At 35.2% G+C, this 115,343-nt stretch carries 100 protein-coding genes, 4 tRNA genes and 8 pseudogenes (2 of these 112 cut by a window edge); 65 read left to right on the top strand and 47 right to left on the bottom strand.

Features of this window, described 5'->3' with window-relative positions:
- The 7 genes from ltrA to grxC form a co-directional block, all read right to left on the bottom strand.
- Positions 1 to 982 carry the 5' portion of a group II intron reverse transcriptase/maturase gene (gene ltrA, locus ACJZL3_RS01065; RefSeq protein WP_419198601.1) on the bottom strand. The gene continues 266 nt to the left of window position 1, outside the view, so the window shows 982 of its 1,248 coding nt (coding positions 1-982); the start codon lies at positions 980 to 982; its stop codon lies off the left edge, out of view.
- A gap of 43 nt (positions 983 to 1,025) precedes the next feature.
- Entirely contained in the window at positions 1,026 to 1,148 is a 123-nt protein-coding gene (locus ACJZL3_RS01060) for a hypothetical protein (protein ID WP_419198602.1), read from the bottom strand.
- A gap of 368 nt (positions 1,149 to 1,516) precedes the next feature.
- On the bottom strand, positions 1,517 to 1,681 hold the full coding sequence (locus ACJZL3_RS01055; protein ID WP_419198820.1) for a hypothetical protein: 165 nt from the start codon (positions 1,679 to 1,681) through the stop codon (positions 1,517 to 1,519).
- An 85-nt stretch (positions 1,682 to 1,766) separates the two neighbouring features.
- Positions 1,767 to 2,714 (bottom strand): thioredoxin-disulfide reductase, encoded by a 948-nt coding sequence (trxB, locus tag ACJZL3_RS01050; protein WP_010962814.1) that lies wholly within the window; start codon positions 2,712 to 2,714, stop codon positions 1,767 to 1,769.
- Positions 2,701 to 3,300, bottom strand: a complete 600-nt coding sequence (locus tag ACJZL3_RS01045) for a peroxiredoxin (protein ID WP_419198819.1) — start codon at positions 3,298 to 3,300, stop codon at positions 2,701 to 2,703. Before ACJZL3_RS01045 ends, trxB begins: the two co-directional genes overlap by 14 nt.
- 948 nt (positions 3,301 to 4,248) lie before the next feature.
- Positions 4,249 to 5,121: a hypothetical protein gene (locus tag ACJZL3_RS01040; protein ID WP_070356897.1), complete on the bottom strand. Its 873-nt coding sequence runs from the start codon at positions 5,119 to 5,121 to the stop codon at positions 4,249 to 4,251.
- A 115-nt stretch (positions 5,122 to 5,236) separates the two neighbouring features.
- The gene (grxC, locus tag ACJZL3_RS01035) at positions 5,237 to 5,575 is read right to left on the bottom strand and encodes a glutaredoxin 3 (RefSeq protein WP_007550037.1); all 339 of its coding nucleotides are present in this window, start codon (positions 5,573 to 5,575) and stop codon (positions 5,237 to 5,239) included.
- A 68-nt stretch (positions 5,576 to 5,643) separates the two neighbouring features.
- Here grxC and ribF point away from each other — a divergent pair, with 68 nt between their 5' ends.
- Genes ribF through ACJZL3_RS01015 form a run of 4 tightly spaced genes read left to right on the top strand, consistent with a single transcriptional unit; the run spans position 5,644 to position 9,725 of the window.
- Complete coding sequence (gene ribF, locus ACJZL3_RS01030) at positions 5,644 to 6,576, top strand: riboflavin biosynthesis protein RibF (protein ID WP_010082493.1); 933 nt, start codon at positions 5,644 to 5,646, stop codon at positions 6,574 to 6,576.
- Positions 6,573 to 7,049 carry a signal peptidase II gene (lspA, locus tag ACJZL3_RS01025; RefSeq protein ID WP_006279329.1) on the top strand — a complete coding sequence of 159 codons (477 nt, stop codon included), beginning with the start codon at positions 6,573 to 6,575 and terminating at the stop codon, positions 7,047 to 7,049. The genes ribF and lspA overlap by 4 nt, the downstream gene beginning before the upstream one ends.
- A gap of 29 nt (positions 7,050 to 7,078) precedes the next feature.
- Entirely contained in the window at positions 7,079 to 8,419 is a 1,341-nt protein-coding gene (locus tag ACJZL3_RS01020; RefSeq protein ID WP_010082492.1) for a M16 family metallopeptidase, read from the top strand.
- Positions 8,406 to 9,725, top strand: a complete 1,320-nt coding sequence (locus ACJZL3_RS01015; RefSeq protein WP_010962819.1) for a M16 family metallopeptidase — start codon at positions 8,406 to 8,408, stop codon at positions 9,723 to 9,725. Before ACJZL3_RS01020 ends, ACJZL3_RS01015 begins: the two co-directional genes overlap by 14 nt.
- 9 nt (positions 9,726 to 9,734) lie before the next feature.
- Here the strand turns inward: ACJZL3_RS01015 and purN are convergent, their stop codons facing one another.
- On the bottom strand, positions 9,735 to 10,295 hold the full coding sequence (gene purN, locus ACJZL3_RS01010; protein ID WP_010082490.1) for a phosphoribosylglycinamide formyltransferase: 561 nt from the start codon (positions 10,293 to 10,295) through the stop codon (positions 9,735 to 9,737).
- 304 nt (positions 10,296 to 10,599) lie between these two features.
- Between purN and ACJZL3_RS01005 the strand changes: the two genes are divergently transcribed.
- Complete coding sequence (locus ACJZL3_RS01005; RefSeq protein ID WP_010082489.1) at positions 10,600 to 11,016, top strand: hypothetical protein; 417 nt, start codon at positions 10,600 to 10,602, stop codon at positions 11,014 to 11,016.
- Here the strand turns inward: ACJZL3_RS01005 and ACJZL3_RS01000 are convergent.
- Entirely contained in the window at positions 11,009 to 11,539 is a 531-nt protein-coding gene (locus ACJZL3_RS01000; RefSeq protein ID WP_010962821.1) for a Na+/H+ antiporter subunit E, read from the bottom strand. The genes ACJZL3_RS01005 and ACJZL3_RS01000 overlap by 8 nt on opposite strands.
- Positions 11,540 to 11,607: 68 nt before the next feature.
- On the opposite strand from ACJZL3_RS01000, the gene ACJZL3_RS00995 reads away from it, so the two are divergent.
- The 10 genes from ACJZL3_RS00995 (at position 11,608) to dapA (ending at position 22,216) form a co-directional block, all read left to right on the top strand.
- A complete protein-coding gene (locus ACJZL3_RS00995; RefSeq protein ID WP_265041302.1) occupies positions 11,608 to 13,650 on the top strand; it encodes an ankyrin repeat domain-containing protein in 2,043 nt (680 codons plus the stop codon).
- 120 nt (positions 13,651 to 13,770) lie between these two features.
- Positions 13,771 to 14,220 (top strand): SsrA-binding protein SmpB, encoded by a 450-nt coding sequence (gene smpB, locus ACJZL3_RS00990; protein WP_007548863.1) that lies wholly within the window; start codon positions 13,771 to 13,773, stop codon positions 14,218 to 14,220.
- 6 nt (positions 14,221 to 14,226) lie between these two features.
- A complete protein-coding gene (lgt, locus tag ACJZL3_RS00985; RefSeq protein ID WP_010962823.1) occupies positions 14,227 to 15,018 on the top strand; it encodes a prolipoprotein diacylglyceryl transferase in 792 nt (263 codons plus the stop codon).
- A gap of 690 nt (positions 15,019 to 15,708) precedes the next feature.
- Entirely contained in the window at positions 15,709 to 17,454 is a 1,746-nt protein-coding gene (locus ACJZL3_RS00980; protein WP_010962824.1) for a type I secretion system permease/ATPase, read from the top strand.
- A 361-nt stretch (positions 17,455 to 17,815) separates the two neighbouring features.
- Positions 17,816 to 19,255 carry a hypothetical protein gene (locus tag ACJZL3_RS00975; protein WP_419198818.1) on the top strand — a complete coding sequence of 480 codons (1,440 nt, stop codon included), beginning with the start codon at positions 17,816 to 17,818 and terminating at the stop codon, positions 19,253 to 19,255.
- A gap of 4 nt (positions 19,256 to 19,259) precedes the next feature.
- A complete protein-coding gene (locus ACJZL3_RS00970; protein ID WP_419198817.1) occupies positions 19,260 to 19,868 on the top strand; it encodes a hypothetical protein in 609 nt (202 codons plus the stop codon).
- A gap of 4 nt (positions 19,869 to 19,872) precedes the next feature.
- Positions 19,873 to 20,688 (top strand): hypothetical protein, encoded by an 816-nt coding sequence (locus ACJZL3_RS00965; protein WP_010082449.1) that lies wholly within the window; start codon positions 19,873 to 19,875, stop codon positions 20,686 to 20,688.
- Between the two features lie 13 nt (positions 20,689 to 20,701).
- Positions 20,702 to 20,775, top strand: a tRNA-Arg gene (locus tag ACJZL3_RS00960).
- Positions 20,776 to 20,842: 67 nt separating this feature from the next.
- Positions 20,843 to 21,325 (top strand): single-stranded DNA-binding protein, encoded by a 483-nt coding sequence (ssb, locus tag ACJZL3_RS00955; protein WP_010082448.1) that lies wholly within the window; start codon positions 20,843 to 20,845, stop codon positions 21,323 to 21,325.
- Between the two features lie 9 nt (positions 21,326 to 21,334).
- A complete protein-coding gene (gene dapA / locus ACJZL3_RS00950; RefSeq protein WP_419198816.1) occupies positions 21,335 to 22,216 on the top strand; it encodes a 4-hydroxy-tetrahydrodipicolinate synthase in 882 nt (293 codons plus the stop codon).
- A gap of 38 nt (positions 22,217 to 22,254) precedes the next feature.
- On the opposite strand, the gene ligA is transcribed toward dapA, so the two are convergent.
- Entirely contained in the window at positions 22,255 to 24,243 is a 1,989-nt protein-coding gene (gene ligA, locus ACJZL3_RS00945) for an NAD-dependent DNA ligase LigA (protein WP_182282646.1), read from the bottom strand.
- Between the two features lie 214 nt (positions 24,244 to 24,457).
- Between ligA and gltX the strand changes: the two genes are divergently transcribed.
- The 9 genes from gltX to ACJZL3_RS00900 all read left to right on the top strand — a co-directional run bounded on the left by gltX (position 24,458) and on the right by ACJZL3_RS00900 (position 33,452).
- Complete coding sequence (gene gltX, locus ACJZL3_RS00940; protein ID WP_010962828.1) at positions 24,458 to 25,780, top strand: glutamate--tRNA ligase; 1,323 nt, start codon at positions 24,458 to 24,460, stop codon at positions 25,778 to 25,780.
- A gap of 852 nt (positions 25,781 to 26,632) precedes the next feature.
- Positions 26,633 to 29,962: a DNA polymerase III subunit alpha gene (gene dnaE / locus ACJZL3_RS00935; protein WP_182282684.1), complete on the top strand. Its 3,330-nt coding sequence runs from the start codon at positions 26,633 to 26,635 to the stop codon at positions 29,960 to 29,962.
- A 48-nt stretch (positions 29,963 to 30,010) separates the two neighbouring features.
- Positions 30,011 to 30,784 carry a 30S ribosomal protein S6 gene (locus ACJZL3_RS00930; RefSeq protein ID WP_010082465.1) on the top strand — a complete coding sequence of 258 codons (774 nt, stop codon included), beginning with the start codon at positions 30,011 to 30,013 and terminating at the stop codon, positions 30,782 to 30,784.
- Positions 30,784 to 31,059, top strand: coding sequence for a 30S ribosomal protein S18 (rpsR, locus tag ACJZL3_RS00925; protein WP_007548890.1), 276 nt, complete (start codon positions 30,784 to 30,786; stop codon positions 31,057 to 31,059). The genes ACJZL3_RS00930 and rpsR overlap by 1 nt, the downstream gene beginning before the upstream one ends.
- Before the next feature lie 7 nt (positions 31,060 to 31,066).
- Positions 31,067 to 31,621: a 50S ribosomal protein L9 gene (rplI, locus tag ACJZL3_RS00920; RefSeq protein WP_006279792.1), complete on the top strand. Its 555-nt coding sequence runs from the start codon at positions 31,067 to 31,069 to the stop codon at positions 31,619 to 31,621.
- Between the two features lie 33 nt (positions 31,622 to 31,654).
- Complete coding sequence (locus ACJZL3_RS00915) at positions 31,655 to 31,861, top strand: hypothetical protein (protein ID WP_244226838.1); 207 nt, start codon at positions 31,655 to 31,657, stop codon at positions 31,859 to 31,861.
- Positions 31,858 to 32,091 (top strand): hypothetical protein, encoded by a 234-nt coding sequence (locus tag ACJZL3_RS00910; RefSeq protein WP_138344574.1) that lies wholly within the window; start codon positions 31,858 to 31,860, stop codon positions 32,089 to 32,091. Before ACJZL3_RS00915 ends, ACJZL3_RS00910 begins: the two co-directional genes overlap by 4 nt.
- A complete protein-coding gene (gene purB, locus ACJZL3_RS00905) occupies positions 32,088 to 33,380 on the top strand; it encodes an adenylosuccinate lyase (protein ID WP_010962833.1) in 1,293 nt (430 codons plus the stop codon). Before ACJZL3_RS00910 ends, purB begins: the two co-directional genes overlap by 4 nt.
- A tRNA-Met gene (locus ACJZL3_RS00900) sits at positions 33,380 to 33,452 on the top strand. Before purB ends, ACJZL3_RS00900 begins: the two co-directional genes overlap by 1 nt.
- Positions 33,453 to 33,622: 170 nt before the next feature.
- Here the strand turns inward: ACJZL3_RS00900 and ACJZL3_RS00895 are convergent.
- Entirely contained in the window at positions 33,623 to 34,879 is a 1,257-nt protein-coding gene (locus tag ACJZL3_RS00895; RefSeq protein ID WP_010082501.1) for an iron-containing alcohol dehydrogenase, read from the bottom strand.
- A gap of 42 nt (positions 34,880 to 34,921) precedes the next feature.
- On the opposite strand from ACJZL3_RS00895, the gene dapE reads away from it, so the two are divergent.
- A complete protein-coding gene (gene dapE / locus ACJZL3_RS00890; RefSeq protein ID WP_010082500.1) occupies positions 34,922 to 36,118 on the top strand; it encodes a succinyl-diaminopimelate desuccinylase in 1,197 nt (398 codons plus the stop codon).
- 117 nt (positions 36,119 to 36,235) lie between these two features.
- On the opposite strand, the gene nth is transcribed toward dapE, so the two are convergent.
- The 3 genes from nth to icd form a co-directional block, all read right to left on the bottom strand.
- The gene (nth, locus tag ACJZL3_RS00885) at positions 36,236 to 36,874 is read right to left on the bottom strand and encodes an endonuclease III (RefSeq protein ID WP_010082499.1); all 639 of its coding nucleotides are present in this window, start codon (positions 36,872 to 36,874) and stop codon (positions 36,236 to 36,238) included.
- Positions 36,875 to 36,904: 30 nt separating this feature from the next.
- A complete protein-coding gene (locus ACJZL3_RS00880) occupies positions 36,905 to 38,200 on the bottom strand; it encodes a molecular chaperone DnaJ (RefSeq protein WP_208571620.1) in 1,296 nt (431 codons plus the stop codon).
- Between the two features lie 82 nt (positions 38,201 to 38,282).
- Positions 38,283 to 39,701, bottom strand: a complete 1,419-nt coding sequence (gene icd / locus ACJZL3_RS00875) for an isocitrate dehydrogenase (RefSeq protein ID WP_010082497.1) — start codon at positions 39,699 to 39,701, stop codon at positions 38,283 to 38,285.
- A gap of 145 nt (positions 39,702 to 39,846) precedes the next feature.
- Between icd and ACJZL3_RS00870 the strand changes: the two genes are divergently transcribed.
- Positions 39,847 to 40,383, top strand: a complete 537-nt coding sequence (locus tag ACJZL3_RS00870; RefSeq protein ID WP_006279799.1) for an RDD family protein — start codon at positions 39,847 to 39,849, stop codon at positions 40,381 to 40,383.
- Positions 40,384 to 40,405: 22 nt separating this feature from the next.
- Positions 40,406 to 40,882 carry an RDD family protein gene (locus ACJZL3_RS00865; protein ID WP_010082496.1) on the top strand — a complete coding sequence of 159 codons (477 nt, stop codon included), beginning with the start codon at positions 40,406 to 40,408 and terminating at the stop codon, positions 40,880 to 40,882.
- A gap of 166 nt (positions 40,883 to 41,048) precedes the next feature.
- Here the strand turns inward: ACJZL3_RS00865 and rho are convergent, their stop codons facing one another.
- Together rho and ACJZL3_RS00855 are read right to left on the bottom strand one after the other, a co-directional pair.
- Positions 41,049 to 42,452: a transcription termination factor Rho gene (gene rho / locus ACJZL3_RS00860; RefSeq protein ID WP_007549497.1), complete on the bottom strand. Its 1,404-nt coding sequence runs from the start codon at positions 42,450 to 42,452 to the stop codon at positions 41,049 to 41,051.
- A gap of 199 nt (positions 42,453 to 42,651) precedes the next feature.
- Positions 42,652 to 43,254 carry a cell cycle transcriptional regulator TrcR gene (locus ACJZL3_RS00855; RefSeq protein ID WP_010082495.1) on the bottom strand — a complete coding sequence of 201 codons (603 nt, stop codon included), beginning with the start codon at positions 43,252 to 43,254 and terminating at the stop codon, positions 42,652 to 42,654.
- Between the two features lie 331 nt (positions 43,255 to 43,585).
- Here ACJZL3_RS00855 and ACJZL3_RS00850 point away from each other — a divergent pair, with 331 nt between their 5' ends.
- From ACJZL3_RS00850 to trpS, 5 genes are all read left to right on the top strand, one after another.
- Positions 43,586 to 45,394: a peptidylprolyl isomerase gene (locus tag ACJZL3_RS00850; RefSeq protein ID WP_095742751.1), complete on the top strand. Its 1,809-nt coding sequence runs from the start codon at positions 43,586 to 43,588 to the stop codon at positions 45,392 to 45,394.
- A 401-nt stretch (positions 45,395 to 45,795) separates the two neighbouring features.
- Positions 45,796 to 46,116: a 30S ribosomal protein S16 gene (gene rpsP / locus ACJZL3_RS00845; protein WP_006279266.1), complete on the top strand. Its 321-nt coding sequence runs from the start codon at positions 45,796 to 45,798 to the stop codon at positions 46,114 to 46,116.
- Positions 46,117 to 46,126: 10 nt separating this feature from the next.
- The gene (locus ACJZL3_RS00840; RefSeq protein WP_010962840.1) at positions 46,127 to 47,113 is read left to right on the top strand and encodes a polyprenyl synthetase family protein; all 987 of its coding nucleotides are present in this window, start codon (positions 46,127 to 46,129) and stop codon (positions 47,111 to 47,113) included.
- Between the two features lie 61 nt (positions 47,114 to 47,174).
- Positions 47,175 to 47,744: a nucleotide exchange factor GrpE gene (locus ACJZL3_RS00835; RefSeq protein WP_182282656.1), complete on the top strand. Its 570-nt coding sequence runs from the start codon at positions 47,175 to 47,177 to the stop codon at positions 47,742 to 47,744.
- Positions 47,745 to 47,761: 17 nt separating this feature from the next.
- A complete protein-coding gene (gene trpS / locus ACJZL3_RS00830; protein ID WP_070356910.1) occupies positions 47,762 to 48,760 on the top strand; it encodes a tryptophan--tRNA ligase in 999 nt (332 codons plus the stop codon).
- A 175-nt stretch (positions 48,761 to 48,935) separates the two neighbouring features.
- On the opposite strand, the gene ACJZL3_RS00825 is transcribed toward trpS, so the two are convergent.
- From ACJZL3_RS00825 to ACJZL3_RS00810, 4 genes and pseudogenes are all read right to left on the bottom strand, one after another.
- On the bottom strand, positions 48,936 to 49,697 hold the full coding sequence (locus ACJZL3_RS00825) for an alpha/beta hydrolase (RefSeq protein WP_010082470.1): 762 nt from the start codon (positions 49,695 to 49,697) through the stop codon (positions 48,936 to 48,938).
- A 1-nt stretch (position 49,698) separates the two neighbouring features.
- Positions 49,699 to 50,226, bottom strand: a complete 528-nt coding sequence (locus ACJZL3_RS00820; protein WP_010082469.1) for a c-type cytochrome — start codon at positions 50,224 to 50,226, stop codon at positions 49,699 to 49,701.
- A 440-nt stretch (positions 50,227 to 50,666) separates the two neighbouring features.
- Positions 50,667 to 51,173, bottom strand: a pseudogene (locus tag ACJZL3_RS00815) (transposase); the annotation flags it as partial.
- Positions 51,174 to 51,224: 51 nt separating this feature from the next.
- Positions 51,225 to 51,922 (bottom strand): annotated as a pseudogene (locus ACJZL3_RS00810) (IS4 family transposase); the annotation flags it as partial.
- Positions 51,923 to 52,103: 181 nt separating this feature from the next.
- On the opposite strand from ACJZL3_RS00810, the gene ACJZL3_RS00805 reads away from it, so the two are divergent.
- The 7 genes from ACJZL3_RS00805 (at position 52,104) to ACJZL3_RS00775 (ending at position 57,285) form a co-directional block, all read left to right on the top strand.
- Positions 52,104 to 52,268 (top strand): hypothetical protein, encoded by a 165-nt coding sequence (locus tag ACJZL3_RS00805; RefSeq protein ID WP_162829040.1) that lies wholly within the window; start codon positions 52,104 to 52,106, stop codon positions 52,266 to 52,268.
- A 412-nt stretch (positions 52,269 to 52,680) separates the two neighbouring features.
- The gene (locus tag ACJZL3_RS00800) at positions 52,681 to 53,325 is read left to right on the top strand and encodes a hypothetical protein (protein WP_010962848.1); all 645 of its coding nucleotides are present in this window, start codon (positions 52,681 to 52,683) and stop codon (positions 53,323 to 53,325) included.
- On the top strand, positions 53,322 to 53,669 hold the full coding sequence (locus ACJZL3_RS00795) for a hypothetical protein (protein WP_010962849.1): 348 nt from the start codon (positions 53,322 to 53,324) through the stop codon (positions 53,667 to 53,669). The genes ACJZL3_RS00800 and ACJZL3_RS00795 overlap by 4 nt, the downstream gene beginning before the upstream one ends.
- Before the next feature lie 102 nt (positions 53,670 to 53,771).
- Positions 53,772 to 55,040 (top strand): proline--tRNA ligase, encoded by a 1,269-nt coding sequence (gene proS, locus ACJZL3_RS00790; protein ID WP_022626352.1) that lies wholly within the window; start codon positions 53,772 to 53,774, stop codon positions 55,038 to 55,040.
- Positions 55,037 to 55,408, top strand: a complete 372-nt coding sequence (locus ACJZL3_RS00785; protein ID WP_419198815.1) for a holo-[acyl-carrier-protein] synthase — start codon at positions 55,037 to 55,039, stop codon at positions 55,406 to 55,408. Before proS ends, ACJZL3_RS00785 begins: the two co-directional genes overlap by 4 nt.
- Positions 55,384 to 55,674, top strand: coding sequence for a hypothetical protein (locus ACJZL3_RS00780; RefSeq protein WP_419198814.1), 291 nt, complete (start codon positions 55,384 to 55,386; stop codon positions 55,672 to 55,674). Before ACJZL3_RS00785 ends, ACJZL3_RS00780 begins: the two co-directional genes overlap by 25 nt.
- 114 nt (positions 55,675 to 55,788) lie before the next feature.
- Positions 55,789 to 57,285 (top strand): proton-conducting transporter membrane subunit, encoded by a 1,497-nt coding sequence (locus tag ACJZL3_RS00775; protein WP_419198974.1) that lies wholly within the window; start codon positions 55,789 to 55,791, stop codon positions 57,283 to 57,285.
- Here ACJZL3_RS00775 and ACJZL3_RS00770 read toward each other — a convergent pair.
- The 7 genes and pseudogenes from ACJZL3_RS00770 to ACJZL3_RS00740 all read right to left on the bottom strand — a co-directional run bounded on the left by ACJZL3_RS00770 (position 57,282) and on the right by ACJZL3_RS00740 (position 61,815).
- Entirely contained in the window at positions 57,282 to 57,944 is a 663-nt protein-coding gene (locus ACJZL3_RS00770; protein WP_010082435.1) for a hypothetical protein, read from the bottom strand. The two genes, ACJZL3_RS00775 and ACJZL3_RS00770, sit on opposite strands and share 4 nt — an antisense overlap.
- A 68-nt stretch (positions 57,945 to 58,012) precedes the next feature.
- Positions 58,013 to 58,210, bottom strand: a complete 198-nt coding sequence (locus ACJZL3_RS00765) for a hypothetical protein (RefSeq protein ID WP_138264771.1) — start codon at positions 58,208 to 58,210, stop codon at positions 58,013 to 58,015.
- Positions 58,203 to 59,035, bottom strand: a pseudogene (locus ACJZL3_RS00760) (IS5 family transposase). The gene ACJZL3_RS00765 and the pseudogene ACJZL3_RS00760 overlap by 8 nt, the downstream one beginning before the upstream one ends.
- Positions 59,036 to 59,096: 61 nt before the next feature.
- A pseudogene (locus ACJZL3_RS00755) lies at positions 59,097 to 59,726 on the bottom strand (hypothetical protein); the annotation flags it as partial.
- Between the two features lie 73 nt (positions 59,727 to 59,799).
- Positions 59,800 to 60,621 (bottom strand): AAA family ATPase, encoded by an 822-nt coding sequence (locus ACJZL3_RS00750; protein WP_038199127.1) that lies wholly within the window; start codon positions 60,619 to 60,621, stop codon positions 59,800 to 59,802.
- 17 nt (positions 60,622 to 60,638) lie between these two features.
- Entirely contained in the window at positions 60,639 to 61,226 is a 588-nt protein-coding gene (locus ACJZL3_RS00745; RefSeq protein WP_419198813.1) for an L-threonylcarbamoyladenylate synthase, read from the bottom strand.
- Positions 61,227 to 61,344: 118 nt separating this feature from the next.
- Positions 61,345 to 61,815: a hypothetical protein gene (locus tag ACJZL3_RS00740; RefSeq protein WP_010082479.1), complete on the bottom strand. Its 471-nt coding sequence runs from the start codon at positions 61,813 to 61,815 to the stop codon at positions 61,345 to 61,347.
- A gap of 75 nt (positions 61,816 to 61,890) precedes the next feature.
- Between ACJZL3_RS00740 and miaA the strand changes: the two genes are divergently transcribed.
- Positions 61,891 to 62,784 carry a tRNA (adenosine(37)-N6)-dimethylallyltransferase MiaA gene (miaA, locus tag ACJZL3_RS00735; RefSeq protein WP_010082478.1) on the top strand — a complete coding sequence of 298 codons (894 nt, stop codon included), beginning with the start codon at positions 61,891 to 61,893 and terminating at the stop codon, positions 62,782 to 62,784.
- A 3-nt stretch (positions 62,785 to 62,787) separates the two neighbouring features.
- Here miaA and ACJZL3_RS00730 read toward each other — a convergent pair whose 3' ends face one another.
- On the bottom strand, positions 62,788 to 63,615 hold the full coding sequence (locus ACJZL3_RS00730; protein ID WP_038199131.1) for a hypothetical protein: 828 nt from the start codon (positions 63,613 to 63,615) through the stop codon (positions 62,788 to 62,790).
- Positions 63,616 to 63,911: 296 nt separating this feature from the next.
- Here ACJZL3_RS00730 and recG point away from each other — a divergent pair, with 296 nt between their 5' ends.
- From recG to ACJZL3_RS00715, 3 genes are all read left to right on the top strand, one after another.
- A complete protein-coding gene (gene recG / locus ACJZL3_RS00725; protein WP_038199133.1) occupies positions 63,912 to 65,933 on the top strand; it encodes an ATP-dependent DNA helicase RecG in 2,022 nt (673 codons plus the stop codon).
- A gap of 595 nt (positions 65,934 to 66,528) precedes the next feature.
- The gene (locus tag ACJZL3_RS00720) at positions 66,529 to 66,729 is read left to right on the top strand and encodes a hypothetical protein (RefSeq protein ID WP_010962861.1); all 201 of its coding nucleotides are present in this window, start codon (positions 66,529 to 66,531) and stop codon (positions 66,727 to 66,729) included.
- Positions 66,730 to 66,999: 270 nt separating this feature from the next.
- The gene (locus tag ACJZL3_RS00715; protein WP_010962862.1) at positions 67,000 to 67,287 is read left to right on the top strand and encodes a hypothetical protein; all 288 of its coding nucleotides are present in this window, start codon (positions 67,000 to 67,002) and stop codon (positions 67,285 to 67,287) included.
- A 15-nt stretch (positions 67,288 to 67,302) separates the two neighbouring features.
- On the opposite strand, the gene ACJZL3_RS00710 is transcribed toward ACJZL3_RS00715, so the two are convergent.
- The 4 genes from ACJZL3_RS00710 to walE1 form a co-directional block, all read right to left on the bottom strand.
- Positions 67,303 to 67,695, bottom strand: a complete 393-nt coding sequence (locus ACJZL3_RS00710) for a hypothetical protein (protein ID WP_244263371.1) — start codon at positions 67,693 to 67,695, stop codon at positions 67,303 to 67,305.
- 201 nt (positions 67,696 to 67,896) lie between these two features.
- A tRNA-Gln gene (locus ACJZL3_RS00705) sits at positions 67,897 to 67,971 on the bottom strand.
- The gene (gene cutA, locus ACJZL3_RS00700; protein ID WP_006279213.1) at positions 67,962 to 68,297 is read right to left on the bottom strand and encodes a divalent-cation tolerance protein CutA; all 336 of its coding nucleotides are present in this window, start codon (positions 68,295 to 68,297) and stop codon (positions 67,962 to 67,964) included. Before cutA ends, ACJZL3_RS00705 begins: the two co-directional genes overlap by 10 nt.
- A gap of 441 nt (positions 68,298 to 68,738) precedes the next feature.
- Positions 68,739 to 70,262, bottom strand: a complete 1,524-nt coding sequence (gene walE1 / locus ACJZL3_RS00695) for an actin bundler (RefSeq protein ID WP_419198812.1) — start codon at positions 70,260 to 70,262, stop codon at positions 68,739 to 68,741.
- A 155-nt stretch (positions 70,263 to 70,417) separates the two neighbouring features.
- On the opposite strand from walE1, the gene ACJZL3_RS00690 reads away from it, so the two are divergent.
- From ACJZL3_RS00690 to ACJZL3_RS00655, 8 genes and pseudogenes are all read left to right on the top strand, one after another.
- The gene (locus tag ACJZL3_RS00690; protein WP_006279848.1) at positions 70,418 to 70,633 is read left to right on the top strand and encodes a hypothetical protein; all 216 of its coding nucleotides are present in this window, start codon (positions 70,418 to 70,420) and stop codon (positions 70,631 to 70,633) included.
- A gap of 82 nt (positions 70,634 to 70,715) precedes the next feature.
- Positions 70,716 to 71,750 carry an FtsH protease activity modulator HflK gene (hflK, locus tag ACJZL3_RS00685; RefSeq protein WP_419198811.1) on the top strand — a complete coding sequence of 345 codons (1,035 nt, stop codon included), beginning with the start codon at positions 70,716 to 70,718 and terminating at the stop codon, positions 71,748 to 71,750.
- Between the two features lie 2 nt (positions 71,751 to 71,752).
- On the top strand, positions 71,753 to 72,625 hold the full coding sequence (gene hflC / locus ACJZL3_RS00680; RefSeq protein ID WP_010962867.1) for a protease modulator HflC: 873 nt from the start codon (positions 71,753 to 71,755) through the stop codon (positions 72,623 to 72,625).
- Between the two features lie 3 nt (positions 72,626 to 72,628).
- A complete protein-coding gene (locus ACJZL3_RS00675) occupies positions 72,629 to 74,122 on the top strand; it encodes a DegQ family serine endoprotease (protein WP_010962868.1) in 1,494 nt (497 codons plus the stop codon).
- Between the two features lie 116 nt (positions 74,123 to 74,238).
- Positions 74,239 to 74,968: pseudogene (locus ACJZL3_RS00670) on the top strand (hypothetical protein); the annotation flags it as partial.
- Positions 74,969 to 75,350: 382 nt separating this feature from the next.
- Complete coding sequence (locus tag ACJZL3_RS00665) at positions 75,351 to 76,778, top strand: hypothetical protein (RefSeq protein WP_419198809.1); 1,428 nt, start codon at positions 75,351 to 75,353, stop codon at positions 76,776 to 76,778.
- 233 nt (positions 76,779 to 77,011) lie between these two features.
- On the top strand, positions 77,012 to 77,206 hold the full coding sequence (locus ACJZL3_RS00660; RefSeq protein WP_010962871.1) for a hypothetical protein: 195 nt from the start codon (positions 77,012 to 77,014) through the stop codon (positions 77,204 to 77,206).
- 33 nt (positions 77,207 to 77,239) lie between these two features.
- Positions 77,240 to 79,699, top strand: a complete 2,460-nt coding sequence (locus tag ACJZL3_RS00655) for a hypothetical protein (RefSeq protein WP_419198808.1) — start codon at positions 77,240 to 77,242, stop codon at positions 79,697 to 79,699.
- 201 nt (positions 79,700 to 79,900) lie between these two features.
- Here the strand turns inward: ACJZL3_RS00655 and uvrB are convergent, their stop codons facing one another.
- Both uvrB and ACJZL3_RS00645 read right to left on the bottom strand, forming a co-directional pair.
- Complete coding sequence (uvrB, locus tag ACJZL3_RS00650) at positions 79,901 to 81,808, bottom strand: excinuclease ABC subunit UvrB (RefSeq protein WP_419198807.1); 1,908 nt, start codon at positions 81,806 to 81,808, stop codon at positions 79,901 to 79,903.
- A 394-nt stretch (positions 81,809 to 82,202) separates the two neighbouring features.
- A pseudogene (locus ACJZL3_RS00645) lies at positions 82,203 to 82,475 on the bottom strand (transposase); the annotation flags it as partial.
- 133 nt (positions 82,476 to 82,608) lie between these two features.
- Here ACJZL3_RS00645 and ACJZL3_RS00640 point away from each other — a divergent pair.
- Together ACJZL3_RS00640 and ACJZL3_RS00635 are read left to right on the top strand one after the other, a co-directional pair.
- A pseudogene (locus tag ACJZL3_RS00640) lies at positions 82,609 to 83,440 on the top strand (IS982 family transposase).
- Positions 83,433 to 83,681: an IS110 family transposase gene (locus ACJZL3_RS00635; RefSeq protein WP_049749685.1), complete on the top strand. Its 249-nt coding sequence runs from the start codon at positions 83,433 to 83,435 to the stop codon at positions 83,679 to 83,681. Before ACJZL3_RS00640 ends, ACJZL3_RS00635 begins: the two are co-directional and overlap by 8 nt.
- A 344-nt stretch (positions 83,682 to 84,025) precedes the next feature.
- Here the strand turns inward: ACJZL3_RS00635 and ACJZL3_RS00630 are convergent, their stop codons facing one another.
- Genes ACJZL3_RS00630 through ACJZL3_RS00620 form a run of 3 tightly spaced genes read right to left on the bottom strand, consistent with a single transcriptional unit; the run spans position 84,026 to position 85,789 of the window.
- A complete protein-coding gene (locus tag ACJZL3_RS00630) occupies positions 84,026 to 84,403 on the bottom strand; it encodes a cytochrome c-type biogenesis protein (RefSeq protein ID WP_010962876.1) in 378 nt (125 codons plus the stop codon).
- Positions 84,387 to 85,427, bottom strand: coding sequence for a hypothetical protein (locus tag ACJZL3_RS00625; protein ID WP_010962877.1), 1,041 nt, complete (start codon positions 85,425 to 85,427; stop codon positions 84,387 to 84,389). Before ACJZL3_RS00625 ends, ACJZL3_RS00630 begins: the two co-directional genes overlap by 17 nt.
- Positions 85,428 to 85,429: 2 nt before the next feature.
- Complete coding sequence (locus ACJZL3_RS00620; protein WP_010082412.1) at positions 85,430 to 85,789, bottom strand: ferredoxin family 2Fe-2S iron-sulfur cluster binding protein; 360 nt, start codon at positions 85,787 to 85,789, stop codon at positions 85,430 to 85,432.
- A 136-nt stretch (positions 85,790 to 85,925) separates the two neighbouring features.
- Between ACJZL3_RS00620 and ACJZL3_RS00615 the strand changes: the two genes are divergently transcribed.
- The 4 genes and pseudogenes from ACJZL3_RS00615 to ACJZL3_RS00600 form a co-directional block, all read left to right on the top strand.
- Entirely contained in the window at positions 85,926 to 86,063 is a 138-nt protein-coding gene (locus ACJZL3_RS00615) for a hypothetical protein (RefSeq protein WP_010962879.1), read from the top strand.
- Between the two features lie 708 nt (positions 86,064 to 86,771).
- Positions 86,772 to 88,325, top strand: coding sequence for a Mur ligase family protein (locus tag ACJZL3_RS00610; protein WP_419198806.1), 1,554 nt, complete (start codon positions 86,772 to 86,774; stop codon positions 88,323 to 88,325).
- A 6-nt stretch (positions 88,326 to 88,331) separates the two neighbouring features.
- Positions 88,332 to 88,922: a COQ9 family protein gene (locus ACJZL3_RS00605; RefSeq protein WP_010082414.1), complete on the top strand. Its 591-nt coding sequence runs from the start codon at positions 88,332 to 88,334 to the stop codon at positions 88,920 to 88,922.
- Between the two features lie 22 nt (positions 88,923 to 88,944).
- Positions 88,945 to 89,220 (top strand): annotated as a pseudogene (locus ACJZL3_RS00600) (hypothetical protein); the annotation flags it as partial.
- On the opposite strand, the gene rsmD reads toward ACJZL3_RS00600, so the two are convergent.
- The 8 genes from rsmD to ACJZL3_RS00560 all read right to left on the bottom strand — a co-directional run bounded on the left by rsmD (position 89,217) and on the right by ACJZL3_RS00560 (position 104,968).
- Entirely contained in the window at positions 89,217 to 89,765 is a 549-nt protein-coding gene (rsmD, locus tag ACJZL3_RS00595) for a 16S rRNA (guanine(966)-N(2))-methyltransferase RsmD (protein WP_010082416.1), read from the bottom strand. The pseudogene ACJZL3_RS00600 and the gene rsmD overlap by 4 nt on opposite strands.
- A 122-nt stretch (positions 89,766 to 89,887) precedes the next feature.
- Positions 89,888 to 90,520 carry a WD_0853 family protein gene (locus tag ACJZL3_RS00590; RefSeq protein WP_010082417.1) on the bottom strand — a complete coding sequence of 211 codons (633 nt, stop codon included), beginning with the start codon at positions 90,518 to 90,520 and terminating at the stop codon, positions 89,888 to 89,890.
- Positions 90,510 to 94,238, bottom strand: coding sequence for a type IV secretion system protein (locus ACJZL3_RS00585; protein ID WP_095742764.1), 3,729 nt, complete (start codon positions 94,236 to 94,238; stop codon positions 90,510 to 90,512). Before ACJZL3_RS00585 ends, ACJZL3_RS00590 begins: the two co-directional genes overlap by 11 nt.
- Positions 94,239 to 94,327: 89 nt before the next feature.
- Positions 94,328 to 97,306 (bottom strand): type IV secretion system protein, encoded by a 2,979-nt coding sequence (locus ACJZL3_RS00580; RefSeq protein WP_208571614.1) that lies wholly within the window; start codon positions 97,304 to 97,306, stop codon positions 94,328 to 94,330.
- Positions 97,303 to 99,690 carry a type IV secretion system protein gene (locus tag ACJZL3_RS00575; RefSeq protein ID WP_419198805.1) on the bottom strand — a complete coding sequence of 796 codons (2,388 nt, stop codon included), beginning with the start codon at positions 99,688 to 99,690 and terminating at the stop codon, positions 97,303 to 97,305. Before ACJZL3_RS00575 ends, ACJZL3_RS00580 begins: the two co-directional genes overlap by 4 nt.
- 9 nt (positions 99,691 to 99,699) lie before the next feature.
- A complete protein-coding gene (locus ACJZL3_RS00570; RefSeq protein ID WP_419198804.1) occupies positions 99,700 to 102,264 on the bottom strand; it encodes a type IV secretion system protein in 2,565 nt (854 codons plus the stop codon).
- On the bottom strand, positions 102,257 to 104,662 hold the full coding sequence (locus ACJZL3_RS00565) for a VirB4 family type IV secretion/conjugal transfer ATPase (protein ID WP_010962886.1): 2,406 nt from the start codon (positions 104,660 to 104,662) through the stop codon (positions 102,257 to 102,259). The genes ACJZL3_RS00570 and ACJZL3_RS00565 overlap by 8 nt, the downstream gene beginning before the upstream one ends.
- Before the next feature lie 9 nt (positions 104,663 to 104,671).
- A complete protein-coding gene (locus ACJZL3_RS00560) occupies positions 104,672 to 104,968 on the bottom strand; it encodes a type IV secretion system protein VirB3 (protein WP_007548615.1) in 297 nt (98 codons plus the stop codon).
- Positions 104,969 to 105,076: 108 nt separating this feature from the next.
- Between ACJZL3_RS00560 and ACJZL3_RS00555 the strand changes: the two genes are divergently transcribed.
- Positions 105,077 to 106,612: a lysine--tRNA ligase gene (locus ACJZL3_RS00555; protein WP_010082403.1), complete on the top strand. Its 1,536-nt coding sequence runs from the start codon at positions 105,077 to 105,079 to the stop codon at positions 106,610 to 106,612.
- A gap of 731 nt (positions 106,613 to 107,343) precedes the next feature.
- On the opposite strand, the gene ACJZL3_RS00550 is transcribed toward ACJZL3_RS00555, so the two are convergent.
- Both ACJZL3_RS00550 and alaS read right to left on the bottom strand, forming a co-directional pair.
- Positions 107,344 to 107,487 carry a hypothetical protein gene (locus tag ACJZL3_RS00550; protein ID WP_153801319.1) on the bottom strand — a complete coding sequence of 48 codons (144 nt, stop codon included), beginning with the start codon at positions 107,485 to 107,487 and terminating at the stop codon, positions 107,344 to 107,346.
- A 186-nt stretch (positions 107,488 to 107,673) separates the two neighbouring features.
- Positions 107,674 to 110,307, bottom strand: coding sequence for an alanine--tRNA ligase (alaS, locus tag ACJZL3_RS00545; protein ID WP_010082404.1), 2,634 nt, complete (start codon positions 110,305 to 110,307; stop codon positions 107,674 to 107,676).
- Positions 110,308 to 110,472: 165 nt separating this feature from the next.
- Between alaS and ACJZL3_RS00540 the strand changes: the two genes are divergently transcribed.
- From ACJZL3_RS00540 to gpmI, 7 genes are all read left to right on the top strand, one after another.
- Positions 110,473 to 110,916: a PAS domain-containing protein gene (locus ACJZL3_RS00540; RefSeq protein ID WP_010962890.1), complete on the top strand. Its 444-nt coding sequence runs from the start codon at positions 110,473 to 110,475 to the stop codon at positions 110,914 to 110,916.
- A 98-nt stretch (positions 110,917 to 111,014) separates the two neighbouring features.
- Positions 111,015 to 111,221, top strand: a complete 207-nt coding sequence (rpmI, locus tag ACJZL3_RS00535) for a 50S ribosomal protein L35 (RefSeq protein WP_007548610.1) — start codon at positions 111,015 to 111,017, stop codon at positions 111,219 to 111,221.
- A gap of 20 nt (positions 111,222 to 111,241) precedes the next feature.
- Entirely contained in the window at positions 111,242 to 111,607 is a 366-nt protein-coding gene (gene rplT, locus ACJZL3_RS00530; protein WP_006279340.1) for a 50S ribosomal protein L20, read from the top strand.
- 12 nt (positions 111,608 to 111,619) lie between these two features.
- Entirely contained in the window at positions 111,620 to 112,519 is a 900-nt protein-coding gene (gene fmt, locus ACJZL3_RS00525) for a methionyl-tRNA formyltransferase (protein WP_010962892.1), read from the top strand.
- Between the two features lie 80 nt (positions 112,520 to 112,599).
- Positions 112,600 to 114,111 (top strand): bifunctional phosphoribosylaminoimidazolecarboxamide formyltransferase/IMP cyclohydrolase, encoded by a 1,512-nt coding sequence (gene purH, locus ACJZL3_RS00520; RefSeq protein ID WP_419198803.1) that lies wholly within the window; start codon positions 112,600 to 112,602, stop codon positions 114,109 to 114,111.
- A gap of 807 nt (positions 114,112 to 114,918) precedes the next feature.
- Positions 114,919 to 114,990 (top strand) — tRNA-Asn (locus ACJZL3_RS00515).
- Positions 114,991 to 115,023: 33 nt separating this feature from the next.
- Positions 115,024 to 115,343 carry the 5' portion of a 2,3-bisphosphoglycerate-independent phosphoglycerate mutase gene (gpmI, locus tag ACJZL3_RS00510; protein WP_010082408.1) on the top strand. The gene runs 1,201 nt beyond the window's last position, so only the first 320 of its 1,521 coding nucleotides appear in the window; the start codon lies at positions 115,024 to 115,026; its stop codon lies beyond the right edge, outside the window.

Below are 115,343 nucleotides of genomic sequence, written 5' to 3'. Positions count from 1 at the left end.
TTCGTAGCATTTTCCATGACCTTATGGTTGTAGTAATCTTTTTCTTGGCCTTGTTGCTAATTGCTGGGAGAAATGAGACAAAATATTTCCCTATTTTATTTCTTGCTAACCTGGGTCTGAATGTGTAACCCAGAAAATCAAAACTTTGTTTAGGAAATCCACCACTCCTATTGTCATCCTTACAGTACACTATCTGTGTCTTTTCAGGATGTAATTTCAACTTATACTCAGCCAATCTTTCTTCGATCATTACTTTCACAAACTCTGCCTGTTTCTCTGTTCTGCAGTGCACTATCGCATCATCCACATACCTCTCAAATGGTACCGTCGGGTAGTTCTTTTTCATCCATATATCAAACACATGATGCATGAATATATTAGAGATGATTGGGCTAACTGAACCTCCTTGCGGAACTCCTTTATCCCTAACTACCTTACTGCCATCTGCTTGCTGAATGGGGGCTTTCATCCACCTCTCAACATACAGTATGACCCATTTGCAGTCTGTGTGCTTTTTGATAGCTTGCAATGCCAAGCCGTGGTCCAAATTGTCGAAAAATCCAGATATATCAAGATCTATCGTCCAATCGTACCTCCAGCATCTTTTACGAGCTGTATCTACCGCATCCAGTGCAGACTTATTTGGTCTATAACCATATGAATCCTCATGAAATTTTGGTTCTACCAGCGGCTCTAGATACATAGCAGCAGCCGTTTGCCCTATCCTGTCGAATACTGAAGGAACACATAAAATTCTTTGCCCTCCTGTATCTTTTGGTATCGCAACAGCTTTTACCGGCTCTGGAAAATAACTTCCGGATGACATCCTATTCCATAGTTTGTACAGATTATCTTTTAGATTTTCTTCAACCTTTGTTATCGAAACCTCATCCACACCAGCAGCACCTTTATTTTTCGATACTTGTTTATAAGCTCTCCAAATAAGTTGCTTTGATATATCAAAAGACTTTGTTTTACTCATTAACTCCTCCCTTTCGGTTGATAAATCATTAAAACTAAATAACTCAGCCCCTTCTCTCGATTTCCATTACAGAAACTTCTTCACTACTACGAGCTGATCCGCCCCTGTTTTTCGCATCGGTACTCTCATCCTTAGAGTTTAGCTCCTTGGATTTCTCCCTTATCATCGAAACGACAGGTTCCCGTAGTTCCACACAATAGCCTGAAATGGATTCATGCCACCTTTATGCCGGACGCCATCTATCCAGTAAACAAGCTCCCGATAGATTTATCCCAGGTTACAAACGACCCCCTGGTTTTGACGTCATTTAAAAGGTTTCGACACTTCATCAGTGGTTCACTTTCGTTCATCTCTCTATTCCTTACATGACATATAATTATGCCTTTTCCATAACGCTCACTACCTTGGCTCTTTACCAAAGCAGCTTATGGTTGTTTGAAGCCTGCTCTTGTAAACCGGCTCCGAGGGACCTACCCTCATCTACTGTGCAGCTTTTGCACTTAGTTTGCTCTTACTTGAACATTCTTTGTATCTCTACGGCACACCATCCGCACCTTCTTTCAGAGCTTGTTTAAAAGCTTCCGGGTTTTCGTTATCAATAGCCTTAAATAACTTTTGTGTTGGTTCATCGAGCTGTCTTGAAGTTGTCTGATTATATCTATAACCATTAGTATTTATCCCATCCCCTCCATAAAGCATATTAAACCTACCTAATAATTTACTAATATAATTATGAAAAAGAAAAGGAAAATTGCAAGCGATTTATTCAAAATCCTAGAATTAACTACGACTCTAAAAACTTTTCTGCATCAAGCGCAGCCATGCATCCTGTTCCTGCTGCAACTACTGCCTGACGATATACCTTATCTTGAACATCACCTGCAGCAAACACTCCTGCCCTACTAGTTAAAGTTGTTCCAGGTTTTGTAATGATGTAACCCTGCTCATCCATTTCAACAAAGCCTTTAAAAATACCCGTATTTGGTGCATGCCCGATTGCAATGAACACTCCATCCACTTTTAATTCTTGGGTTTTATCGATCTCTGCTGATTTAATCGCAATACCAGCAACCCTTTTTGGATTTTCTTCTCCAAGAATCTGCTCTACGGTATGGTTCCACATTACTTTTATTTTATCATTTTTAAAGAGCCTATCTTGCATTACTTTTTCCGCTCTTAATTTATCACGCCTGTGTATTAATATCACTTCTTTGGCAAATCGAGTTAAAAATATTGCTTCTTCAACAGCAGTGTTTCCACCACCAATCACAGCTACAACTTTATTCCTAAAAAATGCACCATCGCAAGTCGCACAAGCTGAAACCCCATAACCCTGAAATTTCTTTTCACTTTCTAAACCAAGCCACTTCGCTTGCGCACCAGATGCAATGATAATTGCATCTGAATAGTAGTCATTGATATTACCAGAAGATCTAAATCTATACTCATTAAAGTCCTCAAGTTGTTCAACGCTTTTTATCTCATCATCTATTATTTTTGCTCCAACCTTTTCTGCATGAAACCTCATTTGCTCCATTAGTTCTGGACCCTGTATTGAAACAAAACCAGGATAGTTTTCAACATCTGTAGTAATTGTAAGCTGACCACCAGGCTGCATTCCCGTTACTACAATTGGCTCTAAGTTTGCACGTGCTGCATATATAGCGGCAGCATAACCCGCTGCCCCAGATCCAATAATAAGAACTTTTGTACTAAATTTATAATTCTTCACTGTATGAGTTTAGATAATCAGCTACTCCTTCATCGCTTGCCTGCATTGCTGGCTTACCTTTCTTCCACCCTGCTGGACATACTTCACCATGCTCCTCATTATGTTTAATTGCATCAACGATTCTAACGAATTCATCGATATTACGCCCTAAAGGCAAATCATTTATCGATTGATGACGTACAATAAATTTATCATCAATAACGAAAGTTGCTCTCAGCGCAATTGAGTCATCATATAAGACCCCATAGTCTCTTGATATAGACTTTTTGATATCAGACACTAAAGTGTAGCTAATCTCTCCAATACCACCATCATTAACTGGAGTGTTTCGCCATTTATAATGTGAAAATTTTGAATCTACACTTATTCCTATCACTTCAACACCACGCTTTGCAAACTCATTTATTCTATTATTGAGCGATATCAATTCAGTTGGGCAAACAAAAGTAAAATCAAGTGGATAGAAAAAAAGGACAGCATACTTATTTTTTATGCGCTTACTCAGACAGAAATCATCAACAATTTCTCCTTCAGAGAGAACAGATGAAGCAGTAAAATCGATAGCAGATTTTGTTACAAGATTCATAATTAACCTATTCTTTTAAAATAACTTTAATTTTACATCTTGATAAACTTATATGCAAGTTTTCTTTGGTTTTAGTCCTATAAAAACTTCCTAAAATAGCTCTTCTTTTTTACCGATAAGATACAATCCAGGTTGGAATACTGAGTTGGTGAGTATAAAATTCTACGTCATGCCACCGCGAACCGTCATACCGCCACGGTATCTCAGCCGCTCACAAGTAGCGGGATGACGAGCTTATCGTCATGCCACCGCGAACCGTCATACCGCCACGAACCGTCATACCGCGATTCATTCGCGGTATCTCTAGATCCCGCTAACAAGTAGCGGGATGACGGTTGTCGTTTAGCTATAAATGTTAAAAAATTTGCCAAACGAAAAAAAAGGCAAAAGAAGCCCCGTGGTTGGCTAATTACTTACATTATACTTTCAAGTATGGCGTTTTTTTATTCTAAACGTTTAATAACCGCGATTCAGTTGCTTTTAAGCCGCAACTAATCTAAATTATAAACATTAAGAAATTTACTAAACAGAAAAAAAGGCAAAAGAAACCCTAGGGTAGCTAGTTATTCACTATCCATTTTTTAAGTTGGCGTTTTTTTATGTTTTAAATGCTTTATAAGCGCATTTTAGCTTATATTAGGTAAAAACCTAGAAGTTTTATAAAGACATAAGGTGCACATAGTGCAAAAAATTAAACATGAGACGCCAGATACGTGAGTTTTTTTGTCATTTAATCTGTACAGAGAAGATAAATAAATAGCTTCAGTTTTATGATAAGGGAGTTGGCGGAGTTTGTCAAGTAAGTTTTTCGCTTCTGCGGGCTACTTGAATAACGGCTACAATGTTCATACAGCTATGTACATAGCTGGAACCCAAAAAAAGAACCAAGTAGCCAAGCTACTTGGATGACAGAAGGTAATATAAGAAGTCTATTGGCTCTCGTATACCTTAGTGAAACTTAACAAGTTTATCTATAGTTTTAGTGATGATTCTTGGAGTATCCGGAGAAACTGCTGAGCTCAGCCTATTTAGTCGCTCTATAGCAAACTCGCTGTTCTCATTTGTTATGAAATCACATAAAATATTTTCTATATCCTTAGTAACACTTTCATGCTTCCTCAGAGGATGATTATGTGGATACCTATTGATGGTTCTGATGCTAGAATACTCAACAAAAGCTTGATCCTTAAAAGCAAGTTGTCTCAATTTCTCTTTGAATTTTCCTTCTTCCTCTTTTGCTAAAAGGCGAGACTTTATCAGTGATTTTATAATCAAATTTATAGCTTGATGCATTTCAGAATGCACTATAACTTTAATGGTATTTTCTTCTACTATACAATCATAAATACTTTTTTCGCTCTTTAGTGACTCTATAAGCGTTCTGCTATTTTGTGAATTCAATTCCAAATTCTCTTCACTCATAGGAGTTATTATGAAGGTGTTCTTACTCACTCTGATGTTAAATTGTGGAGAGCCTTCAGAAAAGGAAAATGCTACATCCTTAAATTCAAGTGCATGATTGTATGCAGCAAAAAGGGTGTGTGCTATAACACTGCTGGGCACCTTCATTCCATGTTTACTCAGGTGGTTCAATACATTTTCAACCTCATGATATGTAAAGTCTGTATCTTTTAGCAATTCAACAACTTCTATGCCGTTGTGTTGTTTATACTCTATTCTCACTTCTTCTGTAAAAAGTGTTTTAGCTGCTATATGTTTATCAAGCACTGTGAAAATCTTGATGAAATTCTCTAAATCTTGTTTGTTAACTAATTCGATACTAATTAAGTTTCTGCTAATAATTGAAATATTTTTTGTCATTTTTTCCCACTAAAAAAACTCACTGAATGAATTGTATTTTTAATTCATTAAGAATTGTTTAAAGTGAGCATACTAGTTTTCATTTACGTATTACACGACAAAACAAGATAAAAAGTTACATAAAATCATCATGTGGTATAACACACTCTCCACATTCATCATTGCTGTTTGTGTAGGTTGTGACATCAGTGTGATTGTCATTATTATTTAGCATATCATCCAACTTTCCTTCTTTTTCAAGATCCATCAATTTGTCACACCCCCCAATGTGCTTATCGTTGATAAAAATCTGTGGAACTGTTCTAACGTTATACTTTGATTTTATGTCGTTAAATAGATCTGAGTTTTTGAGCACATCAATTTCTTCATACTTCACACCTTTTTTATCTAGTAAATCCTTTGCCCTTATGCAGTATGGACAGCCCTTCTTTACATATATCACAACATTTTTCACAATTTATCTCCGTAGCTTACTAAAATATAGTTATTATATATAAGAAACATGTAAAAACATCAAATTGTATGAAAATTATTTATAATTGTGAGCAAGGAATAGAAAATAATATAGCACTAACCTTCGGAAATTTCGATGGCATTCATTTAGGACACGAGTTTGCAATTTCTACTCTAAAGAAGGTAGCACAAGAAAGAGGATTACCCTCTGCAGTTTTAACTTTTGAGCCTCACCCATCAACTGTTTTATTTGGTAGAAACAATTTTAGGTTAATAGACCAAGAACAAAAAAAGGAACTAATCAGCAGCTATGGTATAGATTACTTATATATTATTAATTTTAATAGAGGTTTTTCTGAGGTTAGCTGCGATGACTTTATCAGTGAGATTTTAATAGATAAATATGGCGCTAAACACATAATTGTCGGAGAAAATTGCACTTTTGGTCATAAACGATTGGGTAATATATTAACTCTAGAGAAATATTCTGAAATATATGGATACTCTTTGACTAAATTAGAGCCATTAACAATTGACGGCAAAATTTGCTCTTCTTCTTCAATAAGGGAGTATGTACAAAGGGGCGAAATAGAAATTGCTAATAAATTGCTCGGCAGGCCTTATCAAGTTTCTGGTGTTGTGACAAAAGGTGCATGTAGAGGTAGAGAAATAGGATTTCCAACCATAAATATTCCTATAGAAGATTGCATGATAAAACCTAAGTTTGGCACATATTACGCTAGAGTGACTTTTCCTGATAGTAATCCAAATTGGTTATATGGAGTAGTCAATATTGGTATGAGACCTACTTTTAAGGATCTGAAAAAGCCTATAATAGAAATGCACATATTCGATTTTGATGAAGACGTATATAGTCATAAAGTCAATATACAACTTTTAAAATTCATAAGGTCAGAAAAAAAATTCCATAGTATTGAGGAGTTAACAAAACAGATAAATTATGATATACTTAAAGTTTATAGGTTAAAGGCAAATTTATGAAAAAGTTATGCTTAGTTGTTATATTAATTATAGTATTGATTGACCAAACGAGCAAATTGTACATAAACTCATTGATTGATGAAGGAGAATCAATTGAGATCGCTAGTTTTATAAAACTAGTTGAAGTTTGGAATTCAGGTATTAGTTTTGGAATGTGTAGCGCTTTACCACATGGCGGTTTCTTTTTTTCAGCATTTTCAATACTAATAATTGGTATACTTGCATATTTGATATACAAGTCTGACGATCAGTCAACTTACCTTGGTTTTTCTCTGATGATTGGTGGAGCAATCGGAAACGTAGTTGATAGGATCTATTGGGGAGCTGTATATGATTTCATATATTTTCATATTGATGATTGGTATTGGCCAGCCTTTAATTTAGCAGATTTATCTATAGTTTGTGGAATGTTTACATTGTTATATAAGTGGTATATATACGATATGCTTATTTCTAAACAAAATGAGGAATAAAATAATTGTTTTTATATTAGGTCGAAATAATGCTTCATAAGTTTTTTAGTTTTCTTATACTACCTGTACTTTTTTTTACTTACCCAATTTCTTCGAATGCTTTAAACATAGAGCACAACATAAAATATACTAAACTCAGTAACGGACTAGATGTTTATGTTGTTTCTAATCATCGGATTCCAGCCGTTTTACATGCAGTAATATACAAAGTTGGGGGAATGGATGATCCAATCGGCAAAGCAGGATTGGCTCACTACTTTGAACATTTAATGTTTGAAACTACAGGGAAGTTCACAGATATAGAAGCCACTATGAGTAGCATTGGGGCTCAATTTAACGCATTTACCACTAAAGAATATACCTGTTATTTTGAGTTGATCCCCAAAAAAGATTTACCACTTGCAATGGAAGTTGAAGCAGATAGAATGGGCAGCTTTAATGTTACTCAAGACAAAATAGATAGAGAAAAAAACATCGTATTAGAAGAAAGAAAGATGAGATTTGATAACCAACCTCATAACTTGTTATGGGAAGAAATGGATAGTGCATTTTACCGTACTGGCTATGGTAGGTCTGTTATCGGCTGGGAGAGCGATATCAAAACTTACAATTTGGATGACATAACGAGGTTTCATGATAACTATTATCACTCCGGCAATGCAATATTACTGATTGTGGGTGATGTGGAACTTGATGAAGTAGTGAAATTAGCAGAAGAAAAATATGGCGAAATTAAAGCTAAGCCTGTAATGAGAAATTACCCAAATCAGGATCCAGTGCATAATGCAGGTCTATCGGTGACCTTAGAGAGCACTGAAGTAAAAGAATCAGTTTTATATTTTCGTTATCGTGTTCCCTTATTTGATCACATAAATGAAGCCTCTGCTGCTCATTTAGCGGTTGACATTTTAGGTGGCGGCAAATCCAGCAAACTGTATAAAGATTTGGTTTTAGATAAAGATGTGGCAGTATCAGTGTTTGCTTATTATAATAGCCTAGCTTTTAGTGATGGCTACATTGATATTATGATAATTCCAAAAAGTGGCGCTAATTTAGATATTGTTGAAAGAGAGTTAGATAATGCTATTAATGGCTTCGTATCTAAAGGGGTGACGAGCGAGGAATTACAAAGCTCAAAATATAGGTATAAGGCAGCACAGTTTGATAATCTATCTGACTTAACTCATATAGCGATGTTCTATGTGCCACACCTTGCACTTGGTATTCCACTTGATGAAATAGATATTTCATATAGCAAGATTAATGATGTCAATCTAGAGGATGTAAATAATAAAATCCGTGCTATTTTTTCTGCTAATAAGTTAATTGGTCGTTTATTACCAAAAGGAGATAATAATGAGAATAAGTAAAATTATATTTCTATTTTTTTTCTGTCTAGGCTTTAATTTACAAGCAAGTGGTAACCTAAATATAGAGGAGGTCACTACCCGTAAAGGATTTAAGTTTTTATTTGTAGAAAATCATGATTTGCCAAAAGTTTCACTAAATATATCGTTCAAGGATGCAGGTTATGTGTATGAGAATAAGGAAAAACAGGGGCTTGCTTGGTTTACTTCTCTTGTAATCCAAGAAGGGGCAGGAAAAAATGATGCCAAAGATTTTGCGAAAAAGCTTGAAGATAAAGGGATTAGTTTAAATTTTATTGCTGATTTAGAAGCATTTAGGGTTTCATTAAATACTTTGTCTGACAATCTAGAGGAAGCAATTTCATTACTGAGCGATACTATAATGCGTCCTAAAGTTGACCCTGAAGGGTTGAATAGAGTTTTCGAGAAAGCCAAAGTTGATTTTAATAATCTTGAAAAAAATCCTTATTTTGTTGCTGGAAAAGAATTAGATACGTTATTGTTTAAAAAACATCCTTACTCAAAAAGTGTGTACGGTACTCTTGATACTATAATGAGCATTACTAGAGACGATGTTTTAACATACATAAAGCGTAATTTTGCTAAAGATAACATAGTTATCAGTGTTGCTGGTTGTACAAAAAAAGAAGAAATTATTACGCTATTAGATAAATATTTATCTAAATTGCCGTCAAAAAGATCAAAAGTTAGAAAAATACCTGTAAAAAATAATTTTGGTTCTGCAGAAAGTAAGAATATTTTTATGGATATACCACAGAGTGTGATACTTTTTGCTCAAAAAGGTATAGCTTATGAAGATCCTAATTATTATAACGCTGGTGTCTTAATTGATGCACTTGGTGGCATGAGGCTGAATTCAATATTAATGACAGAACTGAGGCAAAACTTGGGTATTACTTATGGTGTTTATGCAAGTATTATTTCCAATAAACATGGAAATATTATATCTGGATTTATAAGTACTGATAGTTCTACTGCTGGCAAAGCTATATCAGCAGTAAAAGATACATTTAGCAGAATAAAAAAGCAAGGAATTGACGAACAATTGTTCAAGGATGCAAAAATTGGCTTGGTAAATAATCTTGTCCTTTTCCTGTCCAATAACACAAATACAGCAACGCTGCTAGATAATATGCAGATAAATGATCGTGATGTTAACCGTATAAATAATTATGCGAATATCATTAATGATGTTAAATTAGAGGAAGTAAACGAACTGGCAAGTTCTTTACTGGAACCTGAAAATTTATTTTTTGTTGAAGTTGGAAAAAACGCTCAAGGTCAATAATTATTACAGTCATATATCTTCTGCTATTGACCTTACTGCTTCTACATAACACTTATGCTCCTCAGCTAGAATGCGTTCTGAGAGGCTTTGAATATCATCAGCTGGTAACACTGGTACAACAACTTGAGCAATTATGGCTCCAGCATCAACTTCAGGAGTGACATAATGTACAGTACAACCTGTAATTTTTACACCTGCTTTTAGAGCTTGCTCTTGAGCGTTTAGGCCTTTAAAAGACGGAAGTAAAGAGGGATGAATATTTATCACCTTGTTATGCCATTTACTCAGAAAATCAGCTTTGAGAATTCTCATAAACCCTGCAAGGCAAATTAAATCAACCTTATGTTGAACAAGTATTTCGTGAATTTTACCAGCATCAAGCGGTTTATCTTTAACAATAAACGCTGAGATTCCTGCTTGCTCTGCTATTTTCAGACCAGCAGCTTCGCTATTATTTGTGATAACACATGCAACTTCTGCGGAAAAATTCTGATCTTGACATGCTTCTATTAAGGCCTGCATATTCGACCCCCTACCTGAAATTAGTATTCCGAGTTTTATCTTTTTCATTATAGCACAGTTAGTTTAGAATTTAGTTAATACTAACAAAACAGCTCAAAAGGAAAACTTATTTTATAGCAAAGAAGGCAGACTAAACTCTTTATATAAGTGGACCTCTAATTTTGGACCTCACTGGACAACACAAAATAACGAATAGCCCCATGTACCCAGCTAAAACTAGCTTTAATGCTTAGATATTGTGCTATTTTTGTATAATATACTACTATAAGTATATATTTTTGTAATCGCGTTATTATTTATTTAACAAAGTATTAGTATAATTTATTACACTGGATTAAATGGAGAAAGTTCAATGAGTAAATTACCGAACAATGCAAAAATAGGTAAATCTCAGGTTACTCAGTGGGAGGTAATAAAAAATTGTGAATATGCTGATAATTGCTTGTCAAAAATAGTAACTTTGTACGTTATTAGAATAACTCAGCTATCAGATTTTTATACGAGTGACGAACCTGAAATTAACACTGTTTTAGCAAGAATAAGCGTGACAAGTGAAAATGTATTTTTAAACAAGGCTACTACTATTGAAGTTATGGAAGGTATTTTTCCGTATAAATTCAACAGCAAGAAGAGAAATAACGTATTAAGGTTAGAAGATTTGTATAATTATTTATGTTCTATTGTTAACAATAGCCTTCCAAAAGAAATGCTTGAAAGTCTTGTAAGGGAATATAAGGATGCTGTTAACTTATTTAAAGCAATTACTTAACTGAACGTAGTATTTTTAAGATTTTATTTTCTATTTCAGAAATGCCGCTTTCAAGATCTTTATCTATCAAATACATGGTAGAGAAATATGTTTTCTGCTTACTTTCAACATTGATAGTTAAAGTTCCGGGAGTGATTGTGACTGAATTGGCAAATAACGCAATGCTTTCATCATTATGCCCTTTGCATTTTCTTAGAATAATGATTGGCTCAAGCTTAGATTTGAGTTGTAGCACCTTTTTTGTTACATAAACACTTGATAAAATGATTTGGTACATTAACCATGGTATATAACTTACTAACTTATAAAACGACAGTCTACTCGTACTATTTAAAATCTGGCTAAGAGCTCTTTCAGCGTTTATCAACCTTCTAAAGATAAACGATGTGAATATAGAGGAAAACACTCCACAAAAAATAAAAAACGGCTCAAAATAACCAGACAATACAGTCCATAGAACAAATAAAATTATAAATGACAGAGAAAAAAACTTGATTTCCTTCCTAAAGTTGAGGTTTTTCATAGTCTGTAATATAACTTAAATGACTCTTTAAGGAAAGATAATAACGAATATTTAGGTTCTTGACTTCTATGTTAAAAGATATAACAACTAAGTTATGTATTTTAAGTGAGGAAGTTATGAAATATGACAAATTTATGGAAATATTAAAAAAAATAAATGACCTTTCAGATTTGAGCAAGGACAATATAGTTGAAAAAATAAAAGCTAAGTTACAAGAAGAAGATCCAGATTTATGTCAAGAGTGGGAAAAGAGTAAACCTGACAACGATAGTGGATCTGGCATAAATTACATATTTACTATATCTCGTGGTCAAAATTCTAAGGAAGTCAAATTGTTACATCTTGCTTCTTATTGGAACTGTGCAAATGTAGCAAAAGCTCTGATTGAAAACGGGGCAGATATTAATGCAGAACATGATAATAAAATTACTCCTTTACATATTGCTGCTCACTATGGCCACGAAGATGTAGTAACCATTCTAACTGGAAAAGGAGCAATTGTTGATGCAAAAAATGGTGATGGATGGACTTCTTTACATTTTGCTGTTGAAAAGAACCACGAAAATGTAGTAAACACTCTAATTGGAAAAGGAGCAAATGTTAATGCAGAAAATGATAAAGGATGGGCTCCTTTACATCTTGCTATTACAAATGGCCACAAAGAGATAGTACAAGTTCTATCAAAAGCAGAAGGAATCAACGTTGATGCAAAAAATAGTGATGGGTGGACTCCTTTACATCTTGCTGCTGCAAATGGCCGCGAAGATATAGTAGAAACTCTAATTGAAAAAGGAGCAGATGTTAATGCGAAAGATCATTATAAATGGACTCCTTTAACATTTGCTTCTCAAAAAGGCCATGAAGTGGTAAAAGGAGCTCTATTAAAGGCACAAGAGAACATCAAAGCTTTGCATTCAGCTGTTAAACATAATAATGAGGAGGAGGTGAAAAACCTATTAAATAAAGGAGTAAACGTTAATGCAAAAGATGATGATGGATGTACTCCTTTACATCTTGCTGCCAGAGAGGGCTGCGAAGATGTAGTAAAAACTCTCATTGCAAAAGGAGCAAATGTTAATGCAGAAGGTATTGTGGACGAGACTCCTTTACATCTTGCAGCCAGAGGGGGCCATAAAGATGTAGTAGACATTCTAATCGCAAAAGGAGCAACGGTTAATGCACAAAATAATAAAAGATATACTCCTTTACATATTGCTGCTGAAAAGAACCACATAGAAGTAGTAAAAATTCTAGTTGAGAAAGCAGATGTTAATGCAGAAGGTATTGAGGACAAGACTCCTTTACATCTTGCTGCTGCAAAGGGCCATAAGGATGTAGTAGAAACTCTAATTGCAAACAAAGTAAATGTTAATGCAGAAGATGATGATAGATGTACACCTTTACATCTTGCTGCTGAAGGGAACCACATAGAGGTAGTAAAAATTCTAGTTGAGAAAGCAGATGTTAATATAAAGGATGCTGATAGATGGACTCCTTTGCATGTTGCTGCTGCAAATGGCCACGAAGATGTAGTAAAAACTCTAATCGCAAAAGGAGCAAAGGTTAAGGCAAAAAATGGTGATAGACGTACTCCTTTACATCTTGCTGCTAAAAATGGCCACGAAGGTATAGTAAAAGTTCTGCTAGAAGCTGGAGCAGACCCTTCATTAAAAGATGTTGATGGAAAAACGCCAAGAGACCTCACTAAAGATCAAGGTATAATTCAGCTTTTAGAGGAAGCGGAAAAAAAGCAAACGTTAAAAAATGAGAATAAAAAAACGCCAAAGGATCTTACTGAAAATAAAGATGTAATGCAGCTTCCAGAGAAAAAGGAAGAAAAACAAATTGGAAAAAATGCAATTGTGAAAGAAAAAGAACAATCTGCAAAAAATGCAATTGTAAAAGGTGTTATTGTGTGTTTTGTAACTGCAGTGATAGTTGGTGTTGCACTTGCATTTGCTACTGCCCTATCTGTACCAGCAATAATTGGACTAGCTGCAGGATCTGCGCTCATAGTTGGTGCTGGTCAATATATAATGTCAAAGCCTAAACCTGAAATGAAAGAAGTAAAGGAACCTGTGCCTAGAGAGACAGAAAAAGCACTTACTTGATTTTTGTTATCCTGTTGCTATCAGACTAGCCTGGCACCTTATATTTATTGGGATAACTGTTTTATTATGAATTAAGTCAAAAACTCTGTAATATATTGAAGCTTAAAGATATCTTTAGATATGGAAGTTATTGCAGAAAATAGGAAAGCAAGGTTTGAATATTTCATCTTAGAAGAATTTGAAGCGGGTATGGTCTTATTAAGCAGTGAAGTTAAATCGCTAAGAGAAAGAAAAGTAAATATTTCCGACGCCTACGTTGTTGAAAAGAATAGCGAAGTATGGCTGCACAATATGCATATTGCAGAATATAAAGCTGCGAACCGAAAAAATCATAAACCAAAAAGGGAACGTAAATTACTCTTGCATAAAAAGGAGATAAATAAACTAATTGGTCAAATCAAGACTGCTGGGATAACTGTTGTGCCGCTTTCGGTCTATTTTAACGATAAAGGATTTGCAAAAACTAAAATTGCCATTGTAAAAGGAAAAAAACTCTACGATAAGAGAGCAACCATAAAACAGAGAGAGTGGGATCGTGAAAAAAGTAGATTGTCTAAGAATAATTTATAGCAAAATATGTCTTTAAATCCAGTAATTTTCAGCATCGGTCCTGTTTCTATATATTGGTATTCCTTAGCCTACGTTTTGGGTATAGTGTTTGCATATTGGTATTTACATAAGCTAGATGACCAAAAAATATTTACTAAGAATTTTTACGATTCGTTATTAACAGCCACTATTGTAGGTATTATCCTTGGAGGTAGACTTGGCTACGTATTGATATATGATCCAGTTCTTTATATAAGCAACCCTATTGAGATATTGAAGACCTGGGAAGGAGGGATGTCATTTCATGGTGGTGCTATAGGAGTTTTGCTTGCAGTAATAATTTCGTGTAAAAGACATAATATCCCTACATTTTATGCACTGGACCTAGTTTCTTGCGGAGTTCCCATAGGTTTATTTTTAGGTCGCATAGGCAATTTTATAAACGGAGAGTTATTTGGCAGAGTTACAACTATGCCATGGGGTATGGTATTTCCAGAGAGTGGTGATAATTTGCTGCATCATCCAAGCCAGCTTTATGAGGCACTTTTTGAAGGACTGCTACTTTTTGCAGTTGCAAATTCACTGTTTTTCTTAACTAGAATAAGACTGTATCACGGTGCGTTAACTGGTATTGCAGTTATGTGGTATGGAATAGCACGTTTTTTCGTTGAGTTTTTTCGCGAACCAGACTATCAAATTGGCTATTTGTGGCTTGATTTAACTATGGGGCAGTTGCTTTCTATACCTATGGTTTTGCTAGGAATGCTTGTATATCTAGGCGCATTAAATTTAAAATTTAATACGAAATCTGTCACATAGAGAAAAGGTAAGTTCAATAGAAAAATGTAGCCAGAAGCCCCACATTATGCACAATTGTACGAATTTTCTGCGTTGCAGTAGAATGAATCGGTGGGCTTTGTTGCATCGCTAGCTATGATGGATTAAAGATAAAAAAGGTGGAGAATATCAGTAGCTTATTATTCTGGTATTTATAACAAGAACGGTCAGTGAATACCTAAATTTGAGTAAAAGAAATTTCACTACCACTCACTAATCTGGCTAAAATTCAAGAATTTCAATGCTTTAGCTATTTTCAATAGAATTAAATTTATTAATATAAATAACAAATTACTATTCTTAAATTTGATCAGATTGATTGCAAAAAAACAAGATTTTCAATAAGTTGCTTATAATCCTAATTATAGTTAGCCTTTCATAAGTAGCGATGCAACAAAGCCATCCCAGTGTCAGCTACTTTCATGACACCATTTGCTGTGCAGTTTACCTTCAAAAATGAATGTTCGTACAGCTATGGAATGAATCGCGGTATGACGTAGCTTCGCTATAGGCAATGAAGGAAATATTAACTATACTTCTTTTTACCATTGTTTATATTTCCTATTCACATATATTAATATTTTACTCACTTAAAGTAAGCTAACTACCGTTATTAATATTTTTGTAATAAAAATTGTATATGGTGCATGTAATCAAATTAAGAGGAAGATTGTGGAAATTACGCCATCAATAAAAAAAGAATTGAAGCAAAGTACTCTATATGTTTGCCTAGAAAAATGCAAAAGTGCATTTTGGTTTATCTTTTGGTTTAGTGCGGGAATCAATTTATTAATGTTATTCCTACCACTTTATACCTCTCAAGTGCTTGATCGGGTGATATCGAGCGAAAGTGTATCAACACTAACTATGCTGACAATTATCACTTTATCTGCATTTGCATGTTCTGCAATGCTTGAAACTTGTCGATATTTAGCCATGGCAAAAATAGGTGATTGGATCGATAAAACTGCAACACCAGATCTGATAGTAAGGTCAATCAGGCTAACGTCAGTGCAGAGCTCAACTTCAAGTGGTGAAGCAATACGAGATCTCGGAGTGATAAAAAATTTCATTACAGGAAATGGTATATTCTCACTGTTTGATACTCCATGGTCGTTAATTTACCTTGTTGTGATTTTCATGATACATACCTCCACGGGGTTTATAGCTATTACTGGAATTATTATATTAGTCTCTATGGCAATATGGAATGAACTTGCCACTAAACGAATATTACAAGAAACCAACGAAGAAACTATACGGAATATCAATGCTATAGATGTTGCAACAAGAAATGCAGAAGTGGTTGAAGCTATGGGCATGTCAGAATTCATAGTCTCTGATTGGTGTAAACGAAATGATCAGAACCGAGCAATGCAAATTAAAGCACAAAATCGCTCTAATGTAATTACTGGAATCACTAAATTTTTGCGCTCAACTCTGCAAATATCAGTAATTGGAACAGGTGCATTACTTGCAATCACAGCTCATAAGACTGCCGGTAGCATCATCGCTGCTTCAATTTTAATGGGTAGAGTATTAGCACCATTTGACGCTGCGGTTCATACTTGGAAGTTTTTAAATCAGGCTAGAATGTCATATGGAAGGCTACAAAGACTTATATTAACATCGCCAAAAAGAGAGCAAACGATGGCTCTACCAGAACCTGAAGGAAAATTGGAATTTGATAGAGTATTTTTTACTCCTTATGGAAGCAATAAGCCGACAGTAAAAGGAATATCATTCATTATAGATCCTGGAGATGTAGTTGGTGTTATTGGTGCAAGTGCTTCTGGTAAATCCACTATCGCAAAATTAACTGTTGGTGTATGGAAGCCAATATCTGGTGTAGTCAGACTAGATGGCGCTGATGTATATACTTGGAATCGAGAAAATTTTGGTAATTATGTTGGCTACTTACCTCAGGATATTGAGTTATTTAACACTAGTGTCAAAGCTAATATTGCTCGCATGAGGCCAGATCCAAATCCTGAAGAAATAATCAAAGCAGCAAAAATTGCAGGAATACATGAACTAATACTAAGCTTACCAAATGGATATGATACAACAATAGGAGGTCCTGGAGGAGTAACGCTCTCTGGCGGCCAAAAACAGCTTCTTGGACTTGCCAGAGCTTTTTATGGTCACACAAAACTTTTAGTACTTGATGAACCAAACGCTAACTTAGATAGCAATGGAGAGGCATGCTTAATTAATGCAATTGGCATTGCAAGAAAACAAAATACTACTACTGTTATCATCACTCACAAGCTACCGTTATTGTCCGTAGTTGATAAGGTGATCCTCATGTCAGATGGTATCATTTACGCTATGGGACCAAAAGATGAGATTTTGAGCAAATTAGTTGCTCCATCATCAAGTACCACAGAAGATGAGCGCTCTTCAGCAAATGGTTAGTTTACTTACAATAAATTCTGTATCTGAAATAACAACTGTTCCAGAAAAATATATATTTCTTTACCATTAGAAATAATATTACAAGAATAGTAAATAGATTAATAACTCTTATTAATTAAAGTCAATCGGCAGATATAGCTAAAGTGGCTTAGGTTTACCTACAATTTGAAAAACAACAAATTCGTCTTAATGAATTTTCTTAATTTGTTATCTAAATAACTTAATATTAGTGGTAATTTTATAAAAAAATTATAATATAAATAATGTTGCTGCGAAAATTTATAACAATATTTCCCTCTAACGTTTAATGAATTTCAATAAATTGCCTTTTTAATTCTAGATAAGTATATGCTTTGTTAATATGTTTAGTTCAAAATCCAAAAGTAAGTTTATGCTTTCTATTGGAGAAGAAGGCATACTGTTACTATATTTTAAAAATAATACTTTAAATAAAAGGTATTTTGTTAAGGGCAAAAACGATAAAGCAGTTTCCGATTTAATTTCATGTCTTTCGTCAGATAAAAAAGCACCTTTATACCTGGTGCTTAATCATGCAGATCAAAATTACTCGCTACAGTTTATTACAAGGGCAAACAAGATTAGTGCCTATCTATCAGCAAAAACAAAGATGGAGCATTTTTCTCGTAATAATGACATAAGTTCAGTTTTTTTGGTTGAGAAGCCAAACAAATTCAATCAAAACTGGTGCTATCTTCTTGTTTCATCAAAAGCAAAGCATTTAGTAGAATATTGGTTGAATGTGTTTATTGAGATAGGCTCCAACTTTAAGGGAATATTAATGTTTCCTATAGAAATAAGTAATATAACAAAAAAGATTCTACATAAAGATCCTAATAATTGGAAAATTATAGTTGCTGCAACTAAAACGGGAGGCTATAGACAAGTGGTTCTTAAAGAGAATAAAATGGTATTTACGCGCTTAACATCATTTACTAATGATAATTTACCAGGAATTATCGCTGGTGGAATATATCAGGAAGTGCAAGATACTATTCGATCCTTAACTAAGTTTGGGTTTGAAAAAAATAACCCTATCGACCTTTGTATCATAGTGTCAGAAGATATCAAAGCTAGTTTATCAGTCATAAATTTTTCAGAGAACAGTGTGAACATATTAACTCCATATGAGTTAGGCAAACTATTAGGAGCAGAACTAGCTATAAGTGAAAAAGATAACTTTTGCGATACCATAATTTTGTTTCATAGCTTTAAGAATAAATTAGCAGCTATTTTTAATACAAAGGAAACTAAAGAATTTTATCTATTCAATTACCTTTATTTAAACTCTCCTCGAATTTTTCTATACTTCGCCCTGGTTTTAGTTATAACAAACACCCTTTGTTTGCTAAATTTGTATTCAAATTTCAATGTCGCTGATAATTTATCAGCAAAGCAGAACACCTTAAATAACCAATTAACAAAACTTAGCCAAAGCTATAATGTAAAAAAAATAGATGAAATTTATGATTTTATTAATATCAATAATATTTTATCAAAAATAGAATACTCTCCTCTTACACAAGTTAAGTATGTAGAAAAGTTAAAAATACCAGGTATAGAGCTTCGATCATTTGAATGGAATTATAATGAGGCAAAAAGTTATATTACCACAACTTTAAAGTTTAATTTTCAATCCGGTAAAAATATTTCTCATCAATACGAGAAACTACGAAAAAATTTAAACGATAATTTTCGTACCTATGACATTAATATTTCTAGCTTACCTGCTGCTAAAGAGCAAAATCTATCTATTGATGTTGAAATAGGAGAGGCAATGTAGATTAATGACTATCTCTCAATTAAAAAGAAAAGCTACAATTCAGTTTATATCGTATTTGTTATTATCTGTTGGATTAATAGGGTTATTAACATATGTTGTTATCTATAACGAAAAGATTTATAATAAAAACCAAATTGCGATTGATAAAATACGTTCTATTAATTTACAGATTACTGGAATTCAAAAAAAGGAAGTTGTTCTAAATAAAAACCTAGATTTATGGAAAAAAATTTCCTCTTCAAATTTACATAGTAGCAGATACATTGCAAATTTAAATTTCGAGCTTAGCAAGTTATATAAAAAGTACTATATATTAGAACCTGAAATATCAATTTCTATACCCGAAGAAGTTGAGCTCCACAACAAAAGTGAACGCACAAAAGTAATAAAAAGTGAAGTGATCCTAAATTTAAGCTCAATCAGCGATAAGCATATTTTTTTATTTCTACAGTCTATTCCAAGTCTGCCAGGTTATGTTATGATCAAATCTCTTATTTTAAATAAGCAGAGAAATATTGATGCTGCAACTATGAATCAGATTTTGAATGGTAATATGATAGAGATAGTGAGAGCTAATATAGTCTTTGATTGGTATACTATATTAAGTAGATAAGGTGATGAACATAAAGCTGTTTTTTATTTTTACGCTACTCATTTCCAATGTTAATGCATATTGCAGTTGTGAAGATATCATAGAAAGCATAGAAATTTGTAAGGAGTATTCTTGCCGACAATATATTGGCAATGAAGATTTTATTGAGCATAAAATATTAGGATTAAATAGTGGAAATTTATGCGTATATATAGAAAAACAAGGTAATGATGAAATGGTTTGTCATCATTCTCAGTATGGAATGATGATAGAAAAAAGATATTTTGAAAGTATTCTTAAAGTTGGCAATCAAGAAATCGACGATTTTATTGATATAGCAAATTTGCGTGCAAAAGAGTGTTTCTTTATCAACAATCAAAAACTAAGCTATACAGATCGGGACGATATAATAAGAGAAGCAGTGGAAAGTGACTTTGACGTTTTGTCACAATATAGTAACGTAAAAAGCATTTTTTTTGATGAAGAGCCAGTTAATAGAATGGTCAATGAAATGGAAAAGTTCAATTTACGATCTTCAAGAGCTGCAAAAGAGGAGGTATCAGATAATTTCAACGGTAAGGTAGTGAGTTTAGACTCAATTTTATATCTTTCTCCCGATACATGGAAAATATGGGTAAATGGAAAACTGTTTATAAATACTAAGGATTTAAAAGTGCACTCAGTCACTGAAAATTATGTAACTTTTGTATGGACCGTAGATCAAAAAGCAATAAAAAAGCATGCGAATGATTCTCAAAATGTATATTTTGGATATGGGAGTATTATGTTTACGCTTTATCCAAAACAAAAATTTGACTTGGATGGCTTATCTATTAAATAACTTAAATATATATGCGCTTGTAGCTCAGTTGGATAGAGCGTTGCCCTCCGGAGGCAAAGGCCGTGGGTTCGAATCCCTCCAAGCGCACTTTTAATTAAATTTGACAATAGTATTTTCACATAAGATAATAAAAGGATTTATTTAGAGCATAATTATGTCTGGTGGTACCATAAACAAAGTCATACTAGTTGGTAATTTAGGAAAAGATCCTGAAATTAGGACTACACAAAATGGAAAAGAAATGGCAAGTTTTTCAATAGCCACGTCTGAAAGTTGGACTGACAAACTTTCCGGTATGCGCTCTGAAAAGACAGAGTGGCATAATATCGTAATTTTTAGTGAAGGATTAGTAAAAATCGTCAAAGATTTTGCACGTAAAGGCAGTAAAGTTTATGTTGAAGGTTCTTTGAGAACTAGAAAATGGACTGACCAAAACGGTGGTGAAAGATACACAACAGAGGTGGTTCTATATAATTTTAATAGCGCTCTTACTCTCTTGGATTCACGAAATAGTGCGCCAAATTCTGATTACAAGCCAAGTGAATACAAACAAGGTGAAACAGAACAAAAAGATAAACACGAAAGTTTTGACAACGATATAAAAGATGAACTACTCGACGATGAAATACCATTTTAACAATTTAAATTGAAATCTACATTTTTATGGACTGCTTGTGTTACTCCTTTTAATTGCAATGGAGATAGTATAGATTATAGCAGTTTGCAGCGTTTACTGACAATGCAAGTTAAAGCTGAAAATGGCGTAGTGTTGCTGGGTAGCACAGGTGAGAGCCTATCGCTTACTGATTCTGAAAAGCGTACATTAGTTGAATTCGTATGTAAGCTAAAATTAAATACGAAAATTATAATTGGCGTACCAGGAGTGAATCTATATCAGACTCTTGAATGGCTTGATTTTTGCAAGGGTATGCCTATTCATGGCTATCTAATGACAACTCCCATTTATGCAAAGCCCGGAATTATGGGGCAGACTTTATGGTTTGAAAAGCTGCTTGAGAAAGCACATGTGCCGGTTATGTTTTACAATATTCCATCAAGAGCAGGAATAAATCTTCACGCTGAAACTGTACGCAACTTATCCAGCCACAAAAAATTTTGGGCTATCAAAGATTCAAGTGGCACTGTTGATACTTTAGCTCAGTATAAGAAAGTTGCACCAAATATTGAGGTCTTTTGTGGAGATGATAATATGATATCCGATATGGCCGCTTATGGTGCGGCTGGCCTGGTTTCCGTTGCTTCCAATGTTTGGCCATATGTAGCACATGAATATGTTAAGAAGTGCCTCAATGGCAGGAACCCTCAGGCAGATATCTGGCAACAGGCTTGCGAAGCCCTATTTATTGCCAGCAACCCAATACCCACTAAAGCACTTTTGCATGATATTGGGCTCATAGAACATCAAACTGTCCGCCTACCGCTCAGCACAGAAGACTTGCCTTCTGTTGAAAAATTGAGGCAAGTCAATAAAATGATTCTTGGATGGAAAGAATTGGCTACTCTCTAAATAGTCTTGCAACTTTGATTTAATATACAATCCAAGTTTCATTTGAACACTCCCAAACTTATCACTTTATGCCACTGGTCTTCATCTAAAATTTCTACACCTAATTCCACTGCCTTTTTATATTTGGATCCTGGTTTTTCTCCTGCAATTAGGTAGTCAGTTTTAGCAGAAAGATGTGAGCTGACCTTTGCTCCCAGAGTTTTGGCTCTTACTTTTGCCTCTCCTCTACTCATAGCAAGTAGCTTACCAGTAAACACTATAATTTTATTATTTAAAACAGAGTTACTAGAGTTGGAGCTCACAGGAAGAATTTGAAGACAAGCAGTAAGATCATTTAACATTTTGATGTTATGTTCCTTAGAAAAAAATGATTCCAAAGATTCAGCCCCTTTTTTTCCTATGCCATCTATACCTACTAGCTCAGTATTATCTAATGACAGTTCAATCATCGAATTATACCAGTTATTATAAGAAACATAATAATCTGCAAGCAATTCTGCTGCAACTTGGCCAATAAATCTAATACCTAAAGAAAATATAAACCTATCTAGAGTTATTACCCTTCTGCTTTGTATAGAATTTAACAAATTAGCTATAGATTTCTCGCCCCAACCAGACTGTTCTTCCAGATTAAATTCATCCAATCTTTCTTCTAAAGTAAAAATATCATGGATTTGTTTTATCAGACCAAGGTCGTAAAAAAACTCTATCTGCTTATCACCAAGGCCAACAATGTCAAATGCATCTTTCGATACAAAATGCTTTAGTTTTTCTATCATTTGAGCTTTACAGGCAAATTCCTCAGGACATCTTACTGCTGCCTCTCCCTCAACCTGACGTACTTTACTACCACATTCAGGGCATACTTCAGGAAACACAAATTCAGGTGTATTTGGAAGACGAGAATCTCTGCTTACTTCAACGATCTGGGGAATTACATCACCTGCCCTTTTGATTGTTACAATATCTCCCTCTCTTATGTCTTTACGTTTTATCTCATCTTGGTTATGCAGACTTGCTCTACTAACTAGCACCCCACCAACATTGACTGGCACTAAATCTGCAACTGGAGTTAAAACCCCTGTTCTGCCCACCTGTATAAATATCTTGTTTAACTTTGTTTTTGCATAAACCGCAGAAAACTTGTATGCAAGTGCTGAGCGCGGTGCTTTGTGAGTATTCCCTAGACGATTTTGTAGTACCAAATCATTTACTTTATAGACTATTCCATCAATATCATAATCCAAGTTATAGCGACAGTTATAGACTTCATTATAGAACTTCAGCATTCCATCTAAACTACTCGTTAAGGACTGATGCTCATTTACGCAAAAACCAAGTGCCTCAAGCTTATTTAGTACCTCACTTTGACTTTTCTCTGCTCCACCAATCAAAGAATAAGCAAAATATCTAAGAGGTCTGCTTGCTGTAATGTTTGCATCCAATTGCTTTAGAGAACCAGCGGCTGCATTTCGAGGATTGGCAAATTCATCGTTTTCATTTAACTTTAAAAAGTCGCTGTTACTGATGTATATTTCACCTCTTACTTCTAGTCTTCCTTGCACACCTTGCAAAAACTTAGGAAAGCCTTTTATTGTTGCGACATTGTGAGTGACATCTTCCCCTACAAAACCATCACCTCGAGTTGCAGCTTTAACAAATCTTCCATCCTCATAAATTGCAGAAAACGACAACCCATCAATTTTTGGTTCACATAATATCTCTATTTTGTCCTCAATTAAAAACCTCTTTATTTTAGACAAAAATTTCTCTACACCTTGTTCATCATAAGCATTCTCAAGGGAAAGCATAGGTTCTTGATGTTCCACCTTAGAAAACCTCTCATCAGGTGAAGCACCAACACTATCTTGTGTTGCATAAATTTCTGGCTCTATTTCAGCTAACTTTTTCTTCAGTTCATCATATTCAGCATCACTTATTTCTGGCTTATTTTTTTGGTGATACAAAACATTATGATAATTTATTTGATCTTGCAGTTTTTCTCTCATCTTTTCTAAGTTAGTCATGATACCAATATAATGCTACATTAGCCTTTGTCGTCAAGCTGTGAATTTTCTTGAATTTATCATATGGTCTTAATCCATCAAATATCAAAGGTGCCACAATGCTATAGCCATACTTATTCTTCTCTTGCTCAATTGTATTAGCAGATCTCGCTTGCTCTAGCCATATATTTATATAAAATTAAAATAAATTAGAGTAAACAATATTGCTATTTAAATGCTAACAAGATTCGCTCCAAGCCCAACTGGCTACCTCCACGTAGGAAACGTACGAACTGCCTTGGTTTGTTGGATGTACACACGCAATCAAAACGGAAAATTTTTACTCCGTTTTGATGATACTGACCTTCAGCGTTCAGATGTCAAATATATAAATGATATCATAGAAGACCTAAAATGGATTGGCATAGATTGGGATGCAAGTTTTAAGCAATCAGAGCGCTTTGAGCGTTACAATGAGGTGTTTTTGCAGTTAATAAAAGAAGGGCATATTTATGCATGCTATGAAACAAGAGAAGAGTTAGACATTAAACGAAAATTGCAGTTAAAACAAGGATTTCCCCCGGTATATGACAGAAGCGCGTTACTTCTAACTGAGCAAGAGAAAATTCGTTATGAGCAAGAAGGACGAAGACCACATTTTAGATTTAAATTGGATAGAAATGAAGTTGTAAAATGGAATGATGAAGTTAAAGGTGAAATAAATATTGCAACCAGTAGCGTCAGCGACCCTGTGGTAAAAAGAGAAGATGGAATTTACACATACATGTTACCTTCTGTTACTGATGATGTTGACTTTAATGTAACTCATATTGTACGCGGGGAAGATCATGTAACTAATACCGCAGTGCAAATCCAAATGATTAAAGCATTAAAAGCGAAAATCCCTACATTTGCTCACCTGCCTTTGCTACATTTTGATGATAGCAAGATATCGAAACGGAAAGGCGGGCTGGATATCAAATCTATAAAAGAAGATGAAATTGAACCGATGGCACTAGTTAGTTATTTAGTGAAGCTTGGAACATCCAATCCAATTGAAGCTTGCGCCTGTATGCAATCTTTGATTGATTCATTTGACATTAAAAAATTTAGCTCAGCATCTGCACAATTCAGCTTGAGTGAAATGTATAAGCTAAATAGCAAAGTGCTGCAACAAATGCTATTTGAAATGGTGCAAGACCGTTTAAATCAAATTGGAGTGGGCTCCTCAGAGTTTTGGTATTTTATAAGGAACAATATAGAAAGGTTTTCTGAGGTGGCCAAGTGGTGGAAAATATGCAAATCTGATATAGAGCCTGTGATTCTTGATAAGGAGCTTATAAAAATTGCGTTCAATGCATTGCCCCAAGGTGATTGTAATGAAAACACGTTGTCAGAATGGGTCAAAACTATTCGACAAACAGTGGATATAAAGGCAAAAAACCTATTTACGCAGTTGCGTTCAGCTTTAACAGGAACAGAAACAGGACCAGAGCTCGCTAAACTATTAATTTTTATCGGCAAAGAAAATATCATTGCAAGGTTAAAAGAAAAGTGAAAACTAAAGAATTATAGCTAATGCAATCCCTACGTCATACCGCGATTCATTCGCGGTATCTCTTAGCCGCTAACAAGAGATCCCGCTAACAAGTAGCGGGATGACGGTTGTCAGGGTGTCATCCAAGTAGCCTCTTTCTTGTTATCCCAGTGCCCAGACACTGGGATGACAAAAAAAGGAGCACTGGAATGACAGCAATCTACGTCATACCGCGATTCATTCGCGGTATCTCAGCCGCTAACAAGAGATCCCGCTAACAAGCAGCGGGATGACGGTTGTCGTTTAGCCATAAACATTAAGAAATTTACCAAATGAAAAAAAAGGCAAAAGAAGCCCCGTGGTTATTATCCGCTTTAAAATATTGGCGTTTTTTATGTTTTAAACGCTTGACAAGCGAGATTCAGCCGCTTTTAATTGCAACTAACTTACGCTGCAAATGTTTAAGAAATTTACTAAGCAGAAAAAAAGACAAAGAATCCCCGAGTTAGCTAGTCTTTTACTATCTCTGTCGAGTATTGGCATTTTTTGATGTCTTGTAACGCTTTATAAGCGCGTTCAGCTTATTTAGATAAAAATCTAGATGTAGATGAAGTTTTGTAAAGACATACAGTATCTATATACTGCAAAAAATTGAACATAAGACGCCGATACATTAAGTAATCCTTACCTTTTAATCTGCAGATTGGCGAAAGCAAATACAATAGCTTCACTATCATGATAAGGGAGCTGGCGGAGTTTGTCAAGTAAGTTTTTGTATTTTAATTTTAGAATTTTATAGGCTTTTGTTCTCATGAAAATTATGTTCTCATGAGTAAATTAATGTTATCCTTTTTTGTTGATCTAAAGTTTTTTATGTTCATACACTTGCGTGTTCATAGTGTTTATTCGCTGCTTGAAAGCTCGGTTAAAATTGAGGAGCTGATCGGCCTTTGTTTGCGAAATAAAATGCCAGCGGTTGCAATTACTGATTCAGGTAACTTGTTTGGCTCACTTGAATTTGCAGAATATGCGGCAAGTAGGGGAATACAGCTAATAATAGGATGCAATATTATAGTTAAACATTCAGAACAAAATTTACCTATATTATTGCTTGCAAAAAATGAGCAAGGGTACACTAATTTAGTCACTTTGGTGAGTGAGTCTTTTAGAAAGCGCAAGAATAACAGCGATATTCCTTACGTTGATTTTGATGAGCTATTGAATTTAAGTACGGGTCTGATCGCTTTAACCGGTGGATGTTTGGCTCAACTATTGTTGGGGCAAGATAAAGAAACGGTTGAAAAACTGCTTTCAGCATTTAATGGTCATTTATATGTTGAATTGCAGCGTCATGGGCTGAATAAAGAGCTAGAGCTTGAAGAAGCTTTGATAGACTTTGCTTATCAGCGCAATATACCACTAGTTGCAACGAACGATGTGTTTTTTCCAAATAGGTCTGACTATGAGGCTTATGATATATTAACGTGTATATCGGAGGGGAGTTATGCCCTGGAGAATAACAGAAAGAAGTTAACTACCGAGCATTACTTCAAGTCTGTGGCAGAAATGGAGGAGCTGTTCAGCGACATTCCCGAAGCAATTCATAACACTTTAGTGATAGCTAAGCGGTGCTCTTACATGCCAAGAAGCAGGCAGCCTATTTTGCCTAAATTTCCTTGTCGAGAAAATAAAACTGAGAATGAAGAACTGAGGGAGCAGGCAGTTGCAGGATTAGAATTCCGTATTGCGAATGAGACAGACATAGACCTTAAACAATACTACGATCGGCTGAATTACGAACTGAGTGTGATAACTTCGATGAACTACGCTGGCTACTTTTTGATAGTTTCTGATTTCATTCGTTGGAGCAAAGCAAATGGCATTCCAGTTGGTCCAGGAAGAGGCTCTGGTGCTGGATCAATTGTTGCTTGGGGCTTGCAGATTACAGACCTTGATCCAATAAAGTTTGGCCTAATATTTGAAAGATTTTTGAATCCTGATCGTGTATCGATGCCTGACTTTGATATCGATTTCTGCCAAGAGAAAAGGGACCTGGTTATTGATTATGTTCAGAAAAAGTACGGTTATGTTGCTCAAATAATCACTTTTGGTAAATTGCAGGCAAGGGCAGTATTGCGTGATGTTGGTAGAGTATTGCAAATGCCTTACTCTCAAGTGGATAAAATATCTAAAATGGTTCCATTTAATCCAGTAAATCCTGTAACTTTATCACAAGCGATAGAGTTTGATCAAAACCTGCAGAAAGAGCGGGATAGTGATGAGGTAATTGCAAAGCTTCTTGATATATCGCTAAGGCTCGAAGGAATATATCGTCACGTTTCAACTCATGCTGCTGGAATTGTAATATGTGATCAAAAGTTGGAAAATTTTGTTCCTGTGTACTATGATCCAAATTCGGCTTTGCCAATCACTCAATACAGCATGAAATATGTGGAGAAAGCTGGGCTAATAAAATTTGATTTTCTTGGGCTTGGTACGCTAACGCTAATAGATCATGTATGTCGTTTAATTAATCGTGATGGAAAAAAGATTGATATTTCTTCAGTTCCTTTAAATGACCAAAAAACCTATGAGATACTCTCAAGCGGTGATTCAATTGGAGTGTTTCAGCTTGAAAGTTCGGGAATGAGAGAAGCTTTAATTAAACTAAAACCGGACTGCATTGAAGATATTATCGCTTTAATTTCCCTTTATCGTCCAGGACCTATGGATAACATTCCAACTTATGTTGCAAGAAAACACGGACTTGAAAAGCCAGATTATATTCATCCGTTACTTGAGGAAGTATTAAAAGAGACATTTGGGGTAATAATTTACCAAGAACAAGTGATGGAAATAGCCCGTATTCTTTCCGGGTATAGCTTAGCGGAAGCAGATTTGCTGAGACGTGCTATGGGTAAGAAAATCAAGGAAGAGATGGATAAACAACGTGAACTTTTCATCCAAGGGGCAACGAAGAATGGCGTTGATTACGACAGGGCAAGTTATATCTTTGACCTTGTTGCAAAATTTGCTGGTTATGGGTTCAATAAATCTCATGCTGCAGCATATGCGGTGATATCTTATCAAACGGCTTACCTTAAAGCTAATTATCCATTAGAATTTTTTACAGCACTAATGAATCTGAATATTGATGATAGAGATAAACTGAATTTATTTTATCATGCAGCAAAGTTTAGTGGCGTTACCGTTCTTTCACCTGATATAAACAAGTCTCAAGCTGAATTCTCAATAGAGGATGAACGCATACGTTATGGTATTGCTGCCTTGAGGAATGTTGGTTTTTCTATAGCGGAAGGAATAGTGAACGTACGTTCAAGCGCTTGTAAGGACATATGGGAATTCATTCAAAATTCAGGTCATATAATAAATAAGAGAGCGCTAGAAAGCCTGATTAAATCCGGAGCATTCGATAGCGTGCATAAGAACAGAAAGCAGCTATATGAGTCAATGGACACGCTGATTTACTTTGCAAATAAAAACAAACAGGATAGAGAATCAAGTCAAGCTGCTTTGTTTGGTAGTCTTGATGTCCTCAAACCGAAACTTGAGAATGTGGAAGATTTTGATGAAGAGGAAAAATTAGAACATGAGTTATTTTCACTAGGATTTTATTTAACTAATCATCCGCTTGAAAAATTTAGAACTCTTCTGGAAAAGTTAAATATTGGGTTTATCGGAGAAAATAGAACAGCAAAAACTGCTGGGGTAATATTAAATGCACGTATGAGAACTTCAGAGCGTGGAAGGTTTGTTATCCTCACACTTTCTGATCCCCATAACGTTTCTGAAATAGCATTCTATAATAATGAAATAATAGAAGAAAAAAGAGATTTATTTTCACCAGGAACATTTGTGATAATTGATCTTGAAGCTTCGGAAAATACAACAAGATTAGCAGGCAAGGATATATCTGAGTTTACAAAAAGAGTCACTTCTACAATAAAAGAATTAGTTCTCACCACTGAGTGCACGGATTCGCAAAAAGCCGCTATGGAATTAAACACAATATTGAAAGATGAAGGCAGAACCAAAATAATGCTAAAACTTCTTCTCGAAAAACATAAAGTGAGCATCTTATTACCAGGTGCATACTCAATTGCTCCTCAAGTAATTTATGAAATATCTAATTTAAGCTGGATTAAAGGCGTAGAAATTAATACAAATAACTTGCTTATATAAAAAAGCTTTATATAATGAAGTATTTAATCGGTATTAAAGGAAGATATAGTGAATCTTTATGAATTTACTTTTATAGCACAACAAGGATTGTTACAGCAAGAAGTAGAGGAGATGGTCCAAGAGCTAGCTGTTTCATTGAAAAATATTAAAGCAGATATTATGTTCCAGCAAATCAGGGATATTCTGAAAAAAGGAAATGACAAGCTTACAAAACAAGAGTTAGAAGTGCGTGCTGAGGACATTAAAGAAAGTCTAGTTGCTTACTCTGATTTCTTGGAAGATCTTACAAAAATTTTATGGGTTGAATTAGAAGAAGATCTTTCAAATTTGAAAGAAGTGAAGTCAAAAATCGATAAAGAGTTGAAAGATGACCTAAAAGATTTAGGAATAACGCAAGATTTTACAAAATTTCTAGGAGGCAGTACTAAAAGTGCGTTTATCCATAACGCAGTAAATGCTTTGAAGAGAAATATTTCAGAACATCTAATAAAGATTTTTCAAGATATTTTGAAAGATTTTAGAATAAACGGTCCAACTCAATCGAGCAAAGCGTTGGAAATGCTTTTGAAAAACATTGAAGCATCAGGATTAATCAAGTATGAACATTGGGGTCTTTTGGATTTTGCATATCACAAAAATAAAATGAAGAGCGGTCATTATTGTATAATGTGCATAAGTTCTACTGCAAGCATTCTGGATGAATTTATGCGTAGAATGAAACTTAATGAGAACGTTATTCGCCACTTTCCTGTGCAGGTTGATAAAATTTTTGAAGGTAAATCTCATATGATGAATAAACAAATTGAGGAGCAAAGCGCATAATGATGAAAAGACGAAATAGTTTTAATAATTCTTACGTATCTGTAAATAATAGGACTGGCTTTAGGCGTTCTAAAGTTTGCCCTCTTGCTGCGTCTAAAGATGAAGACATAGATTATAAGAATATAGATTTATTATCCAAGTTTACCTCTGACTATGGTAGGATATTACCTAGAAGATTAACAGGCGTATGTGCAAAAAAACAAAGGAAGTTACGCTTAGCGATCATAAGGGCACGTTTTTTAGCTCTTATTCCTTACTGTACTAAAAAAGTTTAGGTAATTTATGTTGATAATTTTAAAGGAAAATATAAGGACTTTAGGTAAGCTTGGTGAAGTTGTCAAAGTTAAACCAGGTTATGCACGTAATTTTCTTTTTCCACAAAGAAAAGCGGTGAAAGCTACCAAGGAAAATTTAACAAAGCTAGAGGAGCAACGTTTATTACTGGAAGAAGAGAATATAAAAAGATTAAATGTAGCAAAAGAGCTTGCGTTGTCACTACATGATAAGTTTGTGGTATTAATAAAGCAAGCTTCAGAGGATGGTAAAATTTTTGGTTCTGTAACAACACGTGAAATTGCGAAAATTTTACTACAAGAAGGACATGTGATAGATCACCGTAGTTTATCTTTTGGTGGAGTAAGCATCAAAAACTTGGGTGAATACCAAGTAAACGTAGAATTACATAGTGAAGTAGTAGTACCAATTACTATATACGTCGTGAAATCCGAAACAGATGCAAATGAGCTAAGGCAAGTAAAATTGCAAAATCAGAAGTCTGAGCAACAAGAGGCAGAGCAAGATGCGAATAAAGAAGCTACTGATGGTGATGATAGCTGATCAAAGATGATCCCTTGTTATAGTCGTAAAGAAATGTCTGCCATGGCTAAGCTGGTGTCATCCCAGTGCTTCCCTCATGTCATCCCAGTGCGTGACACTGGGATCCAGTTTATTTCATCATGGACATTATTTTATGCTTCTAGAATCCGTTGTCCATTGAATAATTTGCAAATACTTTTATACCTGGATTCCAGTGTCACGCACTGGAATGACACCATTATTGGAGTAAATCAAAAATGATCCCACGCTATAGCCGTAAAGAAATTTCTGCCATGGCTAAGCTGGTGTCATCCCAGTGCTTCCCTCATGTCATCCCAGTGCGTGACACTGGGATCCAGTTTATTTCATCATGGACATTATTTTATGCTTCTAGAATCCGTTGTCCATTGAATAATTTGCAAATACTTTTATATCTGGATTCCAGTGTCACGCACTGGAATGACACCATTATTGGAATAAATCAAAAATGATTCCCCGCTATAGCAGAAAAGAAATGTCTTCCATTTGGGAGGAAAATAATAAATTTAATATATGGCTTAAAATAGAAAAATTAGCGTGTGAAGCTCAAGCAAAGTTAGGAGTGATTCCGAATAATATTGCTGAGAACCTCTCTGGTGCTATTGAATTTGATGTTGAATGTATCAACGAAATTGAATCCATTGTAAAACATGATGTTATAGCTTTTCTGACATATATTGCTAAAAAAGCGGGAGTTGATGTTCGTTATCTTCATTATGGAATGACAAGTTCTGATGTTTTGGATACATGCCTTGCGGTGCAACTGAAAGAGTCCTGTGATATTTTGCTCGAGAATCTAAAAAATTTACTTGCAGCATTGAAAAAAAAAGCTGAGGACTATAAAGATATTGTTTGTGTTGGACGCAGTCACGGAATGCATGCAGAACCAACAACTCTTGGAATAAAATTTGCCAGATTTTATGCTGAATTTAAACGCAATTATCAGAGATTAATTAGCGCGCAAAAAGAGATCTCAATTTGTAAAATATCAGGTGCAGTAGGCAATTTTGCAAATGTTGATCCGTTTGTTGAAGAATATGTAGCGAAAGAAATGGGACTCATACCTGAAACCATATCATCTCAAATCATTCCTCGTGATAGACATGCCATGTTCTTTTCAGTTTTGGGAGTAATTGCAAGTTCAATAGAAAATGTTGCTGTTGAAATTCGTCATTTGCAAAGAACTGAAATCGGCGAAATTTCTGAGCATTTTTCCACTGGGCAGAAGGGAAGCTCTGCTATGCCACACAAATGTAATCCTATTTTAAGTGAAAATCTGACTGGACTCTCACGTTTAATACGCAGTTATGTTTTTCCTGCGTTAGAAAATGTTGCATTGTGGCACGAACGTGATATATCACACTCGTCTGTGGAAAGATGCATTGCTCCTGATGCTTGTATAACAATGGATTTTGCTTTAGTGCGATTAACAGATTTGATAGATAAATTGGTGATCAATAAGGAAAACATTGAAAAGAACTTAAATTCTTCAAAAGGTTTAGTTTTCTCACAGCGTGTATTGCTTGAGTTAGTAAATAGTGGTTTGGCGAGGGAAGAGGCGTATAAAATTGTTCAGAGCAATGCAATGAAAGTGAAACAAAACAACAGTGATTTTCTGGCCGAATTGAAACAAGATAAACCCTTACTTAAGGTTATTAACTCGGAAAAACTTGAATCTTTGTTTGATTTGAAGTATTATACGAAACATATAGATCGTGTGTATAATAAGGTTTTTAATTAGGCTGAGTAGCTCAGTTGGTAGAGCAGGAGGATCATAATCTCTTGGTCGGGGGTTCAAGTCCCTCCTCAGCCACTCGAACTAAACTATGTTTAGCAAAGCAGTGCTATTGGTGAAACCCAGTGTCAGTTACTTGGAATGAGTTGTATATCCACTCAGGTGAGGAGACAATGGATAAGAGATTGTGAAAAGGGTTTAGCTTTTGGCCTATGATCTCTTTAAATGACAGAATTTCACTACAAAACTTAACTTTCTTCTATGCAGTTAGCTAAGTCAAGAAAGGTGAATCTATCTCTTGTTGTAAACGCAAGATCGACCACTTTACAATATTGTTCTTTATTCCAACTGAGGTGCTCTGGTAAGTGTGGAATTGATAGATCTTCAAATATTTTTTGCAGGTGTTTTGCAGGTAGTAAATTTTGCTTAATTAAACTGGAAATATTATGCCATTCTTTACAAATAATCTCTTGGATTTTTTGCTGCATAATTTGCTTCTGTTCAAAAGTTCTTACAAATTCGATATTATCAAAGTACTGAGTTATATGTTTTACATCTAAAGTGGTCGGTTTGATAATCGGGTTTTGTATTGATAATATCTTTTCCTGTAAATTAGCCATAGTAATCGTTGTGACAGCAATTTTTTCACCATGTAGTGAGGAATAATCTTTTGTTACCATTTCCATTGCGTGAGCTATCATATGCTCTCCTTGGCTTGCAGAATAGCTGCCTTTTGACATCACCATTCCAAGTCCTGAAATTAGTAGAACTTCCATAAGTAATAGGACCTCTTTTCCACTTCTTTTAGTAAGCGCCGTATATTCTCTTAGCAAAATTTGCTCCAAATCGTGAACAAGTGTAAAAGGTAATTCATTGTATTCTGTGCTAAGCAACAAATGAGATAGTAGCCAGTCAGCCTGAACTGTTGAACGACAAATGAAATCTGCAAATCCGCTTAATGTGAGGCGCAGTGGCGCATTGGCAAGTATGTCTATATCTATATATATTGCTCTTGGAAGATGTGCTTTGAACGATTTTTTATATCCATTTACTAATATTGAAGCATTTGCGGATGTATATCCATTCATAGAAGCGGCTGTTGGAAAGGATATATAATCTTTTTTCTCGAGGTAGCTTGCATATTTGCAGATATCGTTAACGGTGCCGCTACCAAATGCAACTATTAAGTCACTGTCTTTTACTTTGTTTCTCACTAGATTTACGGTTTCAAGAGAGGCAGCTCTGCTTGGTGTCATTTCTCTACTTGATGTCATCCCAGCGCGTGACACTGGAATGGCAGGTGGGGTTGGAATAATTAAATGAGAAATTTTATTAAATACGTTTTTGTTTAAAAGTTTTGCTGTATTTTCATCTGCAACTAGAAAGATGTCATTTCCGTGTTGTGTGCATATTTCATAGATATCATCAGCAAGGTGGTAATCTGTTATTACTTCCCTTAGAAAAGTTTGTTCGGTTTGATGTAATATTTGTTTTAAATAGTGCATAGAGTGTTTACAATATAGCAGTATAAGTATTTTAAGATTGACATGAAAATTGACCCTGTAGAGCTAACTAGGAAATTGATCTCTTTTGAGAGTATAACACCAGAAGACAGCGGGGCAATAGAGTATATAGCAACAATCTTCAAGAAGAGCGGCTTTGATTGTGAGATTTTAGAATTTGGTGATAAAGTTAAAAATCTTTATGCGAAATATATAAATGGAGTACCAAATTTGTGCTTTGCTGGGCACGTTGATGTTGTACCACCGGGTCAGTTAAAAGATTGGGCATTTGGTCCATTTAAACCAGAAGTGAGGGATGGAATGCTATATGGAAGAGGGGCCGCTGATATGAAAAGCGGAGTAGCTGCATTTATTGCTGCTATGGTAAATTTGATTGCAGAGAAGTTTCAATTTAATGGTTCAATAAGTGCATTGATTACCAGTGCTGAAGAAAGCATGGAAGAATATGGAACAAAGGCAGTTTTGGAATGGATGAAAAATAAGCAGAAAAAGATAGATTTTTGTGTGGTTGGCGAACCAACCAGTAGTGAGAAATTAGGTGATACCATAAAAATAGGCAGAAGAGGTTCTGTAACATTTGAATTAATTTGCCATGGAAAACAAGGGCACGTTGCCTACCCAGACCTAGCAGACAATCCAATATATAAGGTAATATCGATATTGAGTAAGGTAAAAAATACTACTTTTGATCATGGTAATAAATATTTTCAGCCTTCACATTGCGAAGTTACTACTATCGATGTTGGAAATAATACTAGCAATCTAATACCTGGCTCAGCAACTACACGTTTTAACATTCGATATAACAATGAACAAACACCGGGTGGCTTATATAAGCTGATTGATGAAATATGCTCCAGTGTAACTAACGATTATAAACTTTCTATGCATAGCAGCAGGGACGTTTTCCTCTCTACTCCCGATAGAAATACTGATATTATGCTTGATGCAATAAGTAAGGTTACCAACATTGATGCTATACTTAGCACAAGTGGTGGCACATCTGACGCTGCGTTTATCAAAGATGTTTGTCCAGTGATTGAATTTGGTATAATCAACAAAACTGCACATCAGATAAACGAATGCGTATCAGTAAACGATATACACAAGTTAACAGCTATATATAAGGAATTTATAGAAAATTATTTCAATCCCACTAATAAAATATTGAATCAGGTCAACGTAGTTAGTAATATATCTAGTGGTCCATTGTTAGCTTAGATGTAATCAGATCTCTTGCATAACTGTTGTCTGAATAACAACTGGTGTCATTCCAGCAAAATGTGTCAAGTAAGTTTTTTCGTTTCTATAGCTACTTGGATGACAAAAGAAGAAATACTAGACTTTATACCTTTTGCACTCAAATTCACATAAATCATGAATTATGCACGTTTCACACGAAGGTTTCTGTGCTTTGCAAACATATCTACCATGCAAAACTAGCCAATGATGAGCATAAAGCAGGTATTTTTTGGGAACCACATTTAAAAGAGATTGCTCTGTTTTAAACACATCTTTTTCTTTCACAAGCCCAATTCTATTGCTCACTCTAAAAACGTGAGTATCAACTGCCAATGTTGGAATGCCAAGCCCCGAATTTAAGAACACATTAGCGCTCTTTCTTCCCACTCCCGGCAAAGACACCAAATCATCGAAATCAGTAGGCACTTTGCTATTGTACCTCTCAATCAATATTTTGCTGAGCCCGATTATATTTTTTGCTTTGGAATTATATAAACCGATACTATTTACACGTTTTTTTAGCTCGTTTTGCCCAAGATTCAGCATTTTTTCTGGCGTATCAGCGATATTAAAAAGTTCTCTTGTAATTTTGTTAACGCTTACATCGGTCGTCCGTGCTGATAAAACTATTGCGACCAGAAGCGTATAATGATTGATATAATTTAGCTCTATTTTTGGTGCAGAATTTGATTCTTGAAACTTTTCAAATATCAATTCTACTTTTTTTGAGTCCATGCATAGAGCTAAAAGCCTATACTACACTGGTTACTGTGCAAATTCAATTCCTTGAGGCTTAGATAGTCCTTCAGTATTAACATCAGACACATTAGTGTTCACTTCATCAAAATTTCTCTCAGCAAATTCGCTTACCACTTCCGCAAAACACTTTTTAATAAGAGGCATAACAATTGGCATTAACAGTTTTCGTGGATCATACCATCCTAACAGGTCAGTTTCCTTTTGTACCCTATCTCTTGGATCCTCTTCTAGTAAATCTTTTGTGTGCTTTTCAGCATATATTTCACAGCCTTTTGAGAAAACAGGAGCTAACATTTCAATTAATACTGCCAATAACAATAGTGAACCAAGTATGGTTCCACCAACAGTTAATCTATTAGCAATGAAATTTGTTGTAAGTAGATAAACAGAAAAAGCAGCTAAAGGATAGTTGATAAGAAGCTTATTGCCTAGCGTGATATAGTTTATTTTACTCATGAATTCATCAGTGGAAATTTCTGAATTTTTATACTTTTTCATATAATAATTTACTAATAAATGAGAGGCATTACCAGCAATGATATTAAATCCTATGATCCACCATGAAAAATAGCAACCTATAGTAACTGTAGTTAATAGAGCTAAAGGCAGAAGACTTATTTTTGGGACAAGCAGTAGAGCATTTTTACGCTCTATAAATTTCAACGCTAATGCTTTCTTATCTTCTTTAACTAGGCTTCTCTTTTCTTCTAGAGGAGTAATATAATTGAATAATTGTATGCTTGGCTTTGTTATATATTGATATAGCTCTTTCATTAATTTTGTACTTTCTACACTCTTCTTAAAATTATCTAAATTTGGATTTTGCAAAATCCTATTTATTTGAGCTTGGAGTTTCATGCATTTTTCTAGATCTTTTTTAAACGAATAGTCATTTCTTTTTAGTATAGAAATCAATCCATCAAAATCTTTACCTACAGCATCTTCCTCTAAACTTATTTTTAGCTTATTAAACAAACTTCTCCTATAGTGAAACTCTCTTGCCGTTAAACGCCCATCACTTTCAGCACCAACACTGACTTTAACACAAGGATTTCCTGACTCTAAAGGTTCAATGTACTTTTTTAGCTCTTGATAAGCTTTATAAATCTGATCAAATCTATTTTTGTCTCCACCTTTGTCAGGATGGTTTACAAGTATCAATTTATTATATTGTTTTTTCAGAAACTTGCTAAGAGCTTGATAATCCTTACCTACAATTTGTTCAGCTTTTATCTCTAGTACGTTAAACAGATCATTATTATCATAAAACTCCTGACCAGTTAACTTAAAATGTTGACTCATTACTACACCTCACATAAATACACGATACTATTAGTATAATATATTTAATGTTTCACACAAGCATAAAAATATCAAGCAACCACTAAGAGAAGAAACCCTCTTTCCCATCATACAAATACAACTTATCCATTCTCACCACATCAAAATTATGTTCCTCAAATTTGATTAGCAAGTTATTCACATCACTATTTGTAATTTCATTATTTGCAATGAACCTGCAGGTTATTTGGTCACTTGAAGACTTTGAACTTCCTGGCCAAATCGCAAGGCCTTTTGAATATATTGCTATAATCTGCGGATTACTTGTTTCAAACAACTTCACTATTTGGTCAAAGTCAGCCGGCTTACTCCAGGCAAGCGTTATATCGCTACCCACTAGTTTTTTAATCTTATAATCCTGTTCATAATTATCCTGTATTTTATCCACTTTACTATTTGGATCACTGCCAATTATAAGCTCAGATAATGTTTTCGGTTTTTTTCCTAGATTGTCTATAACAGCTTCTGCAAATTCTTTTGTACCAACTTTCTGTTTACTTCTTTTCTCCTTATATAAATCGGCAGTGTGTATTCCATCCTCCAAAGTCTTGAGCCATGCATCGTAGATTAGTTTTGCAGTACCCACTTGACCTATGTAAATTAGCATATGCACTGCAGCATTTAAAAGACCAGAAGGATTGGCTATGTTTTTTCCTGCAATATCAGGGGCAGAACCGTGCACTGCTTCAAACATTGCGTATTCATTCCCGATGTTGCTACTTCCGGCAAGCCCCACAGATCCAGAGGTTTGTGCGACTATATCTGATAATATGTCGCCATATAAGTTCTCGGTTACTATAACATCAAAATTCTCCGGTTCTGTTGCAACACGCGCCATTCCAATATCAACTATATAATGTTCTGCCTTTATATCTGGGTATTCCTTTGCAATGCGATCAAACGCGGCATGGAAAGTTCCGTCAGTCATTTTCATGATGTTATCTTTAGTCAGGCAAGTTACTTTTTTTCTGTTGTGTTTTTTTGCATATTCAAAAGCGTACCTGCATATCTTCTCTGAGCCAGATCTAGTAATAATTTTAGTGCATTGGTAAGAGTCACCAGTGAGCCTATGCTCTATTCCGGTGTAAACGTCCTCTTCATTTTCACGTATCACTACGATATCAAACTTATCGAATTTATTTTCTATAACAGGATGATATGAAATGCATGGTCTGATATTTGCATACAACCCTAGATTTTTTCTGAGTGCAACGTTTAAGCTTTTGTGCCCTTTACCTTGAGGAGTTGTTGTCGGAGATTTTAATAATATTTTTGTCCTTTCAATTGATTCCCAACCACTTGGAGAAATTCCGTGAGACCATTCTTTACTGTAAACACGCTCCCCTATTTCAATAATATCTATTGAGATTTCCGCTTCTGCTTCGCGCAATATCGACAGCACCGCTTCCATGATTTCTGGTCCGATACCGTCGCCATATGCAACTGTGATTAGTGTTGACATAACTTCCCTAGTTATAAATGATTTAATATTAATTTAAATAATAGAGTGGCACAAGTAGCTAATATTACCCAAGTTAGTATATTTACGGTTATTTAATAACGTATTTTTATATCATATGATGATATTATGAAATATAGGTGGGGTTATGAATACTGAAATAAATGTTAAAGTAAATTATGTAGGATTTACAAGGCGTATTGTAGCAGAAATACTTGACCTCATCATATTTTCCCCTCATTTTATCTTCGGTTTTATCTATGGTGTATTCATCGTATCATTACAAGATCAAGATAAAGACTCTTTTCAGGAACTTGCACAACTAGCAACAGAAATACCATTTATAGTTTCTACAGTGGTCGCAACATTAGTACTAACAATATCCAAAATATTAATGGTAACAAAACTTGGTGGTACCCCAGGAAAACTATTGTGTGGTATGCATATTAAAGATGCTAATACATTTACAAATGTTACCCTTATGCAAGCAACAATAAGATGTATTTCTAAGGGAAGCATCTGGATTATTTTTCGCTTTTTGCTTCATCTGCATTATCATGGTTATACTTTTCTATATCTTTTAATTGTGCTAATTTTATTTTTGTTTGCAGTATTTGATCAACGCAAACAGACTTTTTACGATAAAATTGCAAAAACAGTAGTGATAGACTATAAATCTAGTTGATATTTTTCTTTATAGGTAGTACATGGATAAAAAAGTAAACTACTCAACGATGACAAGACGTACTCTAGCATTTATAGTTGATTGTATTTTATTTATCGCAATACCATTTGGTTTAATGGCGGTGGATTTCTCACTTACACACGCAATACAAGGGATCATGGGTGCAATAATTGTAATCACCACGATTGTATTTTCTTTATTTTTAATGATACCATGTATATTTCATATATTCATGCTAGTAAAATTTGGCGGCACTCCAGGACACTTGTTATTTAGCATGCGTGTAAAAGACAAAGATACATTTGAGTCAATCACTACAATGCAAGCAATGAAAAGGACTATAGCTCTTTTTATAATTTATTGCATATCACTTTGTAATCCCATTTTATTCTTAGCTATACTAATCTTAGTTTTAGTATGTGCAGTAGGTGATGAACATAAACAAGCTTTTCACGACAAAATTGCAAACACGGTAGTGATAGATTATAAACCTAGTTGATATTTTCCTTTAGCTGTCTGCCACCAAGGGTGTCATTCCAGTGTCACGCGCTAACTTAAGGTAAATTGCCAACTTAACTATAAATATATTTTGGTAAATCCAAATTATTTTAGCTATAAGAGCGTTTTACTTTTTGCTCAGCATATCCATCATAACTGGCTTACTTTTAGTGATTCATGGAGTTAAAAAAGTCAGCATTGCTCTTTGTTAAAAGTAGTTTGTCACGTAAAAATTCCATTGCTTCAACGGGTCCCATAGGATTGAGTATCCTACGCACCACCCATATTTTATTTAGTATAGCCTTATCAACTAATAGCTCTTCCTTCCTTGTTCCGGATTTTGTAATATCAATAGCTGGAAATATACGTTTATCAGAAAGTTTTCTATCAAGTATGATCTCAGCATTTCCTGTACCTTTAAACTCTTCAAAAATAACTTCATCCATTTTTGAACCAGTCTCTATAAGAGCTGTGGCGATTATAGTTAAAGAACCCCCATTCTCAATATTACGAGCTGCTCCAAAAAAGCGTTTTGGTCTCTGCAGTGCGTTTGAATCTACACCACCAGTTAGAACTTTCCCAGACGAAGGAATAACCGCATTATAAGCACGTGCAAGTCTAGTAATATTGTCAAGTAGAATTACCACATCTTTTTTATGCTCAACCATTCTTTTAGCTTTTTCTATTACTATTTCAGCAAGCTGTACGTGACGGTAAGCAGGCTCATCGAATGTAGAACTTACTACCTCACCTTTTACAGAACGTATCATATCTGTTACTTCTTCAGGTCTTTCATCTATAAGTAACACTATTAATTCTACTTCAGGGTGATTTATAGCTATAGAGTTAGCCATTTGCTGAAGCAATACAGTTTTTCCTGTGCGAGGTGGAGCAACTACTAACGCTCTTTGCCCTTTTCCAAGAGGAGCTACTATATCTATAGCACGCATGCTTAAGCCTTTTTTATCATCACCATTATTACACTCAAGTACTATGCTTTCCTCAGGATAAAGAGGAAGCAAATTATCAAAATGGACGTACTTTCTTAATTCACTTACTTCAGTAGAGTTTATACTTTGAACCTTAGTTAAAGTAAAATATCTCTCTTTATCACCAGGTGGCCTTATTTCTCCATATGCCATATCTCCTGTACGTAAATTAAACTTCTTTATTTGCCCGTTAGAAATATAAACATCATCGGTACTTGGGGCATAATTTGCACTTGCTGAACGTAAGAAACCAAAACCATCAGGCAATATTTCCACTATTCCACTCCCTGTGGTTATGCCTCCTTCTTCACTCATTTTTTTCATTAAGCTGAATATTATTTCCTGCTTTAGCATTCTACCATTGCTTTTACCGTTAGTTGAAATTTTTCTTTCTTCAGCTAACTCTAACAATTCTTCTGCTGTTTTCTCTTTTAATTCGCTCAGATCTAATGTTTTTCTGTTTTTCTCAGTACCTTCATTGACCATCTGTTTTACTGTATCGTTATTGTAAATTTGCTCACTTTTTTCAGGTTGAGCTGTAACCTTTCCTTTTGCCAAAACATCTTCATTGATTGTTGTCATAATCCTCCAAAAATTTTAATTGATGCTTACTAACCTAAAATGTGACTATAAGATAATAAATTAGGCTGAGTTAGTTTCAGTGCGTATTAAGCTTAATTATCATTAAACCCCGTACTTTACTTACATTATACTAATAAACACTAGCAAGTCAAGTTAATTTAATGTTAACAAAACACAAAAATTTGAGGATTTTCAATAGCTATTCTTTATATTTTTTTAACCTTTCTTGCTTCTCCTCTTCTACTTTTGCTTTTTCCACTTCTGCTTCTAAATTTTCTTGACTACATAAGCCGAGTAGTACAGGATCTTGGGGTTTTATATTTTGCATGTTATGATGAGATCCATCTCTTACCTGCTCAACTGTGTAATTTGTTGTACTAATTAATTTAGCTATAACGTTATTGTCCAAGATAGGAAATTTTTTTACTAAATAATAAATCGCATCAGGTTTATCTCTACGTCTTGCCGTAGAGGCAAAGCCAAGAATGCTACCAATCGCTTTACTCCTTTTTTTTATATTTTTTATAATCAAATTTGGTACACGATTTGGATTTTTTTTGCAATCATCGATTTCTTTTTCAGTAATTATTCCAGAAATAATAGGGTTATATTTTTCTACTTCTATTTCCTCATCAGCTATGTCTTGTACTTCTTCAAGGGCCAATCTGCAACATTGTGCTATTTGATTAAAAGTTAAACCAGTGTTGTCTACTAACCAAGCAGCTATTTGCACTAGAAACTGTTTATTTCTATCGTTATTGCCCTTAGAAGATTCCATTGACATCAAAAAAGCATCTCCCATTTAAAGTATCCCTTACTGTTATACAGAGCTAAAATATAAACTATTAAAACTAAAAAAGCATTAATTTTGTCATTCAATAACTTTTTGTTTGTCACTTCCCACCTCTTAAGTTAATTAAATGCGCTTACCTTTAAGCATATTTCAAACAAAATATTTCCCCTTCCTAAGGTATAGTATAACTCAGTTAAACATATGTTCCTATTTAAGATTAGAGAGTTAAATTTTAAGTTAATATATTGTAATATTATATATATTAGCTAATAAAGCAACAGGTTTACAAGCATTAAATTATCACTATTCTATAATTAATCATTAATTAACTGGGTTTAAAATGAATGTTAAAAATTTTTTCACTAAAGTAACCGTTGTCCTTTTAGCTTGCTTGTTAATCTTCATGGGAATTGGCAACCTTTTATCAGGTGATGATGAAAAAGAAGAGGTAGCTAGGGTTGGAAAAGAAGTTATAACGTCAGATGAGTATAAGTCGCTATATCAAAATTATGGAAAACAAATTTCTGGATCTGATGCGAGTAGAGAACAAGTAAAAAAGCTGAAATATGATTTGCTTAACGCACTTATAGAGCAAAAACTATTGTTTAACCTAACTAGTGAGCTGGGGTTGACAGTTGGAGAAGAATCTATAAAAAACCATATTAAAAACACCAAATACTTTCAAAATGATAAAGGTGAATTTGACAAAAATAAATTCTATGAAACGCTAAATGACCTGCATATGACAGAGAAAGAGTATATAGCAAAGCTAGAGAAAGTCCTGCCTGCAATGATGTTCATGACTTCATTATTTAAAGATAATTATCCAGTAACTTTTGGCGAGAAAATTGATGAGCAGATATACAAAAGTCGCTACCAAACTAGAGTAGTTGATATTGTTAAAATAACTGAAGATGCAGTTACAAACATTCCTGAACCAGATGATCAAGCCTTACTTGATTTGTACGAAAGAAATAAATCCCATTTTTATTATCCTGAGTATCGAACTGCGCAATATATTTCCCTAGGCCAAAAGTATTTTGAAGATCAAATCAAGATCTCAGATGAAGAAGTTGATGGTATAATAGAACAACAAGAACTTAAAAATCAAAGAGATATATTCAATGCAATATTTTCTACCAAAGAAGAAGCTGAGACAGCAAGAAGAGCATTTGAGGAGGGTAAAACAAGCTTTGAACAGATAGTAGAAGAGTTTGGCAAAGCAAAACTTGAGGAAACTAGAGTAAATAATATAACTAAGGATTTTTTACCAGAAGACGTGAGAGAGAAGGTATTTGCTCTTAAAGTAGGTGAAGTAAGTGAAGTTTTAGCAAGCAGTTTTGGTTGGCACATAGTAAAAGTGGAAAGTGCGCATCAAATCTCTGATGAAGACTTAGTTGATTTAAAAAAAGACATAAAGTCAGTTCTAACTAACCAAAAGTCTTTTGAAAGAGTCAATGATTTCATAAACCAAGTGAACTATAAGATATACAATGGTTCAGAAATTGAAGAAATATTGAGTGAATATAATTTACCTATACAAACTATTGGTCCAGTAGATGCGAGTGGAAAAGATCAAAGCGGTAATAACGTAGGAGATTCTGGTGATTTGATTTCTTTCATTTTTTCGCGAGAAAAGGATCAGAAAGGTTATTTTAAGGGCGTTGGGGACGCCGTTGTTAGTGTAAAAATCGTCGATATCTTTCCACCCAAATTGCAAAGTTTTGAAGAAGGCAAGGCATTAGCGGTAGAGCTTTGGCGTAGTGAGTTTATAAAAGAAAGAATGTTTAAATTCGGGCAAGAGGTTGCAGTTCAACTAAGAGAAAAAACAGATTTGGAAGAAATTCAAGGTGTGGAATTAGTTAAAGGTCAGCAGATGCACCGCAATAAAGTGGATCAACAAAACTACCCCTTTTCTTTTGTAGAAGAGATTTTCAATATGAAAACAACTGGTTCAGTGACAGATCCTATTCAATACAATAATGAAATTATAATAGGTGTTCTAAAAGAAATGCATTCATCAAATGGCAAATTAAACACGCTTGACACCGGAAAACGTGTGATGATATCGCTAAAAGAGCAATTAATTAGCTATCTGGAATCAAAGTATAAAGTCGAAGTTAATCACGCTATACTTGATGATATATAATCAAAAATCTTATAAGCTGCTTCAAACGCATCCAGTGCCCAGACACACAACTGTACGAACATTGCGATTTGAGAGCAATCTTCACTAGAAAGGATGTCATCCCAGTGCCCAGACACTGGGATCCAGGAATTTTATTAAGTTGGTAAACATAAAAGTAGCCGTTTTATGTTAAAATACAACGTTTTAATGATTAAAAAAAGGCTGGATTCCAGTGTCAAGCACTGGAATGACACCATTTGCTGTGCAATTTACCTTCAAAAATGAATGTTCGTATAGCTGTGCGCCCGGCACTGCCCTACATTATTGGTAATTATATTATAAGGTGCAAAAGCTGTATAATTCATTTGACTTAAAACGGCTCATTGTATAAAATTGTGGCTAATATATGAATAAAGGTTAACATGGCAGTTAAAATAAGGTTGGCGAGGTTTGGCGCAAAGAAACGCCCTTTTTATAGGATAGTTGTAGCTGATTCACGAGCACCAAGAGATGGGCGTTTTATTGAGAAAATAGGACAATATGATCCAATGTTACCAAAAGACAATAAAAATCGTGTTGTGGTGAAAGCTGATAGATTAAAACATTGGCTAAGTGTAGGCGCGCAGGCAACTGAAAGAGTACTGTGGTTTATCAAAAAAGGCATAGTAACTTTAGAAACAGAACCAAAGAAAACAGAAAAGAAGAAAGTAGAGAACGAGAAAGCACAAGGGCAAGAGGCATAAGTCTCTTAAAATGCTAAATACTGATTTAACAAACAGCGATAAATTAGACGATATTGTATCTTCTGATTTGTCAGCTATGAATGACTTTGTCTTCAAAAATGTCAATGATGAAGATGCTAAGCTTGCTACTGATATTATATCTCATCTTGTTAGGTCAGGTGGAAAAAAAATAAGGCCTAAACTAGTTTTTATTATATGTAAAATGCTAAACTATTCTGGGGAGAATAGGATCAACGTTGCTGCATCGGTAGAGTTTATACACAATGCTACTTTACTTCATGATGATGTGCTCGATGAAAGTGAGGCACGCCATGGAGTTAAAACAGCGAATAAGATTTGGGGAAATAAATCAAGCATTTTAGTTGGTGATCTATTGTTGACTCTAGCATTTAGATGGCTTATAGAGTGTGGAAATTTAAATATTCTCTCTATTTTATCTAAAGCATCGCATTTACTTGTGAAGGGTGAAATAAAGCAGATGACAGCACGCTTTGACCCCCACACAGTCAGGGAAAATTATTTTGATATCATTGGAGAAAAGACAGCATCTTTATTTTCTGCATGCTGTGAAGCTGCATCAACAGTATCTGGTGCAACAAATGACGAAACAGAGAGGCTAAAGAATTTTGGTTTTAATTTTGGTATGGCATTTCAAATAGTTGATGATATGCTCGATTATACTGCTAATCAAGGCACTTCTGGAAAGCAAGTCGGAAAAGACTTTTTCGAAGGTAAAGTCACCTTACCTGCTATTATAGCATACGAAAAGGGCAGTCCAGCAGAGCAAAAATTCTGGGAAAAATGCTTTTCTTCAGCTAGACACAATTTTGACCAAGCATTACACTATATTAATCACCATAATGCCATTCAGCTTTCTATGGAAAAAGCTAGACACTACATTAATATGGCACAAAATGATATTAGTACTTTTTCTGATTCTTTTTATAAAACTACTTTAATTAACTTTTTAAATGCGAGCATAGAAAGACGAATGTAGCTGGCGCTTGATATTTTCAGATTAATTGTTATATATTTATTAGATTCTTAAGGGTAATGATATGTCAGATAGCAGTAAGGAGAAAAAGAAGAAGTTTGCTGATATGGTAAGTAGGCAGAAAGGTGACGACCAACAAAGTGATAACCATAAGCAAACTGATGATTTAAATGAAGATCTCAATACATTAAAAGAACGTGCAGTTCAGCTTGAAGATCATTTACGCCGTGCTGTTGCAGATAATGAAAACGTCAAACGTATAATGCAAAAGCAAATTAGCGATGCAAGTGACTACGCAGTCACAAAACTTGCACGTGATATGATCGACTCGTGCGACAATTTAAAAAGAGTAATGGAAATTTTGAAAGACGGTGATCCTGTTCATGAGGGGATTAAAGTAGCTTATCAAAAAATTATAAATGATCTAAAAAAACATGGAATAGAGGAAGTAGACCCACTTGGTGAGCTTTTTGATAGTAATTTACACCAAGCTGTTGTGGAAAGAGAAGACAATGAAAAAGAGCCTGGCACCATTGTAGAGGTACTACAAACTGGTTATACTATCAAAAATAGGTTGCTCCGCCCTGCAATGGTTATTCTTTCTAAGAAATCTGCTGATTGTGGAAACGATTAGCATGAGGTAAATGTATAATGACAAGTATTGTCTTTTCAGGTATCCAGCCAAGTGGCGTACTACATTTAGGTAATTATCTTGGTGCAATCAAACAGTGGATAGACTTACAGGATAAATACAAATCTCTTTTTTGTATTGTCGACCTACATGCAATCACAGCAAATAAGCTTCCCGCAAGTGAATTAAAAAGTAATATTTTCAAAACAGCAGCAGCTTATATTGCATGTGGAATAGATCCAGAAAAGTCCATTATTTTTAATCAGTCCACAGTTAGTGGTCATGCAGAACTGGGCTGGCTGCTTGGGTGCTATACACCAATTGGTTGGCTTAATCGCATGACTCAATTTAAAGATAAAGCTGGCAGCGATAAACAAAAAGCCTCTCTTGGATTATATAGTTATCCAGTACTTATGGCTGCAGATATATTGTTGTATCAAACTAAATACGTTCCTGTTGGTGATGATCAAAAACAGCATTTGGAGCTTGCACGTGATATTGCATCAGCTTTTAACAATCATTATAAGCTGGATCATTTCATCGTACCTGAAATCTTAACTTTGGATTGCACATCAAGGATAATGAGCTTAAGAGATGGTACAAGCAAGATGAGTAAATCTGATCCTTCAGAACATTCGTGCATTAACCTTGATGATACGGATGACTTAATTGTCAAAAAAATAGAAAAAGCAAAAACAGATTCAATTCTAGGCTTTGCTACTTTAGAGTGCCGACCAGAAATAAGCAATTTGATAAACATTTATTCAGTGCTTAGTAATGTAAATGTGAAAAAAGTATGTGAAGAAGTGAACAAACATGACATGAAGCACTTCAAAAAAGAGTTAGCTGATTTAATTATCAGTGTTATATCACCCATACGTGAGAAAATGAATGATCTTTTAAAAGACCAATTCCATTTACATGAAATATTAAAAAAAGGCACAAAGAAAGCAGCAGAAATTGCAACCCATAATATAAAAGAAATCAAGGATATTATTGGATTTGCTCAATATCTGTAAGGTTCCAAAGTGTGATGGTGCGAACCGTCATACCGCCGCGGTATCTCAGCCGCTAACACGTAGCGGGATGACGGTTTTTCAAATTGTCGGTAAATCTAAGTCAGTTTAGCTATAGGCAGCAATTTTCTGTATTTATTTTAAGTTGAAGAAAGCTCAAATGAAAAATCGTGTTTTGCTAAAAATCACAGAATGCAGTCTGGTTACAAAATTCTCTAATGGTCTTAAATAAAACTTCCAGTGAATGATTGTCAGACATATTGTGCTCTGCTGATTTTATTAAGTGTACTTCAACATCGGTTGACTTAATTTTTTCAGCTAAATTCAATGAAGTTTGATAAGGAACATCTTTATCATTAATGCTATGCAGCAAGCGCACAGGACAGTTTATATCTATTGTCTTTTTGTTTAAAAGAAGGTTCTTCCTGCCATCTGCGATCAAATTTTTAGTTATTTTGTATGTACAATGCTCTGAAGTAAAATCTATTACACCTTTAGAATCTAGTTCTTCTTTTTGCTTGCCTGACAATTGCTTGAATATCAAATCTTCAGTAAAATCGGGAGCAGACGATATACCAATTAGTGCTGCAATTTTTTCTGGAAATTGAAGGGCAGTGAGCAACATCAGCCATCCTCCCATACTTGAACCTATAATTATTTGTTTATCGCTAGTTAATTCACTCATTACTTTAGCACAATTTTTTTGCCAATCACTTATCGTGTAATCAATAAAATTACCACTTGAATGACCGTGACCAAAATAATCAAATAGCACAAGTGCTACGTCATTTTCTTGGCAAAATTTGTAAATAGCAGTTGCTTTAGTTCCATCCATATTGGATGCAAATCCACCGAAAAAAACTACAGAAGCTTTCTTTCCTTGTAGCTTTCGATATGCTATGTGACCATTATTTCCATCAAACAATTTACAATAATCCATACTACTTTGGCAAAGCAACCGGGCTATCACTCAATTGATGCAAATAACTAACTAGATCTGCAATTTCTTGTGGATTGGAAATACCTGCAAATGCCATACGTGTACCTTTTATATAGGCTTTTGGGTTCTTTAAAAAGGCAAATAGCTCCTCATACCCCCATTTTCCACCTCTTTCAAGCACTGCTTTTGAGTAATTGAATGAGTTACCAAGATGGGCCTTTTTATTTCCAACTATGTTCCATAAGTTTGGTCCTACTTTATTCATTCCACCTTTCTCAAAACTATGGCAGGCTATACATTTTTTTGCTGCTGATTTACCTTTCTCAAAGCTAGCATTCTGCATGAGCGCTCCAATATCAAGCGCCACTTGCTCGATTTTTTGCTGGAACTCATTGCTGCCAGCAGCTACTATCGTTTGGTGTTCAATCTTATATTCTTCTGGACTGTAAAGCATATCAACTACATTACTAACTATCATAATGATTAGCCCAGAAAGTAAAATCGATGCTGCAATCTTATTAAGCTCCATAGTTAATTTTTATTAAGTAATGTTACTTAAATTATGCGAATATTTTCGCAAATAGCAACCAATTACCTTGAAGCTCGCTAAAGATGAGAGTCTCTATAGCTAACCCAAGAAAGGTTTTCCTACGTCCATACCGCCGCGAACCGTCATACCGCGATTCATTCGCGGTATCTCAGCCGCTAACAAGAGATCCCGCTAACAAGTAGCGGGATGACGAGGTTCACTGCCATTAAGTTAAGGAAAGAATGGTTAAAAACTGAACTAAAAAGTCAGAAATAATTAAGGATTTATGACAAATACTGAAACAGAATAGAGTAAACTTTAAAGCAGATAAACTCTGAAGTGTAAATTACTTAAGAAATAGTTTGTTTAGAAGTCATTTTACAGGAGCTATGGCAATAAGCTACCCAGTTATTATCAGAAGATATGAATACTACCTCTAGTCAAAATATGTGTTTTCTAACCCTTTTTTGGTAATTGAACGAACGAAGATAAGGTACCTTATGACGATCAACTTTCCTTCCCTTTCTTACCGCCAAAGTGTTCATCAAAAATAGCTTTGATAATTGATCCATAATGCAGTCAGTATCTGATTCCGTAGCAAAAATGTCGAAAGCCAAGTTTTTGATCGCGTTAAATGAGACAGATTTGTTAATGCTCCTCTTAAGCTTATCATCGGTTAAGTCCATATTCAACGCTTCTTCTACATCTTCTGTCATAACACTTTCTAGGTTGCTAATAAAGATAGCTGACCAAAAATCCTGTTTAACAGACTCAACACTTTTTCCTGTAAAATTTTCTAGACTTAGTCTTCCTTTGAGTTTTGCAAAAAATGTCTCAACTCCCCAGCGTAAAAAATATAACTCCTTAAATCCTCCAGTTTGAAACTTTTGTTCATCCATTAATGATGTAGCTAACACTTCAATTTCACCAGATGGCAGTACCACTTTGAAGCGTTATTCCACTATTTTCTTGTTTTATCTTACGCTGAGCACATATGGTAACCTCAACACTAGATGGGCTTTTTTCTTCAAACATAGCATTCACTTCATTAAAAGATGATCTGGGACATCGAATGACATAAGCAATTTTTCTTTTTGTAAGGCTAGAAAGAAATTTATAAGATAAATATACAAATCAGTAAGTCATTAGTATTTACAACTTTAAGCATTCCATCTGCTAAGTTAATTTCATGAGTGTTACCTCTATCTAACACTGACCTTATGGCAACATTATTTAGCACATCTTAACAAACCGCAAAGGTTGCACTTGCATAATCACCTAAATCTTTTGGTTTTTGGTTACGTATTTTTCTTGAGCCAAATTCATTTTTTATTTCAACGCTTGTTGGTAAAATGATTTTGGAGGCATCAAGAGCTAACACTCTAAAGCCAAAACAAGTTTTAAATTTTTGGTCTTGGTAGTACAAGGAAACCACACCTTCGTTAATTTCTGAAAATGCACTGTGTTTCATTTTTTTTCTTGCTTGACTAAAAGCACTAGCAGTAACGGTATAGTCTTTTTTCCTATATAAAATAAATTCGTTTAGTATTACTTGCAGCGACTTTACACTTTTTCTTAAAATTAAGATAAATCTGTCAATAAAAGATAACTTCCTCTTTCTCATAAAATCTTTTGAAGATGATTTATGGGATTCTATAAATTCTAGACTTGCCAATTCATTTTGAATAAATTTTATTACTGCCTTTTTTACTCATACTACCTTTAAACTTGTTAGTATACATCATTATCCCATAAAATCTATCTTTTTTCCTTAACTTAATGGCAGTGAGACGAGGTTATCGTCATGCCGCCACGAACCGTCATACCGCGATTCATTCGCGGTATCTCTTAGCCGCTAACAAGTAGCTGGATGACGATTGTCAGGGTGTAATCCCAGTGTCCCTATGATGTCATCCCAGTGCCCAGACACTGGGATCCAGGAAAGTTTGCTTGTAAGCAAGCAAACTAGCACAGAAAGTGGTTACAACATTTTCGATGAGATTATATGGAAAACTGGATCCCAGTGTCAAGCACTGGGATGACAAAAAAAGGAGCACTGGAATGGCACCATTTGTTATGTTTAACAAAGTTCGTACTTAGCTTCATGTTAGCCATAAATATTTAAGAAATTTACCAAATGGAAAAAAAGGCAAAAGAAGCCCCATGGTTAACTAGTTCTGACACTGGTTTCCATCCAAGACGGCAGTAGCCCCTTCGGTGTCATTCCAGTGTCAAGCACTGGAATGACAAAGGAGAGCAGTGTCAGCTACTTGGATGACACCTTTTTTCTACTTAGTGTGGGTTATACAAGAAGTCTATTGTATGGCTATTGCTGGTCGTATATTACTTATAGCTTATCTATTCAAATTGCAACTTTGTTTTTCATAATTAATTATTGACAGAAATTATTAATTGGGTTATTATTAAATTATCGTTAACAAGTGAGGCAAAGAAATGATGATATCCAATAATTCTTCATTGCTAAAAGATAGTCAGGAGCTTACTAAAACTAAGCAGACTATATGGAAACCTTTAATTGCTGTTTCATTATTATCTATATTTAGTTTCATATCTGGTCAATATCTTCCTTATGTTATTATAGCAGTTTCTGGTTCTGGTCCTATTGCAGCAGTTCCTTTAGCAATTTTTGCTGTTTCTACGGTTGTTGCACTTATTTCAGTGACATATCTTGTTAAACTGGCTATTTCTAGAGATGATAATAAGAAAGAAGTAGGTCTTAATGGACAGAAATTCGGCCATACTCCATCTCAAGAACCACAAAAATTTGTGTGTAAAAATTGTACTAATCTGGAGAATAAATCAAATGTACCTACTCCTCAATCACCTCCAGTAACGTTTGGAACACAACCAAATCCAAGTCCACCGCCGCCACCTCCTCCATTGCCACAAGATGCTGCACTACCACCTCCGCCTCCGCATTTTTTTACAGCTTCCAAGCGTACGGAGCAACCTAAGAATGATGCACCGAAGAAGGCTGGTGAACCTGAGAATAATAATCATTCTACTCTGTTTGAACAGATAAGAGGAGGTACTACGTTAAAAAGAGTGGGCAGCAACAAAATTTTACAAATGAATTGAAAGCAAAATTAGAAAGTAGTGGGGGCACTGACAAAAAAGAAACACCAGAAGAGTTTGCTGCAAGAATAGATAGGGAGCAAGCAGAGAGAAAGAAGTCGGATGATAATGATTCAGATTGGACAAAGAGACTTAAGGAGAGAGCAGCAGTCATGCAATTCTCAGATAGTGAAGAGGAGTCACCGGTACCGCCAAGTTCGTGTGTTGATTCACCACAAGTAAATAATGTTGACTCAGTGGATAATGAGGTGCAAGATTCACCTCCTCTTTCTGTTGAGGATCGCATAGCACAGTTTGGTGGAAAAGCGTTGCGATGCCAAAAGGAAAATGTTGTACAAGGACTATGATAACTATGAAATGGTCAGCCATGCACTTACCTTCCTTTTCAAAATAAGTTTACCTACAGGTCTGATTGTATTAAGATTACTTAATACAATCAGATCTATTATATGCGCTTATCCAAATATTACCTGCCAACTCTAAAGGAAAAGCCTGCCCATGCTAAAATTATCTCCCATCAATATTCTTTGCGTGCAGGTTTAATAAAGCAGATAGCATCTGGCATCTATACGTGGTTACCACTTGGTCTCTTAGTGCTTAAGAATATTGAAGATATTATCAGAGATGAAATGAACAAATCCGGTGCTATTGAAGCATTAATGCCTTGTGTGCAACCAGCAAGTCTTTGGCGAGAATCAGGGCGTTACGATGATTACGGTAAGGAAATGCTACGCATAAAGGATAGGCATGAGGAAGATATGCTTTTTGGTCCAACGCATGAGGAGATAGCAACTGATTTAATTAGAGATGTGGTAAAAAGTTACAAAGATTTGCCACTTTGTTTATACCAAATTCAATGGAAATTCCGTGATGAGGTAAGACCACGTTATGGTGTTATGAGGGGCAGGGAATTTTTGATGAAGGATGCATACAGTTTTGATGTAGATTACGAAGGTGCACTGAATTCATATAATTTGATGTACAAAACTTACATAAAAATCTTCAAACGCATGGGATTTACTCCAATTGGAGTTCGAGCTGATACGGGGCCAATTGGAGGAAATTTGAGCCACGAGTTTCATATATTGGCAAACACTGGTGAGAGCACTTTATATTATGACAATAAATTTTCTGAACTACTAGAGAGTGAAGATATTGAAAGTTTAAAGAGTATATACGCAGTTGCAGATGATATGCATGATCCTGAGACTTGCCCTATATCACAAGAGCAGTTAAATGTTAGTAAAGGTATTGAAATAGGGCATATTTTTTATTTTGGCGACAAATATTCAAAGCCTATGAAGGCAAGTGTTACTTCTCAAGATGGAAAAAATGTCAATATACATATGGGTTCGTATGGCATTGGGGTTTCAAGACTTGTTGGTGCGATAATAGAAGCTTTTCATGATGATAAGGGAATTATCTGGCCGGAGGAGGTAGCTCCTTTCAGAATTGGTTTAATCAATTTACAAACGAAAGTAACGGAGGCTGCAGATAAAATATACAAAGCTTTGAAGAGCGATGAAGTGCTTTACGATGATACGGAAGGGAGTGTAGGAGTAAAATTTTCTAGAATGGATCTGATAGGCTTGCCGTGGCAAATAATTGTCGGAAAGAAAGCAGTAAGTGAAAATATAGTTGAAGTAAAAAATAGAGCAACTGGAGAGGTAAAGGAAATGCAGATTGAGGAAGCAATAAATCACTTTAGCGCAAAATGATACACGGTATCGGCACTGACATAGTATATATCCCAAGAATATTGAGAATATTACAAAAATACGGGGAAAAATTTCTCAATAGAATCTACACTGAAAAGGAAATAGAGCTAAGTAGAAAGTATAATAGTCAAGAAATGCGAGCAAGGTATTTTGCTAAACGCTTTGCAGCAAAAGAAGCTTTTGTTAAAGCACGAGGTAGTGGTCAGGGTATTACAATGAAAGATATAGAAATATACAATGATGTAAGAGGCAAGCCATATCTTACCGTTAGCAAGGATTTTATCTCCAAAATTCATCTTTCTTTAAGTGACGATGGAGATTACGCTACTGCATTTGTTGTAATTTGCGTCTATATCTCACACAGATAAAGTTTACTCTTTTGTCATCTTATGGCTTACTGTATGAACATTCATTTTTAAAGGTAAACTGCACAGCAAATGGTCAGTGCTTGACACTGTCCTCCTTTGTCATCCCAGTGCCCAGACACTGGTTTTCTGCAATCTCATCGAAAACGTTTTTCTATGCTAGTTTGCTTGCTCACAAGCAAACTTTCCTGGATCCAAGTAGTCAGGGCACTGGGATGACATCTTTGTTGTGTTTAACAAAAACAAATGTTCGTACAGTTGTGGAATGAATCGCAGTATAGCTATAGCATACACAAACGACTAGTTTGCCAAAAAAACATAGCGGTTTTTCTATGATTTTAGTATAATTCTAGCTTTACCTAAACAAAAAGATGAATTATTTAATGGACTGTGTTTTTACGTCTCTTTCCTTACCATTTTCAATTACTGAGAATTATTTATTAATTACTGCGTTGATTCCACTTTTAAGTGCGTTAGTTATTTTTTTTACTGGTAAATGGCCCGGAGTGAACAATAGTATTACTGTCACTTCTTCTGTACTTCTGTTTACGTATACGTGTCTGTGCACTTTATATTGGGTATATGGTGATCATTCTCAATTTATTCTCATGGATTTTGGTAATAATTTGCACATTAGTTTAAAGCTAGAGTCTACCGGAGTAATATTCAGTTTATTAATATCGTTTTTATGGGTGCTGACCAGTATATATGCAATATGTTATATGCAGAATAACTATGCTGATAGCAATCACTCAAGTTTTCTATGCTTTTTTTCAATATCGATTGGCTGTGCAATGTTTATTGCTTTTTCTGGAGACTTGCTCACTACATTTGTCTTTTATGAGCTTCTAACTATTAGTACATACCCTCTGGTTACTTACAACTCAACAAATGAATCAATGATTGCAGGACGCTATTACTTTGGCGTGCTATTTTTCTCTTCTTTGGTATTATTTTTTCCTGCAATAGGCCTTTTATATCATGAATTTCATACTTTAGACTTTGTAAGCGGTGGAATATTCAAATTTGATACTTCACTCATCACTTTCATTGCAGTGTGTTTTGCTATGCTGATTTACGGAATAGGAAAAGCTGCATTAATGCCAATGCATTTTTGGTTACCAAAAGCAATGGTTGCACCAACTCCTGTGAGTGCACTACTGCACGCTGTTGCTGTTGTGAAATCCGGAGTTTTCATCATCATAAAAGTTATATTATACACTTTCGGCGTCGATAATATGCAACGTTTTGTGCAGCAAAATTGGTTTGCTGGAGGGTGGCTTCCGTACGCTGCTGGATTTACTATTATTACTGCATCATTGATTGCACTAAAGCAAAAAGAATTAAAGAAATTGCTTGCTTACTCTACCATCTCTCAATTGTCGTATATTATATTATTCGCTTCAATTTTTAGTGATCTCAGCATGAGGGTTGCAATTTTTCAATTAGTTTGCCACGCATTTGCAAAAATCACTTTGTTTTTCGTTGCCGGAGCAATAATAACGAGAGCAGGTGAGAAATATATAGATAAGATTTACGGTATAGGACGCAGTATGCCAATTAGCATGACAGCATTTGCTATAGGTGCATTGTCTATGATAGGGGTGCCGCCTGCTCCGACTTTTTGGGGTAAATTTCTCATTTTTCAAGCTGTTTTCAACTCTGGCAATGTAATACTTTCTGTGTTTGTAACTCTAGTGTTAATTGTTAGTACTATACTCAACGCTCTGTACTTTTTACCGATAATTTACAACGCCTTTTTCTTAAAACCTTCTCAGAATTACTTTATTAAAAAAACACCAATTCTTCTAGTTTTACCTCCAGTTATTACTGCTATGTGCACTTTGGTTATTTTTTTTAGCTACCAAGTAATATTTTAAAATCTGTATTTATAACCATTAACAATAAATTTAAATGGTATTATACCAGCCAGAGTTGCTTTTATATTCGACAAAGTGAAGCTAATCTCCACAGTATCCTCCTTATTTTGCTCGGTTGTAAAAACTACAGTAGCATTTCCAGCAAATGTAACTAAGTCCTTGGTCGATCGATCAATAGATAATGTTATTACATTTATGTTGGCGATTTTTCTTTTAGATAAAGACAAATTACCAGCTTCATTATTCGTTTTTTCCTGAAAGCCTTGATAGATTTTATGTATAGAATTGTTTCTTATAAAATTTTCTTGGTACTTCGGTTCAACGATCTTAATGGACTCGTATATTTCAATGTATTTACTTATTAAGTACCTCGCTGTGGAAGTGTATTCATCTTCCTTTTTACTGAAACTAAGCTTATGCATTGCAGAGAACTCATCTTCTGTGTGGTTCATATACTTCACAAAATTTAAATCTTTTTTAATAGGAAATAACAGGTATATGTTTAATGTTAATAAACATAAGCATACTAGGAGAAGCGATACTATTAATGCCATCCAAGATCTTTCTGCTACACAAAACAGATACCTATGGCAGTACCATTCGACTGCTTTACTGAAATAACTTTTGTTTTTTACTGATTCAAGCAATTTATCTTCCATAACACAATACTACCAGACCTAATCGGATCATTATAATAACAATAAGCTTAGATACTCTAAAAAAAACTTTAAAATATGTCTAAATTTTCCCAAATAGGATGAATGATTATATCACCTTGTTCTGCAATGAGGTAGAATTTATCGATTTTGCTCACATCTATATTTATCATTTTTACACTGAAATTTTCAGGATCATAAGTATTACTTTCTACACTTTTGTGATAATTATAATAAGAGGTTGTCCGGAAACTAGTAAATTCAAGCATATTCCCTCTTTAACATAACCCTACTCATAGCTAGGTATATGAAATTCTCAGTGGATGTTGTGAGTAAATCATACTCCTTCGATAGCCTTCTATTCCTATTAACCCAAGCAAAAGTCCTTTCTACAACCCATCTTCTTGGCTGTACTTTAAACCCTTGTTCTCTTGTTGGTAGTAGCTCAGGTGGCGTATCTTTGTGCACCCAAAATCTACATGGAGGCCTTTTAACAATTTCAATATCTATGTCATATTCTTCCTTTATGTGATTCTTTAAATTTCTTCCTTGGTATCCCATGTCAGCCCACATTTTTTTAACTTTAGTATATTTTGTTCTCATATTGTTTAATGCTATTTTAATACCATCTCTATCATTTTCGTTAGCAGCGCCTACGTAACAACCTAGTATAAAACCCTGAGTGTCTGTAATTATATGCCTTTTTCTACCCTTTACTTTTTTACTTCCATCATAGCCTTTGATCCCCCCTTTTCTGTAGTCTTTACAGATTGACTATCTACTATACAGGCACTCGGCTGCTCATTCCTTCCTATTTTTCTTCTACTATATTTTGTAATTTCATAATTCATTTTCTCAAAAATTCCCTGCTTCTTCCATTGCCTGAACTGCTCATACACAGTCTTCCATAGCGGAAAATCATTTGGTAAATACCGCCATTGACACCCTGTACGCAATACATAGAAAATTGCTTCTAATATTTCTCTTTTGCTATACTTTGGCGGCCTTCCTCCTTTCTTGTATGATACTCTGAAGTGTTTTTCTATTCTTGCCCATTCCCTTTCGCTTAGATCTGTTGGATACTTTTTTCTCATCTTTACCCCGTACTAAAATTTCAGATATTATAGCCTTTTACTTGTTTCCGGACAACCTCTAATGTAATTTATTTTGATCATCAAAATAACCAAATTCATCAGCAAAGGTTCCCACTTTTCTACCTTTACCACTTTTGACTAGCTCAAATAGATCAATTACATGGTTTTGGGATCCAGGCTCAATAGGCCCTTCTGCAGCAAAAAATTTAGGTGCATGACCAATGTATTCCTTAAATTTTAGATTATGAGTCTTTTTTACACTACCAAAATCCACAAATTTATATTCATCTGAAATACCAGAATATTGTGGATCATACTTTTTATATTCAAAAAACTCATTACCTAAAAAATTACAAAACGTTAATTTATAATTATCATGATCGGATTTTACGACTTTAAGGTAATGAAAATCTCCAGGAATCTTTACTTCCTCTTCCGTAATATGATTACGTACAACAAGCTCACCATTTAGCATATGATAGCCAATTTTTGGCAAAGTAGCTATATTGATTGTCTTGTTTAGCTTAAAATTTGCTTCATAAATGCCACTTAACAACTCCTTTCCTTTTTCTAGGGTTATGTCTTGATCTGAAGCTATATTCTTAATTAAGCTTAATTTTTTCTGCATGTTCAATATGGCTTTCGTCAAAACTTCTATTGATTGCCATACAGTTAATTTATTATCAGTCAAATTATATACTTCGAGTATTAAATTAACAGAATTTTATCATGAATTTATGTTAAAAGTATTATACTTTGTAAACTTATGTCATGATATTAACTACATTAGCTAAAACATGCTTTTTATCTAAGTGGAGTTGCTTTGCGGCAACGAAAAGTTCATCTATTTTTTTCCACTGACTTAGCAGAATTTCAACACCATTTACCTCTCTCTTTATGCTTTCTAAAATGAAGGCCTGAATTATATATGATGCTAGTTCTAGTTCGATTTCGCTATTAATTACTTTATTAATCATATTGGGATTCTTTAAATCATGAAGAAATTTATAAAAGCATTTGTATGCTTCATAAGCATCACTACTTATTGTATTTATTATCATTCCTGGCATTCCAGGAAATAAAGTAATCATTTCGTCAAACGTTTGATTATCAAATTTACATTGAGATGAAGCAACTTGCTTTGTTTCATCATAAGTTAATGGGAGTAAATTTAGCTGAAAGCACCTACACCGGATAGTGGTTTGTATATCATATGGCTTATGGCTAATTATAAATATCTTAGAATTTTTTGGCGGCTCTTCTAATATTTTCAATATTGCGTTTTTAGCGTTATTAGTCATTGCCTCTAAGCTATCTATTATAGCTATTTTGTGTTCTGATTGAATGGGACTTAAGTGTAGAAAGTTTTTCATTTCTCTGACTTTTTCTATTCCGATAGTATCACCTTCAACAATGTGTAAGTCCAATGCTACTTCATTATAGTTTTTTATGAGTAACCAATTGGAGAAGGATTTTGCAAGTGTTGCTTTTCCTATACCTTTTTTACCACAGATCAGCCAAGACTGAACAGATAAGTTGTTCATTATTTTTTTTTTGGCTTGGTTGTGGCCTATTACTTTTTTCATTCTTTCTCCTATAGATTTTAGTTTAAAAATGCGTTGTTTACTGTTTGTAATGAAATTGCACCTTCCCTTAAAACCTTAATCTTATCTTCGGTTAAGTCAATAATAGTAGATTCTATACCAGAAACTAGTTCGTCATCTTCAATCACTACAGATAAATGTTGCTTAATGGATTGTGGTATATCGTTTGCCTTACATACACTTTCTTTTCCTGAAATATTTGTACTAGTTGCAACTATTGGAACTTTCAGTTTGTTTAGTATTGAAATTGCAATAGGATGCTCAGGAATTCTGATACCTATACTATCTTTAAAGAATTCGTTTGGCAATATGTTGTTGTTTTTAAGTGGTAAAATATAGGTAATTGGTCCAGGAGAAAAGTGGTTTATTAAATCAATATATCTTTCCTTTACCTTTGCTATTTTTGTCAAATTGTAAATATCACTAACAAATATAGACAGTGGTTTATTTTGAGAGCGTTTCTTTATCTGATATATTTTTCCTATAGATTCATTATCTAGTGCATTACAAGCAAGAGCATACACTGTTTCTGTTGGAAAACACACTAATAAATTGTTCTGTATTGCATTTATTATTTTAGATACCATATAGCTAAAAACTTATTCATAACAACTAGATCAGTTTTGTTGCACTGTATCTTATATAGTAACTGCTAGTTTTTGTAAACGTAATGCAACGCAGCTTACCATTTGTTATGCAGATTTGCTACAACCCAAACTCTTCATTGACTTTATCAATTATTGCCTGTGGTGGATCCTCTCCCCATCCTGAATACAAAATCTCTCCATAGTCTGCAACATCTATAGAGCCAGTTCTGCTTTTTGCTAGAAACATTTCTCTTTTCTCTTTATCAACTAATACATAATGCCACGCTGATTTTCCACGATCTTTACCACGGACTAAGTATATAAGATCTGACCTACTTCTTTTTGTTGCATCAGCAAAAGATCTTTCATTGACAGTTCTGCTTTTACTTTTTATGCCGCCACTTTCAGAAAAAGCTTCCTTGGATTCGGTTTTTTTGCCTGCTAATTCAGAAATTTTTCCTTTTTCCCCTAATGCCCGTTCTTTGGTGTTTTGAGACGAATACTTACTGGAAAAACCTTCCCCTGTACCGCCAGGAGTCCTGTTTGTGAAACGCTTAGTAAATGAATTATTGTCGTTGTTTTCTGCCATAAAAATCTCCAAACTTTAGATTGTAGAATCCAAACTTTTACTACACTTTATCATATGTTAATTAAATTAATATAAATGAAAAATAATATAGTAATTATTACAGGAATTACGGCCTCAGGTAAATCAGAATTATGCGATAACCTGAGAGAAAAATATGGAAATATTAGTATAATAAATTGTGATTCAAAGCAGGTATACAAAGAAATTCCCATAATTACTGCTCAACCACTAAAGCAAGAAGAATTTTATAAATTATATGGTTATGTTTCAGCAAAAGAAAATTATTCCGTGGGTCTATGGTTAGAGGATTTAGAAAAAGAAGTTAATCACGCATTAGAAAATGCTCAAATACCTATCATCACTGGAGGAAGCGGGCTTTACATCAGCAGTTTCATCAAAGGCTTATCATCAATGCCACAAATAAGTCAGGAAGTGAGAAAAAACGTAAGTGAGCTCAGGAAAAATTTAAGTAAAGAGGAGTTCTATAAATTAGTATTAAGCAAAGACTCAAAAGTTCAAGATAAAATCTGTATTAATGACTCGCACCGTCTTTCAAGAGCACTTGAAGTTATCACTGAAACTGGTAAGACAATCTTTGTATGGCAAGAAAATAGACAGCCTCCTTTATTCGATAATTTTAAGATATATACAATTTTGCCTAAACGTGAGGATGTATACCAAAAAATAAATTCTCGTTTTATCAAAATGATCGAAAATGGAGCAATTGATGAAGTAAAAAAGCTACTTAGTATGAACTTAGCTCCAAATTTGCCAGCTATGAAAGCACATGGAGTGCCAGAAATTGTAAAGTATTTGAAAGGTGAGATTACTTTAGACGAAGCGATACAGATTGCTCAAACAAACACAAGACACTACGCAAAACGCCAGTACACTTGGTTTAAAAACCAGTTCCCAAGTTCTGAAGTCATTGATTGTGCAAATGAGCTAACAGCGCTTGAAATATTTTAATTGTTAGTTTCCAGGTGTATTTCCATACTCATTGCTATGAATGGGCGGTTCCATATTTTCCAGATGGCTGTTCACTTTTGGTGGCTTATCCAAGCCATGCTCTATTTTTATTTTAAAAAATCCAAGCCTCTCGCAAAATTTCTGAAAACACTCTTTTATAACGTCAAACAAGTTTTTATCACCTATATTATAGTCCTTCAGTCTCTTAGGAACAGTAAGTGACAATTTACCATCTTCATATGTTACATTTTTATCACCTTGAGACTTAAGTGTGAATTCTAGCGAGCTATCCAATTTACATAATTCTTCTTCCAGTTCTGCAAAAGTGCGAACTGCAATTTTTTCTTCAATTCTGATTGCCGCATGACTTGGATCACTACAATTAATATGTGTTACATGATTAGACTGAAACAATAACCCATATGTTTCAGCTAAATGAAGGATAGGTCCTCCTTTACCATACAATGCACCCACATAAGCAGCCTGGTTACAATTAGTGATTAGTTCTTCTAGAATAGAATCATTTGGAACTTCTGCTTCAGCATATTCAAATAGCTCTGTAAAAACTTGTTTTACAAATTGGCGGTACTTATTTTTGTCATTTGAAATGAGGTTGGTATGTTTATTATATAATTCATCAACAAGCTCTTTTGTTATAACTTTGTTCTGAATAACAAGTTTCATTCTTGGAAGATCTACGTACATAGTTGCACCAGAATTCGCTTCAGCATTATCTTTACCAGCCCTCAACCTGCTAAAACCAAACTTTTCTGCTTGAGCTCTTAGTGTAACTATTGGATTTTCCTTTTCTTTTGGTGTAGAGCCGTTCATCATTAATACCTTGATATAGACTGCTAATGGTATAATAATACATAAAAATGATTAATAAGTTAATAAAATACCTACTATAAGCCCTATGATAGCAAATATAGTTAGGGGTAACTTAGGCTTACCGACGATTTTAAAAACAACAAATTCGTCATTCCGTTACGTGTTAGCGGCTGAGATACCGCGAATGAATCGCGGTATAACGTTAGAGAGCTGTGCTAGCTATAGTGCATACCTGACCATAAGGTGACAAGATTTTAAAAAGGCTCTATAACAGTTTTACACATGTATGAATCTCAATGAGCAATCAGATTTTTCTAAATAGCAGGCTGGAGAATATACCTAAGTTCCATTCCGCAATATTGCCTAAACTTTGTGGTGGGGACAAGGTGGTGGATCTGCTGTTTTATAAGCCACTTAGTTATGTGGATAGAAGCAAGTTACTATCTGATGCTCGAGTTGGAGAATTTACAACTTTCATTGCAAAAGTTTATGAGCATCAGTCGCCCACTTTTAGAGGTAGACCATATAAAATAGTCGTTGAAAGTGAGAGTCAGTATATATTCATAGTCTTTTTTAATTACTCAGTTAAGTATTTATATAAACTATTTCCAATTGGAGCGAATGTGATCATCAGTGGCAAACTCGAAAAATTTGCTGAACATTGGCAAATTACTCATCCAGATTACGTGTCGCTTGACATCAACCAATTTAAAGAAATAGCTTGCATAGAGCCAGTTTACCAATTATGCCGTGGCATTACCAATAAGCGCATTGGGAACATAATAAGCTCTAATCTAAAGGAATTGCCTGATTTACCAGAGTGGATAGATGATACATTAATCAAGCAAAAAAAATGGTTAAGTTGGAGGGAAAGCATCATAAAGTTGCACAGACCAAGCTCATTGGTGGAAGCTGAGGTTTGTAGAAAAAGGCTTGCTTATGATGAATTGTTTGCGTATCAGCTAGCGCTGAAACTTGCAAGAAAAAATCATGTGAAAGAAAGGGGAAGAGAATTTATAATATTGAGTAAATACAAAGAGCAAGTTTTAAATGAATTGTCGTTTCAATTAACAAATGATCAAACTCGTGCAATAGATGAGATCTCAGAGAGACAAAAATCCAAGTATCGCATGATAAGCTTGCTGCAAGGTGATGTTGGTAGTGGCAAAACCGTAGTTGCACTTTTTGCAATGATAAATGTGGTAGAAAACAACATGCAGGCAGCTCTAATGGCACCGACTACTATCTTGGCGGAGCAACATTATAATTGGATTGAGGAAGTTTTATCCTGTACCGATATAAAAGTTGCGCTGCTTACTGGTAAAACTTCGCGCAAGGAAAGAAAGATTATCATGAACGAACTTGCAAGTGGTGTTTTAAATATAGTGATTGGCACTCATGCACTATTTCAAGCTAACGTTACATTTAAAAATTTAGGGCTTGCAGTCATAGACGAACAACAGCGATTTGGAGTGATGCAGAGAAATCGCTTGGTAGGAAAAGGAGAAAATGCCGATATACTTTTCGTTACTGCAACTCCCATTCCAAGAACCTTGCAGCAAGCTATGTATGGTGATGTTGAATGTTCAATTTTGAAAGAAAAACCAAAATCCAGATTGCCAATAAAAACTGTAACTATGAACATTAGTAGGGTGCCAGATGTTATTGAAAAGCTAAAAGGTGCTATAAACAGGGGCGAAAAAGCATATTGGATTTGTCCATATATAGAAGAAAACGAAGAGACCAATATTGCTGCAGCAGAGATGCGTTTTCAGGAATTACAAAAAACATTTCTTGATAAAGTCGGGATAATACACGGAAAATTGACTCAGGAGCAGAAAGATCAAGTTATGTTTTCCTTCAAAAGGAATGAATTTTCTCTGCTTGTTGCAACCACTGTGATAGAAGTTGGTATAGATGTGCCAGATGCAACCATCATGATTATAGAAAATGCAGAGCAATTTGGGTTATCACAATTGCATCAGTTAAGAGGCAGAGTAGGGCGAGGAAACAAGCCATCTTTTTGTGTATTATTATACGATAATTTAAGTAAAAGCTCATCTTCAAAGTTAAAGATCATGTGTGAGTCACAAGATGGATTTTACATTGCTGAAAGGGATATGATGCTAAGAGGCAGTGGAGATATTTTAGGCACAAAACAATCAGGATGTATGGAATTTAAATTTGCTGATTTATATCAGGACAAAGAGCTGCTCAATCTCGCGTATAATAACGCAAAAGGCGCAATGGCTGATTTTGAATTACTGCTTGATATATTTGAATATAGGAGTAGATTACATTTTTCAAAATTTCAGTAGGAAAACCAGGTAGCCCACAGAAACGAAAAAACTTACTTGACACCCTTCGCCAGCCCACTTATCATGATAGTGAAGCTATTGTATTTGCTTTCGCCAATCTGCAGATTAAAAGGTAAGGATTACTTAATGTATCGGCGTCTTATGTTCAATTTTTTGCAGTATATAGATACTGTATGTCTTTACAAAACTTCATCTACATCTAGATTTTTATCTAAATAAGCTGAACGCGCTTATAAAGCGTTACAAGACATCAAAAAATGCCAATACTCGACAGAGATAGTAAAAGACTAGCTAACTCGGGGGTTCTTTGTCTTTTTTTCTGCTTAGTAAATTTCTTAAACGTTTGCAGCGTAAGTTAGTTGCAATTAAAAGCAGCTGAATTTCGCTTGTCAAGCGTTTAAAACATAAAAAACGCCAATATTTTAAAGCGGATAATAACCACGGGGCTTCTTTTGCCTTTTTTTTCATTTGGTAAATTTCTTAATGTTTGTGGCTGAACGACAACCGTCATCCCGCTGCTTGTTAGCGGGATCTCTTGTTAGCGGCTGAGATACCGCGAATGAATCGCGGTATGACGTAGATTGCTGTCATTCCAGTGCTCCTTTTTTTGTCATCCAAGCAGCCTCCTATGGTGTCATCCCAGTGCCCAGACACTGGGATCCAGCATTTCACACAATCCCATCAAGAACGTTGTATTTTACATAACACTTTTATGCTTACCAACCCAGTGTCCAATCAAAATTCCTGGATCCCAGTGTCTGGGCACTGGGATGACATCATAGGAACACTGGGATGACACCATAGGGGCACTGCCGTCATAAAGGAACCAGTGTCAGCTACTTGAATGACATCATGGGGGCGCTGGCCTGACAACCGTCATCCCGCTGCTTGTTAGCGCCGCGGCGGTATGACGGTCCGCTGCTTGTTAGCGAGATACCGCGAATGAATCGCGGTATGACGGTGTAATGACGGTTAAGTAATTCGTTATCCCGCTGCTTGTTAGCGGAATCTGCTGTGGCGACATAAACTCAAATCATTTCAAATTTCAATCCAAAGAGGTATCATTATGTCAAACAACTTCAATTTTAAAGAATTTTTTAACCACTATGAAACAAATAGTACGTCAGATGATATACAAAGGTATTATTTGCTGTGGAAATCAGTAATAGCGCAGGCAATGATTGATGCAGCAAGTAACTGTAAAAAAACAGAAAGCTTGGTAGAAAAACGTAAGGCAATTTCTTGGTTGTCAGACTTTAGTCAAGATTTTGTGCACACATGTATATTGGCTGATTGTGATCCGGTATACGTAAAAAATAAAATACAGCCAACCTTAAAAAGCCTTACTAGATAAAGCCTTTTTATATACTTAATGAGGTTTACTCCTTTTACCGAAAAAAATATAATTCAATCTCCTATCTATAGTTGCCTCTATATCTTTGATTAATAGCTGCTTTATCATGTTTACTTTTCGCTTTGCATCTTGAGCTTGACGCTCATTGTTACCACTGTTATTGCTGTAATTATTCTTATCACTATAACTACTGCCACTTGGTTTGCTACTGTTACTGAACTCACTACCCTTTTTTCTTCTTGTGTTGAGTATCTGTATTATCTTTTCCTTTAAAAAGGACTTCCAGCCTGTGCCAAGTAATAATTTATAGAGAAAATGCGGAGTAAGAAACGCCACTAATATTCGAATAGAAATTCCGTAACCGAGATCTTCCCTATTTTCATAATACCACTTGCAATATTGAAACAAACGGTAAAACGCATTTTTGAAAGAGCAAAATTCTACAGCATACCAAAAACCATTGCTGAGAAACATGAGCACAATGCTGAATGTGTAAAGATACATTGTGAAGAGAAACAGTTTCACAATTATATCTTTTAGACTACCTAATATATAATTCAATAATCTTAATTTATAGAAAAGTGATATCATTTCACACCCACTTCAATATGGCTGGGGTGGAAGGATTCGAACCTTCGCGTGGCGGTATCAAAAACCGCTGCCTTACCACTTGGCTACACCCCAATACTACTTACATCAATAACACTATTAGCCCAATTAGTAAAAGATTTATTTGCTTTTTCTATGGGCATCACAGCAATAGCTGGCTGATCATAAGAATGCATTGCTTCGATTTTTTCTACAATTTTATCAACTTGATCATTCCTGCTCTTCATAATTGCCACTACTTCACAACTATTACTAATTTTACCTTCCCATAAATACAGAGAATTCACTTCGGGAAATATATTTACACATACAATTAATTTCTCGTTTAACAATTCTTCAGAAACAGTTTTAGCCTCCTCAAAATTTGAAAAAGTTGTATAAACCAAAACTAAATTATTCATTAGTAGCTACATAAATGCATTGCTACTATACTCTACCGAGATTTATTCATCAAGAGAAAATAACGCCAGCGCGTACTGTATGAACATTTGTTTGCAAAGGTAGTATGTTAAGTGTTATAGCTAGTTTGCCTCAAACGTAAAGGTGTCATCCCAGTGCCCCTGTGATGTCATTCCAGTGCTTGACACTGGAATCCAGTTTTCCATATAATCTCATCGAAAACGTTGTAACCACTTCCTATGCTAGTTTGCTTGTAAACAAGCAAACTTTCCTGGATCCCAGTGTCAGCTACTCGGATGACACCTTTCCTAGCAGAGAAATCACAATGTTCATACGGTTGTACGCATACCGCTGGGATCTAGGATTTTTCTATAGTTTAAAAACAAAAAAAGGACGTTACTCATTGAGTAACATCCTTTTGGAGAAGGTAGAAGTTTTACTTATTACACTGTTCCTGGAGTTGCTGTAGCTCTTGAGTTGACAGGTTCTGCACTAGGTTGATCTAGAGATGCGCGTCGTTTTGCCAACTTTTCTTCGAGTTCTCTGTCAAATTCTTCTTTTAAAGGAAGAACTTGTTTTCTTGTTAGCATAGAAGAACCAGAACCCATTCCACTATCAGTAGAATTACTGTGAGTGAGAGTTCTGTTACTCAAACTATCCAGGTTTTGCTCCACAATAGGATCACTGAGAACATCTTCACTGCAAGAACTTTGTCCATTTAAGTTAGTCAATGAGGCGCTTCTAGGTAGTTCTGGTGGAGCAACTGGAGTAAGCTTAGGAGTTAAGCTACTAGATGAATTGCTTCTACGGACTGTTGCAAAGTTCTGAGAATCTGAATCAGAGACAGTAGCAGTACTTTCAGTTCCTATAGAATTTAGTGAATTACTTTTTGACAAGCTGTTAGATTGTTCAGAGCCTTTTCTTCCCAGTGAAGAGAATGATGATGACACAGACCTAGTTAAACTTTTGACAGAAGGCCTGTTAGCTTTTTTCTCTGCTCTGTCAAACATATTGCTTACGCTTGAGTACAAATGATTTTCTCTACATTCTTTAATAACCTTCTTAATTTCATCGTGATGTTCAGAGAAAACACTGTCGATGAAATAACTACCTTTAGGTAATGACCTTTGTGTTAACAAGTTATGCAAGCTTTTTTCATTTAAATTATTAATGAATTCTTTCTGTATTTGCCATCCAGAAGTATGTTCAATCTCCCCTGATTTTGCCTTCTCTGCCATTTTTAAATCAATTTCTGACGATATTCCAGAAAGTATATTTTTCACTAACCCAGAATTATTTCCTTTATCAGCAAAAATTGCTTTCATATCATTTCTTATTTCGTCAGATTTCTTAATTGCATCTGGAGTAAACCTTTTTACCTTATCTAAATAGTCCGTCTCACCAGATGCCTTATGGAACTTATTTGCCACTCCTTCGCCTACAAAACTAGCGCCTTTTTTCAGTGAATCTACTGAATGTTCATAACCTTCTTTCACCTTATCTTTAACATGCATAGCACCATCTCTAACTTTTCCGGCAGCGTATGTTGATGCGTCCTTAACTTTCCCAGCAGTATATTTCGCCCCATCAACTGTTTTTTCTGCTGACCACTTGAGCCCTTTATATCCAGATTGAACTGCTTTTACAGCGACTTTTACAGCGAAATATAAAGCAAGACCAACTATAGCACCCGGTATAGCAAGTGTTGCACCAACTGCCAAAAGTGGTAGTACTGCCGTAAATAATCCACTTGCTGTACTTACTACAAGAATCTTATCTCCTTGTTTCATCTTAGAGAATTCTGTATCTCCTTTTAACAGGTCAGTCATTCTTTCTTTTAGCTTCTTGTGATCATTAGCAATATCTGAATTTGGTAGATTTTGCATCGTTTTATTCAAATCAAAACTATCTTCTGGTTGGTTTTGTTGAGTTCCAACAGAATTTGAATTTTTTTCATTATGTAACATTTTAAACCTCACTATTAATTAAATATATTATAATTGTATTCCTTGATTCTTAAGTTAGTGTTAAATTGATTGCCAGTATTTATTTGTCTTCAAATAATTTCGCTTGACGTGTTTTGTGGTAACATAGAAAATTAGGTCAAGAAGCTGCAGCATTTATGAAGTATAGAAAAAGAACACTCATCTTTTTGGCTGTTATAACTTTAATAATAATAGCTTTACTATTTAGGTATAATTCCCATTTTCACAAAGACGTAGTGCACTTAAAGAGTGACAACAAAGAATTCAAAAAAAAGCCAGAAAATTCCATAGAGTCGACCATATTACATAGAGAAAAGGAAGTGTACGATCATGTTTTCCATCCTGATGATTAATTTGTAAATAAAATAGCAATTTATGTTTGCATTTTCTTATTAAAGAAGTAATATTAGCGTATTAATTATAGAATCAATCATTATGTTTGATGATAATAATCCTTGGAATCTGGGAAAGAAACCGGTAGGGAACAAAACTCCTAATAATGAAGATATTTTAAGTAAAGCTGTATCTGATATAAGGTTCTTTCTTAATGGATTAACCAGAAACAGGGGCAAAAAACCTTATTTCATCATTTTCATTATTTTGCTGTTCTATGCTTGCACTGGCTTTTATATTGTCCATCCTAGTGAAGAAAGTATAGAACTTACCTTTGGTAAATATTCTAATACAGAAACACCTGGTTTGCGTTATCACTTCCCCTACCCTATTGGCAAGGTTTTTAAAGTGAACGTTAAGGAAGTAAATCGTGAAGAAATTGGGGTAAGTAGTTCTTATGGGCGAGATACAGATCGCGGTGAAGGCGTGATGCTAACTGGAGATGAAAATATAGTCAACGTTAACTTCGAGGTTCAGTGGCGCGTTAGAGATGCTAAGGACTATTTATTCAAAGTGCGGGATTACAAACCCGGTTTCAGTGTTAAAAATGCTGCTGAAAGTGCCATGAGAGAAATAATAGGTAAAAATACGATCTCTTTTGCACTTGGTCAAGGCAGACCAGAAATTTCTAGAGATACTAGAATTCTATTGCAGCAGATTCTTGATGGATACCAAATGGGTACAGAGATTTTATCTGTTCAAATGAAAAAAATTGATCCACCAGAAAAAGTAATCAGTTCGTTTAGAGATGTACAAAGTGCTCGTGCAGACAAAGAGCGTACTATAAACGAAGCATATGCTTATAATAATGATATTATACCTCGAGCAAAGGGTGAAGCGATAAAGATAAAATTAGATGCACAAGCATATGAAAATGAAATAATAAATGAAGCAAAAGGTAATGCAAATCGCTTTTTATCTCTTTATGAGGAATATAGACAGAATCCTTCTCTCGTTAAGAATCGTATTTATCTTGAAACTATGGAAAATATTTTCAGTAAGGTAGACAAAGTTGTTGTAACTGATGATCTGAAAGGTATGTTTTCTTATTTACCTCTTACAAATTTAGGAAAATAACCATGAGTAGTAATATTAAAATTGTTTTTGTTTCTGTATTTGTTGTTTTATTGATTGTTTTATTTAATTCAATATTTGTTGTGCAAGAAACAAAGCAAGCGATAGTTATACAACTCGGTAAAGTTGTAAGGGATGTTAGGGAAAGTGGCTTATATTTTAAGTTGCCATTCATAAATAGTGTAGAGTTTCTTGATAAAAGAGTTTTAGATTTAAGTCCTGATAAGATCCCAAGGGAAGTGATAACAGCGGATCAAAAACGTATTATAGTAGATGCGTATGCAAAATATAAAATAACAAATCCTGTTACTTTTTACCAGGCTGTGAGGAATGAATCAGGTCTGGTTAGAAGATTATATCCGGTTATAGAAGCACACATAAGAGAAAATATAGGCAGATTTTCGTTGATTAGCTTGTTGAATGAAAAAAGATCAGAGGTTATGCAATTGATTCAGCGTGGAGTTTATTCTGAAGCTGAAAAATTTGGCATAGAAATAATAGATGTAAGAATTAAGAGAGCAGACTTACCAGAAGAAAATAGTTCTGCAATATTTCGCCGTATGCAAACTGAAAGGGAAAAAGAAGCAAAAGAAATTAGAGCAGAAGGAGAGCAAGCTGGGCAGGAAGTTAGATCAAAAGCTGATAAATTAAAAAGGGAGATTATCTCCAGTGCAGTAAAAGAATCGTACGAAATAAGGGGCCGTGGTTATGCTGAAGCAACTAGAATTTATAATGAGGCATTTAAGGTCGATGAAGAGTTCTTTAACTTTTATCGCTCTATGAGCGCTTACAGTAAATCATTTGCCGAAAATAATACTAAATTTGTACTTTCACCAAACAATAACTTTTTAGATATTTTAAATAAGGGGTGGAAATAGTCTATGAAAAGTAAGGCATTTATTTTATCTATATTTGCATATTTTCTAATTGCGTTTTCTTCGTATGCTAATATGTTTGATTGGAATGCAAAAAAGGTCGTTGATGCTAGCACTACTGCATGCAACTGTAATCAAGGACTTGCCGATTTAGTGGAAGAACTCATTCCTGCGGTTGTAAATATTTCAAGCGAACAAATCATCAAACAAGAAAATAACAGCAGAACTAGAGTTCCATCTATGCCAGGAAATAATTTTTTTGATGATTTTAGAGAGTTTTTTGAGCATTTTGATCAGTTTTTTATGGATAGGGGCCCTAGTGTTAACAAAGAGGTGGTGTTGCTTGGTTCTGGGTTTATTATAGATAAAGGTGGAACTATAGTAACCAATTATCACGTTATTAAAAACGCCAAAGATATCACAGTTACTATGAACGATAATACTTATTTCAAAGCAGAAGTTTTAGGCTATGATGCAAGAACTGATCTTGCTGTGCTTAAGATTAATTCTGATAAAGATCTTTCTTCTGTTGCATTTGGTGATTCTGATAAAGCAAGGGTTGGTGATACGGTTATGGCAATAGGTAACCCATTTGGTTTGGGTGGCTCTGTAAGCACAGGAATTATATCTGCAAGGTCCAGGGACATTAGTATTGGCACTATGAATGAATTTATTCAAACTGATGCTGCAATTAATAGGGGTAATTCTGGAGGACCGTTATTTGATTTAAATGGAAAAGTTATAGGTATTAATACTGCTATCTATTCTCCATCTGAGTCTGGCGGCAACGTGGGTATAGGTTTTGCCATACCATCTAATTTAGCTATGTCAATTATTGACACATTAAAAAGTGGCAAAAAAATAAAACATGGTTGGCTTGGTGTGCAAGTTCAGCCTATAACGAAAGAATTTGCTGAGTCCTTGGGTTTAAAAGATATAAAAGGCGCATTGGTTGCAAGTATAGTAAAGGATAGTCCTGCAGAAAAAGGTGGGATTAAAGTAGGTGATATATTATTAGAATTTGACGGTAAAAAAATCGATAGAATGACACAATTACCTCAAATGGTTTCAAGAGCTGGACCTGAGAAAAAAGTGCAAGTTAAGTTACTTAGAAAGAGCAAAGAGGTTAATATTAAAGTTGTGATCGGAGAATCTACAAATGATGGCCAAGATAACAATCAAGAAGAAAATAAATCAACATCTGATTATGTAACCGGTTTAACTGTTTCAAATCTGCCAAAAGAATCAAAAGAAAGTAAAAATAATGTACCTACAAAAGGTGTGATAGTTACCAATGTAGATAGTAACAGTAATGCCACGTTGCGTGGTATTAAAAAAGGAGACATTATTATCCAATTAGATGGAACCGATATAGAAAATACTAATGATTTTCAAAAACAAGTTGATTCAGCAGTAAAGAAAAACGGTAAAGATTCAATAATGTTGCTCATTTACCGCAATGGAAATCAATTCTTTACTTCGATAAAGTTGAAGAAATAGCACTCGTAGGTTATTTACTAAATTAGCAGCATTGTAAGCCTGTCACTGTAACACCTCAATCTTACAAGACAAATCAAAACTATTAAAGTCTACATTCCATTCACTAAAATACACATATGGATAATATAAATTTTCTAAAATTCATTGAACTGTGCTTTCAAACAGTGGTGCCGGGATGTGAGTATAATGATTATCAGTACATAAAAGTCATAGCAGAAAGGCTGGAAGCAGCGAATGCTGGCGAAGTAAGGCGCATAATATTCAATATGCCTCCGCGTTCAATGAAGTCCATATGTATGAGTGTTGCGTGGCCCGCATGGATACTGGGCAACTGCAAGAATAATAGTTGCAAGTTATTCTAAGTTGCTTAGTGAAAAACATTCGCTTGATACCAGGTGCATAATGCAATCTGATTGGTATAAAGAACTATTTCCAGAGGTAGAACTATCCAAAGACCAGAACACTAAATATAAATTCCAAACAGTGCAGAGAGGATACAGAATCGCAACATCAGTTGGAGGAACATTAACCGGTGAAGGTGGTGACTCTATTATTGTGGATGATCCGCTTAACCCTGCTCAAGCTTTGAGTGAAACATTTAGAAAACGTGCCACAAACTGGTTCGATCAGACTTTAGTAACGAGACTCAACGATAGAAAAAAAGGAGTAATTGTGCTTGTGATGCATAGGCTCCACCTGGAAGACTTAACTGGGCACCTCTTATCTAAGCCAAAAAACATATGGCATCACATTTGTTTGCCAATGATTTCTGAAAATAAGGAGGTTATTTATTCAATTAATAACCATACTGGTGTCATTCCAACCCCCCCTCCTGTCATCCCAGTGCCCAGACACTTGTATCTGGGATCTCGTTCCTTAACTTTATAGTGTAAATTATTTCAAATTGTGTCTAGCTGCAAGTATAATAATTTCCATTTATAGATAAAGTATGTTGCAAATGTTATGCCAAAGAGTATAATAAAATCTATATCAAATACTTTACAAGAAAAAGTGGGATAGAGGCAAAAGCAAATATTAATAAGGATAATTTAAGAAAAGCGCATACTAGAGTTTGAAGAAGCAGTAAAAATAAAAAATATTATTGAAAGGTTAAATAGCACATGATATAATATATATATATAGTGTAAAAATGTAAATAATTTTATTGACATCTTTACATTAATAGTTCTTAAATATTTAGTACTGTAGAATTAAATTATTAAGTTTTATGAAGGAAGTAAAAATGGTGGAAAGCTTTTCAGGTAACAACAAAGGCAGTAATTTTATTGAGGAGGCAAAAATAATGGAAAATTTTTCAGATAATAACGGAAACGGTAGCTCAATCTTCCAAGGAAAAATCAGGGAGCAAGATTTCTCTGCAGAGCAGAAGCTAAATGAACTAAAAGCAGCCATAGAGGAGCTTACCAGACAAGATTTGCTCAGGAGGCTCGAGTGTGAGCGTCAGGCTTCTAGTTGTATCGATGAAATATCATCTCAAACAGAGCTACATATCGGAGAAGGTGATGATGAGGATTACTTCACTGGTGAAAAAGGAAGAGTACTCGGAGATTTCTGGAATTTCTTTGAATCTCTCTTCAACCTTTTTGAAGTAGATGTAGATGATCCGAAAATCTACCAAATGCTCAAGGAGAAGAAAGAAAAAAACCTGATTGCTGCGATAATGAAGTTTTTGCGTGATAAGTTTAAGGAGTTAATCAAGAAGATTTTTGCACGCGATTTAAGTTTCAATCAGAAGTTGGACAAAGAGATAAAAGAATTGCAGGAAAAATTAGGCAGTGGTGAGTTATCAGAAGAAGAGTTTGCAAGGGCGTTAGAAAGATTAACTGCATTGCAAGATCTGAAACTCAGGTTACAAATGGCCGTTGTCGGATGGATTGTTACAATGTTCGCAGAGATGTTTGGAGTTGAGTTGGCGGCTGCGGTAGAGGCATCTACAGAAAAAGAAGATAAAAAAGCAGAAAAAACATCATTAGAAGCAACTAAAGAAGTTTGCGAAAACGTAGAAATGAAAGTGGATGAAAGAGAAAAACCTAAAGTGCCAGTTTTCCTTTTTGAAATTTCACCAGGATTTGTAAGACCGGTTGTTCTGAGCAAACCAGAACTTGAAATTGCGTCAGATCCTTTGAAACATCTATTGCGTCTTGATGAGCTTGAAAGAAAATATCATGAAAATTCACAAAAACCAGAAAAAGTGAATGAAGAGAAAAAAGCGAAGCCTGAACCGAAGAAAGAGGTGTGTCCACCGAAACTTCCAGACAAGAAGCCTGTGGCAAGTGGGATAAAAATTAATTTTAATAAAATAAAGAATATTGGTTTCCGAGAAAGGGATGCGAATACTAGTGTTAATGGAAGAGGAACCACGCCACCCACTAATGGACAAGGAAACAAGCTTGATAATGGGAAGAAAAACGAGTCTGCTAGTTATGCAGCAAGCCGTCTGAATGGTAATGTTAATAAGAAAGAAGCGGATAACCTTTACACCGAACTTGCAAAAGAACTTGCCAATTTTAAAATAGGTGTTTGGAATGGTGCTGAGAATGAAGGTTCTGTGAATGATGCTCAATCACCAAGAGGATTGACTAATGATGTAAAAGTTGAGAAATATGTAGAAGGTCAATCAGTAGGAAAGACATAATCGTGAAGGTAGTTAGATCCCAGTGTCTGGGCACTGGGATGACACCCTCTTGGATGGAAACCAGCGTCAGCTACTTGGATGACGCCTCACCATGTCATTCCAGTGCGTGACGCTGGAATCCAGGAGTATAAAAATGACGAATAAAATTTATACTAAAAAATATAAAAAAAGTGCTTGCACTACAATTTATTTTTAGTATACTATTTACATAATATTTTTACTTAGGGGTCAATATGTATAGTAATAATGATAAAAAAGATAGCGATAAAGGGTTTACTCCAAGCAGCAGGTATGAAAAGTATAGCGGTTCTAATCCGGTAATGCTTGAGGCACGTGAAAGACAGAGACGTGAAAGTAGCAAGCCTGGCTCGCAAATGGAGAGTAGTAGCTCTACTAGTGCTGGCAGTAGTAAAGGTAAAAGTAAGTAATGTTGTTTCATCACAATTTTAGTAGGGGGAGTTATGGGTAATTCTACAAAAGAGCTAGTTAACGCATTTAACTTAAATAATTATGGTATTGATAAGGTCAATACTAATTTTACTGTAGAAGGTAAAAAGATTGTTGGTTTATTTGCTAGTGGTACTAATACAAAAGAATATCTGCGAAGAATAGGAGAGGAGATAATAAAGCAGCACTACAGTAATGGAACTGAGGTAGCAAGTGAATATTATAACTTAAACTATTTTCCATTTGTTCTAGATGCTAATCCTGATAAAGAGGATTTAGGTAATGGCATAGTGAAAGTAAAGCTTGCAGATTCTACAGATAATGGAGTAATTCGTAACTTGAAGGTTCATTTTGCTAATGAGTTTGAGGGGGCTGTGAGATCTAAAGTGGCTGCACTTCTACAAGAATTAGTAGGAATAACGAAGGAACAAGCATATGAATGGGTCAATGGAACTGTTGGAACAGGAGCGATAGGTAGTCCTTATCTATACTGTATAGCTTTTAGCAACGAGTACCTCGAAAAAAGGTATAATTCGAGGATTTTTGAGCTATTGAAGAGTCTTTATATCAGTGAATTTAACTCAAGATTAGAGGCGTGTGGTCTTAAGAGTTCAGGCTTTTATGAATATAAAGATGGTATGTTATACATTAAAAATGTGAGTGATAAGGTAGTCAGGAGTGTAACAGAATATGTTAAAGGGCGAGTAGCGCTTGATTTTAAAACTCCAGGCAGCGTAGAGTCTAAAGTTGAAAATTGTAAAAATGTTTTGAGTGAACTAATTCTTAAAGCGACAGGAAAGTTTGTTGACGGGTATGATTATGATGACTTTACAAACAAAAACAAAATAAAGAATGGGCATAGTTTTGCTCTTATACCTTTTATAGAAGAGAATGGTCAGTTGAAATCTTTAAGTTCTAGGGATGCATCAAAGATTAATGGAGGAATATTTAATGGTTTTCATTGTATAAGTGATATTGGAGGCAAAACTGCAAATCCACAATTTGCTAATTGTAAAGAGCCAGTTTATGCTTTCTCTAATAAGCAGATTGCTCAGTTACTTCCTAAAATTATGGGGTCTCCAATTGCATATAATCAAATAAACGGACGTTTTGAATTTGCAGTTGATCTTGAGAATTTTAAGAGACGTAGCTCGAGTCGATCCTCCTCAACGGTAACTTCTCCACTCAATTCTCCTACACATGCAGAGCCACCAAGAACACCGCTTGAACAAACTGGAGCTAGGTTTTTTGAATCTAGAGGAGACAGAGATAGTGGTCTTGGTGATTCACCTCCACAACTTAAGGATTCTGGTTCTTCAAGTGGTGGTCCAAGTTCTGGCTTAACTGAATTGTCATCACCGACACAGGAGTTTCCCAAGCGAAGTCGTGGTGAAGGGTTAGAGAGGCCTCCCAGGCAAGGATCAGAAAGAGAGGAAGGAAAAGGGGGGCTGTTTCAGTTGGTGCCGGGGGAAATAGATTCAAGTCAATCCACTGGTGATCAATCACAGCTATCTTTGAGTAGATCATCATCGATTTCTTCTCCTATAGCATGGGATGATTCAACATTCTTAAATCCTGAGGTTTCTAATGAGGAACCTAAAAAACAGCAAGTTACTAAGGAAAAGGAAGAAGAAAAGTTGTTTAAAGCATTGCTTTATTGGTTTAACTTAAATAATTATGCTTTGGATCCTCCTCATACTAACTTTATTGTAAAAAATGGGAAGATTGCTAGTTTAATTGATGATAGTGTTGATGTAAAAGAGTATTTAGAGGAGATAATAGATAAAACGAAAGAAGAGTATCGTGTCAATAAGGAAGAAGCCTATGATCTCAATGAGTTTCCATTTCAATTTCTTTCTAATTGTGAGAAAAACCAAGAAACAACAGTTGTTGCTAATATAAGTCGTGGTGCCTTACTTAACTTAAAAGAACTTTTTAGTCGGGAGCATGAGGGAAAAGTAGAAATAAAAGATATCGACATTAACATCGTCGAAAAGGCAGTGAAATCTGAAAAGGACAAATGGGTAAATTTTCAGGTGCAAGAACATGGGTTATCCCCTAAAAAAGCAATTAAAACCTGTTATCCCGATGAAAGCGTATTAGAATATATTTCAATTACAAAAGACAAAGGTGGATACTGGATTAACCGTGATTATGATGGTTCGGAAGTAGAGTCGTTTAGGAAAGAGCAATGGCCTGCTAAAGGTACGTCAAAAGCTGAAAAGATGAAGTCCGAAGATAATAAAGACAGCGGTATCTCTTCAGCGGAGGCGACTGATGCTGAAAACGTAAGCTCTAAAGCTGAGGCAACAACAAGTGGTTATGAGTCTATGGATTGTGAGAATACTAGAGGAGGATCGCCAAAACGTACTCTAGAGTTGAGTGTGGGAATGGAAGAATTGACAACATCCACAGACCTGTATGCCACTAAGGCCGAGCAGCACTCTCCCATAAAAAAATTTAGAAGCAATTGATCTAATCCACCGCTCTCAGCCACCTAAGCGTTTTGTTAGGGTTAGGGCAAAGTCCCTGACCCTAAAGGCACTGGTGTTAGTTTTTCTCATCCATTGCAGATATTGCGCGGTACTAAATGTTTAAAAAGTATTAATATAAAGATATCAATAAAATTATTTACATTTTTATACTATGCACATTACATCATGTGTTATTTAACCTTACAATAATTTTTTTATTCTTGCTGCTTCTTCAAATTCTAAATTTTCAGCATGCTCTATCATTTGCTTTCTCAAATCATCCTTATTAGTATTTACTTTCGGTTCTGCTATTGCCCTCTCCTGTAAGGTGTTTGATATAGGTTTTATTATAGTCTTTGGGACAATATTGTGCAATATATTATGTTCTTCTTGTTTTTTTCTTCTTCTTTCGGTCTCTCTTAATGCACGGTCCAGAGAACCAGTGATTTTATCTGCATACAAAATTACTCTACCTTCAGCATTACGCGCAGCACGACCAATCGTTTGAATTAATGAAGTTTCCGATCGCAAAAATCCTTCTTTATCAGCATCCAAAATTGCAACCAACCCACACTCTGGAATATCAAGACCTTCCCTCAGCAAGTTAACACCTACTAAAACATCGATTTCTTTAGATCTCAATTTGTATATAATTTCTATTCTCTCCAGCGCAGCAATATCAGAATGCAAATAACTCACTCTCATATTCATTTCACTCATATATTCAGCTAAATTTTCAGCCATTTTTTTCGTCAATGTAGTGATTAAAACACAAAATCCCTTCCCTATTGTCACTTGTGCCTCATGAATTACATCATCAATTTGACTCTCTATTGGTTTTACAATGCAGATTGGGTCCGTAAGCCCTGTTGGACGGATAACTTGCTCTATAAATACATTACTGGTCTTTGCCAACTCATACTTTCCGGGAGTGGCTGAAATGTAAACAGTCTGCGGCCTAACTCCCTCCCACTCTTCAAATTTTAATGGACGATTATCAAAAGCGGAAGGGAGCCTGAAGCCATAGTCAATCAATTTCTTTTTACGCGCCTCATTACCACTGTACATCGCACCAACCTGAGGAACGGTGACATGACTCTCATCAACAAATAAAATTACGTCTTTAGGTAAATATTCAAACAAAGTAGGTGGTGGATCCCCAGCTTCCATTCCATAGAGATAACGCGAATAATTTTCAATACCTTTACATATTCCTGTTGTTCTCATCATTTCGATATCAAAATTAGTGCGTTGCTCGAGGCGCTTTGCTTCAACAATCTTGTTTTGCGAGTAGTAATAATCCAAGCGTTCATGCAGCTCTTTTTTGACTAGTTCAATTGCCTGCAACAAAGCCTCACGCGGGGTTATGTAATAGCTATTTGGAAAAATGGTGATTTTATTTACGCCTTTGGTAACATTGCCCGTTATAGCATCAACTTCAGAAATTTCTTCTATTTCATCGCCAAATAACGATAAACGCCAAGCTTTATTTTCATAATGGGAAGGAAATATATCAACAATATCGCCGCGCACTCTGAAATATCCTCTCTCAAACCTGGCATCAGAGCGCTTGTATTGAAGATCAGTTAAGTTGCTCAGGAAATCATTAATACGAATTTTATTTCCAACACTAAGCGGTATGATCATGCTGCGGTAGCTCTCAGGCGAACCAAGACCGTATATGCAGGAAACACTGGCAACTACGATCGTATCCCTGCGCTCCAAAAGGGAGCAGACGGTGGAATAACGCAGCATCTCAATTCTTTCGTTAATTGCAGAATCTTTTTCGATATAAGTATCAGTTTGTGGTAAATAGGCTTCAGGTTGATAATAATCATAATAAGAAATGAAGTATTCAACAGCATTATGGGGAAACAATCCTTTCATTTCCTCATAAAGCTGTGCTGCTAAAGTTTTATTGTGTGCCATAATTAATGCAGGCCTGTTTGTCCTTGCAATAACATTTGCCATAGTAAAAGTTTTCCCAGAACCAGTAACTCCAAGCAAAACTTGGTCTCTTTTATTGCTATTTAGCCCCGCAATTAAACTATCGATTGCCTGCGGTTGATCTCCAGCAGGTTGAAAATGTCTAGTGATTTGAAATTTCATAGACTTTACTTACTATCTTTGATTCATTGCATAGTGAACACTATATTGCTTTTAAGATAAGTTGTATAGCTATCGTAAAGCCATAAAACATTAACCAACAATGTCATGCAAGTAGCTGACACTGGAATCTTGTTTCAATGTTAAACAAAATACCATAGAATTCAAGAAGACAATTCCTAAAAAATCCCTACATCCAAAAAAAGGCAAAATGCTGCTTGAATAAGCTAAATTTTTTTAGATGCAAAAACAATAAAACATAGTTGATACTAAATTATAGTACTCCTATGACAACGTTACAAAAATTAAGGAAATGGATAGCTCTGATCAATTGGAATAGTATTTTCAGGTACCGGTGGTCAATATGACATTTTTAAAATAAAGATTTAGAACCTGTTTAAAATCTTCTCAATAGAAGAGAAATGAAGGAAAGAACGACCATTTGTAGGCTAGTGTTAAGTTTTCGCTCGCAATTTTTCCACAATCGTCTGCATTTTTCTAACCAAGCGAAAGATCGCTCTACAACCCATCTTTGTGGCAATACAGCAAAGGAATGTAATTCACTTCGTTTTATTACTTCTACAGTTGCTCCAATAATCGTTTTTATTTGAGTTGCAAAATTTTCTCCTGTATAACCTGCATCGACCAGTATATTTTTAACTTCCGAGAGGTTTTCTTTTGCGCTTTCAACCATTCTCACAGCACTGCTAACCCCAGTTGTAAATTAGAAAAAATAGAAAAGGTAAGGAAATAGGGTAAACTCCGAGGTATTTGATATTCATTCCTAAAATAGGAGGTTACCAATGAAAGAGAAAGTAACAGAAATCTTTTGTATAGTCGATGATTTTTGCAATACAGTCGATGAAAATTTTGCAGAAAAACTTCTACCAAGTGGCAAAAAACCAACCAGGACGCCAGAGATTACGCATTCAGAGATTTTTACCATAATATTGCTATATCAAGTGCGACAATTTTAAAATTTTCTATGTGCATTATTTGAAATTATTATACGAATCAGCGTTTCCAAAATTGCCATCCTATAGTAGGTTTATCAGGCTAAAATCGCAGGTTTTATGGTATTTAGCGCTCTTAATGCAATGGTTTTGCGAACAGTCAAAAGTGACAGGGATTTCGTACATAATCTATCGCTGTTTGCCATCCAAAAAGGACCTCGAGAAACAAAGTTTTCAAAGGGTTGGCAAAGATTGGAAAGACTACTTATGGGTGGTTTTTCGGTACATCTAGTAATCAACGAAACTGGCGAAATTCAAGGGGTTACGGTGACAAAAGGCAACGTTGATACCTGTGCCAAATTTAACTCAGAAATTGACTGGATTATTGTTTAGAGATAAAGGATATATCAAAAAAGATCTTTTTCACGAATTATTCGATAGAGGGTTAAAGCTTGTAACCAGTATAAAAAGGGTATGAAAAACTCATTAATGGTGCTAAATGAGAAGATTTTGTTAAGAAAAAGATCGATTATTGAGACAGTTTTTGGCTCTCTGAAAAACAAATTTGAGATTGAGCATACTCGCCACAGATCACCGATAAATTTTTTGGTACACATTTTTTCTACGCTTGTTTCATATTCCATGCAGCCGCTGCATTTCTAAGCTTTACTTCGTTGGCTAATCCGCAACTGGGGTATATAGGGTTGACACCAAGGCAATATTCTTCTGGAAAAGTTGATCGGCATGGCAGCATATCAAAGATGGGACCAGCGGAATGTAGAAGTATGTTATATGAAGCTGCACAAACAATGCTTACAGTTACCAAGAGGACATTTAAATTAAAAAACTGGGGTTGCGAAGAAAAAAGGAATGAAAAAAGCAATTGTAGCAGTAGCAAGAAAATTAGCTGTAATTATGCATAGGATGTTGGTTGATAAAACAGAATTTTATTATCAATAAACATCAAAAGAGCATAGGACAATAATTTTATTGAAAATAAAGATAGCAATGCCGATGGAAGGGACAAGCAAGAACTTAGTTAGACTTCGTGGTAAACATGTTGCCGTCCACTTCCGCCTAACAAGTATAATGCGGCTTGACAAATTTATTGTCATCTCAGACCGCGGAGAGAACCATATGCTACTTTTAACTTATGTAAAATTACCAAGGATTATGGAGAAGATATGCTGTTTTGATTTGTGTGAAAATTATTGTTGACTTATGTGCAATTAGAGAACCTAAGTCACTTTAGCTATATATAAAAGGTTTAAGTGGTTGTATTGATGTATCTTTGTATTAAAAAACACCCAATAAGCAGAGTTGTAAGTGGAATAAACCACAAAATGTAAGTGCTAGGTGGTACGATTATAATTGAATTGCCGTAAGAATTTTTTAACTCTGAGATTATCTCTTCATCAGTGTATCCATCATTGATTTTTTTACGAATTGCTTCTCGCATATCATACGCGATCTGAGATCCAGATTCAGACAATGATTCGCCAGAACATATTGGACACCTTATTATTTCAAATAAACTGGTTGCTCGTTTTTCCATGCTTTTATCTCTGAGTTTATTATCCAGAGTAAAAGCGTTTACGCCTGAGTGGAATATCAATATGAAAAGTAAGCTAATTACTATTCTCATTCTTGGTTAATTGGATTATTTTACTGAGTTGGTTCATAAAATCAGTGATGGATAACTTTCCAATAAAGCTTGACCCTACATCATCATCGTACTTTATTGAAAATTGAATGCCATTATCAGTTGTTTTTTCTGATAAGGAAGGTACTAATTTTTCGAACGCATCTGAAGTTTTTGAGTCACCAATCATAAACGAGATTAATTCTTTATAATTTGATATAGCCACGTTGATTTTGTCTTTAAATGAATATGTAACTAAGTTGTAATTGTTTACCCCACCATCTGCAGCAAAAGAAAAATTATTACTTTGAATCAAAAATTTCTCTATATTGAAATTAATTCTGGAAGCCGAGATGTCGTTTACAAATTCATAATCAAATTTAATGTCGATACTAAGGTAACTTTCAGGACTTGCAGTATTTTTATACCGATAAGTATACAAATCAAATCCTAGCTTAGCATTTCCACTCAGTTCTTTATCGAGGTGAAATTGAATGTAATTGCTTTTATCATTCACTTCAGTTATAACACTTTGCTGATTTTCTAAAACATCACATTTTAATCCATAATCTTCGTAACGAAGTGTATCTATATAGTCTATCACGGTACTATTTTTGTTGAATCGCAATGAAGATGGTAAATCGTTTAGTCTAACAACAAAGTGGCTGCTATCGTTTGTGTGGCATTTTATATTCTTTTTCTCATCACCATGAACAGCAATATTGACTTCATTGCTTGGTATGTAGATATATACTGATTTATCAAACAATCTATTTTTTATCAATAAAGCATCAGATGAGATGGTTAATTGCTCATTGGAAAATTTTGGGTTTGTCACACGAAAAATTAGGTTAGAAGGAAATCCACTAAAATCATGTGAAATATCAAATTTTTCGTCGTTAATGTATAGTATTGTTTCAGCTAAAAGATTTTTTACCTTACATGCAGAAAAATACCAAAAACCACTATACGCTACAGGAATAAACAAAAGTAAAGAGATGATAATATAGATAAAAATCTTACGCATAGCTAATCACTCCCCTGTTTATCCAATGATATATTTCTTGTACCCCTTGGTATGGTTACACACAAGCCGTCGATATCTTTTGTGATTTTTATTTGGCACCCAAGTCTTGATGTCTCTGTTAAGCCGAAAGCTAGGTCTAACATATCATTTTCCTCATCAGATATAGGGTTATGTATTTCTACAGCATTATAAAACTTTGGATCAACAATTACATGGCATGTAGAGCAAGCAAGAGAACCTTCACATGCACCTTCAAGCAGATCTGGATCACTTCTGTGGGCTAAATTGAGCAGAGTTTCTCCCTCTGCAGCTTCATAGCTTTTCTTACTCCCATCAGGTAAAATAAAAGTAACAGATGGCATATTATTCCTATTAAAATCCTTACTAATTTCTCTATATCCTACAGGTAATAACTAATATTTGCAAACTCTTTACAATTCCAGTGCCTATTTTTTGTTATCCAAGTAGCCGACACTGGTTTCCAGAAAAAAGGGTGTTATGCAAGTAGCTGACACTGGTTTCCATCCAAGACGGCAGTGCCCTCTTCTTGTCATCCTAGTGCCTTCTTCTTGTCATCCCAGTGCCCAGACACTGGGATCCAGGAATTTTATTAAGTTAGTAAGCATAAAAGTATAGCTAACGCAAGCTCTACGTCATACCGCCGCGGTATCTCTAGATCCCGCTAACACGTAGCGGGATGACGAACTGCTATACCGCCACGAACCGTCATACCGCGATTCATTCGCGGTATCTCAGCCGCTAACAAGAGATCCCGCTAACAAGTAGCGGGATGACGGTTGTTGTTTAGCTACAAACGTTAAGAAATTTACTAAGCGAAAAAAAAGGCAAAAGAAGCCCCGTGGTTATTATCTGCTTTAAAATATTGGCGTTTTTTATGTTTTAAACGCTTGACAAGCGAAATTCAGTTGCTTTTAATTGCAACTAACCTACGCTGCAAATGTTTAAGAAATTTACCAAGCAGAAAAAAAGACAAAGAATCCCCGAGTTAGCTAGTCTTTTACTATCTCTGTCGAGTATTGGCATTTTTTGATGTCTTGTAACGCTTTATAAGCGCGTTCAGCTTATTTAGATAAAAATCTAGATGTAGATGAAGTTTTGTAAAGACATACAGTATCTATATACTGCAAAAAATTGAACATAAGACGCCGATACATTAAGTAATCCTTACCTTTTAATCTGCAGATTGGCGAAAGCAAATACAATAGCTTCAGTTTCATGATAAGGGCGCTGGCGGAGTTTGTCAAGTAAGTTTTTTGTTTCTATTGAATGACAGTTGTAACCTACGAAAGAAGTCTGTTGTAATTTGTACGATATCTTTATAAAATGGTTCGCATAAGTTATCTAGCAGTGCAACTAAACAAATACAAAAATCAAAACGTCGCGGTTTTTGGTCTTGGTAAAACTGGTTTATCCGCCATTAACGCTCTAACAAAGAGTGGTGCAAGAATATATGCATGGGATGATCATGAAGAGCAAATAGCAAATGCAAAAATGATGTATAAAAAATGTAATTTTATTCATCCCAAGGAATACAATTGGCATGAGATCAGTGCATTGGTTTTAAGCCCTGGAGTGCCAACAGAGCCACATTGGATAGTAAAACTTGCAAGGAGATTTGATTGCAAAATAAAATCAGACATTGAGCTATTTCTTGAAGCTAAAACTACGAACCAGAAGGTAATAGGCGTCACAGGAACAAATGGTAAATCAACCACTACATCACTAATAGGGCACATATTAAAATCTGCAGGGAAAAAAGTAGCTATTGGTGGAAATTTAGGCGTTCCTGTTTTGGATCTAGAAAGAGATGCAGAAATTTATGTAATCGAACTCTCCTCTTTTCAATTGGAGTTGATGAATGAAATTAACGTGGACATTTCAGCACTGCTCAATATTACACCAGATCACATAGATAGGCATGGAAGTATGGAGAACTACATAGCAACTAAATTAAAACTGATAAACGGTAGTGAGGTTGCCGTAATAGGATGTGACAATGAGATTACTGCTGATATATTCAACAAATTCACTGGAGACAAAATTCCAATCTCAGTAACATATTCCCCGATGTCATTCCAGCGCGTGACGCTGGAATCCAGAAAAGAAAAACCATTGCCAACTACTCAGATGACAGAGGGTAGTGCAAGAGATCTAATATCATTGGCAGGTAACAATTTGCTTGATTATAGTGAACAGATTACTGGTATAGATCGAAATTATCTGGATCCCAGTGTCAGCTACTTGGATGACAAAAGGGGCACTGGGATCCAGAAGATCTCGTTAAAACTAGAGAATCATAGCTTATCAGTAAGCGACGTGAAAATAAACCTAATATCCAACGCAGAAAACATAGCAGCCACATATGCCGTATGTAAGGTACTTGGAGTAGATAGCAACACTATTATCAATGGAATCAAGTCCTTTTCAGGACTGAGGCATAGGAATGAACTGCTTGGCAAAATAAGAAATGTGTTTTTCGTGAACGATAGCAAAGCAACTAATGCAAAATCGAGCGAAAAGGCGATCTTATCTTATGAAAACATAAATTGGATCGCTGGTGGAAGAAGCAAAAAAGGTGGAATAGAATCATTAAGCAAGCATTTTACAAGGGTTAGAAAAGCTTTTCTTATTGGAGAATCAACCGAAGCTTTTGCAAATGTTATGGAGAATAAAGTAGATTATGTTAAATGTTGCAATCTAGAAGATGCATTCAGATTGGCTTTTGAAGAGGCCTTAAATAGCGCAGAAGAAGTAACAATATTACTTTCTCCCGCGTGTGCTTCTTTTGATCAATGGAAAAATTTCGAGGAACGTGGTGAAGCATTTTGTAGAATGTTTGAAAATCTCAGGTACAATCACACATGCTGTTTAGTATGATGTTGCGTGGAACAAAAGTTAATAATAGATAAGCTAATTAGGGTTATTCCATTTGAAGGGATAAGCGATGAAACCCTATTAAAGGTGTGCACTGACCTTAATCTAGCTAATAGCTTTTGCAAATTTCAGAATGGAATATATAGCGCTTTGGAGCACATAGCAGAGGACTTAAATAGCTCAATGGAAGCTGAATTAAGAAATTCTAATTTAGAAGATATGAAAGTGCGAGAGCGAGTAAAGTTAGCTATTCAAATACACCTTTCAAACTATGCTAAGCTACCGAATTATAGAGAACTTTTAAAAAATGTTTTATCATTCTCCGTATCACCAAAAAATACATATTTTTCTAGTAAACTTTTATACAGAACTATTAGTGCGATTTGGTATGGCATTCATGACCAATCAACAGATTTTAACTACTATACAAAAAGAGCAATATTAGCTGGAGTGTACTTAAGTACGATACTTTTTTTTATCAATGATTATTCAGAAGATTTTGTGGATACTTTATCGTTTCTTGATAACCGTATCAACAATGTCATGACATTTCAAAAATTCAAAACTCGCTTAAAAGGAATCATAGGAAATTTCTTATAAGCTATTGATTGTTGGTAGAAAAGTACTTGAGCACGATCCTGAAAAGGTTTGTGAAAATAAAAATATTCATGCTGATCATAAAGAACATTTAGTTTATTGTGAGGATAATAATGGTACAACAAAATACACCAGTTACGAAGAAAAAGAAAATAAATTTATTGAAGAAGCACATGAATATTTAATAGACTCTGAATTTAATAAAAATTTTGATCTAGGGCAGTACAGAATAAGTAATTTCTCCGGAAACTTGACGAAAATAGAACTGGAACTCATCAATGAAAAGTATATGCAAGTTTAAGTTGATAGAGAAAGAAAAATTATTCTTGCTATACCGTAAATACGTTCCAAGATTATACTAAAGTCTTTATTGCACTCAAAACCTTCGTTTTTCCTAATCTCTAGAATTATCAATGCATCATCACTTAACCAGCCTGAGTTAGCTAGTCCATTCAACGTTGATTCAACTAGATTGCTATTGTAAGGTGGGTCTATAAAAACTATGTCGCATTTTGAAATAGGTTTTGGTAAGCAGTTAGCACTGCAGCAAATTAGCGTAACATTGTCCGTAATTCCAAAATCTTCTGCTGTTTTTTTAGGCAGTTGCAAATTGTAATAATCTGAATCCACCATGAATGCATGTTTAGCGCCGCGAGAAAGCGCTTCAAATGAAAAAGAGCCACTTCCGCAGAACAAATCAAGTACATTCAAGTTATAAATAGGTTTTCTTGAGGAAAGTATACTAAATATTGCTTCTCGAACAATACTCATAGTTGGTCGTGCAGCTAAATGCTTACCTGTAGTTATTTTTCTTCCGCGATATTTGCCTGCAATGATGCGTAGCATATTAAATAAGCTCCAAAATAATTAATTATTTATACTATATGATTAATGTCAATATGGCTTTAGCAGTTTAATAGAGAGAAGCTATCGAGTCGCTTGTAAGAAAAACACAAACACAAGACTCATCAGTTATCTTTTTCTGATTTGCCTGCTGCATTAATTGCTTGACCAATCTCATCTTGTAAATCATCATGATCATTTTTTTCATCATGATTTAGCCCTTCAATTCTGCTTTCTAACTCTAACTTAATTATAGTATTGATTTTATCTATATTATCAAGAAAGCCTCTACATTCTTCTTCACTATACTCTTCACCAGATGCTTTTTTTTCAATAAATAGGTTTTTAAATCCTGCTAGATCAGAATTCTGATCGGTATTTAGTACAACATTTCTCTCTATGAAGCTAAGATCTGACAGCAGTAAGCTAACCTCTAACAGATCTTCACTTTTCACGCTTTTAAGGTCTTCAAGACTTTCTAAAATACTAAACACCTTAATCCTTTCTTGTACAATCTCTTTGTCTTCCTTATCAAATTCAGACAATAAACTATGATTATCTACAAATTTCTCACTCAAAGCTTTATTCAATTTAGCAAAATTGACATCCTTGTCAAGTGATGTGTTATCCCGCAACAAGTCTACCCTTGCCCTACGCGCATTTAAAATGTCGTCGTAGTCATTTAACTTTATGTTGCCATCTTTGTCTTGCTGCAATTTATAATAATCAAGGCCTTTGAAATTTTTATTAGTCTTCATCTTCAATCCTCTTCTCATCTCCTTTTGCATCTGGTTTCCTCATTGGTTCCGGTAATTTCCTTTTACTGTCTTCTCGATTTCTTTTTTCCTCTCTTTCAGCACGTTTTTTTATAGCTTCCTGGGTATTCATTTCAAAAAGTGCCTTAACGTACTCTTCTGGATTTTTTGGTTCTTTAAATAAAGGCTTAAGATTATAAACTTCGTCTTTTCGATCTCTTTCTTCTTTTCTTCTAGCTCTTTCAGCACGTTTTTCTACAGCTTCTGGAGTGTTCATTTCAAAAAGTGGTGAGAGGTTGTAAACTTTATCTTGATTTCTTCTGCCTTCTCTTTCAGCACGTTTTTCCATACCTTCAAAAGCAGATCCAAAATCATCAATTTCATCTGAACCTTTTGGTTCCGTGCCTAAATTTCGTGTCACTTCATTTGATTGATCAGGCTTATCTTCTTCTGTTGGCTGATCATGCTGTAGTTGATTAGGCTTGTCTTCTTGTTCTGTGCTTAGTTCTCGTACTACCTTATCTGGCTGACCTCCCCCTCGTAGTCGAAGAGGGTCGCCTTCTTCTAGTGGCTGATCATGGTTATCTCTTACTAGTTCCGTGCCTAACTCTCGTTCTACCTTATTTGATTGATCAGGATTGTCTTTTTCTGGTTCTCTCTTACGGCCGATAGTGTAATCATGAAGCTTCTCTAAGAAATCTCGCCTATATTCTTTTGCTCTATAGAGTAGGTTATGATCATAGCCATGCTTTCCTATAGAGTCAAGACCATGCTCCCAAGTAAACTTCATAGCATCTTCTATTGTATAGCCCAAATGTGATCCTACGTATCCTTTATAATAATCTAAATATTTACCGATCCTTCTGTGTGTAATATCTTCCTTATCAACTCCAAATGCCCTGTAAATTTTTTCCTCGAGCTTATCAACATCATTTTCAGGCGATGTTGCAAACTTCGTTGCTTCAATAGTAGCACCTACAAATTTACGTGGCACATCAATAGCGTATTTCAGCACTCCTCCAACTCTTGGTACTCTCCCCAGCAGATTAGCTGCACCTCCGGCTAATCTATCCGGTAAATGAGTAGCCCAACTGCCTAAAGACTCAAGTCCTCTACCAGCAAAATTTTGCCACTGCTGTTTGAATCCTTCCATTATGCCAGTCAAAGGCGATGCCTGATACATACTAGATATATTGTAAACGCTGAATCCACCACCAGCGATACTTGAGCCCATTTGTTGTACGAACGTGCGTAAGGAGAACATTAAAAATGAAAGCAAGAATAGTATAAAGATTTCCCCTGCATTGATTAAATAACCTCTCTGTATGTCTTGCACCCTTTGGTAATCGCTATTTTCTTGATAATTTTTGCAATCCTCACAATCTTTACATTTCTGACAGTATTCACTGTTGGGATCCTTATATAAATCATGAAGTTTCAGTATTCTACAACCTTGTTTTTCTACCGCACTCCGCACTAAAGATCTTATTTCATTAATTATTTCCCTATAACTATTGCATTTATTTATATCTTGACAGTAGCGTTTTATTATTTCACTAACATCACCTATCCTTTTCTCTATATTGTTGATCAGTAATATAATGTCAGCCCTCTCTGATGCATGAGATAAACTATTTGTTAAGCGCACTAGATCTTTTTCACTACAGCCATTACTAACTACCATATCACTTTCTGCAATATAGTGGTCTGCTGGATTATCTTTAGTTCCAGGAATTGGATTAAAGAAAGGATAATCTATATAACGAAACCCTTTTATATGTTCACCATTTTTATCTTTAGGGTAATCTGGTGGAAGCGGGATATATCCAGCACCACCAGTAAATTTTATTGTACCACCTTCTCTGCTTATCTTTTCTATACCTTCTATACTTTTATCTATGTTAAGAGAAGAAGCTTCTCCAAGAGTGTAAGGTACAAAAATTTGCCCTGGGGTCCAACCAAAGTACTGCTTATCAACGATACAAAAACCGCCAAACACCCATTTTGGAGCACATAACTTTACCTCGAACCATTTATTGTAGCATACAGTAAAACCTAGTTGTCTATAAAAGGTGTTCATTATCATTGAAGCCAACAATGACAAGAGAGTAAATATCATAATCGATTGTAAACAAAAACTGATGCAGAATTTTATCCAACCTTCAAATAGACTTTTCAGCGGTGAAAATAAAATAGAAATTAGAAACAGTGGCATGATAGCTATAAGAAAAGCTATACCCATAAAGCCAGAGAGAAATATTATGTAAGCATACAAGCACAACAAGAAGTATAGTACAATCCCTATGAAAATTGCCGGTATCATAAGAAGGCTTGCCCACATTTGGTAATGTAAAAACGCTGCAAACTTTTTCCAAACAGAATAAGCAAAAAATTTATTGAACATGTCCTCCATGAAGCTAAACAACTTAGCTTCATCTCCTTGAGCAATACTTCCGGTGTTCATGTTGGGAGCAAAGTTAGTAATTACACTTATCAATTGTTCAAGACCTTTAACGAATAAAACAAGAAAATGATCATAGAAAAATCTAAAACTTCCAGGAGATATAAGCACTATTACTAGAGTGATTTTCATCATTCTGATGAGCATATCATGCTTAGTTTCTCGTATCATGCCAAAAAGATAAAGAAGCGATGAAATCATTACAAATAGAACAAGCAAGGAAAGAACAAAATTGTGAAAGCTCGTACTTTTTTCAGCTATATTTTCGAACATAGCTTGTGCAACTGCAGGATCATTGCTATTAAAATGTTCTTTGCAATTTTCGTTAATCAATAATACACATTTTAGATAGTTATAAATGTAATCAAAAAACCCAAAACTACTTGGCTGCTGCACTCCACTTAAGAACTCAAAAGAGTAGCCACCTACATTATCTAAGTAATATCTATCTAATATTTTTACATATATTTTCCATCCCTTTTTTAACTTCAACTCATTACAATTTCTGTCCTTTAATTTAGTGTTATCTCTGTCTAAAGTAAAAAATCCATTGTCGCCCTCTGCTGTGGAGTTATAACCTAGATGTACAGTAGGATATTGAGGATCGCGCATTAACTTTAGATTTTCGTTAGGATCATCTTTCCCCGTTTGAAACAAAAGATAAGCACCATGACCGTTGGTAAACCAACATGGAGCACCACGTGATACTGTATTTGCACTATCATCTTCATTAATGCACTTGCAATTTACAGTGCAACTTGCATTAGGCTTACTTGAAAATTTTTGTATGCTAGGTTTATAATCATTACAAACTAAGTGAAAATTAGGTAAACTATTATCACTTTGTTTACCTTCAAATTTAGTTGCATATTTTAACTGCTCCAAGCTTTGTAAGGTATAACTGCCTTTTTTAGATTCCTTCTTGTTATTATTACTCCAAGATGTCCATGCACCATTAACTCGCACTTTTAAACTATCTCCATTGGTTTCGAGTCCGGTATCCTCCCACTTCACCACTTGGTTATGGTGAAAACCATAATTAATTTCGCCAGTTTCAGGATCAATAACTTCTCCATCTCCTGGAATAAACGCATCGTGGTCGCTTGAAAAATGAGCGCTTACTGCAATAGGTTTAGGACCAAAATAGTCAGCAGATATACACCTTGGAAAAGGCATATCGTTTTTACTACAACCTGTGATCAGCACATAAGCTGCAAGAAGTAATACCCTAAACCAACATTTGCCTAAACGTGATTGCATATCTAAACTTTTTCCAAATACAGAATAAATTTCTAAAACTTTACTTAAAATATCTTTTTAATTAGTTACTCCATAATATCATTTATATCTTACTCCTCTCCATTTTCTTCCTTGTTTTTAGCTTTAGCACTAGGATCACTTCTTATTGTTTCATCAGAATTTTTTTGCTGATCTGATTGTTTTAATGTTTTAGGTCTATCACTCGTTGTTTTATCAGAACTTCCTTTAGAATCTTCTTTTTTGTCTGGTTGCTTTGGCGTGTTAGGTAATTTAGCCTCAATTTTTCCCCGATCTTTACTCATTTTCTGCTTGATACTCTGTATCATACTTTGGGTCTTATCATCAAGGCCAACGGTTGACAGCATAGCTTGCGATGCGCTCTTAGCAACTGTACCAACACCGCCAGTAACTCCATAACCAGAGCTAAATAGTGTTTGTACCATAGTTTCCGATATAGAAACAAAAGCTTCCATTGCACCGGCAATAATGAGGTATATAAACGCCTGGATTAGGTCTATAGGTAATGCTGCAAAGTGTCCACCAGCCCTTTCTCCGGTACTGAGTGCAACATCAACGCTAGTGCCAGGACTGTATCCAAGAGGCAGTATTGATTTCATCAAGCACAGATCATACGATAAGAAATTTACGCTAATTAAACATTGATAGCATGCAGAAAAATTTGTGAGGTTATATAAAACTGAATACATCAACTGATTTAAAAGAGATAAAAATGAAAATAAAATGACTGGTTCTAATGAAACATGAGCCAACGTTTTTATCCAATTATCAAACAAGGGTTTAGTCTTTTGAAATAGAATAAATACGATAAATAAAGGTGTTAATGACAGTAAAAACGCCACTAGAACAGTAGATATTACATATTTAAACGTAGCGCTAATAATGCATTTTAAGAACATAAAAGTAGCGTAGAGTATTGCCAAAAATGCAATAAAGCCAAAAGGACCAGAGAGCATCAATGATAAAAACTTTAACCAAGTTTCTGCTGTGAATAATACTCCTGCTGTCAAGTCTAAGAATGCAAATTTTCTCCCCCCTTCCCCTATATAGCCAGAAAAGCTATCAACCAAATAAGTGCTACCATCTATAAAAAGTCTGGATAAAGTTGTACCAAAAAGTTCCCAGCTTCTATCGCTAAAGGCAAAAGCTATAAATGCTATCTTGAACATTCTTACAATGAAATCAAATTTACTTAGCTGTATTGTTCCAAGCATATAGCCAATGACAGTAAATATAACGTATAGAGTAAGTAAAGCTCTTACCCCCTGAAGAAGACCTCTTGCATATCCTTTGTATGAATCTTTAACGCTGTCCCCAATTACTTCTTCTTTTATAAATTTAAATACCCCGTTTACATTCGATGAAATAAAATCATTAATTTTTCTTTTGACAAATAAAGTTACACTATACTTATTGTTTTCGTAATATTTGCCATTTTTGTCCGTAATGTCATCTTTCTCTACGTTGCTTACATTGATGCCGAAATATATCTTCTTAGGTTTGCATTCATCTGTTATAGGTTTTTTGTCTTTGCATTCATCTGTTAAAAGACCTCCATCTATTATATAATATACCTTATCCTTTGTTTTATCTAAGTGCTCTACTTTTTTGAAATCATTAGTCTTTGGAGCAGATGGATCCCCTGGCGGGTTATCACCCAAATACACATACAGTTTTTCACCATTGATATATTCACACGATCTAGTCACTTTAACATGGTACCCGCCCCTATTAGCTCCATAGTAACCATAATCTGCTATAGCAAGCATCACACTACTACCATATTTTACATTGTCATTTACTGCATAGTCACTATTTAATTTCAGAGAAAAATCCTCGAAATTGTCACTAATTTGCGAACACACATTATCCTTTCTTGCACCTACTTCATTATCTGGAAGACATTGCATACCTTTATCAGTATCTTGATCACCAAGATCACCAATTTTTGCAACAAGAGCCTCAGCCCAAGATTTATCATCTTCAGTAAAACTACCTGCTTTAACATTCCCTTCCATTTTTTCTAGATAAGAATACATATCACATTTATTTCCTTTATCGTACTTCTTATACCTTATAGAGGAGACACAGTTCCGTTCTCCTGCTCGACCTGAATCATAGCTCCATATACCTTTTCTAGTATAGCATATATTCTGATAGTAACAATTAAGCTCATAAGAACTGTACTTTTTTTTCTCATCCAAACTACAGTTTTTTCCATCACATAACTCATTCAATCCTATTTTAGCTCGGCGTAAATCGAACAGCGAGCCATGTATCCATGGTTCGTTGTTTTTAACATAACCTTTATTAAAATGTACCTTATTATCATATGGAGTGTACCCATTGCCAACTAGCACTTTGCTTTCCTTTGCTTTTGTTTTATCAAGAGGTAAAAATTTTATTTTATTTCTCTTTCCATCCTTGCCCTCACAAAAAAATTCCTCTCCCTCTTGCTTGCTAACATTCAATATTTCACTTTCTGACACTTTTTCACCTCCTTCTTCAGCTCTATAACAATTGTCATCAAAGCTGATACCTTTCCCTCCTGGATTGTCATAATCAATTGTTATTTTTCTGGGAACTAAGCTAAAGCTTAACTTATCACCAGGATTTACTTTAATTCCAGTGTCTACATAACGTCTATTGCTGCCAAATCCTTTACCACCGCACAATTCGTTTTTATTTACGCCTTTTTCATCAACGCCATAATTATTAGGCACATCGTTAATATTTGCAGCTTTACTATAATTTGGTTCTGAGCCATCAGCACAAAAGCTAGCTGGCACAAGTACTTTCCTTGGATTTTTGTCTTCTTTAAAAGGGCAAAAATTTACTGATCCATCGAGGGTGAATTTGATTTCCTCACCCTTACTAATTACTTGACCAGAATCAACCCAATGAATTTTAACTTCTTCACCAGCTTTATGAACTGGAACATCCACGTTAACACTAGTGTTTCTGCTCTGCAACCCAGGTTCGACACAATCCATGTTACAACCAGTGATTGCAAGACACAGTATCAACAATAGTGATCTTTTACTTATCATTGCTGTCTTCCTGGTGATGGTATCTGAGGCGTTGACCTTTGAGTCCCTTGTGGTATTTGAGGTCTTGACGTACCTGACTGTTGAGAAGCACCTCCTCTTTCTCTTCTTTGAACGCTTTGTTCATCTAACCCTACTGTTCCCATTAAGCTTTGTTGATACTGTCTTCCAGGTTCGCTTGCTACATAAGCACCAAACAACGAGTCAGATATTGTCGAAGAAGCTTCAACTAAAGCTTTCATAGCGTGTCCCAAAATAACAAAAGCCATCATAGCGGTAATATTAGGTGTATATTTGGAAGCATAACCATAAAAAATACAAGGGTTAAAAATCTTTAAGTTAATATTAAGTATACATGTAGAGCAGACCTCAAAATCAAATACTGAATACACAATATAATCCATAACCTGGCTTATCAGTGATATAAAAATTAAAAGCACTACTGGATGAATCGCAAATCTTGCTAAATTTTTAACCCAGTTGTGAAACATCTGCCTAGTATACGCAAATAAAAGACAAATAATAAAAATAGGTGCTAAAGAAAGCAATAACGCAACTATTGCTATAGATGTAATAAAAGAAAATAAGGCATTAAAAATAGATAAGCTCACTGTGATTAAACCCCAAATCACCAAGCAAAAAGATACAATGCCCAAAGGGCCAGAAAATATAAGAGATACTATTAACAATACTGAATGCGATGACAAGAACCTATTGAGCGGCAAATCAAGAAACTCAAAAACATTTGAAGTAGTGCCTCTAAAATTTGCTATTTCTATTAGTTGTTTTGGAGTGTTAATAAATATAGAGAATGCGTTGTTATAAAAAAAGTCCCAGCTATTATCCTGCAATAGCTGGGCGATGATTCCTATCTTTACGCATATAATTAAAAACTCATATATAGAAATATGAGTTAATCCTAAAAAGTAATAAAGAGTATATAAGATTATATATAGTACTAATAGTGATATTATAGTAGATCTAATGGTATTTGTTCTGCTTGATTTTATAAAACTTTCGTAAAGAGACTTTACAGGACTAGTATCAGAGTGAATTGCGTTAGGGTCTTTATAATTAGAGCCGAAAAATGCAGTTTTCACTTTTTCATCAAAGAAATTATATATTGCACTAAAAGTTTTTGTAGGTGGCTCTTTAGTTGTTAGGTTAATACTAAATTGACCTTCATTTTTGTAATCGCAGCCATGGTCTCTTATTCCGTAATATATGGTGCCTGTTTTGTCTTTTAATTTTCCTTTCAAGTTTTCCATGTCATGAACTTTGCTGATATCTACAGATATATCCGCTTGATTTTCACCAGGCTTATGCTCAGGGAATTTATCGGAAACACTTATATACAAGCTATTTTCCAGACTATGGTTCTTCGTTACTCTTATGTTGAACCCGCCTTTGTCATTTGTATTGTAGCAGCTCTTGTCATTTCTGCTACATAGACTAAAAGTTAAACTTGGTATTTGATGGTCATTCTCCATCTTATGATCACAACTAGTACATAAACCACCACCTGGAATGTGTTCAAGAGTTTCATTATCCATACCAACTTTTAGAAATGTAATGTCAGTTTTTACCTGTTTTCCCTTTAATACGTTACTAATAATTTCAGCAACAACAGATTCACCACTAGAATTTAAAGCATTGAATAGCTCAATTTCTATATTATTATATTCAATATACACGCAATCCTCGCCTCTACGACCAGAAGAAAATTTACATATACGTCTACAGAGTGAATTTAAAATGTGCGTATCTATCTTACTTGCACTGCTCTCTGAAAGCTTACTGCAATCTATATTCTCTCCTTGTTTTATAGAGTTAATAATATTTTCAATTTCCTTTTTTCTTTCATCTTGATCTAACTTCGAAAACCAGTACTCTCTTCCACTCAACCATTGCGCATCGCCTATTATATATTTATTAGGACATATCCCATCCTTGCCACCTTGGCATTTCTCTTGATTTAAAACATGTGCAAAATGTTCCGTTTCTTGCTCGCTACACTTTTCGTCGATTTTCAAATACCTGATTTTTGTCTCACTCTCTTTATCTTTACACACTTTACTTCCAATCACACTAAAGCTTATCGTATCGCCTTTTTTAAGTGCAAATGGTAATGCAACGTCATTTCTCCCAGGCCCAATTGCAAAATCTGCATACTGCTTAGGACAAAAATTAACCTTACTAGGCACTATATCAATCTCTGTTACTCTTATTCTATCTGAGATATTAACACCAGAATCAACCCATTTCTGCTCTGTTGACACTATATCTAGTTTTTCACGCAAACCTGATAAATTTTCTGGCTTAATACAGTGATGTTCCCCGCAGCCTGACAGAAAAAAAAACGGTATTATCAGCAAAAATTTTAGCATAAATCCAACTCATTCAGTGCTTTTGTTAACACTCTCGGAGCTACTAGAACCAGAACCTCGAGATTTACTCTTGTCTCCACCACTCAACTTCTTAGCAGCAGCACCAGCAACTCCAGCAACACCCCCAGCAGCAGCTTTGGCAGCAGATAAAGCTTTGCCCACTATTTGTCCAGGTGTCTGACCTGAGCCAAGTGCTGCTCTATGGTTACCAGCAAGTTCAGCAGCCATGCCAGGAAGAATGTTTAAAAAGTGGTAAAAGAGGAATAATACTAAACACAATTTTAATAATTCTCCGATGAGAGAGCTGCCAAACTCCATGTATGTAAAGTCGAATAGACCAAGTATGCTGCTCTTTTTAAAGCTATAATTTTGCATCATACATGCAAGAGTAGTTTCATTTTTATCACATTCCCCATCTTTCAATTTAAACCACTGTTTTTTCTTACTATATGAGATTTCTGCTTGTTTCTTTTCATATGACTTGTCCGGTTGTTCATTTTTATATGACTCGTCCAGTTCAAAATTTAAATTTTTAAAATAGATTTTATCACATGCTATGAACATAAAGGACAAAAACGCAAAAAGGATAACCGGGTATAAGCTATAGGTAATCAACTCTTTCACCCAGCCTTCAAAATATCCTTTGGTGTGTTGGAATAAAACCATAGGAATGAACAAAGGTGATAAAATGATGATTACACTTAAAGCAACTAGAGATAAAATAAATACATAGCACAGCCACAAAATAACCATCATCATCAGAACGGCCATAAATATACAGACAAGAGCTACTAAAATTTGTCCACCAGCAAAAATAATACCGATTACCGAACCTGCAACTAATAAGACAGGAGCAGCACCAAGCAAGACTGCTAACGTTGCAACACCTCCAGTACCAATTTTGCCACCAATTCCATCTAAAGGGGCACCTAAATAAAATAAAATTCTACAATCAAGCCTATCCCAAGGTGCAAGATAACTGTAAGATACCCTCTTTCCTGCACGAGTATATTCATAATCTGTACCTGCTTTATAATTACATATGCCTTTACTTTCAGATGATGCTTTTAGCACTATCTCTGACAAACCATTTGAGAGACGAGTTAATTCTCCATAATAATGAGACATGGTACTGCCTGTTGTGAAGTAAATCACTAAAGCGAATTTTATGATCAACATATACATTTCTTGAGGCCTCTGAACTCCACCAGGCATGGCTTTTATAGAGAACAGTATTAAAGCTAAAACTAAAACAGCAGTTACAGTGTTTTTCAGCCTTTTCTGTGCTACAGATATAAAACTCTCACCATTTGGTGCACCTTTACCTGCAACTAAATTATCTAACGATTCCTTAATGCATTGCACTATCATAGAAGTTACGGGAATAGGAGCTAATGATTTACTCCCTGCCTGGTTATAACAAGCTTCAGAAACATACGAGCTAAAACAGCCAGCATTATCATAACCTACAAAAATTTTCCCCCCTTGTCCGTTGAGTCTTTTTTCTTTAGATCTGATAATAGTTTTATAGTCATCATTATTACCAATAGGAACTTTTTCCTCTCCTGTACCATCTTTATTTTTGAATATCATCACAGATTTTTCACACATAGGAGCAAGTGGGTCAGGTGGCAATTCCGTGCACCCCATATCAACCCCTTGCGGCCAAGGAGTCATTTCGATACCAAGCATGCTAACACTGGCTAACTCCACACATAATCTGCCCGTTTTTCTCACTGCTTTGAATGTAGCTCCATGTATGGGTTCGCTCTGTCCTGCTTTGAGAACTCTACATTCCAGACCACCATCAACCTTCGAGGACCATGACCCATCTACGTATCCAGTGTCTTTCTCCCTGACATCAAAGTCTATGTATCCAGGTTTTCCTCTGGAATTAAAGTCTACCTTATTAAAAAGATTACCAAAAGTTAAAGGGTTTCGATGACATACTTCTATATATTCACTGTATTGCACACCATTTTTTGGCCAGTAATAACTCTCTGTACTCTCCTGAACGTTAGAATTTAAGGCTTCTTTTTCTGCTCTTTTCCCGTCATAATCTTTTTTGTTCACGTCTTCCCGAGCTTTATTTTGCAAACAAGAAAAATATTCCTCTTCTGTTTGGTAATTTTCATTGGTGCAGCCACTATAACCTGTGTCTTCTAATTTAAAATTTTTGTATTTTCCATCATGATCACGTGCAACTGGGTGTTTAACAAAACTATGTTCACAAACAACAAGCCCTCCTATCGCTTTCCAGACTCCAACAATTGCAGCTATCATTCCAACAATAACAAGAGCGGTAAACAAACCAGCAGAAGAAACGATCAAAACAATGCCAGTAAATATTGCGCCAACAGCAATCGCTATTCCAGCAAGTGCTGCAGCTGTTTTAAACGCTCCACAATCAGGATTAGAGGCACGACTAAAACTGCCAGTGGAATTAAATCTGCTAACAAATTCTGTCTTGTCAGTACCACTTACTCCATCTGCAAGCACTGGATATGAGAGTAAAAAGTCTATATTTAGTAAAAATATCGCAATTAATAGCAATGACAGCTTAGTCTTAAACATTTTTTACCTTCTGATAAAATATAGGCAACCATACTTTTGGGTTGTCCCCAACTTCATTTAATATATCGTGTAACAATAGAACACTTTCTGCACGTCCGGATAATACGTTGATTATATCATCCAGGCCTTTTAAGTCTATTCTAGCTACTACAGCATTGACTCCTTGTTTCACCAAAAAGAATCTAGTACTCGGATCTGTGTGCTTAATTAATATATATTCACGTTCAGTTAACATAAAAACATCCCGATAGACACTAGTAGCTTTCAGATTTGGTAAAAAAATCTGTGTCGCTGTTTGTTGTACAAGCGTATCGCTAATAGTACTTTTACTTGCATCCTCAACACTCTGAGTAGCAAAAATCACAAAAGCATTTAGTTTTCTCAGTACCTTCAACCAGTCTTTTATCTTGGGTGCAAAAACTGGATTATCTATTAACGCCCATGCCTCATCAAGAACAATAATAGATGGAGTGCCATCAAGAGATATACTAATCCTATGAAATAAATAAATCAAGACCGGTCCAAGAGCAACAGGATCTTTGAGCAAGCTAGCCATCTCAAAACCAAATACTCTTGCTCGTGAAAAATCTAGCAAATCTTCTTTATTGTCAAATATTGCAGCATGAGAACCATTATCATGCCACATAGATATTGCCCCAGCTAGAGTATCAGGACCTGCAAGCCCTAAAAACGGTACGAGGTTTCTCAAGAATCTGTCTTCTTTTCTTAATTTAAAATTTCCTTCAATTGCATCATTAATTCGTGCAATATCTTCTGAAGTAAATTTATCATTATATACCGAAATTAAAGACTTTATCCACTCCATTAAAAATGTTCTATTATCAGAGGTATCATCAAGTTGTAAAGGATTAAAATTTGTTTTAGTTCTTGGTTCTATTACAGTATAGATACCACTAAGTGCTCTTAAGAAAATCTCTGCACCGCGATCTTTATCAAAAAAGAATATCCTTGGAGAAAACTTCATCGCTTGGGCACACAGGAAATTCATTAAAACAGTTTTACCAGCACCAGTTGGGCCAATTATCATAGTGTGTCCAACATCCCTTATATGAAAGTTGAAAAAAAATGGAGTACCAGATGTCGTGTCAAAAACTGTAACGGCATCTCCCCAGTGGTTATTGAATTTATTACCAGTAGGATAATTATGTTGAGATGCAAATCCAGCCAAATTAAGACTACTTATTGTAGCTTTTCTCACTATATAATCGAAATTACCAGGAATTTGCGCCCAAAATGCTGGTTCAAGGTTAACTCTCTCACGTATAGGGTAAACACCGCAATTAGAAAGCTCTGATTCTACCAACGACAGAGCGTTATCCAATGATTTAGGACTTTTTTCTATACATAAAATAGTCAGGTGATGTTGACCAAACGCAATCTTACCACTCATTGCGTCATCAAGCGCTTGAGAAATTTCTGCTATTTGAGAAATAGCTTTATCTGCAGACTGTATCATTCGATTTTGCTGTATCTGCATTTTTCCAATCGCCATTTGCCTGTTTATAAATTGAAAAGATTGCGTAATTATAAACTCGTAAGGAAGTTGTAAAAACGAATCAAGCATTCCTGCAGAAGTATGATTTCCATATTCTTTGATACTAATTATTCCAGCATATTTACTCTCATTATGAGTCACAACCTGTATCATCTTACGGCCAAAGAATAACCTATGTACTGGTAAGTACCTTGATATTTCAGTTCTTAGCGGAAAAAGCGTATTTGTAACGAATCCACAATTTACGATTCTAGATAGAAACTCCATTATTTCGCAGAACAAACCATCTGGAGTTTCTTTTACTCCAAGAATTTTAGGCGAATAATTTCTAAGGCTTGTCACTACACGATTTGTCGTTTCCTCTAAATCTTCATACGTGGCACGTATATCACTTTCCCAAGCATGTTTTGAAGTTACATGTCCGAATTTTTTTAGTAGATGTGACAAAAATTCTACTCCTTTTGTGTCCGCTCTACGGATAATCGTAATGTATAGGTCATTAATAAATGATTGCCTTGTTGCGTGTTTTTCTCTCCATTTTAGATTTACGTGATTAGCGAAAAAATTCGGCAAACCTTGACTTGCAAATTCATCAGAAAAAATATTTTTCTTACGTCTGATAGTATGAAAATACAAACTAAATGCCGGAGATGAAATGCTTCTTAGCATCTGATTCCTGATGTTGTTCTGTATGACTAAATCCTCGTCATCGGCAGTTTCAAATGCAAAACCACTTAATTTTATAACCTTAACCAACCAATTTTCTTTTGTCATCAAGGTTGTGCTATTCCAATAGCAAGAATAAGGAATAAATTCAGCAGCGTGAACTTCCCTGTTCAGAGTAGATTTATTCTTTGATTGAATAGCCCTAAACCTCAGCATCACACAACGTTAAGCAATATCATAAGAATTGGCTCCATGGTAAAAACGATTTAAACATTTCGAGCACTTTCCCAATTTTACCATAAATAATTCAATAAACAACGGTTCTTTTGCAGAAGCTATATAACCAAGTCCATGTATACCTGGTAACATTAAGAGAATCACTCTTAAATCATTTGAATTAATGAAAATTAGCATGCAAATCAGGACGTTTAATATTGCAAACATATAACTCACACCAAAGAGCATTGCAGGTCTTGTAAGACCTTTAAATAATTGATCTGTTTGTATACTACCTGTGGACATATCTTTAACCTTCTAATAATAGCTCTAACACTAATACTATATCATTATATTAAAAATCCATTGAAACTAGTAGCACTTTAAGTTAAGATACATTATTTAATCCCGATAATGACAAATTGGCCATTTCAAGAAGCAGAAAAAATATTGCAAGAGTTTCCTAATAAAAAAGAAATAATATTTGAAACTGGTTATGGACCCTCTGGTTTACCCCACATAGGAACCTTTGGAGAGGTTTTCCGCACTACAGTTATTGTAAATGCATTAAAAAAAATAGCTCCTGGTATAAAAACCAAAATCATTGCAGTTTCAGATGATATGGATGGTTTGCGAAAAATACCAGATAATGTGCCAAATCAAGAGATGCTAAGAGAGCACTTAAATAAACCATTGACTATGATACCTGATCCATTTGGCACTCATCAGAGTTATGGTCATCATATGAATTCATTGTTGTGTAAATTTCTTGATATGTTTGAATTTGAATACGAGTTCAGGAGTGCAACAGAGTGTTATAAATCTGGCGTTTACGATGAAAAACTTTTACTCTTACTGAAAAATTATGATAAAGTGATGGACGTAATGCTTCCATCATTTCGGGAAGAAAGACAGCAGACTTATAGTCCATTCTTGCCAATATGCCCAAAAACTTCTCAAGTTTTACAAGTTCCAGTAATTGAAACAAATACAGAGAAAGGAACAATCACATATGAAGACCCAAACGGGGAAAAAATAGAAGTTCCAGTGACAAAAGGAAAATGTAAACTGCAATGGAAACCTGATTGGGGAATGAGGTGGGCCGCATTTGGAGTAAATTACGAAGCTCACGGAAAAGATTTAACTCCATCTGCTGTGCTTTCAAGTCAAATATGTGAAATACTTGGAGAAAAGCCACCACTTCTGTTTTGCTACGAGCTTTTCCTTGATAAAGAAGGAAAGAAAATATCAAAATCAAAAGGAAATGGCATTTCAATTGAAGAGTGGCTAACTTACGCACCAACAGAGAGCTTAGCATTGTACATTTTTCAGAGTCCTAAAAAAGCTAAACGTTTATATTTTGATGTGATACCAAAATCAACTGATGAATATTTAGAATTTGTAAAGCGTTATCATGAGAACAAAGAAAAGGATATAAATAATCCTGCTTGGCACATTCACCAGGGCAATGTTCCCAGTATAGAAACTTCAGGCATAAATTTCTCACTACTTTTAAACCTAGCAGCAGCTTGTAATGCTGAAAACAAAGAGATCCTATGGGGTTTTATATCCTCTTATGCACCAAACGTTACACCAGAAAATAATAAAATGCTTGATAGACTTTCAGACTTTGCAGTAAAGTATTATCACGATTTTATCAAGCCAACAAAATCATATAAAACTCCAAATGAAAAAGAAAAAGCAGCGTTACTAGATTTGAAGGACACTTTACATTCTCTATCTACAACTGCTACTGCTGAAGAAATTCAATCTCAGGTATTTTCTATTGGAAAAAAATATGATTACACCAACTTACGTGACTGGTTTCAGCTATTATATGAAACGTTACTTGGCCAAAAAACCGGTCCAAGAATGGGATCTTTCATAAAGCTTTACGGAATAGGTAATACGATTTCTCTCATAGAAAGCGCTACTAAATGTATACTTTAGAGTTTACCTCCTTTCATTTGAGCTCTTTAGTTTTAATAAGAATTCCTTGACAAACTCCGCTAGCCCCCTTATCATGAAACTGAAGCTATTGTATTTGCTTTCGCCAATCTGCAGATTAAAAGGTAAGGATTACTTAATGTATCGGCGTCTTATGTTCAATTTTTTGCAGTATATAGATACTGTATGTCTTTACAAAACTTCATCTACATCTAGATTTTTATCTAAATAAGCTGAACGCGCTTATAAAGCGTTACAAGACATCAAAAAATGCCAATACTCGACAGAGATAGTAAAAGACTAGCTAACTCGGGGATTCTTTGTCTTTTTTTCTGCTTAGTAAATTTCTTAAACGTTTGCAGCGTAAGTTAGTTGCAATTAAAAGCAGCTGAATTTCGCTTGTCAAGCGTTTAAAACATAAAAAACGCCAATATTTTAAAGCGGATAATAACCACGGGGCTTCTTTTGCCTTTTTTTTCATTTGGTAAATTTCTTAATGTTTGTGGCTGAACGACAACCGTCATCCCGCTACTTGTTAGCGGGATCTCTTGTTAGCGGCTGAGATACCGCGAATGAATCGCGGTATGACGGTTCGCGGCGGCATGAAGATAAGGTTTATACCTTGTCATCCCAGTGCTTGACACTGGGATCCAGCTTTCTTTATAAATTCACCAAAAGTGCTTCATTCTATAACGCAAAACCCATACTCACCAAATCCAATGCATTACTTGCAATTAAGTTTCCTGGATCCCAGTGTCTGGGCACTGGGATGACACCATCATAAAGGAATCAGTGTCAGCTACTTTCATGACACCATTCTTTTTCCTGGATCCAAGTAGTCGAGCTACTTGGATGACAGCTAGCCTGACAACCGTCATCCCGCTACCTGTTAGCGGGATCTATGCTAAGAGATACCGCGAATGAATCGCGGTATGACGGTTTGCAACGGTATGACGGTTCGCGGCGGCATAGTAATTCGTCATCCCGCTGCTTGTTAGCGGGATCTCTTGTTAGCGGCTAAGAGATACCGCGAATGAATCGCGGTATGACGGTGAAGACGATGGTTAAGTATCCCGCTGCTTGTTAGCGCCGCGGCGGTATGACGGTTCGTGGTGGTATGACGTAGAGTGCTTAGAAGCTGTTATTTTGCTATAAATGGCTGTAATGGCATCATCTATTTTATTGCTATCACAGCCTGTTTGTGCAAGTTCAGCATTCCCACCACAGTTCTTTTTAACTGCTATGGATATTAGTTCTTTTGCGCTAATCTTATTGATTAAGTCTTTACTTACTTTAATAATCAAGACTGTTTTATCTTTTTCTGTTGCCGTAAAAGCTATTACCGTTTTTGGTTTTTGTTGCTGCAAAACAAACTCTCTTATTACATTTGCTGGAATATCAGTGAAAGTGTGGCTTATAAAATTTATTCCATTTATTTCGGTGCTTTTTATATTCTCTGCACTCACAAGCTTTTTATATAGGTTTTTTATTTTGGTTTCGGATTTTTTGTGTTCTTGACTTAAAATACTTAATCTGCTTGTTATTTCACTCACTGGCGCTTTTACGAATTCTGCAACTTTTTTTAAGTTAATTTCATTATCACGTACATAATTGATTGCTTCCTGACCAGTTAAAGCTTCAATTCTCCTCACTCCAAAAGCAACAGAACTCTCTGTTACTATCTTAAACAAACCAATTTCTCCAGTATGTTCAACGTGTGTGCCACCACACAGTTCCCTTGAATCTCCAATCTTCACTACTCTTACTTGGTTGCCATATTTTTCACCGAATAACGCCATAGCTCCTTCGTCTATTGCCTGATTCATGCTTTGAATTTTTGTAGATGCGGAAAGATTTTCTCTGATTAGAGAGTTTACCATATCCTCTACCCAAAACAACTGATCTTGAGTCATTTGAGTGTTATGGCTGAAGTCGAATCTCAGTCTATCTGGTGCAACTAGGGAACCTTTTTGAGTGACATGATCACCTAGAATTTTTCTGAGTGTAAAGTGCAGAAGATGTGTAGCTGAATGATTTCTTCTTAAGGTTTGCCTTCTTTCCTTGTCAATGCTTGCTGCAACTGTGTTACCTTTACAAATTGAACCGAACTTAACTATGCATCTGTGCAAATATAGGTCATTAACCTTATTGGTATTCTCGACTATAATAATACTTCTATCAGATTTGATCAGACTGCCAGTATCTCCCACTTGTCCACCTGACTCGCCATAAAAAGGTGTTTTATCAAGTATAATGGTTATCTTTTCTCCCTCCTTTGCAGAATCAATTACTTCATTTTTAGAGGAAACTATAGCTAGTATTTTCGCATCACTTACTTCATTGAACTCATAACCAACAAATTTTGTTTTGCCAAATTTATTGATCAAATCAAACCATACTTGCTCAACAGATTTTTCACCAGATCCAGCCCATTTAGCACGTGCTCTCTCTTTTTGTTCTCCCATTGCATCATCAAAACCCTTCTGGTCAAAATTTATTTTTTTCTCTTTTAAAATATCAAGTGTAATATCCAAAGGAAATCCGTAGGTGTCATATAGCTTAAACGCTGATTCTCCAGGCAAAGTATCGCCCGATTTTAAATCTGTAGTGAATTTCTCCAGGAGATTGATACCTTTCATCAAAGTGTCTTTAAAGTTTTCTTCCTCTGATTTTAACGTCGTTTCTATTAAGCTTTTAGCTCTGACTAATTCAGCTCCCATATAAGCCGAACTCGTGCTATCTATCAACACTGGAAAAATACGATGGAGTAGGGAATCATTATATCCAAGCAGGTGAATATAACGTGTGGCTCTCCTAATTAATCTGCGTAATACGTAATTCCTGCCCTCATTTCCAGGAAGCACTCCTTCTGCGATGAGAAATGCAGCCGCGCGAAGATGATCTGCTATGATCTTATGCGCTATTTTATTTTCCGTTCTTCCACAGTACTCTTGTGATTTACTTATCAGAGCAGAAAATAGATCAATATCATAGTTATCATGGACGTTTTGCATAACAGCCGCTATTCTTTCAAGGCCCATTCCAGTATCGATGCATTTTTTTGGCAATTTGTGTAAATTACCTTCTTCATCTTTGTTAAACTCCATGAATACCAGATTCCAGATTTCAACAATTCTATCGCCCTCTTGTAAATTAGGACTCCCATGGTCATAAAAAATTTCAGAACATGGACCGCACGGACCAGTGCTTCCCATACTCCAAAAGTTATCATCCGTTGTAATTCTTATGATTTTATCACTTGAAAAGCCACTTATCTTACGCCAAATCTCGTACGCCTCATCATCAGTATGGTAGACGGTTATGGATAGTCTGTTTTTATCAAGAGATAACTCTTTAGTGATAAATTCCCACGCAAATTCTATCGCAGTTTCCTTAAAGTAATCACCGAAGCTAAAATTTCCGAGCATTTCAAAAAATGTGTGATGCCGAGTTGTATAGCCAACATTTTCCAGATCATTGTGTTTACCACCTGCTCTTAGGCACTTTTGACTTGAGACAGCACGTTTCATTTCAGTTTTTTGAGCACCAGTAAAAATATTTTTAAACTGCACCATACCAGCATTTGTGAACATGAGCGTTGGGTCATGTTCTGGAATCAAAGGAGAAGAAGAAACCTGCTCGTGGTCATTATTTACAAAAAATTTTATAAATCTTTCTCTGATTTCGTTTAGCTTCATCGTTTTTATTGAGGTTATCTATAAATAATAAGTTGTAATGGAAATAAAATCAATACCACTCTCTAGATCTCAGAACTTCTAGTGACATGCACCTTGTGGTAAGAAAAAATCAATATATTCACGATAAATTTACCTCATATCTGTGTTTTATATGTGGAAATTGGAATGGAAATTTATGTAGGCAAAGAAAAAAGAATAGCAAATGTGGTGACTCAACACTGGAATGACATAAAAGGATCAGACAGAGATTGGCCAGAAAGGCATGAAATAGACACTGCAGAAATAATGGAATCATGGCAGCATTGTTTTGTCATTGAAGTCAAGGATCAAGGTTATATTTGTGAAAATGCAGGAGAAAAGGCTGTTGAATTCTATGGTTTTGAGAAAAAGACGCGCATTGATAATAAGTATGCAATTGATGCACCATTTTTGCGACTATATAAAATAGATGCAGTTATTGATAAACTTGATACTGTAATAGAGAGTAAATGCCCGATCAATGAAGAGGAAGAAAGTGAAAGTGTTAAAATGAGGCAAGTATTGTTGCCACTTGGGAATAAAGAAGGTATAACACACATATTGGGCGTAATTACTTTTAAACTCCTTTAATATACAATTTTAATTTGATTCTTTAATAAAATTATTTATACTAATGCTTAATTACTATTAAAGAACTCAATAGTAGTGCTTGTAAATTTATTTGGAATATGAAGAAAATAAAATTAAAAACCAAATCTTCTGTGAAAAAGCGCTTTCACCTTACAGCTAAGGGTAAAGTTATTTCTACTCAGTCAGGCAAAAGGCATGGCATGGTAAAGAGAAGTAAATCTAATATTCGTAATCAGCGCGGTACAACGATTCTTGGTAAATCTGACTCGCGTATAGTTAAGCTTCATATGCCTTACGGTATTTAACAAAATGGAGGTAAAATAAAATGGCTCGGGTAAAACGTGGAGTCACTACTCACGCTCGTCATAAAAAAATATTGAAACTGGCAAAGGGTTATAGAGGGCGTGCAAAAAGCTGTTATAGAATTGCATTACAAAGAGTTGAAAAAGCACTGCAATATGCTTACAGAGACAGAAGAACCCGTAAACGTGATTTCCGTAGCTTATGGATAATACGTATTAATGCAGCAGCAAGAGAGCATGGGCTTACTTATGGTAGGTTTATGCATGGTCTTACACTTGCCGGCATTGATTTAAATAGAAAAATTCTTGCTGAGATGGCAGTTAATTATAAGGATGATTTTGCCAAATTAGTAGAAACTGTAAGTGGTAAATTAGCGGAGAATTCTTAAAGCAAAAACACCATGAGAATTATTTTCATGGGATCACCAGGATTTGCTGTTAATTCTCTGAGCTTGTTACTGAAATCAAAGAGCGAAGTGGTGGCAGTATACACCAAGGCTCCAAAACCTTCGGGGCGTGGACAGAAGCCAACGAAATCTCCAGTACATGTTATCGCTGAAGAAAGTAACATAGAGGTATGTACTCCTATCTCTCTAAAGTTCTCGGCAGAGCAAGAAAAATTTAGAAATTTCAAGCCAGACGTTGCGGTTGTTGCCGCGTATGGATTGATACTTCCAAGAGAAATTTTGAATATTCCTAAATATGGTTGTATTAATATTCATCCTTCATTACTACCAAGGTGGCGTGGTGCAGCCCCGATACAGCACACAATTTTAGCAGGAGATCAAGAAACCGGGGTTAGCATTATGCAATTGGATGAAGGATTAGATTCCGGCACTATTTTAAAACAGGAAAAATTTCTTATCGAAAAGAACGATAATTACAAGACATTGCATGATAAATTATCTAAGCTAGGCAGTGATTTACTGCTGAAAGTGCTAAACGAAATTGAAAAACAGCTTCCCTTAAAACAGAACGATAACGATGCATGTTACGCTGACAAAGTGGAAGACTATAAAATTTATGCAAGTGATGCTTGTGAAGTTGCTTATAGAAAAGTTAAAGCGTTTTACCCAAAAGCATTCATTAAGATAGAAAATAAACGTATCAGGATACTTGATGCTGACTTTGAAGCTCTCGCTTCAGAACAAGGTAAGATTGTTAACGATAATATGCACATAAGTTTAAAAGGTGGCACTTTAATTCCTAAAGTTGTACAAATGGAAGGGAGAAATCCTTGCAGTATTGAAGATTTTATTCGTGGCTTGAAATCAAGCATGGTAAAAAAATTTATAGAATAGGCTGCTTTAAATTAGTGTAGAAATGTAATAGCTAAATTTCCTTTTCTTAGATATAATCTTAAAAAACTTTCCATATAAAAATGAAAATAAAAAGAGCTTTAATATCAGTATACGATAAAACGAATATAATTGATCTTGCATCGTTTTTAACGCAGCAACAAATAGAAATTCTTTCAACGGGCAATACTTATAAAGTGCTATCTAGTGCAGGAATAAAAACACAAGAGGTCTCAGATTACACACAATTTCCAGAGATACTGGGTGGTAGAGTAAAAACTTTACACCCTAAAATTCATGGAGGCATACTTTGCAATAGAGAAAAACACAAAACGGAAATACAAAATCTAGGTATTGAGCCAATAGAACTGCTTATAACTAACCTATACCCATTTTGGGAGACAGTAAGTAGCGGCTCAAATGAAGAGCAAATTATAGAACAAATTGATATCGGCGGAGTGGCGTTAATTAGAGCTGCAGCAAAAAACTTTCGTTTTACTTCAGTTATTTCTAGCATTCAAGACTATGAAGCACTGAAAGCTGAGATGATAGAAAATAACAATAAAACAACATTGGAATATAGAAAACACCTAGCAACCAAAGCATTTGCTCTCACTGCACACTACGATTCTAATATTCACAGTTGGTTTTTATCCCAGAGTAAAAATAATGAGTTACCAGAGTTTTTTGCTCTATACGGGCATAAAGTACAAGAACTCAGGTATGGTGAAAATCCCCATCAAAAAGCTGCATTTTATAGTAATCAATTTACAGAATATCCGTTGGAAAAACTACATGGAAAAGAGTTGAGTTATAATAATATAGTAGATATAGAATTCGCACTTAACATAACTTCTGAATTCGAAGAACCTGCAGCAGTGATAATCAAGCATAATAACCCATGTGGCGCTGCTATTGGTAATAATGCTTTGGAGGCATATGAAAAAGCTCTATCGTGCGATGAAGTAAGCAGTTTTGGTGGTATAGTTGCCTTAAACCGGGAGATAGATTTAAAGCTAGCAGAAAAATTAAACGAGATATTTTTGGAAGTAGTGATAGCACCATCGGTAAACAATGAGGCACTAAAAATTTTACAAAGAAAGAAAAATTTAAGAGTGATTATTCATAAATCTTTTCAACAAAATGTGAAATACCAAACTAAAAATGTTGTTGGTGGGTTTTTGGTGCAAGAAAATAATGACCACACAATAAAAGCAGAACAAGTAACAGAATGCACTGCAACAGACAAAGAAAAAAAAGATCTTATTTTTGCCTGGAAAATATGTAAGCATGTGAAATCCAACGCAATAGTTATAGCAAAAGATGGTTGTGCTATTGGCATCGGTGCAGGGCAAACAAGCAGAATAGATAGTGTGAACATTGCAGTGAAAAAAGCAGGTGAAAAATGTAAAGGTGCAGTGCTTGCTTCAGATGCATTTTTTCCATTCCCAGATAGCATAGTAGAAAGTGCAAAACATGAGATTACAGCTATAATTCAGCCCGGCGGCTCGCTGAAAGATCAAGATGTGATAAAAGCTGCAAATGAAAATAAAATTGCTATGTTTTTCACTGGCGTTCGCAGTTTTTTCCATTAGGCTTTGTGTCTTATCGTCATACCGCCACAAACCGTCATACCGCGATTCATTCGCGGTATCTCTCAACATAGATCCCGCTAGCGGGATGACAAATATACCGCCGCGGCGCTAACAAGAGATCCCGCTAACACGTAGCGGGATGACGAGCTTATCGTGCTGCCACGAACCGTCATGCCTCTGCGAACCGTCATACCGCGATTCATTCGCGGTATCTCAGCCGCTAACAAGCAGCGGGATGACGGTTGTCGTTTAGCTATAAATGTTTAAGAAATTTACTAAATGAAAAAAAAGGCAAAAGAAGCCCTGAGGTTATTATCCGCTTTAAAATATTGGCGTTTTTTATGTTTTAAACGCTTGACAAGCGAGATTCAGCCGCTTTTAATTGCAACTAACCTACGCTGCAAATGTTTAAGAAATTTACTAAGCAGAAAAAAAGACAAAGAATCCCCGAGTTAGCTAGTCTTTTACTATCTCTGTCGAGTATTGGCATTTTTTGATGTCTTGTAACGCTTTATAAGCGCGTTCAGCTTATTTAGATAAAAATCTAGATGTAGATGAAGTTTTGTAAAGACATACAGTATCTATATACTGCAAAAAATTGAACATAAGACGCCGATACATTAAGTAATCCTTACCTTTTAATCTGCAGATTGGCGAAAGCAAATACAATAGCTTCAGTCTCATGATAAGAGGGCTGGCGGAGTTTGTCAAGTAAGTTTTTTTGTTTCTATGGGTCAGTTGGACTTAAAGTCTACACAAAAAACGTTTACAACCAACGTTCAACATGGTAAATTAAAAACGGTTTATTCCTCGGTAGCTCAGTGGTAGAGCAGTTGGCTGTTAACCAATTGGTCGCTGGTTCGAATCCGGCCCGGGGAGCTCTTCTCTGTGAAATTCTAGTGTTGATTTTATATGAACATTAAATCAGTGGTTTTATGTATACTAGATGGCTGGGGAAATGGAATAGAGAATAATAAATACAACGCTATCAGCAACGCAAATCCACCCTGTTGGCAATATATTAGCTCTAATTATCCAAAATGCAGTTTATCCGCCTGTGGAGCTGATGTGGGGTTACCTGGTGGTCAAATAGGTAACTCAGAAGTTGGCCATATGAATATTGGCAGTGGTAGAGTGGTAATACAAAGCCTTCAGCGCATTAATCAAGAGATTGGAACAATAGAAAACAATGTAAATCTACAAAGTTTTATTAATGATCTAAAAAGTAAGAA

The sequence above is a fragment of the Wolbachia endosymbiont of Rhagoletis cingulata genome (genome assembly GCF_048537655.1).
GTDB lineage: Bacteria > Pseudomonadota > Alphaproteobacteria > Rickettsiales > Anaplasmataceae > Wolbachia > Wolbachia pipientis.
This window is presented reverse-complemented; position numbering and strand designations above follow the sequence as displayed.

Coding starts and splice junctions, on each gene's coding strand:
- ACJZL3_RS01020 (WP_010082492.1), top strand. CDS start 7,079: ATGCTTCATAAGTTTTTTAGTTTTCTTATACTACCTGTACTTTTTTTT.
- ACJZL3_RS00835 (WP_182282656.1), top strand. CDS start 47,175: ATGTCAGATAGCAGTAAGGAGAAAAAGAAGAAGTTTGCTGATATGGTA.
- ACJZL3_RS01005 (WP_010082489.1), top strand. CDS start 10,600: ATGAGTAAATTACCGAACAATGCAAAAATAGGTAAATCTCAGGTTACT.
- purB (WP_010962833.1), top strand. CDS start 32,088: ATGATTCCCCGCTATAGCAGAAAAGAAATGTCTTCCATTTGGGAGGAA.
- ACJZL3_RS00610 (WP_419198806.1), top strand. CDS start 86,772: ATGGTTCGCATAAGTTATCTAGCAGTGCAACTAAACAAATACAAAAAT.
- icd (WP_010082497.1), bottom strand. CDS start 39,701: ATGTCAACACTAATCACAGTTGCATATGGCGACGGTATCGGACCAGAA.
- miaA (WP_010082478.1), top strand. CDS start 61,891: ATGAAAAATAATATAGTAATTATTACAGGAATTACGGCCTCAGGTAAA.
- ACJZL3_RS00880 (WP_208571620.1), bottom strand. CDS start 38,200: ATGAGTCAACATTTTAAGTTAACTGGTCAGGAGTTTTATGATAATAAT.
- hflC (WP_010962867.1), top strand. CDS start 71,753: ATGAGTAGTAATATTAAAATTGTTTTTGTTTCTGTATTTGTTGTTTTA.
- ACJZL3_RS00975 (WP_419198818.1), top strand. CDS start 17,816: ATGTTTAGTTCAAAATCCAAAAGTAAGTTTATGCTTTCTATTGGAGAA.
- ACJZL3_RS01015 (WP_010962819.1), top strand. CDS start 8,406: ATGAGAATAAGTAAAATTATATTTCTATTTTTTTTCTGTCTAGGCTTT.
- ACJZL3_RS00855 (WP_010082495.1), bottom strand. CDS start 43,254: ATGGGAGATGCTTTTTTGATGTCAATGGAATCTTCTAAGGGCAATAAC.
- fmt (WP_010962892.1), top strand. CDS start 111,620: ATGAGAATTATTTTCATGGGATCACCAGGATTTGCTGTTAATTCTCTG.
- ACJZL3_RS00590 (WP_010082417.1), bottom strand. CDS start 90,520: ATGAAGACTAATAAAAATTTCAAAGGCCTTGATTATTATAAATTGCAG.
- ACJZL3_RS00575 (WP_419198805.1), bottom strand. CDS start 99,690: ATGCTAAAATTTTTGCTGATAATACCGTTTTTTTTTCTGTCAGGCTGC.
- ACJZL3_RS00630 (WP_010962876.1), bottom strand. CDS start 84,403: ATGAGAATAGTAATTAGCTTACTTTTCATATTGATATTCCACTCAGGC.
- nth (WP_010082499.1), bottom strand. CDS start 36,874: ATGGACTCAAAAAAAGTAGAATTGATATTTGAAAAGTTTCAAGAATCA.
- ACJZL3_RS01000 (WP_010962821.1), bottom strand. CDS start 11,539: ATGAAAAACCTCAACTTTAGGAAGGAAATCAAGTTTTTTTCTCTGTCA.
- ACJZL3_RS00785 (WP_419198815.1), top strand. CDS start 55,037: ATGATACACGGTATCGGCACTGACATAGTATATATCCCAAGAATATTG.
- rho (WP_007549497.1), bottom strand. CDS start 42,452: ATGACAACAATCAATGAAGATGTTTTGGCAAAAGGAAAGGTTACAGCT.
- ACJZL3_RS00555 (WP_010082403.1), top strand. CDS start 105,077: ATGACAAATTGGCCATTTCAAGAAGCAGAAAAAATATTGCAAGAGTTT.
- rpsP (WP_006279266.1), top strand. CDS start 45,796: ATGGCAGTTAAAATAAGGTTGGCGAGGTTTGGCGCAAAGAAACGCCCT.
- ACJZL3_RS00715 (WP_010962862.1), top strand. CDS start 67,000: ATGTCAAACAACTTCAATTTTAAAGAATTTTTTAACCACTATGAAACA.
- trpS (WP_070356910.1), top strand. CDS start 47,762: ATGACAAGTATTGTCTTTTCAGGTATCCAGCCAAGTGGCGTACTACAT.
- rpsR (WP_007548890.1), top strand. CDS start 30,784: ATGATGAAAAGACGAAATAGTTTTAATAATTCTTACGTATCTGTAAAT.
- ACJZL3_RS01045 (WP_419198819.1), bottom strand. CDS start 3,300: ATGAATCTTGTAACAAAATCTGCTATCGATTTTACTGCTTCATCTGTT.
- ACJZL3_RS00660 (WP_010962871.1), top strand. CDS start 77,012: ATGTATAGTAATAATGATAAAAAAGATAGCGATAAAGGGTTTACTCCA.
- ACJZL3_RS00580 (WP_208571614.1), bottom strand. CDS start 97,306: ATGATAAGTAAAAGATCACTATTGTTGATACTGTGTCTTGCAATCACT.
- ACJZL3_RS00765 (WP_138264771.1), bottom strand. CDS start 58,210: ATGCTTGAATTTACTAGTTTCCGGACAACCTCTTATTATAATTATCAC.
- ACJZL3_RS00620 (WP_010082412.1), bottom strand. CDS start 85,789: ATGCCATCTGTTACTTTTATTTTACCTGATGGGAGTAAGAAAAGCTAT.
- ACJZL3_RS01040 (WP_070356897.1), bottom strand. CDS start 5,121: ATGACAAAAAATATTTCAATTATTAGCAGAAACTTAATTAGTATCGAA.
- ACJZL3_RS00840 (WP_010962840.1), top strand. CDS start 46,127: ATGCTAAATACTGATTTAACAAACAGCGATAAATTAGACGATATTGTA.
- ACJZL3_RS01055 (WP_419198820.1), bottom strand. CDS start 1,681: ATGCTTTATGGAGGGGATGGGATAAATACTAATGGTTATAGATATAAT.
- ACJZL3_RS00550 (WP_153801319.1), bottom strand. CDS start 107,487: ATGACGGTTGTCAGGCTAGCTGTCATCCAAGTAGCTCGACTACTTGGA.
- ribF (WP_010082493.1), top strand. CDS start 5,644: ATGAAAATTATTTATAATTGTGAGCAAGGAATAGAAAATAATATAGCA.
- ACJZL3_RS00585 (WP_095742764.1), bottom strand. CDS start 94,238: ATGCAATCACGTTTAGGCAAATGTTGGTTTAGGGTATTACTTCTTGCA.
- rplI (WP_006279792.1), top strand. CDS start 31,067: ATGTTGATAATTTTAAAGGAAAATATAAGGACTTTAGGTAAGCTTGGT.
- ACJZL3_RS00690 (WP_006279848.1), top strand. CDS start 70,418: ATGAAGTATAGAAAAAGAACACTCATCTTTTTGGCTGTTATAACTTTA.
- ACJZL3_RS00570 (WP_419198804.1), bottom strand. CDS start 102,264: ATGTTTAAGACTAAGCTGTCATTGCTATTAATTGCGATATTTTTACTA.
- hflK (WP_419198811.1), top strand. CDS start 70,716: ATGTTTGATGATAATAATCCTTGGAATCTGGGAAAGAAACCGGTAGGG.
- ligA (WP_182282646.1), bottom strand. CDS start 24,243: ATGACTAACTTAGAAAAGATGAGAGAAAAACTGCAAGATCAAATAAAT.
- smpB (WP_007548863.1), top strand. CDS start 13,771: ATGGAAGTTATTGCAGAAAATAGGAAAGCAAGGTTTGAATATTTCATC.
- cutA (WP_006279213.1), bottom strand. CDS start 68,297: ATGAATAATTTAGTTTTGGTTTATACAACTTTTTCAAATTTTGAGGAG.
- alaS (WP_010082404.1), bottom strand. CDS start 110,307: ATGAAGCTAAACGAAATCAGAGAAAGATTTATAAAATTTTTTGTAAAT.
- ACJZL3_RS00665 (WP_419198809.1), top strand. CDS start 75,351: ATGAAGGAAGTAAAAATGGTGGAAAGCTTTTCAGGTAACAACAAAGGC.
- gltX (WP_010962828.1), top strand. CDS start 24,458: ATGCTAACAAGATTCGCTCCAAGCCCAACTGGCTACCTCCACGTAGGA.
- ACJZL3_RS01060 (WP_419198602.1), bottom strand. CDS start 1,148: ATGATAAGGGAGAAATCCAAGGAGCTAAACTCTAAGGATGAGAGTACC.
- ACJZL3_RS00910 (WP_138344574.1), top strand. CDS start 31,858: ATGATCCCACGCTATAGCCGTAAAGAAATTTCTGCCATGGCTAAGCTG.
- ACJZL3_RS00820 (WP_010082469.1), bottom strand. CDS start 50,226: ATGGAGCTTAATAAGATTGCAGCATCGATTTTACTTTCTGGGCTAATC.
- ACJZL3_RS00565 (WP_010962886.1), bottom strand. CDS start 104,662: ATGCTGAGGTTTAGGGCTATTCAATCAAAGAATAAATCTACTCTGAAC.
- rsmD (WP_010082416.1), bottom strand. CDS start 89,765: ATGCTACGCATCATTGCAGGCAAATATCGCGGAAGAAAAATAACTACA.
- rpmI (WP_007548610.1), top strand. CDS start 111,015: ATGAAGAAAATAAAATTAAAAACCAAATCTTCTGTGAAAAAGCGCTTT.
- ACJZL3_RS00740 (WP_010082479.1), bottom strand. CDS start 61,815: ATGGCAGAAAACAACGACAATAATTCATTTACTAAGCGTTTCACAAAC.
- ACJZL3_RS00730 (WP_038199131.1), bottom strand. CDS start 63,615: ATGAACGGCTCTACACCAAAAGAAAAGGAAAATCCAATAGTTACACTA.
- walE1 (WP_419198812.1), bottom strand. CDS start 70,262: ATGTTACATAATGAAAAAAATTCAAATTCTGTTGGAACTCAACAAAAC.
- rplT (WP_006279340.1), top strand. CDS start 111,242: ATGGCTCGGGTAAAACGTGGAGTCACTACTCACGCTCGTCATAAAAAA.
- ACJZL3_RS00850 (WP_095742751.1), top strand. CDS start 43,586: ATGAATGTTAAAAATTTTTTCACTAAAGTAACCGTTGTCCTTTTAGCT.
- ACJZL3_RS00675 (WP_010962868.1), top strand. CDS start 72,629: ATGAAAAGTAAGGCATTTATTTTATCTATATTTGCATATTTTCTAATT.
- ACJZL3_RS00865 (WP_010082496.1), top strand. CDS start 40,406: ATGGATAAAAAAGTAAACTACTCAACGATGACAAGACGTACTCTAGCA.
- ACJZL3_RS00625 (WP_010962877.1), bottom strand. CDS start 85,427: ATGCGTAAGATTTTTATCTATATTATCATCTCTTTACTTTTGTTTATT.
- recG (WP_038199133.1), top strand. CDS start 63,912: ATGAGCAATCAGATTTTTCTAAATAGCAGGCTGGAGAATATACCTAAG.
- ACJZL3_RS00770 (WP_010082435.1), bottom strand. CDS start 57,944: ATGGAAGATAAATTGCTTGAATCAGTAAAAAACAAAAGTTATTTCAGT.
- ACJZL3_RS00560 (WP_007548615.1), bottom strand. CDS start 104,968: ATGTCCACAGGTAGTATACAAACAGATCAATTATTTAAAGGTCTTACA.
- ACJZL3_RS00775 (WP_419198974.1), top strand. CDS start 55,789: ATGGACTGTGTTTTTACGTCTCTTTCCTTACCATTTTCAATTACTGAG.
- ACJZL3_RS00540 (WP_010962890.1), top strand. CDS start 110,473: ATGGAAATTTATGTAGGCAAAGAAAAAAGAATAGCAAATGTGGTGACT.
- ACJZL3_RS00895 (WP_010082501.1), bottom strand. CDS start 34,879: ATGCACTATTTAAAACAAATATTACATCAAACCGAACAAACTTTTCTA.
- ACJZL3_RS00750 (WP_038199127.1), bottom strand. CDS start 60,621: ATGAAAAAAGTAATAGGCCACAACCAAGCCAAAAAAAAAATAATGAAC.
- ssb (WP_010082448.1), top strand. CDS start 20,843: ATGTCTGGTGGTACCATAAACAAAGTCATACTAGTTGGTAATTTAGGA.
- ACJZL3_RS00745 (WP_419198813.1), bottom strand. CDS start 61,226: ATGGTATCTAAAATAATAAATGCAATACAGAACAATTTATTAGTGTGT.
- ACJZL3_RS00965 (WP_010082449.1), top strand. CDS start 19,873: ATGAACATAAAGCTGTTTTTTATTTTTACGCTACTCATTTCCAATGTT.
- ACJZL3_RS00870 (WP_006279799.1), top strand. CDS start 39,847: ATGAATACTGAAATAAATGTTAAAGTAAATTATGTAGGATTTACAAGG.
- proS (WP_022626352.1), top strand. CDS start 53,772: ATGCGCTTATCCAAATATTACCTGCCAACTCTAAAGGAAAAGCCTGCC.
- uvrB (WP_419198807.1), bottom strand. CDS start 81,808: ATGAAATTTCAAATCACTAGACATTTTCAACCTGCTGGAGATCAACCG.
- purH (WP_419198803.1), top strand. CDS start 112,600: ATGAAAATAAAAAGAGCTTTAATATCAGTATACGATAAAACGAATATA.
- lspA (WP_006279329.1), top strand. CDS start 6,573: ATGAAAAAGTTATGCTTAGTTGTTATATTAATTATAGTATTGATTGAC.
- purN (WP_010082490.1), bottom strand. CDS start 10,295: ATGAAAAAGATAAAACTCGGAATACTAATTTCAGGTAGGGGGTCGAAT.
- ACJZL3_RS00615 (WP_010962879.1), top strand. CDS start 85,926: ATGCAAGTAGCTGACACTGGTTTCCATCCAAGACGGCAGTGCCCTCTT.
- ACJZL3_RS00655 (WP_419198808.1), top strand. CDS start 77,240: ATGGGTAATTCTACAAAAGAGCTAGTTAACGCATTTAACTTAAATAAT.
- ACJZL3_RS00995 (WP_265041302.1), top strand. CDS start 11,608: ATGTTAAAAGATATAACAACTAAGTTATGTATTTTAAGTGAGGAAGTT.
- ACJZL3_RS00970 (WP_419198817.1), top strand. CDS start 19,260: ATGACTATCTCTCAATTAAAAAGAAAAGCTACAATTCAGTTTATATCG.
- ACJZL3_RS00825 (WP_010082470.1), bottom strand. CDS start 49,697: ATGGATTATTGTAAATTGTTTGATGGAAATAATGGTCACATAGCATAT.
- ACJZL3_RS00915 (WP_244226838.1), top strand. CDS start 31,655: ATGTCTGCCATGGCTAAGCTGGTGTCATCCCAGTGCTTCCCTCATGTC.
- lgt (WP_010962823.1), top strand. CDS start 14,227: ATGTCTTTAAATCCAGTAATTTTCAGCATCGGTCCTGTTTCTATATAT.
- dnaE (WP_182282684.1), top strand. CDS start 26,633: ATGTTCATACACTTGCGTGTTCATAGTGTTTATTCGCTGCTTGAAAGC.
- ACJZL3_RS00800 (WP_010962848.1), top strand. CDS start 52,681: ATGATGATATCCAATAATTCTTCATTGCTAAAAGATAGTCAGGAGCTT.
- dapE (WP_010082500.1), top strand. CDS start 34,922: ATGAAAATTGACCCTGTAGAGCTAACTAGGAAATTGATCTCTTTTGAG.